We start from the raw sequence: 112,490 nt of genomic DNA on the forward strand, positions 1-112,490 counted from the left end.
CTGCAGTTCGGCCGCATGAAGGACGCGGGCACGGCCAGCGTGGAAGGCACCTCCATCATCAAGCGCAACAGCTGCGGCAAGGCCCTGGACATCGCCCGCCTGGCGCGCGACATGATGGGCGGCAACGGCATCAGCGACGAGTTCGGCGTGGCGCGCCACCTGGTGAACCTGGAAGTGGTGAACACGTATGAAGGCACGCACGATGTGCACGCGCTGATCCTGGGCCGTGCGCAGACGGGGATTGCGGCGTTCTCGAACTGAGACGTGAAACTCCCCTCTGACCTTGTGGGAGAGGGGCTGGGGGAGGGAGCGTAGCGGCGCATGCGTTGTGCTTGATCACCCCCTCTCCCCAGCCCTCTCCCGCGAGGGGAGAGGGAGCGAATCCTGGGGGCCTATGGGGCGCGGTGCTGTGTCGACACTCCCCTCTCCCCTTGCGGGAGAGGGGCCGGGGGAGAGGGGTCTGCGGCGTGCGCCTAGCCCTGTGCCACCCCCTCTCCCCAACCCTCTCCCGCGAGGGGAGAGGGAGCGAATACGGGAGCCTATCGGGCGCGGTGTTGTGTCGACACTCCCCTCTCCCCTTGCGGGAGAGGGGCCGGGGGAGAGGGGTCTGCGGCTGCGCCATGCCTGCGCCGCCCCCTCTCCCCAACCCTTCGTCCACGAGGGAGAGTGAGTCTGCAACGCGCCCCGAGCACGTATCTTGAGGCATAAAAGGCCTCCACCGCTTGCCAGAAAAGCGCCACCAGCTATCAATTTCATAGTAACAACACCATGACCACACCCTCCTCACCCCAAGGCGCCCTGGCCGGCATCAAGGTCCTCGACCTCTCCCGCGTGCTCGCGGGCCCCTGGTGCACGCAGGTGCTGGCCGACCTGGGGGCGGACGTGGTGAAGGTGGAGCGCCCCGGCGTGGGCGACGACACGCGCCAGTGGGGCCCGCCCTTCTTGAAGGACGCCGAGGGCAACGACACGAACCAGGCGAGCTACTACACCGCCTGCAACCGCAACAAGCGCTCGGTCACCATCGACATGGCCTCTCCCGACGGGCAGGCGCTGATCCGGCAGATGGCGCAAGAGGCCGACATCGTGGTCGAGAACTTCAAGGTCGGCGGCCTGAAGCAATACGGCCTGGACCACGAGAGCCTGCGCGCGCTGAACCCGCGGCTCATCTACTGCTCGGTCACCGGCTTCGGGCAGGACGGCCCGTACGCCGAGCGCGCGGGCTACGACCTGATGGTGCAGGCGATGACGGGCCTGATGAGCGTCACCGGCCAGGCCGACAGCCAACCCGGCGGCGGCCCCATGCGCGTGGGCGTGGCCGTGATCGACCTGTTCACCGGCCTGTACGCCAGCAACGCCATCCTGGCCGCGCTGCATGTGCGCGACAACGCCGTGAGCGGAACGGGCCAGGGCCAGCACATCGACATGGCGCTGCTGGACGTGGGCATGGCCGTGCTGGCCAACCAGGCTTCGGGCTTCCTTGCCACCGGCAAGGCCCCCGAGCGCATGGGCAACAGCCACCCGAGCCTCGCGCCCTACCAGGACTTTGCGACCGCCGACGGCAACATGCTGCTGGCCATCGGCAACGACGGGCAGTTCCAGCGCTTTTGCGCCGCGGCCGGCCAGCCCCAGTGGGGCACCGACCCGCGCTTTGCCACCAACACGCTGCGCGTGAAGCACCGCACCGACCTGATCCCCGCCATGGAGGCCGTGACGCGCACGCGCACCACCGCCGACTGGATCGCGCTGCTGGAAGACAAGGCCGTGCCCTGCGGCCCCATCAACACCATTGCGCAGGCGTTCGACGATGCGCAGGTCAAAGCGCGCGGCCTGGCGGTGACGCTGCCGCGCTGGAAGGACGGCGAGGCCGCCACCGACGGCGTGCAGCAGATCACCGGCGTGGCCAGCCCGCTGCGCCTGTCGGCCACGCCGCCGGTGCTGCGCAATGCGCCGCCGGCGCTGGGGCAGCACACGGACGAGGTGCTTGCCGAGATGGGGATCAGTGCCGAGCGTGTTGCAGCACTGCGGGCGACGGGCGTGGTGTAGCCACTCGCTGACCGACGTGATCCGTGATCCGTGATCCGTGATCCGTGATCCGTGATCAATCATCCGCGACGCCCCGCCTCACTCGATGCGGGGCGTTGCTTTTTCTGCTGCTACTTTCCCGTCGTAACGGATGATCGGCTGGTCGTAGTCCTTGATCGGCTCGAACCTCCCTCAACCGTTCGGGCTGAGCCCTTCGACGGGCTCAGGACAGGCCCGTCGAAACCTCACGCGGCGCTTCGAGGGGCTCAGCGTGAACGGTGGGATGTGGTCGGATAGAGGTGAACGCGTTTCGCCTCACACCAGCGGTGCAGCAGCCTCCAGCAAGCACTCCGTCACCTCGTCCGAGAACCGCATCAGCCGCCCATCCAGCAGCACCGCCTCGGACCCCTTCGGATCAAGCGCTGCCGGCGGCAGGCCATGGTCCAGCAACGCCTGCGCACAGCCCACCCAGTCGCCACCGGGCTCGGGCGTGTTGATGGAACCCCACGACAACGCGCCGCAAGCGTTGTCCTCAAAGCCATGCGTGGCCTGCCAGCGCGCGCCGTGCTCCAGCAGGAAACGGGTCAGCGCCGCGTCGCCCCGAAAGATGGCCAGGTGCAGCGCGGTGCCGTCCCAGTCGCCACCCTTCGCGTCGATGGGCCAGCCCAGGCGCACCATCAGCCGCACGGCAGCGCCGCAGTCCGCCTGGGCAGCCAGCTCGGGCAGCAGGCGCTGCTGGGGCGGCGACAGCGCATGCACCAGCCCAGGCTGAGCGGCCAGCAGCGTGCGCGCCCGTGCCTCGTCGGCCTCGGCGCAGGCGGCGATGAACTGCTCGTCGGCAGGCACCTCGCCCCCGCCCGCCGCGGTGCGCAGAAACGCCGCCACGGCCGGCAGCCCATACCGCAGGGCCTGGATGTGCGCCGCCGTGCCGTCGGCGGTGCGCATGGCGGGGTCGGCACCTGCGGCCACCAACGCCTGCACGTGTGCGAGCGATCGCCGCCGCCGCAGGGCCCACAGCAGGGGCGCGTTGTGGGGGGCGGGCCCGCCGTCCTGGCCCAAGGGCTCGTTTGCATCCGCCCCGTGCGCCAGGAGCAGTTGCAGCGCAAGCAGGTCGTCCATGTCGAGCACTCTGTACACCGCGTTCGTGCCCTGCACCCGCGCGCCCGCCTCCAGCAGCATGCGCGTGCAGTCCAGGCTGCCCAGCGCGTGGTACAGCGACTCGCCATCGTTGGGGTCGGCGCCCGCGTCCAGAAGCAGACGCGCCATGCCGGCATGCTGGTTCTGCCCCGCTGCGCCATACAGCGCCGACAGCGGGTGCGTTGCATCGGGCGCTGCCAGCGACGCGGGGGGCCAGCGGCTGCCCACCCGCTGGTTGGCATCGGCACCTGCTTGCAGCAGCAGGGCCACGCAGGCCTGCAGGCGGTCCGCAAACGCCGGCAGCCGCGCCAAGCTGGAATGCGCCACGGCCAGCAGCGGCGGCAGCTGCAAGGGCCCGCCAGCGCGGTGCACCCAGCCCGGGTCTTGCGCAATGGCCTGGCGCATGCGCGCCTCATCGCCCACGGCACAGGCCAGCCACGGGCCTTCGTCCTGCGGGATGGCGCCATCGGCCCACAGCCGTTCGGCCAGCCGGGGCCGGGCGCTGTGGTTGCCGCCTGCAATGTCGCCGGCGTAGACCAGCCGCAGCCATTGCAGGGTGGCGCGCTCCGGGTCATCCACCAGCGCACGCCGTGCCAGCACAAAGCCCTGAAAGTCGACCCACGACGCAAAGCCATGCTCGCGCGCCAGGCACGACTGCGCGTCGTGCAGCCTGAGGCCCAGGGCTGCGATGGCGGCATCGCCCAGGCCTGCGGCGGAAGGCAGCGCGTTGCGAAAGCGCGCCAGCGCCTCGGGTTCGCCGCTGCGGTAGCCAGCCAGCAGGTCCTTGGCTTGTTTCTTGAGATGGCCCAGGTCAGGCCGAGGGGGAATGCGTTTCACGAGAACCTCCGTGCATGGATCGCCGACGGCCCGCAACTCCGGCAGCACAAAGGATGAAAAGAAAGGTCAGCTCGGCACGGAACACGCAGAGTGCTCCAGGAGTGGCAAGTGGGTTCAACCCTTCCCGCGGGCCCGGGCGCGGCTTGCACCGCGGGCGGCATCTTACTGCGGTGCAGCGTTTCCTCGCCGGCCACGGCGCCAAATCCGCACACAAAAACTTACACACGCCCATAATGTCTGCAGAAGTCTCACTCGCTGTGCGTTAGCTCTGGCGGGCTTGCAGAGACTTTGCAGCTTGCATCTCCGCGCCCGATGCGTTGTGCGATGGCGCCGTTGTAGTGGAACCTCAGGAGTCCGCCATGAAGCTCAGTCTCAAGCTCCCCCTCGCTTTTACCGCAGCATTGCTGCTGCTGTTCGCGGCGGCGCTGTTCGGCATCAGCCGCCTGAACCAGGCGCTGCACACCTACCAGACCACGGTGGCGCAGAGCTTCGAGCATGAGCGGCTGGCCTCCGCCATGCTCAGCGACTTCAAGGTGCAGGTGCAGGAGTGGAAGAACGTGCTGCTGCGCGGCAAGGACCCAGCGCAACTCAACCGCTACTGGGCCGCGTTTGAAAAACAGGAGAAGGCCATCAAGGACGGTGCACAGAAGCTGGTGGCCAGCCTGCCCGCAGGCGCGGGGCGCGACCGGGTGGCGCAGTTCGCCCAGGCGCATGAGCGCATGGGGGTGGCCTATCGCAAGGGTTTCGAGGCGTTCAAGGCTGCCGGCCACGATGCCGAGACCGGCGACAAGGCCGTGCAGGGCATGGACCGCGAGCCATCGCAGCTGCTGGACCAGGCCGGTGACCTGATCGCCAAGGCCAGCAGCGAGGTGGCGGCAGGTGCAGCCGGCGCGGCCCGGCAGGCCACCACCATCAGCCTGGTGGTGATGCTGGTAGTGTGTGCGCTGGGCATGGCCGGCGCGGTGGCGTTCAGCCGCACAGTGGTGAACCCGCTGGACAACGCCGTGCGGGTGTCGCAGGCCGTGGCCAGCGGCGACCTGACCGTGGCCCAGCCCGTGCGCGGCAAGGACGAGATCGCGCTGCTGCAGAACGCGCTGCACGCCATGCAGCTGAGCCTGTCCGGCGTGGTGAGCCATGTGCGCCACAACGCCGACAACGTGGCCGCCGCCAGCACCGAGATCGCGCAGGGCAACAACGACCTGTCGGCCCGCACCGAGCAGCAGGCCAGCGCGCTGGAGGAAACCTCGGCATCGATGGAGGAGCTCAGCTCTACCGTGCAGGCCAACGCCGACAACGCCCGCCAGGCCAACCAGCTGGCCGTGAGTGCATCCACCGTGGCCGTGCAGGGCGGCGACGTGGTGGCCGAGGTGGTGAGCACCATGAAGGGCATCAACGACAGCAGCAAGAAGATCGCCGACATCATCAGCGTGATCGACGGCATTGCCTTTCAGACCAACATCCTGGCTTTGAATGCCGCGGTGGAGGCCGCCCGCGCAGGCGACCAGGGCCGCGGCTTTGCCGTGGTGGCCAGCGAGGTGCGCAGCCTGGCCGGGCGCAGTGCCGCCGCGGCCAAGGAGATCAAGAGCCTGATCCACACCAGCGTGCAGCGGGTAGAGCAAGGCACCGCGTTGGTCGACAAGGCCGGCGCCACGATGACCGAGGTGGTGGCGTCGATCCGCCGGGTGACCGACATCGTGGGCGAGATCAGCGCCGCCAGCAGCGAGCAGAGCGCGGGCGTGGCCCAGGTGGGCGAGGCGGTGATGCAGATGGACCAGGCCACGCAGCAAAACGCGGCGCTGGTGGAGCAAAGCGCCGCAGCGGCCGACAGCCTCAAGGTGCAGGCGCAGCAACTGGTGGACGCGGTGGGGGTGTTTCGCCTGTCGCCGGGCGAGCAGCACGTAGGCGCCGGAGTACGGGTAGGGGGCGTGCCACGGCTGGCTGCAGCCTGAGAGCCCTGGCGTGCAGTCGACATTCAAACCAATCGACTGCGACCGCTCGCGCATCAAGCGCTGATAGCTATATTTTTTATAGCAACCGATGCTCGCGTGCCAGCACGCCCGGGCGCCACAGAGGGTTGGGGTTTTTCAGTCCCCGTGCGCAGGCTCCAGCGCCTTGTACTGCGCCATGGTGCGCAGGCAAGCGTCGGCCACTTCGGTGCCCTTTTTCACGAAGTGTTCGCGGAAGAACTTGAGGTGGTCTTCGTGCTCGTGGAAGTCGCGCGGCGTGAGCACGGCGGACATCACGGGTACCTCGGTGTCGAGCTGCACGCGCATCAGGCCGTCGATGACGGCGGTGGTCACGAATTCGTGGCGGTAAATGCCGCCGTTGACCACCAGCGCACAGGCCACAATGGCGTCGTAGCGGCCGCTTTGCGCCAGGCGCTTGGCCAGGAGCGGGATCTCGAAGGCGCCGGGCACTTCGAACTGCTCGATCTGCCCGGCGGGCAGCCCGTTGCGGCCGAACTCGGCGATCGCGGCATCGCGCGACTGGTGGACGATGTCCCGGTGCCAGCCGGCGCAGATGATCGCGACGCGTTCGCTGCGGCGCGCCGTGGCGGCGGAGATGGCTGTCTGGGAAGGAATGGACTGATTCATGGACTTATCTCAAAAGCGAGGAAAGGATTGCCAGAATCAGGGCGCGCGAACAGGACTGCCGTGCTTGGATGGCGCCGCGCGCACCGGTGCCGCAGTGTCAGCCGGACCCCAGGGCCGTGACGCATCACCACCCCGCGGACACAAAAAACAGACACGCTGCACCCAGCACGCATACGGCGCCACCCCTGCGGGCGGCCCCTGGTTTCGCGATCTCTTTCATCCGGACTGTGACCGTCGGCTCTGGCATCTCACCAGATCTGCTGACCCCGGGCCGCCGCCACTGCTGGCACGGCCCGGGCGCTCGCGGGCTGCTGCAGTGCAGATGCAAAGACATCTGCCTGCAGATACCGCCGGTGGGGAATTTCGCCCCGCCCTGAGAACGCTGCCGGGCAGAAGACATCCCGCCCGGCGCACGGATTCTAGGGGAAACCCTGGTGCCCTGCAGTCGCCTGCGCGATGGCCCTGCCGCCACCGTTGAGGCACATCAACCCGTCAGCGCGGCTTCTCGAAACCGCCCTCCACCCAGGCCGTGGCGCTGGCGGGGGTGAGCTTGAAGGTGGGCGGCGCCGGCACCCGCGCCAGTTCTTCACCCAGATCGTCCTGGGCACTCAGCGTGGCCGTGGCGCCTTCTTCGTCGGGCACGATGGCCAGGGCCACCTTCAGCCGCTGGCCGTTGACGGTGACCGACACGTTCTTGTTGAGCTGCGCATGCAACTGCTGCTCATGGCGGCGCAGCACCTCGCTGGCGGTCTTGACCAGGGTGTGGAAGGCCGAGACGTCGAGCGGCTTGGGGTTCTTCTTGTCGCGCCCCATGGTCCAGGGGCCGACCAGCGCGGGCTCGGTCTCGCCCTTGAGCGTCATGGACACCGCCCAGCCGTCGTCATCCTCGTTCTTGATGACCTGCGCGGTCCATTGGCCGTCGGACCAACGGCGCGGTTCCTGGATGGTGTCGGGCGTGTCAGGGGTGTCTTGCATGGAGAGAAGGCTTGCAGAAGATTCGGGGAAAGGGCGCAGAGCATAACGGCCCGGGCGGGCGGGCGCGGCTGCAAGGCATTTTCGATAACCTTTGGTTATCGATAGCCGAGTGCCCACGGCGCCCACAGCCAGGCCGGTCAGGGCCCATCGGCGGCAGGGCTTGCCACCTCGCGCAGCACGTCGGTGAAGGCCTGCATCGCAGGCGTGGGCGACTCTCCCAGCCGGGTGATGAGGCCGTAGTCGGGCATGCGGTCGGGCAGGTCCACGGGGATGCGGGCCAGCAGGCCCTTGGCGATGTACCGCTCCACCAGCGCCTGGGGCTGCAGCGACAGCATGTCGGTGGTCTGCATCATCTGGAGCGCAAACAGGAACGACGGGGTCTCCACCACGCCCGAGCTGAGCGCCAGGCCGCTCTGCCCGAAGATATCGTCCGACACCCTGCGCACCGCGGTGGACGCGGGGTACAGGATCCACGGCCAGTGCGACAGCTCCGCCATGTCCAGGTCGCGCGCGCCGCGCAGGGGGTGGTGCAGGCCGCCCACCACCAGCAACGGCTCGTTGGACAGGCGTTCGTAGTGGAATTGCGCGCGCTGCGCCTCGTCGGTGAAGCGGCCGATCATCAGGTCGATCTTGCGCTCGGCCAGCCACACGATCAACTGGTCGCTGCTTTGCTCCAGCACCTTGAGCACCAGCAGCGGGCGCAGGCGCTGGATCTCGGCCACCGACGCCGTCAGCACATGCGCGGCCGATCCTGTGATGGCGCCGATCGTCAGGTGGCCGTGGCCGCCCTCCTTGAGAGCGTTGAATTCATCGACGAACTTGCGGTGGCCGGCGAGCGCGCTGGCCGCGTAGCGCAGTGTGAACAGCCCCAGCTCGTTGGGCCGCATGCCGCGCGACAGGCGATCGAAGAGCCGCGATTCCAGGATCTCCTCGATGTCCATCAGGATCTTGGTGGCCGCCGGCTGCGTGATGTGCATCTGCTCGGCCGTCAGGCGCAGGTTGCGCGTCTGGCCCAGAATGTCCAGGAACTGCAGGTGCCGAAAGCGCAGCCGCGCGCAGGCCTGCGCCATCGACAGGGGTTTACCCGAAACAGGGGTGGAGGCCACGGCAAGTCATCAGCATTTGGAATGGATGCTAGCAAAAAAGTGAGTGGACCCGGCGCCCAGCCAAACCTAATCTCTCGCCTGCGTCGGGAGGGTCCTGTAGAGACCCGATGGCGCCGGTGGACCGTCTTTGGGCCGTGCCCCACCGTGCCCCAGCCATTCCATATTCGGAGACAAACACCATGCAATTCAAATCACTCGCCCTGGCCGCTGCATTGCTGGCCGCCATGGCTGCACCTGTGTCGGCGCAGATCAAGGACCATGTGTTCAAGGTCGGCATCGGCCTGAACGACGACCACCCCCAGGCGCAGGCCGTCAAGCACTTTGCCGAGCAGCTCTCGGCCAAAAGCGGCGGCAAGCTGGTGGCCAAGTTGTACGCCAGCGGCTCGCTGGGCAACGACGTGAGCATGACCTCGGCACTGCGCGGCGGCACGCTGGAGATGACGGTGCCCGACAGCTCCACGCTGATGGCGCTGATCAAGCCGTTTGGCGTGCTGAACCTGCCGCTCACCTTCAACAACGAGCAAGAAGCCGACGCGGTGCTCGACGGCCCGTTCGGCCAGAAGCTGCTGGCCAAGCTGCCCGAAAAGGGCCTGGTGGGCCTGGGCTTCTGGGAGAACGGATTCAGGCACGTGACGAACTCGCGCCGCCCCATCACCAAGGCGGAAGACCTGGCAGGCCTGAAGCTGCGCGTGATCCAGAGCCCGCTGTTCCTCGACACCTTCAACGCCCTGGGCGCCAACGCCACGCCCATGCCCTTCACCGAGCTGTACTCGGCCATGGAGCAGGCCGCCGTGGACGGCCAGGAGAACCCGCCCGCCACCATCTTGTCGAGCAAGTTCTATGAGGTGCAAAAGCACCTGGTGCTGTCGCGCCACATGTACAGCGCCTGGGTGCTGCTGATGTCCAAGAAGACCTGGGACGGCCTGTCGGCGCAGGAGCAAAAGATCGTGCAAGACGCCGCGCGCGAAGCCACCCTGTTCGAGCGCAAGACCATCCGCGCGTTCAGCGAGACGGCACTGGGCGAGTTGAAGAAGGCAGGCATGCAGGTGACCGAACTCGCACCCGCCGAGCAGGCCAAGATGCGCGCCAAGCTGCAGCCGGTGCTGGCCAAGTACGCCAAGGAATTCGGTGAGGAGACCACTGGCGAGATGAACGCGGAACTCGCCAAGGTGCGGGGCGGGAAGTAATTTTCTGCTCCGCCCCACCGTTCTCTGAGGGCTGTCGAAGCGCTGCGCAAGGCTTCGACGGGCTCAGCCCGAACGGGCTGGGTCTGATCGACGCGCCGCGCAAGGCTTCTACGGGCTCAGCCCGAACGGTTTGGTGGTTCGACCTCACACATGCCCCCCTGGCGCAGCGCCCGTCCCTCCTGCTGACACACCGCGATCCATGACCAAAACACCCCGCCGCCCCTTCCGCTCCCGAGAATGGTTTGCCGACCCCGCACGCTCGGACATGACCGCGCTCTACCTCGAACGCTTCATGAACTACGGGCTCACGCCCGAAGAACTGCGCTCGGGCCGCCCCATCATCGGCATCGCGCAGACCGGCAGCGACCTGTCGCCCTGCAACCGCATCCATGTGGACCTGGCGCGGCGCGTGCGCGAGGGCATCCGCGACGCCGGGGGCATCCCGATGGAGTTTCCGGTGCACCCCATCTTCGAGAACTGCCGACGCCCCACGGCTGCGCTCGACCGCAACCTGGCCTACCTGGGGCTGGTGGAGATCCTGTACGGCTACCCCATCGACGCAGTGGTGCTGACCACCGGCTGCGACAAGACGACGCCGGCCGGCATCATGGCGGCGTCCACCGTGGACATCCCGGCCATCGTGCTCTCGGGCGGCCCCATGCTCGATGGCTGGCACGACGGCGAACTGGTGGGCTCGGGCACCGTGATCTGGCGCAGCCGCCGCCAGCTGGCCGCGGGCGACATCGACGAAGAAGAATTTTTGCAGCGCGCCTGCAGCAGCGCGCCGTCGGCCGGCCACTGCAACACCATGGGCACCGCATCGACCATGAATGCGGTGGCCGAGGCGCTGGGCCTGTCGCTGCCGGGCTGCGCCGCCATTCCGGCCCCCTACCGCGAACGCGGGCAGATGGCGTACGAGACCGGGCGGCGCATCGTGGACATGGCCTTCGAGGACCTGCGCCCTTCACGCATCCTCACCCGCGAGAGTTTTCTCAACGCGCTGGCCGTGGTCAGCGTGGCCGGGGGTAGCAGCAACGCGCAAGTGCACATCATGGCCATGGCCCGCCACGCGGGCGTGGACCTGCGCCCCGAGGACTGGACGCAGCATGCCTACGACCTGCCCCTGCTGCTGAACATGCAGCCCGCCGGCAAATACCTGGGCGAGCGCTTCTTCCGCGCAGGCGGTGTGCCGGCGCTGATGTGGGAGCTGCAGCAGGCCGGCCGCCTGCATGCAGATGCCTTGAGCGTGACCGGCAAGCCCCTGGCCCACAACCTGCAGGGCCGCGAGACGCGCGACCGCGAGGTGATCTTCCCCTTCAACGCACCGTTGATGGAAAAAGCCGGCTTTTTGGTGCTGCACGGCAACCTCTTCGACTTCGGCATCCTGAAGACCTCGGTGATCTCCGAAGCCTTCCGCCAGCGCTACCTGAACACGCCAGGCTCAGAGGGCATCTTCGAAGCGCGCGCCGTGGTGTTCGAAGGGGCCGATGACTACCACGCGCGCATCAACGACCCGTCGCTCGGCATCGACGAAGGCTGCATCCTGGTGATGCGCGGCGCGGGTCCCATCGGCTGGCCGGGCTCGGCCGAGGTGGTCAACATGCAGCCGCCCGACGCACTGATCCGCCGCGGCATCAACACCCTGCCCACGCTGGGCGATGGACGCCAGTCGGGCACGGCCGACAGCCCGTCGATCCTGAATGTCTCACCCGAAAGCGCGGTGGGCGGCGGCCTCTCATGGCTGCTCAGCGGCGACACGATTCGCATCGACCTGAACACGGGCCGCTGCGACGCGCTGGTGGCGCCCGAAGAGGTCGAGCGCCGCCGCCGCGAGCTGCCCACGCCGCCCATCCCCAGGAGCCAGTCGCCGTGGGAGGCACTTTACCGCGAGAAGACCGGGCAGCTGGTGGATGGGGCGACGCTCGACTTTGCGCTGGACTACCGGCGGATTTCGGAACACACGCCGCGGCACAACCATTGATGGGGTGGGCGATGCGTGGCCCGTGCCCTCCCTTCGGGCTGAGCTTGTCGAAGCCTTGCGCAGCGTTTCGACAAGCTCAACGTGAACGGATGGGGTGATGCAGGGATGGCATGTCGGAGGGCTGACAGCACCCACCACCGAGCCGCCGCAACGAACACCCCGAGCCCAGAACCCGAACTCTCCTCCAAGGAATTTCCATGAGCGACACCTCTGCATCCCCCCTCCCACAAAGGGGAGCGCAAGCTGCGGCCCTGCCCCGCGACATCCTCCCCGAAGACGGCCTGGCTGGCACCCTGGTCGGCCGTGCCTGGGTGCCTGGCGCTGTGCCCGGCCCGGCGGTGGTGGCGCTGCGCACTGATGGCGTGTTCGACCTGAGCCGCCACTACCCCACCATGAGCACGCTGCTCGACACCCCCTCACCCGCAGAGGCAGCGCGAGCAGCCCCCGGCCAGTACCTGTGCAGCGTGGATGACCTGCTGGCCAACAGCCACACCGGCCAAGCCGGCCAGCATGGCGTGCGCGACGCAGCCCTGCCCTGGCTGCTCGCCCCCTGCGACCTGCAGGTGGTCAAGGCCGCCGGCGTGACCTTTGCGGCCAGCCTGATCGAGCGCGTCATTGAAGAGCAGGCCCGCGGCGACGCGGCCCGTGCCCAGGGCCTGCGCAGCCAGGTGGTGGGGCTCATCGGCGAGAGCCTGGCAGACATCCGCCCCGGCTCCGAGCAGGCGATGGCCCTGAAGGCACTGCTGCAGGACAAAGGCCTGTGGTCGCAGTACCTCGAAGTCGGCATCGGCCCCGACGCCGAGGTCTTCACCAAGGCGCCGGTGCTCGCAGCGGTGGGCACGGGCGAGGAGATCGGCATCCGCGCCGATTCGGCCTGGAACAACCCCGAGCCCGAGGTGGTGCTGGCCGTCAACAGCCGTGGCGCCATCGTGGGCGCCACGCTGGGCAACGACGTGAACCTGCGCGACATCGAGGGCCGCAGCGCGCTGCTGCTGGGCAAGGCCAAGGACAACAACGCCTCGTGCGCCATCGGCCCCTTCATCCGGCTGTTCGACGCAGGCTTCGGGCTGGACCAGGTGCGCACCGAGACCGTGCACCTGCGCGTGGCGGGCACCGACGGCTTCACTTTGCGGGGCATCAACACCATGGCCAGCATCAGCCGCGACCCGGCCGACCTGGTGGCCCAGACGCTGGCCGCGCACCAGTACCCGGACGGCTTCATGCTTTTTTTGGGCACGCTGTTCGCGCCCATCGAAGACCGCGACCAGCCCGGCGGCGGCTTCACCCACAAGCTGGGCGACGTGGTCACGATCCAGAGCGCCTGGCTGGGCGCGCTGCACAACACCGTGACGCACAGCGAGACGGCGCCGCCCTGGCGCTTTGGCCTGCGCGCCTTCATCGCCAACCTGGCCGCGCGCGGGCTGCTGCAGGGCGCGGCGCTCTGAGCCTTTGAAACAACGCGAGACCGGCCGACCCCGCCATCCACGGAGACAACCTCATGCTCAACACTGTCATCGACCGCTACGTCCGGGCCATCAACCTTCTCATCGCGCTGGCGCTGGCCGCCATGGTGGTGCTGGTGTTCGGCAACGTGGTGCTGCGCTACGTCTTCAACTCCGGCATCGCCGTCAGCGAGGAGCTGTCGCGCTGGCTCTTCGTGTGGATCACCTTCCTGGGGGCGGTGGCGGCCATCAAGGAGAACGCGCACCTGGGCACCGACATGCTGGTGTCGCGCCTGTCGGTGCGCGGCAAGAAAGCCTGCATGGCGCTGGGCCACGTGCTGATGCTCTACATCACCTGGCTGTTCTTCGACGGCAGCTGGCAGCAGATGAAGATCAACTGGGATGTGGAGGCCCCGGTCACCGGCGCATCGATGGCCATCTTCTATGCCTCGGGCGTGGTGTTCTCGGTGTGCGCCGGCTTTCTGCTGACGCTGCAACTGCTGCGCGTGCTGACCGGCAAGGCGAGCGAGGACGAACTGGTGATGGTCAAGGAGTCCGAAGAGCAGGCCGAGCTCGAAGCCCTGCAGGCCGAGCTGGCGCGCGAAGACGCGGCCGCGCGGGCGCTGGGCCAGACGCCGAAGCAACGCGGCCAATAGGCAAGCACGCACGCATGAATGCATGCATGCATGCATTCACAGATGGCACATCAAAAATAACGGAGACAACACATGACCGTGCTGATTTTTCTGGGGGCCCTCATCGGGACCATGGCCCTGGGCATCCCCATCGCCTATGCGCTGCTGGCCGCCGGCGTCGCGCTGATGTGGCAGCTCGATCTGTTCGACGCGCAGATCCTGGCGCAGAACTTCATCAATGGCGCCGACAGCTTTCCGCTGCTGGCCGTGCCCTTCTTCATGCTGGCCGGCGAGATCATGAACGTGGGCGGGCTGTCGCAACGCATCGTCAACTTCGCGCTGGCGCTGGTGGGGCATGTGAAGGGCGGCCTGGGCTATGTGGTGATCCTGGCCGCCTGCCTGCTGTCGTCGCTGTCGGGCTCGGCCGTGGCCGATGCGGCGGCACTCACGGCGCTGCTGCTGCCGATGATGGTCAAGGCCGGGCACAAGAAGGAGGTTTCGGGCGGGCTGATCGCGGCGTCGGGCGTCATCGGGCCCATCATTCCGCCGAGCATCGGTTTCGTGATCTTCGGCGTGGCGGCCAACGTGTCGATCAGCAAGCTGTTCATCGCGGGCATCGTGCCCGGCATAATGATCGGCGTAGGCCTGGCGGTGACCTGGTGGTGGGTGGGCCGCAAAGAAGTGCTGGCCATGCCGGAGAAGAAGACTGCAGCCGAAGTCTGGCGCACCGCGCGGGAGTCGGTGTGGGCGCTGACCTTGCCGGTGTTCATCCTCGTGGGCCTGCGCATGGGCGTGTTCACGCCGACCGAGGCCGCGGTGGTCGCGGCGGTGTATTCGCTGTTCGTGGCCAGCGTGATCTACCGCGAGCTGCCGCTGCGCGCGCTGCTGCCCATCTTCACCACCGCGGCCAAGACCACGGCGGTGGTGATGTTCCTCGTGGCGGCGGCCATGGTGTCGTCGTGGCTCATCACCGTGGCCAACCTGCCTGCGCAGATGGTGGAGCTGCTCAAACCCTTCATGGGCAACCAGACCTTGCTGCTGATCGCGATCATGGTGCTGGTGATGCTGGTGGGCACGGCCATGGACATGACGCCCACCATCCTCATCCTGACCCCCGTGCTGATGCCTGTGATCAAGGCTGCGGGCATCGACCCGGTGTACTTCGGCGTGCTGTTCATCATCAACAACTCCATCGGCCTGGTCACGCCGCCGGTGGGCACCATCCTGAACGTGGTGGCCGGCGTGGGGCGCATGAAGATGGACGAGGTGACGCGCGGCGTGCTGCCCTTCATGGCGACCGAGTTCGCGGTGATGTTCATCATGGTGATCTTTCCGCAGACGGTGCTGGCGCCGCTGCGCTGGTTCACGGGCTAGTGCTTGGCAATGCCTTTTCCGCCCTCTCTGTCACCCACCGCCGCCACACCATGACACTCCGACTTGCAGGCAAGACCGCCTTTCTCACCGCCGCCGGCCAGGGCATCGGCCGCGCCACGGCAGTCGCCTTTGCGGCCCAGGGCGCGCGGGTGATCGCCACCGACATCAACGCTGCCGCTCTGGCCGCCCTGCAGCGCGACACAGGCTGCGAGACCCGCGTTCTGGACGTGACCCAGGCCCAGGCCGTGCGCGATGCCGCAGCGGCCGTGGGGCCGGTGGACGTGCTGTTCAACGGCGCGGGCTTTGTGCACGCGGGCACTGTGCTCGACTGCACGGACGACGAGTGGGACTTCGCTTTCGATCTGAACGTGCGCGCGCAATTTCGCACCATCCGGGCTTTCCTGCCCGGCATGCTGGCGCGCGGCGCCGGGTCCATCATCAACGTCGCGTCGGTGGCGGGCAGCATCAAGGGGGCGCCGCGGCGGTTCGTCTACGGCACCACCAAGGCGGCGGTCGTGGGCCTGACCAAGTCGGTGGCCGCCGACTTCGTGGCCCAGGGCATCCGCTGCAATGCCATCTGCCCCGGCACGGTGATGTCGCCGTCGCTGCAGGACCGCATCACCGCGCAGGCCGCGGCCACGGGCCAGAGCCTGACCGCCGTCGAAGCGGGTTTCGTCGAGCGCCAGCCCATGGGCCGCCTGGGCCGGGCCGAGGAGATCGCCGCGCTGGCGGTGTACCTGGCGAGCGACGAGTCATCGTTCACCACGGGCACCGCCCAGGTCATCGACGGCGGCTGGTCCAACTGATTTCATCTACGCTCTGCGTTTCGCGCCACCCCTCCATCCAACCCCTCACCACTACCAACCATGAAGCTGCTTCGCCACGGCCCCAAGGGCCAGGAAAAACCCGCCCTGCTGCACACCGACGGGACGGTGCGCGACCTGAGCGGCGTGCTGCCCGAGATCAGCCCCGCCACCCTGTCACCCTCTGGCCTGGCCGCGCTGGCCGCCATCGATGCCGCCACGTTGCCCGTCGTGCCCCAGGGCCGCCTGGGCGTGCCGTGGACGGGCATGCGCAAGTTCATCGCCATCGGCCTGAACTACGCCGACCACGCGGCCGAAGCCGGCATGGCCATCCCGAAGGAGCCCATCATCTTCACCAAGACGGTGGACTGCGCCGTGGGCTGCAATCACCCGGTGGTGCTGCCGCAGGGCTCGGTCAAATCCGACTGGGAGGTGGAGCTGGGCGTGGTGATCGGCACCCGCGCGCGCTACGTGAGCGAGGCGGATGCGCTGCAGCACGTGGCCGGCTACTGCACCATCAACGACATCTCCGAGCGCGAATACCAGCTCGAGCGCGGCGGCACCTGGGACAAGGGCAAGGGCTGCGACACCTTCGGCCCCATCGGGCCCTGGCTGGTGAGCGCCGACGAAGTGGGCGACCCGCAGAATCTGTCGATGTGGCTGGACGTGAACGGCGAACGCCAGCAGACCGGCAGCACCCGCACGATGATCTTCACGGTGGCGCAGTTGGTGAGCTACCTCAGCCGCTTCATGACGCTGGAGCCCGGCGACCTCATCACCACCGGCACCCCGCCGGGCGTGGGCATGGGCAAGAAGCCGCAGGCGCAGTTCCTCCAGCCCGGCGACGTGATGCGCCTGGGCATCGAGAAGCTGGGCGAGCAGGAGCAGAACGTGTTCGCGTGGGACCCGCAGCTGATCGACGGGTGACGGGTGACGGGTGACGGGTGATGGGCGCCCTGTGCGTCCCGGGCACCTCGCGCGCGGTGGGGGCAATACGGCGTTTACTGACTAAAAGTTGCCTCTTCCGCGCACTGGACAAGCGCCCGCAGCTATCAAATCAGTAGCACTCAACGCATTCATGCGCCCCGGCTTCGTTCAAAAGGCGAAGCCGTAGCGCAACTGCACGAAATCCTCGCCCGGGTTGGGCTTGCGGATGCCACCGTTGGAGACATGGCGCACGATCAGCATCAGCTCGTGCTGCCTCTGCGCACCGAAGTTGAAACCAATGCCCTGGTGGTCGGTGAAGTTGAAACGCGTGCTGAAGGTCTTGTGCCGTGTGGCGTAGTGCCCGTCGAGCACCGACAGGCCGATGCCCCCTTCCATGAACCACGCCGACCGCCCGCCGTCAAACCGCAACCGCAGCGTGGGCACCAGCGCCAGCTGGGTCCAATGCCGCCGCTCCGACGCCGCCGTACCAGCGGGCGCGCGCCAATGGGCCACGTGGGCATCCCAGTGGCCCGAGAGTTCGCCCCCCAGGAAGGAGCGGCGCCATTCCCAAGGCAATTGCACCCCCACCGATGCAAGCCCCACATCCCCGGCGGCGCGGGCGCCGTCGATGAAGATGCGGCGCTGCTCCGGCGGAGCATCCTGGGCGCTGGCGGTGGCCGATAGCACGCCGAGTGCCGAGCCCAGGACGCACAAGAGGCTCAAGCGGCGCCAAGCGCGCAAGGCTGCAGGCAAGCGGTTGTATATGGGGGATTGCTGAGTGTTCAGCGAAGAGAAAGTAGGCACAGAAACAAACTCCGGAAGCGCTGGGTTGCCGGCGGCCTGCGCAAGCCAAACCGCTCGGCACCGACCGCGAGCGGACGCAGCAACGTCCAGTCACGCGGGCGGGCAGCTTCCCGAGTTTTCTTGCAATTTTTTACCGCCTTCAACATATCGTGCCGCTACCGTGAGCACGCTCCCTGTAGGACAAGGCGCTTTTTCCGCCCGACGGGGGGCCGGGACTGAACGGCTGCGCCCCATGAGGCGCGCCACGTGATGTCAATTCGCCTCGATGCGTATCAATGCGCTACCGTGAACCGCTGCTGCACGTGCCGCGGCGTTTCCAGCTCGTCGGCAATCGCGACGGCCAGGTCGGTCACGCTGATGCCGCCGGGCGCCTCGCCATTCATCAGGGGCGCCTCGGTGCCCAGGCGGTACTTGCCGGTGCGCTCGCCCGGGGCCAGCAGGATGGGGGGCGACAGGAAGGTCCAGTCGAGCGTGTTCTCGGTGCGGATCCAGTTCAGGGCCTCGCGGGCAGCCAGGGCGCCCTGCTTCCATTCGGCAGGGAACTCCGGCGTGTCCACCAGTTGCACGCCGGGCGCCACGAACAGGCTGCCGGCGCCGCCCACCACGAGCAGGCGCCGCACGCCCGCCTGCTTGGTGCCGTCGATGATGGCGCGGGTGCCCTTGAGGAACTGGTCGTGGATGTCAGGCACCGTCCAGCCGGGGTTGTAGGCACTGACCACGGCGTCGTGGCCGGCGGCGGCCTTGGCGATCTGCGCGGCATCCTGGGCGTCGGCGGCGACCACTGTCAGCCGTTCGCGGGCGGTGAGCTTGCCGGGGTTGCGGGCGAGCACGGTCACGCGGTGGCCGCGCTGCAGCAGTTCGTCGAGCACGGCCGAGCCGACAAAGCCGGTGGCACCAATCAGGGCGATGTTCATGGAGGGTTCCTCAGGTCAGAGAGTTGGGATGCAGTGAGAATAGGGGCTTGTCAAAGCGTGCGGTAGAGGGCTTCAAATGCCTTGTGCTTGAAGCTGTACTTCACAATCAACCGCTTTTTCACCCCTACGCCTTCTTTCCATGGACGACCTCAAACGCATGGCCGTGTTCGCCGCGGTGGTGCAGCACGGCTCGATGAGCGGTGCCGCGCGCGCGCTGGGCATGAGCACTTCTGCCGTGAGCCAGCAGGTGCGCAAGCTGGAGAGCGACGGCGGCGTGACGCTGCTGCACCGCTCCACGCGCAAGCTGGCGCTCACCGAGGCGGGCCAGCGCTACCACTCCCGCTGCGCCGCCATGTGGGCGGCCGCCGAGCAGGCGCGGGCGGAGCTGGCGGCCTCACGTGATGCCCCCAGCGGCGAACTGCGCCTGTCGGCCACGGTGGGGTTTGCGCGGCACATCGCCCCGGCGCTCGGTGACCTGCTGGCCGCCCACCCGGCCCTGCGCCTGCGGCTGCTGGTGGACGACGCCACCATCGACCTCATCAATGCCCGCATCGACCTGGCGGTGCGCTACGGGCGCCTGGCCGACTCCACCTGGGCGGCGCGACGCCTGGGCAGCATGCAATGGCGGCTGTGCGCATCGCCCGCCTGGGTGGCCGCACACGGCCGGCCCGAGCACCCCGACGCGCTGCTGTCGCACAGCTGGCTGGGCTTTGCACGCGAGAACGGCGGGCTGGTCATCGACCTGCGCAGCCCTGCGGGCGAGCCCCGTGCACTGCGGGTGGAGCCGCGCATAGCCAGCAACAACCAGTTGTCGATCCAGCAGATGTGCGAGGCGGGGCTCGGCCTGGCGCTGGTGGGCAGCATGGATTCGCACGAGGCGCTGCAGGCCGGGCGGCTGGTGCAACTGCTGCCCGACTGGTCGTTCGGCACCATGGATATCTGGGCGGTGACGCCCCAGCGCGATGCACAGCCCGCCAAGGTGCGCCAGGCCATCGCGGCGCTGCAGGCCTACCTGCGGCAGGTGCCGGGGGTGGCGGACTGAAGGGGCTTCGGATGCCGCCAGGCCGCCTACCGCAGGGCAGCGACGGGGCCGCGTGGTCGAAAACCACTGGCGCCCGGACGGGGCGGTGCGGTACAAAGACAGAGGCCGCATTGACCCGCACGGCGGCTGCGCGACGTCGTTCAAGAAGGACGACCGGCGCAGGGTGCCAGCGCCCTTGCATTGGGTAGGGAAATGGGGCCCGGTCTGTATCGGCGCCGCGACGGCGGCATGCTGCAGCGCACTATTCGGGTATTGCCTGAAGATTTAGCGCACTGCGCATGCCGTTCTGCTCCTAGAATTTGTAAAAGCGCGTATCTTTTTTCTGCGCGAAGGATCCATCATGAAAGCAGTGCAGCAGGACATCGACGAGCGGACCAACCTCACCAGCACCAACAAGTTCGAGCTGCTGCTGTTTCGCCTGGGGGTGGACGCCGCCCTGGGCAAATCCGAACTCTTCGGCATCAACGTCTTCAAGATCCGCGAGATCGTGGCCATGCCCAGCATCACCCCGATCGCGGGCACCACGCCCCATTCGCTGGGTGTGGTCAACCTGCGCGGCCAGGTGATCCCGGTGCTGGACATGCCCTCCATCGTGGGTTGCAAGCCCCAGACGGGCCTGAACATCATGCTGGTGACCGAGTACGCCCGCACCACCCAGGCGTTTGCGGTCGAATCCGTGGAAGACATCGTGCGCCTGGACTGGAAGCAGGTGCTGTCGGCCGAAACCAGCGGCGCCAAGGGCAAGCTGGTGACCAGCATCGCCCGCCTGGACGGCAACACCGACGAATCGCGCTTGGCCCAGGTGCTGGACGTCGAAGCCATCCTGCAGATGGTGTCGCCATCCGACGGCCATGAGGTGACCGAGGAGAAGGTGGGCGCCAAGCTCAAGCTCAAGCCCGGCACGATGATCCTTGCGGCCGATGATTCCTTCGTGGCCCGCTCGCTCATCGAGCAGGAACTCAAGGCGCTCAAGGCGCCGTACGAGATGGTCAAGTCCGGCAAGGAAGCCTGGGACCGGCTCAACGCCATCGCCAAGAGCGCCGAGGCCGAGGGCAAGACCGTGCTCGACCGCGTCGCCATGGTGCTGACCGACCTGGAAATGCCGGAGATGGACGGTTTCACGCTCACCCGCAACATCAAGCAGGACGCGCGTTTCCATGGTCTGCCGGTGGTGATCCACTCGTCCCTGTCGGGCTCTGCCAACGAAGACCACGTGCGCAGCGTTGGCGCCGATGGCTACGTCGCCAAGTTCGTGGCCGAAGACCTGGCCGAAACCATCCGGCGCGTGTTGCCCAAGTAAAGATCGGCGTGTGCCGTCCGGCGCACTTTTGCGGCCGGCCGGACTCTCATTTAAGGCATTTTTAGCAGCCAGCGCTGGCCCAGCAAGCGCTGGCTGCTATGCATTTTGACGATCGCGTCGTCGATACTGTCAACCTGTGGCGAGCGGCAGGGGAAACTGTCCTACCTGCAGGATCGCCGTCCGGTCAACCAAACCCCGCCTCCGAACGCTAAAGTTACAACGCGTAAACACGCAGTCCGCGAATTTGTAACACCCCGCCGGGGTGCTTTTCGGGGGCTTTACGAGCAGGTCGGAACGCCCACGCCCTGCCGGGGGTCTGAACAGTATGAAAAACACATTCGCCCGCATCATTTCCATCGCGGTCCTGGGCGCCGCAGCGACCGGGTGCGCCACTGTCCCGGGCGACCCGTACTACGAGCCCGCCTACCAGCAGCAACCGGGCTACATCTACAACTCGCAGCCCGTCTATTCGAGCCCGCCGCCGGTCTACCCTGCGTACCCCGCGTACTCCGCACCACCCGCGGCCATCTACTACGGCGGGCGCGACCGCGACGACCGCTGGGAGCGTGACCGCAACCGCAACGACTGGCGTGACCGCGAACGCGACCGTGAGCGCATGGAACGTGAACGCGAACGGGACCGTGCCGAGCGTGAACGCGCAGCCCGCGACCGCCGCGACCAGCAGGCCCGCGATGCCGACCGCCGCCAGCGCGACCGTGACCAGGCGATCCGCGAGCAGGCCGAGCGTGACCGCCGCGCCGCCGAAGATCGCCGCAACCGCGAGTCCCGCCCCGGCCGCATGGCACCCGACAGCTACACGCCAGCCCCTGGTGACTGGCGTGCACGCCAGGGCATCAACAACCCTGACAAGCCTTGATGCTGGGCTCTTGGAGTAAGGATTATGAGTCGGCGTACCACTTTGACTCAATACTTGATCACCTGCGCTATTTTTTTGAGTTTTAGCGTAGGTGCTCAGGTGATGCGTTGCACCGACGCTCGCAGCGGTAAGGTTACTTACACTGACGGTGCTTGTTCAAGCGGAACGGACGCTTACGAGGTTGAATCTCGAAAAACGCCTGAGGAACTAAGACTTGAGCGAGAGCAAGCTGCAGTTGCAATTGAGCGCAAACGCGCAGCATTGCGCGCAGAGCTGGATGCCGCCAAGCAGGAAAACCAAAATACCACTTCTGGGCACAATCTGCCAAACATTAAGCCCAATTATGCTCACTCTAGAGAATGCGCGCGTTCAAGGCGAAATCTAGACATTATTGCAAGTGAGGCAAGTAATGGATCCTACGAGCAGAATGTGCGACTCGATACAGCGCAGCGACAAGTTAATTTTGACTGTCTCGGGCCAGCAGATTTTGCAGAAATAGAGAAGGCCCGTGCCGCGAACTCTACCCAAGCTACACCGCCGTTAGTGATTCACAACCGACGCCCAACGCCAGTGCCACCTGTAGTCCGCACTGGCAAAATTGTAAACTGCAATGTTTTTCGCTGCTACGACAATCAAGGAAATGTGATTCCAAGATAGATTTTGGTTATTTCAAACCTTTCTCGACCGTTGGATAGCGCAACACCAGCCCCAGCTCCTGGCGCATGCGCCGGTTGTAAAGCCGGCGCGATTCGCTCATGAAGCTCAGCAGCATCACCGACAGTTGTTCCTGCGCGGCGCTGCGCGCCACGCGCGCCGGGCGCGGCAGGCCGTACAGGTCGGCCGCCAGGTCGAAGTAGTCGCCCATCTTGAGCTCCGTCTGGTCGCTCACGTTGTAGATGCGCTGTGGCCGGCCGCGCCACAGAGCGGCCAGGCAGGCGCGCGCCAGGTCGTCGGCATGGATGTGGTTGGTGAACACGTCGTCCTCGGGCACCAGCACCGGGGTGCCGCGGCGCAGGCGGGCTTCGGGCGTGCCACCTTCCCGGTCGGGGGCGTAGATGCCCGGAATGCGCAGCACGCTGGCCCGCACGCCCGCACGGCCCAGGTGGCGCACTGCCCGCTCGGCATTCACGCGCCGCTGCGCGCGTGGCGTGCCGGGGGCCACGGCCCGGGTCTCCGGCACCAGGGCACCGCCGCAGTCGCCGTACACCCCGGTGGTGGATGCATACACCAGCGATGTAGGCAGGCTGCGCAGGCGCAATGCGCGGGCCAGGGCCACCGTGCGCGGATCACGCCACCAACCCTGGCCGCCGGCACCTTCACCGGGTGGCGGCGCCAGGTGCAACACCCGCGTGGCAATGCCCGACAGTCGCCGGAGCGTGGCCGGGTCGTCCAGGTTGCCGCGCAGCGGGCGAATGCCCTGGGCGCGCAAGGCCGCGGTGCGCTCGGGGCTCGACGTGAGCGCCAGCACATGCATGCGCCCCGCGCCGGGGCCGGTGTGCAGTTGGCGCGCCACGCGTTGACCCACGTCACCGCAGCCCACGATCAGCAGGCGCTCGCGGCGAAAACGCGCCGGCAGGGCGCCAAGGGGGTTTTGGTTTGAAGGCAAAATCGGTCCGTTTACTCAGCCGGGTGAATGCGAAGAACACCGGTTTGTGAAGAAGTACGTTCCCAAGGATACCCACAAGATGACCAGCGCCGAGACCGCGAGCCCCAGAGCCTTCCAGATCACCGTCCAGCCCAGCGGCCGCGCTTTCACCGCCAACGCCGGCGAAGCCATCCTGGCCGGCGCCATCCGCAGCGGCGTGGGCCTGCCCTATGGCTGCAAGGACGGCGCCTGCGGCTCGTGCAAGTGCAAGAAGATCAGCGGTGCCGTGCACCATGGCGAACACCAGTCCAAGGCGCTCACGGCCGACGAAGAGGCCGCCGGCCTGGTGCTGACCTGCTGCGCCGAGCCGCTGACCGACGTGGTGCTGGAGTCGCGCCAGGTCACCGACGAGAGCGCCTACCCCATCAAGAAGATGCCGGTGCGCGTGTCCACCCTCACCAAGGCATCTCACGACGTGATGCAGGTGCGCCTGCAGCTGCCTGCGGCCGACACCTTCCGCTACCACGCGGGGCAGTACATCGAATTCATCCTGCGCGACGGCGCGCGCCGTGCGTACTCGATGGCCAACGCGCCGCACACGCAGGCCGAGGCGCCCGGCGTGGAGCTGCACATCCGCCACATGGCGGGCGGCAAGTTCACTGACCACGTGTTCGGCGCGATGAAGGAAAAGGAAATCCTGCGGGTCGAAGGCCCGTTCGGCAGCTTCTTCCTGCGCGAGGACTCCGACCGCCCCATCGTGCTGCTGGCATCGGGCACGGGCTTTGCGCCCATCAAGGCGCTCATCGAGCACATGCAGTTCAAGGCCATCACCCGCCCCACGGTCCTCTACTGGGGCGGGCGCCGTCCGGGCGATTTGTACATGCACGACTGGGTGTTGGCCCGCGCGGCCGAGATGCCGCACCTGACCTATGTGCCCGTGGTGTCGGACGCAGAGCCCGACGACGGCTGGACGGGCCGCACGGGCTTTGTGCACCAGGCCGTGCTCGATGATTTTGCCGACCTCTCGGGCCACCAGGTGTATGCCTGCGGCGCGCCCATCGTGGTCGAGTCTGCGCGCGACAGCTACAGCGCGCACCGCGGCCTGCCGCCCGAAGAGTTCTATGCGGACTCTTTTACGTCCGAAGCCGACAAGCATGGGACGCCCCCCTGAGGCGCTGCACGCCTTCCCTCCCGAGGGAGGACGCACCCGGTGGACTGGCGCAGCCAGACCCACGGGTCCACTGGCCCGGGCCGTGACCGCTTCTCGGGCCGGGGATGCTGTCGAGCAACACCGTGGACCATTGAAATGACCAGGCTGCGCCGTGCGCTGCAGGGCGCGGGCTCCACGGTCACGGTTCTGTGCATGGCCGTGCTGATGGTGCTGGGGGCCGGGGAATGGGCCACGCGCAATGAGCTCGATAGCCAATGGGACAACCTGCGCCGCTCGGCCGAAGTGCAGGCGCTGGCGCTGCGGGGCGTGGCCACGCGGTACAGCTACCTGCCCTTCACCGCCGCGCAGCAGCCGCTGGTGGCGCAGTTGCTGCGCAACCCCAGTTCGCCGCAGGTGCGCGAGGCTGCCAACGCCTATCTGCAGACCGTCAACACCCGCGCGGGCTCCGACACGCTGTACGTGATGGATGCCCAGGGCATGACCCTGGCGTCGAGCAACTGGGACACCCCGAGCAGTTTCGTCGACCAGAACTACGGCAACCGCCCGTATTTTCGCGACGCGCTGCACGGGCTGACAGGCCGCTTCTACGGCGTGGGCAAGACCACGGGCGAGCCCGGCCTCTTTGCGTCCGCACCTGTGCAGCAGGCCGACGGCAAGGTAATCGGCGTGGTGGCCGTGAAGGTGCGCATGCAGCCCATCGTGGACACCTGGTCGCAGCTGCGGGACCCGGTGTTCGTGGCCGACGAGCGCGGCATCGTGTTCCTCGGCTCGGTGGCGCCCTGGCTCTACAAGACCACCCGGCCACTGCCGCCCGACGCAGTGCAGCAGGTGCAGCACGACGAGCAGTACGGCGCGCAATGGTCGCCAGAGCCGGTGCCCTGGAAGCTGGAGCTGCCTGCCGACCAGCCCGGCGGGCAGCTGCGCGTGCCGGACACCGGCAAGGAATACCTGGCCTACGAGGAGCCCCTGCCCGACCTGGGCTGGTCGCTGACCATCACGGCCGACAGCAAGGTGGTGGCTGCGGCCCGCCAGCAGGCCTGGGCGCTGGCCAGCCTGGCGTCGGGCCTGCTGGTGCTGGGCGCGCTCTACTGGCAACTGCGCGAGCGGCGTTTGGCCGAGAATCGCCAGGCGCGCATCGAGCTGGAGCAGCGGGTGCACGAACGCACCCACGCGCTGCAGCAAGCCCAGGCGTTCCGCCAGTCGATGGAAGACTCGCTGCTGGTGGGCATGCGGGCACGCGACCTGGAAGGCCGCATCGTCTATGTGAACGCCGCCATGTGCGACATGGTGGGCTACACGGCCGCCGAGCTCATCGGCCAACGGCCGCCCTACCCCTACTGGCACCCCGACGACCTGGACCGCCACTGGAACGACGTGGACACGGTGCAGGCCGGCAAGGCATCGCCCCAGGGCCGCGAGAACCGGCTGCGGCACCGCAACGGCTCGGACGTGCACACCATGTTCTACACCACGCGGCTCATCGACGGCAGCGGCCACCACATCGGCTGGATGAGCTCGGTGGTGGACATCACCGCGCAAAAGCGGGCCGAAGAACAGCAGCAGCAGCGCGAAGCCCAGCTGCAGCGCGTGCAGCGCGTGATCACCGTGGGCGAGATGGCCTCCACCCTGGCGCACGAGCTCAACCAGCCGCTGGCGGCCCTGGTCAACTACGCGGCCGCCGCCAAGTCGCTCGCAGCACAGGGCAAGGCCGAGCTGCTGAACGACACCCTGGCCGCCCTCTCGGCCCAGGCACTGCGCGCGGCCGACATCGTGGGCCGCATCCGCCGCTGGGTGCGGCAGCACCCCGAGGCGCGCGAGCCCTGCGACTTGAACGCCGCGGTGGACCAATCCCTGGCCCTGCTGCTGCGCGCCGAGGCCCGCCGGCACGGCGTGGCCGTGCGGCTGGACCTGGCCCACGGGCCGGTGCAGGTGAGCGCCGACCGCGTGCTGCTGGAACAGGTGGTGCTGAACCTGGGCCTGAACGCACTGCAGGCCATGCAGTCGCATGCCGCGCCGCGTGCGGGGCACGAGTTGCTGCTGCGCACCACCACCGAAGCGGGCCGCGCGTCCCTGCAGGTGCTGGACCGCGGGCCGGGCCTGGCGCCTGAAATCGCCGACCGCCTGTTCGAACCCTTCTTCACCACCCGCTCCGACGGCCTGGGGCTGGGCCTGAACATCTGCCGCTCCATCGTCGAGAGCATGGGGGGCGAGCTGCTGGCCCGCAACCGCGAGGGCGGCGGCGCAGTCTTCGAGATCCGGCTTCCCCTGCACACCGCGCTCCTGCCCAACGAATCGCCATGATCGACCACCACGTCACCACCACGACCACCACGGCAACCCCCGACGCACCGGTATTCCATGTCTACATCGTGGACGACGACGAAGGCGTGCGCCATTCGCTCGCCGCACTGCTGCTGGCCGGGGGCCATGTGGCCGAGCCTTTCGAGAGCGGGGCCGACTTTCTGGCCCGCGCCGACATGTCGCGCCCGGGCTGCGTGCTGCTGGACCTGCGCATGGACGGCATGAGCGGGCTGCAGGTCTTCGACGCCATGCGCCAGCGGGGCACCGTGCTCAAGACGGTGTTCCTGTCCGCGCACGGCGAACTGGCCTCGGCCGTGGCCGCCGTCAAGCAAGGTGCCGTGGACTGGCTGGAAAAGCCCTGCGACGAAGCCACCCTGCTGGCGGCGGTGCACCGCGCCGCGACCATGTCAGAGGAAGTGGCTGCCCACACGCAGCGGCACGCCTTGCTGCTGGAGCGGTGGAACGCCCTGAGCCCCCGCCAGCAGGAGGTGGCGCGCCTGCTGGCCACCGGCATCAGCAGCAAGGAGGCCGCCCGCGCCATGGCCCAGCGCGACCCGGAGCGCCCCATCGACCCACGCACCGTGGACACGCACCGCTCGGCCATTTTTCTCAAGCTGGACATCCGCTCGTCGCACGAACTGGGCATGCTGGTCGAGGACCTGGGGCTCTCCAGGACCCCGTCCTGACCCCAAAAAACGCCCCACCCGAAGGTTTTCGTAAGCCTTCTTACGATTTTTTTGCACAATGGCATCCATGAACCGCAGAAACATCCTCATCGCCAGCGCCGCCCTCACCGCGGCTTTCTCCTCCCACATCGCGCTCGCGCAGGACTCGGGCCAGCCCATCCGGCTGATCGTGCCCTACGCAGCGGGCGGCCCCATCGACGTGACGGCCCGTGCGCTGGCCGAGCGCGTGCGCGACTCGCTGGGAACCGTGATCATCGACAACAAGGGCGGCGCGGGCGGCAACATCGGTGCCGACGCCATCGCCAAGGCCGCGCCGGACGGCCTGACCATCGGCATCTCCGCCACCGCCACGCACGCCGTCAACCCCTGGCTGTACACCAAGATGCCGTACGACGCCGCCAAGGACTTTGCGGGCATCACGCAGATGGTGCGCGTGCCCAACGTGCTGGTCATCAACGCCGCCAAGGCAGAGCAGCTCAAGATCCACACCGTGGCCGACCTGATCGCCTACGCCAAGGCCAACCCGGCCAAGCTCAACTACGGCAGCGGCGGCAACGGCAGCGCGGGCCACCTGGCGGGCGAGATGTTCAAGCAGCGCGCCGGCATCTTCGCGCTGCACATCCCCTACCGCGGTGCCAACCCCGCACAGCTGGCCCTGCTGGGCGGCGAGGTGGACTTCAACATCGACAACCTGGCCGCCGCCGCGCCCAACATCCGCGCGGGCAAACTCAAGGCCCTGGCCGTGACCTCGCTGGACGCCTCGCCCTCGCTGCCTGGTGTGCCGCCGCTGTCTGCCACCTTCAAGGGCTTCTCCATCGACACCTGGTGGGGCCTGGTGGCGCCTGCAGCCACGCCCAAGCCCATCATCGACAAGCTGAACAAGGCTTTCGTGGCGGCCCTGAACACGCCCGAAACCAAGACCCGCTTCGCCGCACTGCTGGCCGAGCCGGTGAGCACCACGCCAGCGCAGTTCGACAGCTTCATGGCCGCGGAGCGCGCCAAGTACCAGCAGGTCGTGAAGGCGTCGGGCGCCAAGGTGGATTGACCGCGCCGGGCGCGTGGCGCCCTGGCTGTCTCAGGAAATGAAACGGCCGTCTCGGGTGAGCATCGAAATGTCGGTAAACGATGTCCCGAGGCGCTTGCCGCCCCGGTAGTCCAGCTTGTAGTCGCCATAGGCCAGCGGGGCCTCCTGCAAGGCATCGGCCACCGCGGCCGCGGTGGCCGCCCCTTTGGTTCTACCCAGGGCGTCGGCAAAGGCGCGGCCCAGCAAAAAGCCCTGGTAGGTCATGTAATTCTTGGGCACCGCCGACGCAGCGATGGCGGTGTCGTAGTCGCGCGCCAGCGGGCTGAGGGTGGAAAACGGGTTCGGCACCACCTGCGACACGATCAACCCCGACGCACTGCTGCGCACCGAATCCACGAGCCCGGGCGTCGCGCCCTGCGACAACAGGTAGATCGAACCGGGAAACACATGGGCCTGGTGCAATCGTTCGAGCAGGACTTTCACGCCCGCGCCCGCATACACCATCACCAGAAAACTCGCCCGAGAATCCAGGAAGGCTTTGAGCACCGCGTCGGCATTGGAGCCATCGGGCGCCGCAGCGATCGAGCCTTTGAATTCGAGCTTGTTGTCCTGCGCTGACAGGCGCGCACTGTCGACCCACGAAGCGCCTGCGGGCACGTCGGTGTGCACCACGAACACGCTCTTGTGCGAGATGGTGGCGCCATGCCGCACCATGTTCCTGACCTCGTCGCCGTAGCTGGCGCACGAGAAGAATGTGAACTCCTGCTTGATTTTGCGCACGCTGTCGTCGCCGGTCAGTGCAAAGAGCGGCACCCGCTTTTCCTCGCAGTACGGCATCACGGCCTTGGCGACGCCCGTGCCGGCCACGCCGATGATCGCGGCCACTTTTTCCTGCTCCACCAACCGCTTGGCATTGGTCAGGGCGGCCGGGCCGTCGAGCTTGTCGTCGAGCGTGATCAGCTCGATCTGCCGCGCCGGACGGCCTCGGTTGGCATGATCGAACGCGGCCTTGATGCCCTGGGTGTACATGCCACCCATCTCGCCGAAATTGCCCGACAGTGCAACCGTCTGGCCGATGCGTACGACCTCTGCAGCTCTCACGTTCCGGCCGATCACGGACAGCGGAGCCAGTAATGTGGATTGAACCAATGCGCGGCGACCGAGTGACATGGTGCGGTGACCTCCTGTGCTGATGGGAAACTGCCAGGCAATGACAGAAAATCAGTATGCAGCACTCGGAATAATCAGAAAAATGATTCGCCAGCCCAGAGGCCATACGATTTTCCGCACAGAACCAGCGGGTCCATTCACTCTATGCAACGCATGCTTCTGGGCGTTTCGCCCCATTAATTCCGACCCCGACGGAGTGCAATATTCCGAACAAAAATAACGTCGAAAAATTAATAACAACAGAAAATCACTGGCGCTTATTGAAATGCGGCATTTAATGCACCACCGAAAGCAATCCCGCAGTGCCCCGGCGCTGACATTCGAATATGCGTGCAGTGCGGGGGAGTGCGGAGCAGTGATCAGGCGACAGGCTGGACGGGCCCTTCGTGCACCGCATCCATGGGATGAAAAACGCCTCTGCCGCTTTTCCATCGGGCGCAAGCAGCTATTAAATCAATAGCAAATCATTCCATCACGAATGCACTACGCCGTGCGGCGAAACTGCCGCCGGTAGGCCGAGGGCGCTATGCCCACGCCCGCCGAGAAGTGCTGCCGCAGCGAGACGGCCGAGCCGAAGCCGGCCTCGGCGGCCACGGCCTCGATGGACTGGTCGCTGCCCTCTAGCAGGCGCTGCGCGAGGGCGATGCGCTGGTTCTGCAGCCACTGGCCCACGGTGGTGCCGGTGGACTGCCGAAAACGCCGGGTGAAGGTGCGCGGGCTCATCACCGCGCGCTCGGCGAGGGATTCGAGCGTGTGGGTGTGGTGCAGGTGCTCGCCCAGCCACTGCAGCAGCGGCGCCAGCCGGTCGCCACGCACCGACGGCGCCACCGGCTGCTGGATGTACTGCGCCTGCCCGCCCTGGCGGTGCGGGGCGACCACCATGCGGCGCGCGGCGCGGTTGGCCACCTCGGCGCCGTGCTGCTGGCGCAGCAGGTGCAGGCAGCAGTCGATGCCCGCAGCCGTGCCGGCCGAGGTGAGCACCAGGCCATCCTCCACGTACAGCACCTCCGGGCGCGGCAGCACGCGGGGGTAGCGCCGCGCAAACTCCTGCGCCAGCGCCCAGTGCGTGGTGGCGGCACGGCCGTCGAGCAGTCCCGCCTCGGCCAGCACAAAGGCGCCCAGGCACAGCCCCACGATGCGCGCGCCGCGGCGGTGTGCCGCCTGCAGCGCCGCCAGCAAAGCAGGTGGCGCCGGCGCCAGGTCATCGCGCCAGGACGGCACCACGATGATCTGCGCGCGCCGCAGTGCCACCAGGCCATGGTCCACGTGGATACCAAAACCCGCCGAGGTGCGCAGCGGCCCGCGCTCCACGCCACACACCACCAGCCGGTAGCGGTGCGCGCCCTCGGCCGTGCGGTCCTCCCCAAACACCAGGCAGGGCACCGACAGGTGAAACGGGCTGATGCCGTCGAAGGCCACGACGGCCACGGTGTCCGGGGCGGGCGACGAAGCGGGCAGCGGGGAAGACGCAGCAGAGGCAGGCATGATGGCCCGATTCTATCGATGCATGTCAATCCAGCCACTTTTGGTGGACAGCCCAAGCGCGAACAATCACCTCGTTCCCGAACGGCAATCCCAAACTATTCTTCATCCACCCAGGACCGTGACCATGACCTCTGCCAACACCGCCCCCCGCCGCGCCTTGATCGTCATCGACGTGCAAAACGAGTATTTCGCGGGCGGCAACCTGCCCATCGAATACCCGCCCGTTGCCGACACCCTGCCCAACATCGCCCGCGCCATGGACGCCGCCCACGCCGCCGGCGTGCCGGTGGTGGTGGTGCAGCACACGGCGCCGACCGGTGCGCCCGTGTTCGACAAGGCCACCGACCGTTGGCAACTGCACCCCGAAGTGGCCCGCCGCCACGCCGACCACCGCATCGAAAAGAGCATGGCCAGCGCCTTCACGAACACCGGCCTGGCCGAGTGGCTGGCCGAGCGCGACATCGACACCCTCACGGTGGCGGGCTACATGACGCACAACTGCGACGCCAGCACGATCTACGAAGCCTCGCACCGCGGGCTGTCGGTGGAGTTCCTGGCCGATGCGACGGGCGCCCTGCCCTACGCCAATGCCGCGGGCCGCGCGAGCGCTGAAGAGATCCACCGGGTGTTCAGCGTGGTGTTCCACAGCAACTTTGCCGCAGCCGTGTCCACGGCCGACTGGATGGCCGCGGTGCAGGCGGGCACGGCGCTGGCCAAGGACAACGTGTTTGCGTCCAACCAACGCGCGCGGCAGGGTTGAACCCCTGAGTCGCCGGCGGCGCCCGCCCCCAGGGCGACACCACCTGCGGCTTGCCGGCTGCTCTCGGCAGAGCCGATCAGCGCGACCAGTGGGCGGCTACAGCCCTTCGCACCACGCGGCCGACAGCCGCTCGATGCGCTGATCCTGCACCGCCGCCAGCCACTCAGGGTGGACTTGGCGGGGCGCGATCTCGGCCAGGGGCAGAAGCACGAACGCGCGTTCCTGCAGGCGCGGGTGCGGCACGGTCAGCGTGGGCGTGTCGATCGCCTGTTCGCCAAAAAACAGGATGTCCAGGTCCAGCGTGCGGGGTGCGTTGCGGTAGGGGCGCTCGCGGCCGGCGGCCGCCTCGATGGCCTGCAGCGCGCTCAGCAAGGCGTGGGGGGCCAGGGCAGTGCGCACGGCGACCACCGCGTTGTGATAGTCCGGGCCCGTGGCGTCCACCGGCGCGCTGCGGTACAGCGACGATGCGCGCAGCACCTGCGTGCCTGGCAAGGCATGGATGGCACGGGCGGCTGCGCCCAGGGCGGCGGCGGCATCGCCCAGGTTGGCACCCAGGCCGATATAGGCCGTGGAAGCGGATTGGTCGTCAGGCCGCAGCGCAGGCGCTGCGCCGCTCTGCGGTGCCGGGGTCATCGGGGTCTGCGCCGTGGGTTGTCTTGTGGCTGCCGCACCCACCGCATCGCGGCGGCAGGGCGCGGGGGCCATGCCGATCAGGCGTCCTGCTCGGGGCCGGGGACGGAGCTGCTGGCACTGCCGTCGCCCACGGGCTTGCGGCGACGGCGGCGGCGCTTCTTGGGGGCGGCTGCTCCGTCGGCCGTGAACTCGCCGGCGCCGTCACCGGCATCGGCTGCGTCGGCATCGCCGCCCTCGCGGGGGGCCGCGGCGGGTGCAGGGGCGGGTGCAGGTGCCGGGCGCGGCACGCGTTTGACCACCGCCTGCTGGGCTTTCTGGCGGGTCTTTTGCTCTTCTTTGGCCTGGTCCATCAGGTCTTCGCGGCGCTCGTCGTCGGCGCCCTGGAAGTCCTGCCACCACTCCGCCAGGGCCTCCTCCACCTCGCCCACATCGGCGCGCAGGCGCAAGAAGTCGAAGCCCGCGCGAAAGCGCGGCTGGATCACCATGCCGAACGGCGTGCTGCCCACGCGCTTTTCAAAGCGGGGCTGCATGACCCAGATCTCGCGCATGTCTGCGGCCAGCTTGCCGCGGCCCGACACATCGCCGATGCGCTTGTCGAACACATCGTCGATGGCGTCCTGCAGCGCAGGCAGCGGGTGCTGGCGCTGGGCCAGGCGCTCCGTCCAGCTCTTGCGCACGTCTTCCCACAGCACGCAGGCCAGCAAGAAGCTCGGGGCCACGGGCTTGCCTTCGTTCACACGGCGGTCGGTGTCCAGCAGCGCGGCCTTCACGAACGGGGTGTCGGCGCGCTCCACCGCCACATCCAGCAACGGGTAGATGCCCTTGGCCATGCCCAGCTTGCGCAGTTGCTCCACGCTCGCGATCGAGTGGCCCGTCTGCAGCAGCTTGAGCATCTCGTCGAACATGCGGCTTTGCGGCACGTCGGCCAGCAGGGTCTGCGACTCCACCAGGGGGGCGGCGGTCTTGGCCTCGATGGTGAAACCCAGGCCGCTGAGCTTGGCCGCAAAGCGCACCGCGCGGATGATGCGCACCGGGTCTTCGCGGTAGCGCGTGGCCGGGTCGCCAATCATGCGCAGCGTCTTCTTCTTCGCGTCCTGGATGCCCTTGTGGTAGTCCACCACGATCTGGCTGACCGGGTCGTAGTACATGGCGTTCACCGTGAAGTCGCGGCGCGTGGCGTCTTCGTCCTGCGGGCCCCAGACGTTGTCGCGCAGCACGCGGCCCGATGCGTCCACGGCATGCTGCATGCCCGCCAGGGCCGCCCTGGAGGTCTTCTCGTTGCCGCTGACCTGCTGCCCTGCGGCGCTGTTGTCCAGGTAGGCGCGGAAGGTGGAGACTTCGATCACCTCATGCTCACGGCCCCGGCCGTGCACCACGTGCACGATGCGAAAACGCTTGCCGATGATGAACGCGCGCCGGAAGAGACCCTTGACCTGCTCGGGCGTGGCGTTGGTGGCCACGTCGAAGTCCTTGGGGCGCAGGCCCAGCAGCAGGTCGCGCACGGCGCCGCCCACGATATACGCCTCGTAGCCGGCCTGCTTGAGCGTGGCCACGACCTCGGCAGCCCGGCGGTCCACCAGCTCGGGGTTGATGCCGTGCACCGTGGCGGGCACCTCTTCGCGCTTGCCGAAATGGGGCTTGCCGCCCGAGGTGCCGGGGGTCGATTTGCCCAGCAGTTTGTCAATGAACTTCTTGATCATGGGTCAGCGAGTGAAGCAAAAGGTCTGGCGCTGGCGCGCGGGTGTCAGGAAGCAGCGTCCTGGCTGGCTTCAGTCTGGGGGAACAGGTCCAGTATGCGCCAGCCGCGCTCCTGGGCCAGCGCGCGCAGGCGCGGGTCGGGGTTGGTGGCCACGGGGCGGTTCACCTTCTCCAGCAGGGGCACGTCGTTCATGGAGTCGCTGTAGAACGTGCTGTCCACGTCCGCCCAGCCGAGCTGGCGCGCGGCCAGCCACTCTTCCATGCGGCGCACCTTGCCTTCGCGCATGGTGGGCACGCCGTCGATCTCGCCGGTGTACCAGCCACTGAGCGGGTCGCGCGCCAATTGCACGGCCAGCAGCGCATCGTCGGCGACGCCGAGCGCATGGGCGATGGGGCGGGTCACGAACTCGTTGGTGGCGGTGACGATGAGCACGGTGTCGCCCGCAGCCTGGTGCCGGCGGATCAGGTCGCGCGCCTGGGGCTTGATGGCCGGGCCGATCACCTCGCGCATGAACTGCGCATGCGCGGCCGCCGAAGCCTCGGGCCCGCGCAGGCGCACGGCCTCGGTCGCAAAGCGCACGTAGTCGTGCACGTCGAGCGTGCCGGCCTGGTAGTGCGCATAGAACTCGCCGTTGCGCCGCGCGAACTCCACCGGGTCGTTCCAGCCGATGCGGATGGTGAACTCGCCCCACTCGTAGTCGGAGTCGAGCGGGAGCAGCGTGTGGTCGAGGTCGAACAGCGCAAGCCGCAGGGGGCGGGTGTCAGAGGTCATTCAGGTTCACAAAAGGCAAGGAAGGACGCGTCATCATTCCGATTCGAGCATCGTTTTGAGCAGGGGGATGGTGATCGCCCGCTGGGTGCGCAGCGCAAACGCATCGAGCTGGTCGAGCAGCAGCATCAGGCTGCCCAGGTCGCGCGAGAAGCGGTTGAGCATGTAGTCCATCACGTCGTCGCCCAGGAACACGCCGCGGGCGTCGGCCTCCTGGCGCAGCACCGAGCGGCGCTCGGACTCGCCCAGCAGCTGCAGTTGGAACACATGGCCCCAGCCCAGGCGGCTGCGCAGGTCGTCGCGCAGGGGCAGGTCGGCCGGGGGCAGGTTGCCGGCGGCCAGCACCCAGCGCTGGCTGCCGCTGGCCGGGCTGATGGCGTTGACGAACCAGTTGAACGCCGTGGCCTGCTGGGCGGTGTCGTACAGATGCACGTCGTCCATGACGATGGCGGCCCAGTCTTCGTTGAAGTCCGGCGGCTCGGCCACCGACGGGTCGAGCCAGCCGACGCTGGCGCCCTGCTCCCGGAGGGACTGGCGCACCGCCTTGAGCAGGTGGGTCTTGCCGCTGCCGGGCTCGCCCCACAGGTAGGTGGGCACGGGCGACCGGGTGGCCAGGCTGCTGCCGTCCCCGGCGGCCAGGCGCAGGTGCTGCAGCGCGGCCTCGTTGGGGCCGGCGAAGAAACGGGCCAGGGTGGGCCCCGTGGCCAGGCCGATGTCCAGCGCCAGCTGCTTCATCATGCGCGGCACCCCCCCGGCCGGGCCAGGCCAGCGGTGGCGGGTGCAGGAGCGGCGGACAGGTATGGGATCGGCAGCGGCATCACAGGTGAATTGGAAGGTGCCTGACCCTAGAGCAACGGAGCAACTACGGCGGGCACCGCGGACAAGAGGCTGGGGCGCGGGGTCGCCCCGATCCGACATCGCAAGGACGGGGGGCGACAGTGAGCGGGATTTTAGACTGCCGCCAACCGGCTTCGGGCGGCCGCCAGCGTTCCGGGCCCGGACGGCGGCGCCGGAGGGCTTGTGCGTCCTGCCCGGGGCACCCTGTCAATGGTGCCAAACCCCGAGCCGGTGGGCCCGGGCGCCCTCTGGTCGCGGGTTCGCGCCGCCTTCAGGCGAGTGCTTCCCACCGCCCGGTGCGCTCGGACTGCCAGAGCGCGTCGATCACCCGCGCCTGGGCCACCACGTCGTCGATGCCCTGGGCCTGCGGGGCCGCACCGTCCCGCACGCGGCGCGAGAAGGCCTCCACCTGCAGCTGGTACTGGTCGCAGGCTGGCAGGGTTTCGGTGGTGATGCTGCTGCCGTCCAGCAGGCCGCCCTCGTCCAGCGCCAGGCGCATCTCGCCACCGCGCACCGCGTTGAAGGGAATGAAGAGCTCGATGCGGCCGCGCGTGCCCACCACCTGCACCCGCTGGTAGCGCACGCTCTGCGTCGACACGGTGAAGCTGGCCTGCCGGCTCGCGCCAAAGTCCAGCAGCGCGCTGGTCAGGCGGTCGGTGCCCAGCGCCGGGTCGCGGTCCACCAGGGCGACGGCGCGCTGCGGCTCCGCCTCGAACAGGTAGCGCCCGGCCAGCACCGCGTAGCAGCCGATGTCGTACAGCGCCCCGCCGCCGATGCCCGGCTGGTTGCGGATGTTGTGCGGGTCGTCGTTGAAGTACGAGAAGAACACCTGCACCGCCTGCGGCGTGCCGATGCGGCCGGCCCGCACCAGCTCGCGCGCGCGGTGCCACTGCGGGTGGTGGCGCACCATGAAGGCCTCTTCGATGTGCACCTGGCCTGCAGCGGCGCGCAGGGTGCCAGCCTCGGCCGCGCTCAGCGCCACGGGCTTCTCGCACAGCACATGCTTGCCGGCGGCCGCGGCCTGCAGGGTCAGCGGCACATGCAGGTGGTTGGGCAGCGGGTTGTAGATGGCCTCGATGGCCGGGTCGGCCAGCAGCTCTTCATAGCTGCCATACGCCTGGGCGATGCCCAGTTGCTGCGCCGCCTGCCGGGCCGCTGGCAGCGTGCGCGAGGCGATGCCGCGCAACTCCACCAGCGGGCTCGCCAGCAGGGCCGGAATCACGTGCTGCATGCCGATCCTGGCCGTGCTCAGCACGCCCCACACCACAGGTTTCATAAAAAAGCTCTCTGTTCGTTGTTGTCAAAGATAGCTGTTGAGCAGGTTTTCCAACAGCTCCTGCCGGCCCGACACCGGCCGCGTGTCCTGGTTGCGCTCCAGGGCGCGGTCGGCCACCTCGGCCAGTCCCAGTCGGCCGGCCAGCAAATCCTGGCCGAAGGCCGCGTTCCAGCCAGCATAGCGGGCATCGACGTGGCGGGCCAGGCGGCCGTCGGTGACCATCTTCTCGGCGATCAGCAGCGCCCGGGCCGCGACGTCCATGCCGCCGATGTGGCCGTGGAACATGTCCTCGGCATCCAGCGACTGGCGCCGCACCTTGGCGTCGAAGTTGAGGCCCCCGGTGGTGAAGCCGCCGGCCTGCAGGATCAGGTACAGGGCCAGCGCGGTTTCGGGGATGTTGTTGGGGAACTGGTCCGTGTCCCAGCCGCACTGCATGTCGCCGCGGTTCATGTCGATGGAGCCGAAGATGCCCAGGTCGATGGCCGTGGCGATCTCATGCTCGAAGCTGTGCCCCGACAGCGTGGCGTGGTTGGCCTCGATGTTGACCTTGATCTCCTTGTCCAGGCCGTAGCGGGCCAGAAACCCGTAGACCGTGGCGGTGTCGAAGTCGTACTGGTGCTTGGAGGGCTCGCGCGGCTTGGGCTCGATCAGGATGCTGCCGGTGAAGCCGATCTTGTGCTTGTACTCCACCACCATGTTCAAGAAGCGCCCCATCTGGTCCAGCTCGTGGCCCACGCGGGTGTTGAGCAGGGTTTCATACCCCTCGCGGCCGCCCCACAGCACGTAGTTCTCGCCGCCAAGCTTGAGCGTCGCGTCCATCGCCTCCTTCACCTGCAACGCGGCCAGCGCAAAGATGTCGGGGTCCGGGTTGGTCGAGGCGCCCGACATGAAGCGCCGGTGGCTGAACAGGTTGGCCGTGCCCCACAGCAGCTTCACGCCCGTCTGGGCCTGCTTGGCCTGCAGCACGTCCACCATCTCGTGCAGGTACCTCACGCTCTCGCGGGGGGTGCTGCCCTCGGGCGCCACGTCGCGGTCGTGAAAGCAGTAGTACGGCGCGCCCAGCCGGGCGAAGAAGTCGAACGCCGCATCGGCCTTCAGCCGCGCCGCGGCCATGGGGTCGGCCACCTGCTGCCACGGGCGCTCGAAGGTGCCGTCGTAGCCGAAGGGGTCGAAGCCGTTCCAGCAGAAGCTGTGCCAGTAGCACACCGCAAAACGCAGGTGGTCTTGCATGCGCTTGCCCAGCACCAGGCGGTCTTTGTCGTACCACTTGAAGGCCAGCGGGTTGGTGGAATCGGGGCCTTCGTAGGCGATGGGGGAAATGTCGGAGAAGTAGGTGCTCATGGTTTTCTCGGCTAAGGACGGAACATGGCTCGGGACAGGGCTCAGGACGGGGCTCGGGGACATCAGGGCCTGCGGTACAGGCTGCGAAACAGGGCATGGCGCGGCGCCAGCAAAGCGCGCTCGGCAGGGTCCGGCAGGTAGACGGTGTCGATGGGCGGCGGCAGGCACGCCCACTCCATGGGAATGCCGACGCTCAGTGCGCCCAGGCGCGCGGCCCCCAGAGCGCCGCCCACGGCCGATCCGCCGTGGGTCACGATCTCCACGTTCAGCGCGCTGGCCAGCATCTGCGCCCAGAAGGCGCTGCGGGCGCCACCGCCCACCAGCGACAGGCGCGACACCTCGCTGCCCGCGGCGTGCAATGCCGCCAGGCCGTCCCGCAAACCAAAGCTCACGCCCTCCATCACCGCATAGCCCAGGCGTGCGGCGTCGGTGTCCATGTCCAGCCCGTGGAAGCTGCCGCGCACCCGCGCATCGTTGTGGGGCGTGCGCTCGCCGCTGAGGTAGGGCAGAAACACCGGCGCCGCCTCGCGGTCCCGGGTGCTCAGCGCCGCGGCGCGTGCGGCCACCTCGCCCGCGTCGGCAGCGCCCAGCAGGTGGGCCACCCACTGCAGCGCGCTGGCGGCGGCCAGCATCACGCTCATCTGGTGCCAGCGGCCCGGCACTGCGTGGCAGAACGCGTGGGTGGCACTGGCGGCATTGGGCTGGTACTGCGGCGTGACCACAAACAGCACACCGCTGGTGCCCAGCGACAGGAACCCATGCCCGGGCTGCACCGCGCCCATGCCCACGGCGCTGGCGGCGTTGTCGCCCGCGCCACCGGCCACCACGGTGCCGGGCCGCAGACCCAGCGACTGCGCCACATCGGTCCGCAGGCGCCCGCTCGCTGCGCTGCCTTCCACCAGGCGCGGCATGTGCTGGCGCGCCAGGCCGGTCAGCGCCAGCAGTTCATCCGACCAGTCGCGGCGCTGCACATCGAGCCACAGGGTGCCGCTCGCGTCCGACAGATCGCTCACGTGCTCGCCGGTCAGCATCAGGCGCACATGGTCCTTGGGCAGCAGCACCTTGGCGATATGCCGGAACACCGCGGGTTCGTGGCGTGCCACCCAGCGCAGTTTGGGGGCCGTAAAGCCGGGCATGGCCAGGCTGCCGGCCAGACCGCTCAGCGCCGGCAGCTCGCGCATCATCTCTGCGCACTCCTCGGCACTGCGCGTGTCGTTCCAGAGGATGGCGGGGCGCAGCACGCGGTCGTGTGCATCGAGCAGCACCGCGCCATGCATCTGGCCCGACAGGCCGATGGCCTCGGTGGCTGCGTATTCCTCGGGGTGCACGGCCCGCAGGCTGGCCAGGGCGTCCTGCGTGGCCGCCCACCAGTCGGCCGGGTCCTGCTCGCTGTGGCCGGGGTGGGGGCGCGACACCGACAGGGGCGCACCGGCGGCACCCAGCACCTGCTGGTCCGGGCCGAGCAACAAAGCCTTCACTTCCGAGGTGCCGATGTCGATGCCGATGTACATGGTGGATGGCTGCGTTCAGTGAAGAAGGGCGGGCGGTGTGGCGCCTGCCGGTGGTGGGGCCAGGGTCTGCTCATCGGCCCCCGCCGCGGCGACTGCCGGTGCGTGCATGGGCCGCAGCTCGTGGTGCAGCACCAGCGCAGCCGCGCCCACGGCCGAGGCCAGCAGGCCGTAGCGGGCTGCGCGCACGGCGGGCGCCGCCACGCCGGCGCTGGTTGCGTAGGCATCAAGCGTGTCGCGGGCCTGCTGCACGATGCCGGGGTGCCGCTCGCACGAGGGCCCACCCACCACCAGGGCGCCGGGGTTGAAGGTGGTCCAGAGGTTTTGCAGCACCACGCCCAGGAACACGCCGCCGCGCGCGGGGTCGCTCTGGCGCTCCAGCGCCCGGGCCCCGAAGAAGGTCTCGGCACACCCCCTGCGCCCGCAGGAGCACGGCGGCCCGTCGATCTGCAAAATGCTGTGGCCGATTTCGCCGGCCATGCCCTGCAGCCCGGTGAACAGCCGGTCGTTGAGCACGATGCCCGCCCCCACGCCCACGCCGCAGGTCACGAAGATCAGCGAGTCCGTCGCCTCCCCGTCCGCAAACTCGTACTCGCTGAGCGCGGCGGTGTCCGCCTCGTTCTGCACATGCACCGCCACAGGCGGGCTGCCCGCGTCGGCCAGCGCACGTGTGATCAGCGGCAAAAAGGCCACGTCGCGCCAGCCCAGGTTGGGCGCAAAGCGGATGGTGCCGGTGGCCTCGTCGAACGCGCCGGGCACGCCGATGCCCACGCCCGACACGGTGACCGGCCTGGCGGTCAGCTCGGCCTGCGTGCGCACCACCAGCGCCGCCACCTGGCGGCACACGGCGGTGGGGTCGCGGTCAGCCAGGGGCTCTTCGGCCGCGCACAGCACCTCGCCGGTGACCGACACGCCCACCACCCGCAGCGACTCGACGCCGATCTCCACGCCCACCATGGCACGGCGGCTGCCGTCCAGGCGCAGCGGTGTGGACGGGCGGCCCATGCCCTGCGCGGCGGCCAGCCCGGTCTCGGCGAGCCAGCCTTCGTCGATCAGCTCCCGCACCAGCAGGCTCACGGTGGATTTGGTCAGGCCGCTCTCGCCGGCCAATTGGGCGCGCGAGAGGCTGCCGCGCTGGCGCAGCAGTCGCAGCAGCACGCTGCGGTTGATGCGTTTGACAAGTTGCTGGTCGCCGGTGGTCTTCATGCGGGTGTGGGGGTCGGCGCAGGCTCGCCAAGGCGGTGGGTCTGCGCTTTTCCTTCGGGTTGTTTGCCTGCGATGATCATGCCCAGAACTTCGTCCTCGGTGACATCGGCCGTGCGGTAGGCGCCCACCATGCGCCCGTTCTTCATCACCGCCAGGCGGTCGCTGAGCCCGAACACGTCGGGCATGTCGTGGGTGATGAGGAAGATGCCCACGCCTTCGGCCTTGAGCTGGCGCACCAGGCGGCCCACCATGGCGGTCTCCTCGGGGCCCAGCGCGGCGGTGGGCTCGTCCATGATCAGGATGCGGGCGTTGAAGTAGATGGCGCGCGAGATGGCCACCACCTGGCGCTGCCCGCCCGACAGGCGCCGCACCGGCGTGCGCACGTTGCGGAAGTTCTTGTTCAGGCGCTCGAAGACCTTGCGGGCTTCGGCGTCCATGCGGTGGTCGTCCAGCGTGTTCCAGCGGGTGAGCAGCTCGCGGCCCAGAAACAGGTTGGCCACCGCGTCCAGGTTGTCGGCGAGCGCCAGCGTCTGGTAGATGGACTCGATGCCCAGCCGCTGCGCATCGGCCGGCGTGCGGATGTGGGCGCCCTGCCCCTGCACCAGCACCTCGCCGCTGTCGATGGGGTAGGCACCGGCCAGCATCTTCATCAGCGTGGACTTGCCCGCGCCGTTGTGCCCCAGCAGGGCCACCACCTCGCCCGGGTACAGGTTGAGGCTGACGTCGTCCACCGCCCGAACGCCACCGAACGACTTGCGGATGCCGCGCATTTCCACGAGGGGCGCGTTCATGCGGTGTCTCCGGTCAGGCGGCGGTACACCACGTCGAACACCACGGCCGCGATCAGCACCTGCCCGATGATCACGTAGCGCAGGCCGATCGAGATGTCGAGCAGCAAGAGCCCGCTGTCGATGCTCTGCATGATGAGCGCCCCCAGCACCGACCCCAATATGGAGCCGCTGCCGCCCGCCAGCGCCGTGCCGCCGATCACGGCCGCCGCGATCACGAACAGCTCCATGCCCGTGCCCAGCGAATTGGTGCCGGCGTTGAGCCGCGCGATCGAGACCATGGCCGCAATCGTGATGAGCACACCCATCAGCGCAAACAGCATCAGCGTGACGCGCCGCACCGGAATGCCGACCAGGGCCGCGGCCTCCGGGTTGCCGCCGATCGCGAACACGTAGCGCCCAAAGCGCGTGCGCCGCACGATGAACGACAGCACCACCGCCACGCCGCCCCAGATGAGCACGGGGATGGGCACGCCCTGCGGCGCATCCTTGGTGGGGATCTGGTACGCGTTCATGGTGGCGACAAAGCCCACGGCGATCACCGCCGGCACGGCTGCCACCAGCGCATCGAGCCACAGCGCGGGGTTGGGCACGCCGTACGACGCCTTGGCCCGGCGCCGCAGCCAGGTCTTCACGCCCAGCGCCACCACCAGCACCACGGCCAGCACCCAGCTGGCCTGCACGCCGATGGCGCCATCGAAGCCGCCACCCAGGCGCTGAAAGAAACTGTCACTGACCGGCTGGGTCTTGCCGTCGGCCACCATGAAGGCCGCGCCGCGAAACGACATCAGCCCGCCCAGCGTGACCACGAACGACGGCACCCCCAGCATCGCAGTCAGCGCGCCCTGGTAGAGCGACACACCGATCGCCACCGCCAGCCCGGCGAGCGACGCCGCTACCCAGTGCCAGCCGGCGGTGTACATCAGCGTGGCGATCAGCACGCCGACGAAACCCATCACCGAGCCCACCGAAAGATCGATGTGGCGCGCCACGATCACCAGCACCACCACCGTGGCCACGATGCCGACCACCGCCGTCTGCTGCGCGATGTTGTAGAGGTTCTCGGGCGACAGGAACAGGCCGCCCGAGAGGATGTTGAACACGATGGCGGTGACCACCAGGACGGCGCCCATCAGCACCAGCCGCCAGTCGATGGCCAACTGCCCGAGGGCATGGGGAACAGGACTCACAAGCGCACTCCGCCAGAATTGTTCGTGAAGGGACCGGGCGCAGGCCGGCCCGCCGCGCGCGGCAGGGCCGCGCTCCCGGTCCGGGAGCTTCAAAACGTGTTGTTCAGCCACCGGGCGGCATGCAGCGCCGCGCCGGGGTCACGTCACTTGCAGGCGGCGGGCGCCTTGGCCGCATCCACACCCTTGCACAGCGCGTCCTTCTGGATCCAGCCGGCCTTCACCACCAGGTCGAGGTTCTTGGCGGTGATGGGCACGGGTTTCAGGAACTGCGCCTGCAGCGGCACTTTCTTCTCGCCACCGTTCCAGGTCTGGGCGCCGGCCACCTTCTGCCCCTTGGCCAGCGCGACGGCGGCGGCCGCCGCGTCGCGGCCCAGGTCGCGGGCGTCCTTCCAGACCGACACGGTCTGCGAGCCCTGGGCCACGCGGTTGAGCGCCGCATGGTCGCCGTCCTGGCCGGACACCGGAATGCCCTTGATGCCCTTGGCCGTGAGCGCCGCCACCACACCGCCGGCCGTACCGTCGTTGGAGGCCACCACGGCGTCGATCTTGCCGCCGCTCTTGGTGATGATCTGCTCCATGTTCTTTTGCGCGACCTCGGGCTTCCAGCCTTCGGTGTATTCCTCGCCGACGATCTTGATGTCGCCCTTGGTGATGGCCGCCTCGATCACCTCTTGCTGCCCGCCGCGCAGGAAGTTGGCGTTGGGGTCGGTGGGCGAGCCCTTGATCATCACGTAGTTGCCCTTGGGCTTGGCCTCGAACACCGCGCGGGCCTGCATGCGGCCGACCTCGACATTGTCGAAGGTGATGTAGAACACGCCGGGCGCTTCGATCAGGCGGTCGTACGCCACGACCGGGATCTTCTGCTGCGCGGCCTTGTTGACCGCGGGCAGGATCGCGTCCTTGTCCATCGCCAGCACGATCAGCACCTTGGCACCCTTGGCGATCAGCGAGTCGACGTCGGACAGCTGCTTTTCGGGCGAGCCGCCCGCGTCGGCGCTGATGTAGCTGGCCCCGAGCTTGGCCAACTGGTCCTTGATGGCTTTCTCGTCCGTCTTCCAGCGCTCTTCCTGGAAGTTGGACCAGCTCACGCCCACCACCTGGGCAAAGGCGCTGGCGCCGGACAGGCCCAGCACCAGGGCTGCCAGGGCGGTCAAGGTTGTCTTCAATTTCATTCTTGTCTCCATTGATGGCCTCGTGCGGGCCTTGGTTGGTGTGAACGACGATGACTGTCGCGCCGCAACCCCTCTCGCTGAACCCTGCAGGCTGCAGTCCGTGGCGGGCAGCTTCCCTTCCGGGCCACCGCCTTCCGCCGACATAGTGCGGACGACGAACTAATTATGAAAGGGCCGAACCGGCGCACACATCCGGGCAAACCCGACATAGTTTGATGAGTGAACTTATTAGTTGCACAGCCGTGGAACCGAGCTGTGCGGGACGCCGCGCCATCCCCCGCGGGCAGCCGTCGCGGCGTGCGGTGGCCGGCGTGTGCGTGCGATGGCACCGCCCGGGTGCCAGCTTCAAATCCCCCGCCCGGTCAGGGCTGAGAAAGTCCGTCCCGGGTGTGCCGCTTAAAATCCTCGGATTCCAGCCCGCCCGGCGGGTCTACCAGCACCAAAGCCCCTTCCATGAGCTCCTCTGCCTCCTCCACCCCCATCTCGTACAAAGACGCCGGCGTTGACATCGACGCGGGCGACGCGCTCATCGAGCGCATCAAGCCGCTGGCCAAGAAGACCATGCGCGAAGGCGTGCTGGCGGGCATCGGCGGCTTTGGCGCCTTGTTCGAAGTGCCCAAGCGCTACAAGGAGCCCGTGCTGGTGTCCGGCACCGATGGCGTGGGCACCAAACTCAAGCTCGCGTTCGAATGGAACATGCACGACACCGTGGGCATCGACCTGGTGGCCATGAGCGTGAACGACGTGCTGGTGCAGGGCGCCGAGCCCCTGTTCTTCCTGGATTACTTCGCCTGCGGCAAGCTCGATGTGGACACCGCCGCGGCCGTGATCGGCGGCATTGCCAAGGGCTGCGAGCTGTCTGGCTGCGCGCTGATCGGCGGCGAAACCGCTGAAATGCCCGGCATGTACCCCGCAGGTGAATACGACCTGGCCGGCTTTGCCGTCGGTGCGGTCGAAAAGGCCAAGATCCTGACCGGCCAGGACGTGAAGCCCGGCGATGTGGTGCTGGGCCTGGCCAGCCACGGCGTGCATTCCAACGGCTTCAGCCTGGTGCGCAAGTGCATCGAGCGCGCGGGCGCCACAGCCCCGGCCACGCTGGACGGCAAGCCCTTCAAACAGGCCATCATGGAGCCCACCCGCCTGTACGTGAAGAACGTGCTGGCCGCGCTGGCTGCCCACCCGCACACGCAGGATGCCGGCGGCATCAAGGCCCTGGCCCACATCACCGGCGGCGGCCTGCTGGAGAACATCCCCCGCGTGCTGCCCGACGGCACCGCCGCCCACCTGACCAAGGGTAGCTGGCCCCAGACCGAGCTGTTCGCCTGGCTGCAGAAGACGGCCGGTATCGACGACATCGAAATGAACCGCACCTTCAACAACGGCATCGGCATGGTGGTGGTGGTGGATGCTGCCGCCGCAGAAGCCACGGCCGCCACGCTGCGCGCCGCGGGCGAGCAGGTGTACGCCATCGGCACCATCGCCGCACGCGGCGATGGTGCGGCCGTGGTCGTGGCCTGAAGTGATGCAATGCCCCGCCGAGCCGCTTCGCGGCTTCTCCCCACTCTCGCAGGATAGAACCCTGCGGGCGGGGGGACGGCAGCAGCACGGCGGGGTGGTCCGGACGAGGCGTCCGCTGGCCGGGGCCGCGCCAGTTGCAGACCATGCGGTCGATACCGAGCACCGTGGCTAGCCAACATCCCACCACCCTGCCCCCGCTCGCCGCGACGCAAGGCATCGTGATCGCCAGCTATGTGCTCATGGCGGCCACGCTGCTGCTGGTGATGTGGCGGGGGCTGCTGCCGGGCCTGTTGTGCGTGTGCCTGGGTTTTCTGCTGACGCGGGCACTCACCCGCTGGTTCGCGCAGGGTCTGAGCCGGGTGCGGCGCCAGGCCCATCCTTCGGTCTCGGCGTTGCGCGTCGCGCAGATTGCGGCCGCCGCACTGGTGATGCTGCTGCCACTGGCGCTGCTGGCGGCGGGGCTCACGCATTCGCGCGGCTATCTGGTCACCGCACCGCAGCAGTACCAGGAGCTGCTCAACTACATGGCGCGCACGGTGCTGGAGCTGCGGCTCAAGCTGCCGGAGGACATGGCCGCGCACCTGCCCGAAGGCGTGGCCGACATCCAGCGCATCATCGCCAGCTACCTGGGCGCCAAGGCAGGCGCACTGGCCATGGCCGGCCGTGCCTGGCTGGCCGGCGTGCTGTTTGCGTATGTGGGCCTGCTGATCGGCGCCCTGGCCGCAGTGCGCCCCGCAGTGCTGGCGCGCGGCCCCCTGGCCCAGCAACTGCGGCTGCGCATCACGCTGTTCGGCGAGGCGTTCCGTCAGATCGTCGCCGCGCAGTTCTGGATCGCGGCGTTCAACACCCTGCTGACGGGCCTGTTCCTGTTGTTCGTGCTGCCGGTCTGGGGCCTGGAGCTGCCCTACACGCCGGTGTTGATCACCTTCACCTTCATCGCGGGGCTGGTGCCTATCGTGGGCAACCTGGTGTGCAACGTGGTGATCACCATCGTGGGCCTGTCGGTGTCGCCCCTGGCGGCCGCGGCCTGCCTGGGCTTTCTCATCCTGATCCACAAGGCCGAATACGTGATCAACGCCAAGGTGGTGGGCCGCCGCACCCAGATGGGCGTGTGGGAGCTGCTGTCGGTGATGTTCGTCGCCGAGGCGGTCTTCGGCCCCGCGGGGCTGGTGGCGGCACCACTGTTCTATGCGTACCTGAAAAAGGAACTGGTGGCGGCGCGGCTGGTGTAGCCGGCCTGCGCACCACGGCCGGCCCTCTGCCTGGATGGATCGAACGGGCTGACCTGCGTTGCGCCCGACACCGCGCAGGACACCCGCGCCAGACGCTACCAAAAGCATAGCTTCCAGCGCTTTTCTATCAAGCGCCAGCCGCTGTTTTTGATCAGGCTTTCCTGCGATCGAACTGTTTGGCCACAAAAGCCCAGATGAGCGCGGACGCATCGGGCCCGGCCGGGTCGCTGTAGGGTTGGTCGGCCGCGCCGCCGCTCCATGCGTGCGCCAGGCCCACTACCTCGCGCAGTGCCACCACGGTGCGGCCGCGGGCCTTGAACTCCGTCACCTGCGTGGCGTGGCGTTGCCCGCGCTGCAGGATGCGCACCGCCCCGGCGCGGGCACCCAGCTTGTCGGCCCACAGCGCCGCCGTGGCGGTGGCATTGCGCACCGACACCACGCTGTCGGCGTTGCCGTGCAGTACCAGCAGGGGGGGCAGCGCGGCGGCGGCCCCCGGCGCGCCTGCGGCCACTGCGGCGGCGGCCGTGGCCGTGGCACCGCGGGGCTGCGCAGGCAGATCGGCCGCAGCCCCCAGCACGGGCTCGGGCAACTGCGCCTCGCGCCGTCCGCCCATCGCGGCCATGGCGGTGGCAGCGGACTCTGCCGTGCCCGGGGCCACCCCCGAGTGCATGGCTACGGCGCAGAACCGGTGGGGGTAGGTGGCCGCCATGAGCACCGCCATGCTGGCCCCCGCCGACAAGCCCGCCACCCCCACGCGCGACAGGTCCACCGGCTGGCGGCGGGCCACCTTGTCGACGGCAGCCAGCAGCGTGGCCGCTTCGGCCTCGGCCTTGCCGCTGCGGCGTTCGAACCAGTTCCAGCAGCCGTGTGCGTTGGCCACGCGCTCCTGTTCGGGGTACAGCACCAGGAAGCGCTCGCGCGCGGCCAGCCGGTTCATGCGCGACGACACGGCCAGATCGCGCCCCGTCTGGCCGCAGCCGTGCAGCATCACCAGGAGCGGAAAGGTCTCGCCAGGCCGTGCTACCAACCCCGGCGGCACGAACAGGTGGTAGCGCCGCGCCCCGGCCGGCCCCGGGGCCACGCCAGCCAGCCACTCGCCCCGCACCGCCGCCACCCGCGGCTTGCGCACGCGGCTGGCACTGCGTGGGGCCGCAGGCGCCCGCGCGGGGGCCAAAGCCCCTGCCCGCAAGGGCGACACCGCCTTCAGCGATTTGGTCTTCTTGGGCGTGGCCGCGGGCCGCGTGGCGCGCACCAGGGCCTTGAGGTTGCGCTGGTACGCCCGCGTCAGCGCCGACAGGGAGAACATGCGTGAACGTCGGGCCATGGGTGTGGATGAAGCGGTAGAGGCAGTGGCAGTGGCAGAGGCGGTGTCGGGGAGGCCTCGGTGACGAGGGCGCTGGAGAAAAGCGTGATCGACAGCTAAGGGAAAACCCTAGCCACCTTAACAGCATCTCGGGCCCTGCGCGCATCTACTATCAATTTGATAGCTTCTAGCGTAATCCAGGCAAGCTTTAGAGGCCATTTTTTGCCATATTCCAAGCCCTTCAACTGCGCTGTGGACGGTGGCGCGCGCCGGGTCCGCCCATCGGGCCTGCCGGATGTCTCAATTTGATCGAAACCTGTCCCGCAGGGTTCGGACGTGCTCCTGCAGGCCAGGCACCATAGGCGCCATGCCTTGAACCATGGCATCCGCCCCGTCTCACTGCGATGTCCCATAGTGATGGCACCGTGATGACGCTGGACGGATGCCCGATGGATCACCCAAAAACCCACACACCAGGACCCACCATCATGCGCGCCACCGTCTGTGAACTCCCCCACCTCCCCGCGCTGCTCGACCGCGCCTGGGCGGCGCTGTGCGCGCACACCCGCGCCGAGCGGTCGACGCTGGTGCTGCTGCCCGAGTTTGCGTTCGTCGAGCCCGTGTGGGAGACCCTGCCCCCGGACCCCGCCCGCTGGGATGCCGCCGTGGCGCTGAGCGATGCCTGGCAGGCGCGCCTGCACGAGCTGGGCGCCGACTGGGTGGTGGGCGCACGCCCGGTCACGGTGGGCGGGCGGCGCCTCAACGAAGGCTTTGCCTGGTCGCGCCTGGGCGGCTACACGCCGCTGCGGCGCAAGTTCCACCTGCCTGACGAGCCCGGCGGCTGGGAGGCGCACTGGTTCGAGCGCGGCGATGCGGCCTTTCCCCGCTTCGACGCCGGGGCGCTCGCGTTCGGGCTCAACATCTGCTCCGAACTCTGGGCCCTGGACACCTACGGCGACTATGCCGCGCTGGGCGGCGTGCAGGCCATCCTGTCGCCGCGCGCGACGGCTGCCGCCACCACCGCCAAGTGGCAGGCCGTGGGCACCGTGGCCGCCGCACGCACCGGGGCGTACAGCCTGTCGTCCAACCGCGTGGACACCGCCGCCGGCACCTACGGCGGCGCGGGCTGGGTCATCTGCCCCGACGGCGCGCTGCTGGCGCGCACCTCGCCCGCACAGCCGTTTTGCACGGTGGACCTGGACCTGCAGGCCCCGGCCGCCGCGCAGGCGACCTACCCGCGCTACGTCTTTTCTTCGACTTCACCACGGCCATGACCTCAATCACTGCAGCTCCACACCCCCTGAACATCGCCATCCTCGTCTTCGACGAGGTGGAAGCGCTGGACCTGGGTGGCCCCTACGAAGTGTTCACCACCGCCACCCGCATGCAGCAGCGCCTGCAGCCCGGCGCACCCGCGCCGTTTGCCGTGCAGTGCGTGGCCCGCAGCCTGGCGCCCGTGCAGGCGCGTGCCGGCCTGCGCGTGCTGCCGGACGCCGACTTCACCACCGCCACGGCGCCCGACGTGCTCATCGTGCCCGGCGGCGTGGTGGATGCCGCCGCAGCCTGCGCCCAGACCCGTGCCTGGGTCGCCCAGGCGGCGCGCGGCGCGCAGATCACGGCGTCGGTGTGCACCGGCGCGTTCATCCTGGCGGCAGCCGGCGTGGTCACCGACGGGCCTGTGACCACGCACTGGGAAGACATTGCCGACCTGCGCGCGCAGTTTCCGGCGCTCGACGTGCGAGAGAATGTGCGCTGGGTGGACCGGGGCGCCCTGGTCACGTCGGCCGGCATCAGCGCGGGCATCGACATGAGCCTGCATCTGGTGACGCGCCTGGTGAGCGAGGCGCTGTCAAAGCGCACTGCCCGCCAATTGGACACGCCATGGAACCCGCAGCCCTGACCCCACCCACCCCCATCCACGTCTACTTCGCCCTGCTGCCCGGCAGCCTGGTGCTGGACTGGGCGGGCCCGGCCGAGGCACTGCGCATCGCCAACCAGACCTTGCGCGCGCGCGGCTTGCCCGAGCGATTCGTGCAGCACTTCGTGAGCCCCACGCCCGAGTCACTCTCGTCGGTGGGGGTCGCGATCAGCGGGCTGGCACCGCTGCCCGACACGCTGCCCAGCCCGGCGTGGGTGGTGCTGGTCGGCCTGGTCGGCCAGCGCATCGACGTGAGCGGCCACGAGGCCCAGGCGCTGTTGCACTGGCTGCGCGGCCTGCGCCTGGCGGCCGGGCAGCTGGAACTGGTGACCGTGTGCGCGGGTGCCGTGCTGGCGGCGCACGCGGGGCTGCTGACCGGGCGGCACGCCACCACGCACCACCTGCACCTGGACGAGCTGGCCGAGGTGGACCCGCGCTGCGACGTGGCCGCCAACCGCGTGTTCGTGACCGACGGGCCGGTGTACACCAGCGCGGGCGTCACCACCGGCATCGACCTGCTGCTGCACCGCATCTCGGACCTGTGCGGCCCCACGGTGGCGGTGCAGGTGGCGCAGGCCATGGTGATCGTGCTGCGCCGCGGGCCGGATGACCCGCAGTTCTCGCCGTTTCTGCACCACCGCAACCACCTGCACGCCGCCCTGCACCGCGTGCAGGACGCCGTGGGCCAGCAGCCCCAGGCCCAGTGGAGCGTGCCCGCCATGGCCGAGGTGGCGCATACCTCGCCGCGGCACCTCACGCGGCTGTTTCTGGAGCATGCGGGCATTGCCCCGCTGGCCTACCTGCGCCGCATCCGCCTGGCCACGGCCGAGGCGGCGCTGCAGTCCGGGCGCAACGTGACGCAGGCGGCGCAGATGGCGGGCTTCAGCTCCGACACGCAGTTGCGCCGCGCCTGGCACCAGTTCGGCCGGGGCGGCACGCCCTCCCAGGGCGCGGGGCGGGGTCAACCCCACTGACCCACCAGGTGCCCGCGCAGTGGCCACAGCCACGGCCATAATCGACGCCATCGCGACTGCTACCCCCACACCGCCATGAAAGAGCCCCCTCGCCCCGCCAACGAGGATGACCGCCTGCAGGCCCTGCGCCAGCTGCTGATCCTGGACACCCCGCCCGAAGAGCGCTTCGACCGGCTCACCGCCTTCGCTGCCGACGAGTTCGACATGCCCATCGTGCTGCTGTCGCTCATCGACGAAGACCGGCAGTGGTTCAAGGCCCGCGTCGGGCTGGACGTGTGCGAGACCGGGCGCGGCATCTCGTTTTGCGGCCACGCCATCCTGCAGGACGAGACCATGGTGGTGCCCGATGTGACGCTGGACGACCGCTTTGCCGACAACCCCATGGTCACCGGCGACCCCCACATCCAGTTCTACGCCGGTGCGCCGCTCAAGATGCCGGGCGGGCAGAACATCGGCACGCTGTGCCTGATCGACCGCACACCGCGCCAACTCGACGAGGTCGACCTGGCCATCCTCGGGTCACTGCGCGACCTGGCGGTGGAAGAACTGGTGCGCCGCGCCCGCGAGGAGGTGGCCCCATGAGCCCCACCTCGCAGCAAGACATCCTGCTGGTCGAGCCCAGCTCGCTGACGGGCAGCATCATCGTGGCCACCGCGCGCCAACTGAACCTGCCGCCGGTGCGCCAGGTCAACAGCGTGCGCAACGCGCAGCAGCAGTTGACGAACAAAGACTTCTCGGGCGTCATCGTGTCGCTGGATGAGGTGGCCGAAGCGGTGGCCTTGCTGGAGCGGGTGCGCAGCGCCCAGTTCGCGGTGGACGCCCAGGTGCCCGTGGCCGTCACCACGGACCAGGTCGACGCCTCCACCGCCGTGCAGATGAAGGCCCTGCAGGTGCGGCGCGTGCTGCTCAAGCCCTTCAAGGTGCGGGATGTGATCTCGACGATCCAGATGCTCAAAGGCACGGCGTAGCGCGCCCTGGATTTTGATTTTTTGATGCCCTATCGCTTGATATGCAAGCGGTAGCAGCTATAAAAATAGTAGCACCACAGTTGGTTTGCTGAACCAGCAACCGAGCGCCCTGCGGGCCTGCCAAACTGCCAAGCGGCGAGCCGGCGAGCCGGCCAACTTGCCGAGCAATCCGACAGGCCCGCAGCCGATCCGGCTATCGCCCCATGCAGAGGGCACTCAAGCAGGCGGGCGCCTGGAGCCGCTCACCGCCCAGGCTGCCTGAGCCAGGCGGCTCAGTACACCTCGGGCACGTACATCGACGCAGGCACGGGCTGGCGCAGGTACTCGGGGTTGCGCACGCGCTCGGGCAGCACCACGGTGGGGTGCGGCACCTCTTCATACGGCATCTGCGACAGCAGGTGCGCTATGCAGTTCAGCCGCGCCTTTTTCTTGTCGACGGCCTGCACCACCCACCAGGGGGCTTCGGGGATGTGGGTGCGCTCGAGCATGGTTTCCTTGGCCTTGGTGTAGGCCTCCCAGCGCACGCGGCTCTCCAGGTCCATGGGGCTGAGCTTCCACTGCTTGAGCGGGTCGTGGATGCGGCCCAGAAAGCGCAGGTGCTGCTCTTCGTCGGTGATGGAGAACCAGTACTTGATGAGGCGGATGCCCGAGCGCACGAGCATCTTCTCGAACTCGGGCACGGTGCGGAAGAACTCTTCGTACTCGTCGTCCGAGCAAAAGCCCATCACGCGCTCCACGCCGGCGCGGTTGTACCAGCTGCGGTCGAACAGCACCATTTCGCCCGCGGCGGGCAGGTGCGCCACATAGCGCTGGAAGTACCACTGCGTGCGCTCACGGTCGTTCGGTGCGGGCAGTGCCGCCACGCGGGCCACGCGGGGGTTCAGGCGCTGGGTGATGCGCTTGATCACGCCGCCCTTGCCCGCGGCGTCGCGCCCCTCGAACAGGATCACCACCTTCTCGCGGCTGTGCTGCACCCAGTCCTGCAGCTTGACCAGTTCGCCCTGCAGGCGAAACAGTTCCTTGAAATATTGCTGGCGTGCGAGCTTGTCGGCGGCCGTGGGCGCGCCGATGTCGTCCACCTCGCGGTCTTCGATCTCCAGCTCCAGTTCTTCGTCGTAGCTGTCGATCAGGTCATTGGCGATGCGCTGCATCAGTTCCTGGGTGTCGAGGGCGTTGTTGTAGAGCATGGGCGTCAGGGTCTTCACACAAAGAGCGCCATGGTGCTCCCGGCGAGTGACGTTGCCGTGACAGCGGCATGACAGCACCATGATCTGTCACCGCAGCGTCACAACGGCGCTCCATCATGCACGTCCGTGCCCACGCCTGCAACCCCCGCTCCCCCCAGCCCGCCTGTTCCGGGCGCCCTCCACGCCAGCCTCAACTATGGTGGCGATGCCGCAGGGCTCATCTGCGGCTATCTGCTGGGCGACGACGCCCTGCCGCGGGAGGTGGACTCGGTGCAGGCCGCCCAGTGGCTGGCATTGCAGGCGCATGGCATCACCGACGCAGCCCAGGGCGAGTTCCTGTGGCTGCATTTCAACCTGAGCCAGGCCCAGGCCGTGCGCTGGATGGAGCGGCATGCCCACTTGCCCGAAGCGTTCTTCGACGCGCTCAAGGACCGATCGGTCTCTACCCGCATCGAGCGCGACGACGACACGCTGATCGCCGTGCTCAACGACGCGCATTTCGACTTCGCGTTCGAGCCGTCGGACATCGCCACGCTGTGGACCAGCGTGGCGCCGCACCTGATGGTGACGGGGCGCACGCGCCCCCTGCGGTCGGTGGATGCCTTGCGCACGGCGGTGCGCAGCGGGCAGGCGCCGCGCTCCAGCGTGGGGCTGCTGGCCGAGCTGATGCGCACGCAGGCGTCGGGCCTGGTGAACATCGTGCGTGGCGTGACGCAGCGCATCGACGATGTGGAAGACGCGCTGCTGGCAGGCCGCCTGGACCACAAGCGCGCCCGCCTGGGCGTGCTGCGGCGGCTGCTGGTACGCCTGCAGCGGCTGCTGGCGCCGGAGCCTGCGGCGCTCTTTCGGCTGCTGCAGCACCCGCCCGCCTGGATGGGGGCGGACGACGCGCAGGAGCTGCGCGACTCGACCGAAGAGTTCTCGGTGGTACTGCGCGACATGCAGGGCCTGCAGGAGCGCATCAAGCTGCTGCAGGAAGAGATCGCCGCGAGCGTACAGGAGGCCAACAGCCGCAGCCTGTTCGTGCTGACGGTGGTCACGGTGCTGGCCCTGCCCATCAACATCCTGGCGGGCCTGTTCGGCATGAACGTGGGCGGCGTGCCGCTGGCGGACGAGCCGCACGGCTTCTGGATCATCGTGGCCGTGGTGGTGGCCTTCACGGCCGTGGCAGGCTGGCTGGCGCTGCGGGATGCGCGCGACCGGTGAGCGAAGGGTCAGCGGCCGTTGAGCTGCTGCATCAGCGCAGCGCAGCGCAGCGGGGCGATTGCGCGGGGCCGGTGGCCGAGCATGTCTACAATCGCGCCCCTTGCCCGCCTCCGATTCGCCCTCCCAAGCCCTGCCCTGCCTGCCATGAACATCGTCGTCAACGAAGAACTCAAAGCCTATATCGAACCCCTGACCCCTGACGAGCACGAGGCGCTGGAGCGCAGCATCCTGGCCGAAGGCTGCCGCGATGCGCTGGTGCTGTGGGGCGATGTGCTGGTGGACGGCCACAACCGCTATGGCATCTGCCAAAAGCACGGCCTGCCCTTCCAGACGGTGCAGAACCCGCGCTTTCAGTCGATGGAAGACGTGCACCTGTGGATGATCGACCAGCACCTGGGGCGCCGCAGCGTGTCCGACTTCCAGCGCGGTGTGCTGGCCCTGCGCAAGCGCGAGATCATCGCGGACCGCAAGGCCCGCGCCACCACGGCGGCCGAACCCGCTGAGTCGGCCGCCACGGCCATGGCCGATGTGCCCGCAGCCGCCCCCGAAGCAATGGCCGCACTGCCCGCGCCCGACCCGTTGAGCAGCCGCGAGGCGATCGCCAAGGCCGCCCGCCTGAGCAGCAGCCAGGTGGTGATGATCGAGAAAATCCAGAAGCAGGCCGCGCCCGAGCTGGTGGCCGCGGTGAAGTCCGGCACCATCTCCATCAACGCCGCCGCTGCCGTGGCCACGCTGCCTGCCGAGGAGCAGGTGGCCGCCGTCGCAGCGGGCAAGGACGAGCTCAAGCAGGCCGCCAAGCGCGTGCGTGAACTCAACAAGCGCAAGCCCAAGGAAGACGCCCCGTCGCCAGAGGCCGAAGGCGCTGACGCCGACACTGGCGCAGGTGCAGGCTCAGGTGCTGATGAACTGCAGGCGCTGCGCCACCGCGTGGCAGAACTCACGGCCGAGAACACCGAGCTGCGCCGGCAGCTGTTGCAACTGCAGGCGACCCTGCCAGCGGACGGCGCGCCGTTCTAGGCACGGGGTTTCGTTCCGCGCTGACCCCAGGCTGCCCGGCGCGCAGGCGGCAGGTCTGCCTGCCTGCGCTGCTGCAGGTCAGCCCGCGCTGCGCAAGGCGCTCAGGCGGTCGGAGATCAGGTCGATGTCGAGGCCGTCCTCGACATGGTCAAGATAGGTTTCCAGGTCCACCACGGCCTCCGCAGTGTTTCCGCGTTCGGCATGCGCCAGGCCCCGGTCGCGCCACTCGCCCCAGGCTTGCGGCTGCAGCACGATGAGGCGGTCCAGCACGCAGATCAGCCGCTGCCAGTCCTGCTGGGTGCGGTGCACTTCCTTAAGGTTGCGAAGCATGCGCGCAATGATGTCGCGTGGCGTGGCGGCCTGCAGGTACAGGCCCAGGGGCACGTCGTAGTCGTCCACCAGGCCGCTCTGGCGCTTGTAGGGCTCCAGCCGCTCGGACAGCTCCTCGCGGCTGAGCGACTGGCCCGAGATCGGGTCGAGCACCACCTGCCCCTTGGGCAGCAGCACCTTGACCATGAAGTGCCCCGGGAAGGCGATGCCGCGCGCGTGCAGGCCCAGGCCCTGCGCCAGTTCCATCCACAGGATGGCCAGCGAGATCGGAATGCCCCGGCGGGTGCGCAGCACGGCGTTGAGGTAGCTGTTCTCGGGGTCGTAGTAGTTGTTGATGTTGCCGGCGAAGCCCAGGTCGGCAAAGAAGAACTGGTTGAGCGTGCGCAGGCGCTGCAGCGCGGGCGCATCGACCGGCAGGCGGCGCTTGATGCGCGCGAGCAGCTGGTCCATGTCGCCCAGCAGCAGCTGCACGTCCATTTCGGGGTACTCGTCCTGGGCGAGGCTGGCGGCGGCTTCCAGCAGCGGAAAGTGGTCGTCGCTCTGCACCAGCGATGCAAAGTACTCGAGCGAGGTGGGCACGGAAAGACTCAGGGGCATGGCGTTGTTGTAAGTGCACCCTGCCCTGGCGTCAAGCTGCACAAACCCAGGTTTTGCCAGGCTGTTACCAGCATCACCGGCATCAGCGCCGCAGCAACTGGCGCAGCTTAAGCCCCGCCGCCCACAGCGCGCCGAAATACAGCGCGGCAGCGGCCGCCATGAGCGCCGCCAGCAGCCCTATGCGCCGCAGGGTCTGCCCCTTCATGTCCACCCAGTCGAAATGCTGCGAGCCCCAGAGCAGCAGCACGGCCAGCAAGGCGCTGGCGGCAATCACCTGCAAGGCGAACATGCCCCAGCCCGGCAGCGGCTGGTAGCTGCCGCGCCGCAGCAGGCCGATCAGCAGCCACAGCGCGTTGACCAGGGCCCCGAGACCAATCGACAAGGCCAGGCCCGCGTGGGCGATGAAAGGCACCAGCGCGATGTTGAGCAACTGCGTGATGACCAGCACGGCAATGGCGATCTTCACGGGCGTGCGCACGTCCTGGCTGGCGTAGTAGCCGGGCGCCAGCACCTTGATGGCCACGATGCCGATCAGCCCGGCGCCGTAGCCCGACAGCGCGAGCGCAATCTGCCCCACATCGTCGTCGGTGAGCTTGCCGTAGTGGAACAGCGTGGCCACCAGCGGTGTGGAAAAGGTCAGCAGCGCCACCGCGCAGGGCACGGCCAGCAGCACCACGATGCGCAGGCCCCAGTCGAGCATGGCCGAGTACTTCTCGGCATCGCCCGCCGCCTTGGCCGCCGTGAGCTGTGGGGTGAGCACCACGCCCAGCGCCACGCCCAGCAGCGCGGTGGGGAATTCCATCAACCGGTCCGCATAGAACAGCCAGGTCACACTGCCCGGCGCCAGGTACGAGGCGATCTGCGTGTTGATCATGAGCGAGATCTGCGCCACGCCCACGCCCAGCACCGCCGGCCCCATGAGCGTGAGCACGCGGCGCACGCTGGGGTCGGCCCAGGCGGCACGCACGGTGCCCCAGGTGACGCCGATGCGCGGCATGAGACCCAGGCGCACCAGGGCCGGTATCTGCACGGCCAGCTGCAGCACGCCCCCCAGCATCACACCGCCGGCCATGGCGTAGATGGGCTCGATGCCGCGGGCCTCCAGCTGCGGCGCACCCAGCCAGGCCGCGGCGATCATGCACACGTTGAGCAGCACGGGCGATGCGGCGGGCACGGCGAAGTGCTTCCAGGTGTTGAGGATGCCCGCCGACAGCGCGACCATGGACATGAAGCCGATGTACGGGAACATGAAGCGCGTCATCAGCACCGCTGCGTCGTAGGCCTCGGCGTTCTGGCGCAGGCCGCTGGCCAGCGCCCATACCAGCAGCGGCGCGCCGACCACGCCCAGGATGCATACCAGCAGCAACACCCAGGCCAGGGCGGTGGCCACCGCGGAGATGAGCTTGTGCGTGGCTTCCTCGCCCTGCTGCGTCTTGGCGGTGCCCAGCACCGGCACGAAGGCTTGGCTGAACGCCCCTTCGGCAAACAGCCGCCGGAACAGGTTGGGGATGCGGAAGGCGACCTGGAAGGCGTCGGTCAGCGCGTTGGCCCCGAACATCGAGGCCATGAGCAGCTGGCTCATGAGTCCCGTCACACGGGAGGCCAGGGTCAGCAGGGAAACGGTGGAGGCGGCTTTGAGCAATGACACCGCTGGAGTGTATTCCCCCTGTGCCGCTGCGCGGCTTCTCCCCAGGCGGGGACGCATCGGGTGGCAGGGCGAAGCCCACGCACTGGGTGCGCAGGCGATGGCGCTGCGCCGGCTTTTGAGTGTGGTGGCAGCTGAAACCCGGTCTGGGCTATAATCGCGGGCTTTGCTGGCATCATCCTCAGACTCAAGGAACTAAATCATGGCATCCGCTAAACCCAAGAAGAAGAACCCGCGCCTGGCGTCGGGCCGCAAGCGCGTCCGTCAGGACACCAAGCTGAACGCAGCCAACACCTCGCTGCGCTCCAAGTACCGTACCGCTGTCAAGAACGTCGAAAAGGCTGTTCTGGCTGGCGACAAGACCAAGGCGACCGAACTGTTCGCCAAGATGCAAGCCGTGGTCGACTCCGTGGCCGACAAGGGCATTTTCCACAAGAACAAGGCTGCTCGCGACAAGAGCCGTCTGTCTGCCAAGGTGAAGACCCTGGCTCTGGCAGCCGCTTAAAACTCATTTTCCGCCTGATTCACTTCAGGCAAACAGCCCGAACGGCATGTGCCGTTCGCCGTTTGTAACGGGTGCGCTGCCAGCAAACGAACAAAACCGCCTTCGGGCGGTTTTTTCGTTTCCGAACGCTTTGCGCCGGTTTGGCGCTCCGTATCCAAAGCCGTCGCCCCAGAATGCACGCCATCCGGCTTTACGGCAAATTATGGATTGATCATAATTATTGGAATTTCATAAAAATCCATAAACCATGACGTTCCGCCGCACCGACCTTGCCGAGCAGATGGCCACGCAGTTGCTCAGGCCCTCGTTCCTGGACATGTCCCTGCGCTCCGGGCTGTTCCTGTCGGGCCAGCGCCGGGTGGGCAAGACCACGTTCCTCGCAACCGACCTCATCCCTGCGCTCGAGGCGCTGGGCGCCATCGTGGTCTATGTGGATTTGTGGAGCCAGCCCCAGGCCAACCCGGCGGACCTGGTGCACGAGGCCATCCGCAAGACGCTCAAGGACCTGCAGACGCCCGGCTCGGGCATCTTGAAGCGCCTCAAGGACGTGGCCAGCGTGGAGGCCGGGGCGGCGGGGTTCAAGTTCGGCTTCAAGCTGGCCGACGTGGGCAAGGACGACGGCACCACCCTGGCCCACGCCTTCGAGGCACTGATCGACCAGGCCAGAACGGACGTGGTGCTCATCATCGACGAGGTGCAGCACGCACTGGGCAGCGCCGACGGCGACCACCTGCTGCACGCGCTCAAGGCCGCGCGCGACGCCATCAACACCCGCCCCGACACTCCTGGCTACTTCTTGTTCATCGGCACCGGCTCACACCGCGCGCGGGTGCAGGAGCTCACGCTCAAGGGCAACCAGGCCTTCAACGGCGCGGTGACCAACGAGTTTCCGGTGCTGGGGCGGGACTTCATCGACTACGTGCTGGAGCAGGTCCGCCCGCAGTTGGGCGCCATGCTGCCTTCGGCCGACGTCACAGAATCTGCCTTTCGCAGCATGGGCAGCCGGCCGGAGGAACTGATGAAGGCGCTGAACGTGCTGCGCAGCCTGCCCGCCGATGCCCTGCCGGACGAGCACCTGCCCACCATTGCGCAGTCGCTGGGCGCCGCGGCGGCCGATGTGGAACTGCAGAAGGTGGAGGCCATGGGCCCGCTGGCCGAGGCGGTGTTCTCGCGCATCTGCAGCATCGGCGGCGACGTGAAGGGCGTCTTTACCGGCGAGGCGCTCAAGACCTACGCCGCGCAGATCGGCCGCGAGGTCACGGCCCAGGAGGTGCAGGGCATCATCGGCATGATGACCTCGGCCAACCTGCTCATGCGTGTGAAGCACGGGCACTACGGCGTGACCGACCCGTTCGTGGAAAAGGCCTGGATGAACCGGCTGCAGGCGGACCAGTTGCTGCGCGCGGGGCTTGCGGGCAGCAACGTCCAGCGCTAAACAACCCGGGCGCTGCGCCTTCAGCCCTTGGGCGGCGGGTCGGGCAGCAGGCAGGCCTCGGCCACCTGCAGGTTGTTGTCGCGTGCGAAGTTGATGACGAAATCCCACGCCATGGGCTCGTGCCCTTGCAGGTCGCGGTGCACCACCACGCACTTGACGCCATTGAGCGTCGTCGGAATGCACCACGGCGAGTAGCTCAGATGGCTGCCAGGCCGCGCCCCGCCCGGGCGGAAGCTGCTCATCACCCCGGCCAGCCGCTCGGCCCAGTCACTGGGGCGAAAGGTCTTCCCGTCGTGGGTGATGCCCTGGATGAAGACTTCTTTGGAGGAGGGGGAAACCATCGGGGGATTGGAGTGGTAGTAAGGGCGCCCCAAGGCAGGATCACTGCATGCTGCACCGCAACGCGACATTCTAACTCTTATATAAGAGCTACCCCTCTAATCCACGGCCGGCATCGGGAATCAGGCCCGGATTGCTGCCAACACACGGCATTGCAGTAATGCGCAATCGTCAACAGCCGTTCACCGTGCTCCCCCTAGAATCGTGCTTCGCTTTCTCGGGCTTTGATCCCAACAGGGCAGCCCATTCACCGCACCGTCAGGAGATTTCTGCATGACCGCTACCACCCCGGCAGCTTCGCCCCACGTGATGAACACCTATGGCCGCGTACCCATCGCGCTGGCCCGCGGTCAGGGCAGCCGAGTCTGGGACGTCAACGGCAAGGAATACCTGGACGGCCTGGGCGGCATCGCCGTGAACACGCTGGGCCACAACCATGCCAAGCTCGTGCCCGCGCTGCAGGACCAGCTCACCAAGCTGATCCACACCTCCAACTACTACCACGTGCCGCTGCAAGAGCAGCTCGCCGCCAAACTGGTGGAGCTGTCGGGCATGCAGAACGTGTTCTTCTGCAACTCGGGCCTCGAAGCCAACGAGGCGGCCCTCAAGATCGCCCGCAAGTTCGGCGTGGACAAGGGCATCGCCAAGCCCGAGATCGTGGTGTACGAGAAGGCGTTCCATGGCCGCTCCATCGCCACCATGTCGGCCACCGGCAACCCCAAGATCCACAACGGCTTCGGCCCGCTGGTTGAAGGCTTCATCCGCGTGCCGCTCAACGACATCGAGGCCATCAAGAAGGCCACCGAAGGCAACCCCAACGTGGTGGCCGTGTTCTTCGAGACCATCCAGGGCGAAGGCGGCATCAACGGGATGCGCATCGAATACCTGCAGCAGCTGCGCAAGCTGTGCGACGAGCGCGGCTGGCTCATGATGATCGACGAAGTGCAGTGCGGCATGGGCCGCACCGGCAAGTGGTTCGCCCACCAATGGGCGGGCATCGTGCCCGACGTGATGCCCCTGGCCAAGGGCCTGGGCTCGGGCGTGCCGATCGGCGCGGTGGTGGCCGGCCCCAAGGCCGCCAACGTGCTGCAGCCCGGCAACCACGGCACCACCTTCGGCGGCAACCCGCTGGCCATGCGCGCCGGGGTCGAGACCATCCGCATCATGGAAGAAGATGGCCTGCTGGCCAACGCGGCCAAGGTGGGCGACCACCTGCGCGCGGCGCTGCAGCGCGAGCTGGGCAGCCTGCCGGGCGTCAAGGATATCCGCGGCCAGGGCCTGATGCTGGGCATCGAGCTTGCCAAGCCCTGCGGCGCCCTGATCGCCCGCGCGGCCGAGGCTGGCCTGCTGCTGTCCGTCACCGCCGACACCGTGATCCGCCTGGTGCCGCCGCTGATCCTCACCACTGCCGAGGCCGACGAGATCGTCGCCAAGCTGACCCCGCTGGTCAAAGCCATCCTGGCTGAATGAAGAGCAAGCACGCCATGACGCTGAAACATTACCTGCAGTTCAACGACCTCACCGCCGACGAATACGCGTACCTCTTCGAGCGCGCCGCGCTCATCAAGAAGAAGTTCAAGGCCTACGACAAGCACCACCCCCTGGTGGACCGCACGCTGGCCATGATCTTCGAGAAAGCCAGCACGCGCACCCGCGTGAGCTTCGAAGCCGGCATGTACCAGCTGGGCGGCTCCGTGGTGCACCTGACCACGGGCGACAGCCAGCTGGGCCGCGCCGAGCCCATCGAAGACAGCGCCAAGGTCATCAGCCGCATGGTCGATCTGGTGATGATCCGCACGTACGAACAAGCCAAGATCGAAAGCTTCGCCGCCAACTCGCGCGTGCCCGTCATCAACGGCCTGACCAACGAATACCACCCCTGCCAGATCCTGGCGGACATCTTCACGTACATCGAGCACCGCGGCGCCATCAAGGGCAAGACCGTGGCGTGGGTGGGCGACGGCAACAACATGGCCAACACCTGGCTGCAGGCGGCATCGCTGCTGGGCTTCAAGGTGCATGTGAGCACGCCGCGCGGCTACGAAGTGGACGAGAAACTGGCCGCTGGCGCCCGCGGGATCAGCGCTGGCAGCTATCAATTCTTTAGCAACCCGCTCGAAGCCTGCCAGGGCGCGGACCTGGTCACCACCGACGTGTGGACCAGCATGGGCTACGAGTCCGAGAACGAAGAGCGCAGATTAGCCTTTGCCGACTGGTGCGTGGACACCGAGATGATGGCCGCCGCCAAGCCGGATGCCCTCTTCATGCACTGCCTGCCCGCCCACCGCGGCGAAGAGGTCGAAGCCGATGTGATCGACGGGCCGCAGTCGGTGGTCTGGGACGAGGCAGAAAACAGGATGCACGTGCAGAAGGCACTCATGGAGTACCTTTTGCTCGGCCGGATTGCATGACATGCAATCCGGTGGCGCGCCAGCGCCAGCAGCCTGTTTCGGCGCAGGCTCATGTCCGCACAGCGGACATGAAGCGGCCGCAGGCCGCGCGCCGAAGCCACAGCAGGATGCACGTGCAAAAGGCACTCATGGAGTACCTTCTGCTCGGCCGCGTGGCCTGATCCACCGCTCCACCATGCCCTGGCGCCGCCAGCCCGTCCACAGCGCCGAACTGCAGGCGCACTGGAACACGCTGGGCCAGGCGCTGGGCCGCGACACCCCCGCCTGGCGCGCCGAGGGCCGCCGCCTCATCCTGAGCTGGGCCCACTGGCCCCGCGCGTACCACGACACCACGCACCTGTGGGCCTGCCTGCGGCACCTGCAGGCCGTGCAGGACCCGCAGCCCGGTGTCCTGCAAGACCCCCATGCCGTAGCCCTGGCGCTGTGGTACCACGACGCGGTCTACTGGCCGTGGAGCCGCCACAACGAGCAGCGCAGCGCTGACTGGGCCGTGCGCTTCCTGCGCAGCCAGGGACTGCCCGACACCATGGTTCTCAGCGTGCACCAGCACATCCTCGACACCCGCCACAACCCGGGCACCCTGGCCGGTGATGCGCAATGGGTTGTCGATATCGACCTGTCCATCCTCGGCCAGAGCGAGGCGGTCTACCGCCAGTTCGAGCGCAACGTGCGGCGTGAATACTTCTTTGTCCGCTGGCCGCGTTACGTGGCGGGCCGCAGCGCGGTGCTGCAGGGGTTTGTGGAGCGGCCGCGGATATATGGCTCGGAGTGGTTCCACGAGCGTTATGAGGCACAGGCGCGCGCAAACCTCCAGAACGCTTTGCAAGCCCTTTCCTCAGGCCGCTTGTACGGATGAGCGGGTAACAGGGCCACCCCGCGCAGGGCTCAGTCCAACCGCAGGCTCATCAGCGCAGCGTCGAAGTACGCCCCGTCAAGACACACGGCCTCCGGCTCCACACCGTATGTCGAGAAACCCAGCGACCGGTACAGCTGGGCCGCCGCATCGTTGGGCAAATACATCATGAGATTGATCCGCCGCGCACCTTGAGCGCGTGCGTGCTCAATGGCCCGCACAACCAGCCTGCGCGCAAAACCTCGGCGTCTGAACCGTGGGGAAACAAAAGTGCCCCACAACAATACTTTGTGGCGAGACGATGCGAATTTGCTCTGCCATGCCACGGCTGCCGTCCCCGCCAACACACCATCGCAAAAGACTCCGAATACGGCATTCGGCGCCGGATACGCCAGTTGCTCCCTGAAGCCGTCCAGAGAGCGGCTCAGTTCTTCCTCCAACGTGAGACCCATGGGTATCGGGTTGTCCGCTGTCAGTTCGCGGCGCAGCGAGGAAAACACCTCCGCATTGGCGGCAGACAGGTGCCGCAGTTCGATCAAAGCGTTGGGAGCATCCATGATTTCCAGGCGATGGGTAGACAGGTGGGATTGAACCGCTCAGCGCAGCCAGGGGCAAGACAAGGCGGCAGCCACCGTCAGAACTGCGTGCCCACCGTCAGGTACACACGCGGTGTCAGCCGCATGCTGCTGGTGCTCAGTAGCGGCACCGGGCCCGATGCATCTACACGGTCGCGGCGAAAGCGTGCGTCCCCCACGTTGTAGATACCGAGCCGCCAGTAACCCAGGCCCCGCACCAACTGCCCCACGTACACATCCAGCATCGCATGGGCACGGCTGCGCCCCGTCAACACCGGGTCGACATTCTGGTCTGCAGGCCCGGTCATCGACAGTGTGGCCCCGCCGTACCAACCGCCGCCGCGCGGCATAGGGCGGGCTGCAGTCAACGTGACGATGTAGCGGGCTTGCCCGGGAATGCGCTGGCCCTCGTTGCGCCCACTGGTCATGCGCGACTGCAGCAGGCTGGCGTTGGCAGACAGCGTCCAGTCGCTGGCCAGCCCCAGCCAACCCAGGCCGGTGCGGGCGTCCGCCTCCAGGCCCCAGACTATGGCGTCGCCCACGTTGCTGCGCTGCTCGACCCAGCGCGCGCCCTGTAGCTGGAGCGGGGGCGCGAGCGCATCGCTCACCCTGCGCACGAAAACGTTCAAGCCCATGTGGCCCGCCGCCAGCCGGCGCTCAAAGCCTGTGTCCAGCGTCCACGTCACTTCAGGGCGCAGGTTCGGGTTGCCCATGGTGTCGGGGTTGCTCAGGCTGTTGCTGCCCTGGCTGGGAATGGTCCGGTCCACCAGGTCCCACACGCGCGGCAGTTGCGTTACGCGGGCCAGGTTGAAGCGCCATTGCAGGTCGTCGGACAGCGGTGTGCGCGTGTGCAGCGAGGGCTGCAAAATGTTCCATTGCCTCTGGCCCGCCACCAGCGAGCTGCCACCATGGAGCGTGACCTGCTCGCCCCGCAACCCGAGGGTGAGCGTGGTGTTGGCGGGCAGCTCCCATTCGTTTTGCCCCCACAGTACGGCGCGGCGGATTCCAGACTCCAACGCAGTGTTCGACGGCAACTCGCCACTCGCTGTCGTGCGGACGTGCAACTGACGGTCTTCCAACTGCGCACCAACGCTCCAGAGCAAAGCGCTGGTGGTGCCGGTGAGCTTGGTACTCAGGCTCACCAGGTCCTCCCGCCGGTCATCCAGAAAGCTGTAGCTGTCGGTCACTGCAGCGGCCCCCGCCATTCCCGCAGCGCGGACCAGCGTTCCATCGCGGTCCACGGTGTCACTTGCCCGGCTTGTGGCGAGTGTGGTTTCGAGCTTGCTGGCGGCAAAGCGGTGCGTCCAGTCGGCCGCGGCCTGCAGGTAGCGGCGCTCGTAACGGTGCGCTTCCTGTGAACTCAGCGCATAGGCTCCATCACCGCTACCCACGCTGACAGACTCGCCGGCAAACTCGCCCCGGCTGAGCGTTGCGCGCAGCGTGAGCTGATCTACCGCCGACAGCCGACCGCTGACGCGCGGGACCAACGCATAGTCGGTGCGCCGATAGCGAGCGCTGGTGTCCGACTGGGCGACTTCCACACCCGCACGCTGCGTGCTGCGGTGGGTGTCCGAGCCCAGCAGCAGCCCTGTGGCCGACGCGGCCACGAAGTACGACCACGGCGGGCTGGGCGCTGCATCACTCTCATCGCCAGCCCGTGTCGGCGTGGCGCCGATAGGACCCGTGCGCGAGAAGAAGGCCTGGCCCGCATCGCGCCCCCACACATGGTTGTCCGTCAGGCGCAGCACTGTCTCGCGCTTGACCGTGGCCTGGCGCAGCACGATGTTGATGGTGCCGCCCGTGGCCCCTGAGAACTCCGCCGTCGGCGCGCGCACCACCTCGATGCGCTCGATCAGCTCTGGCGGCAGTTGGTCGATGGGCAACTGCGATCGCTTGCTGCCTACGCGCTGTCCATCCACCAGCAGCTGGGTCGCGCCACGGTCCATGCCGCGCATGCGAATCTCCACACTGCCGTCCCCTGACGGCGTCACCTGCACGCCGGGCAACTGACGCAGCACATCGGCCACCGAGAAAGCGCCCATCTGCTCGATGTCGTTGCGGTCCACCACCACCAGCGAGCCCGCAGCAAAGAAGCGCTGCTCAAGCGAGCGGCGCGCCGTCACCGTCACGCCCTCCAGTTGCGGGGGTGCACCCGCACCCTCGGCCTGACCCTGGGCCCACGCAGCGTGGCCCGCCAGACAAGTCATCCACATCGCGGCATGGCGCTTGATTTTTCTCATACCTACCCTCCTCCGGTCATTGTCCAGCGCGTGTCTTAAGCGCAGCCAAAGACGGCGCGCCAACATGCTGTTGCCCCGTCCAACCGTGGTGCAAACCGCCACAATCCCCCCATGCACATCCTGCTCATCGAAGACGACCTGGACCTGGGCCGGGCCCTGCAGTCGGCGCTGAAGGTCGAGGGACTGACCAGCGAGTGGCTGCGCCGCGCGGTGGACGCGCCCGCCACAGTGGATGCCACCACCGTGGACTGCGTGCTGCTGGACCTGACGCTGCCCGACGGCAGCGGGTTCGACCTGCTGGCACGCTGGCGGGCGCAGGGGGAGCAGGTGCCCGTCATCGTGATCACCGCGCGCTCGGCGGTGGAGGACCGGCTGGCGGGGCTGGACGGCGGCGCGGACGACTTTGTGATCAAGCCCTTTGCCACGGCCGAGCTGATGTCGCGCATCCGCGCGGTGCTGCGCCGCAGCGCGCGGCAGGCCAGCGAGCGCTGGGTGCTGGGCGAGCTGGTGATCGAGCCCCGGCGCCACCAGGTGCGGCGTGGCAGCGAGGCGCTGGACTTGTCGCCGCGCGAGTTTCAGCTGCTGCTGGAGCTGGCACGCGAGCCTGGCGCCGTGGTGCCCAAGGGCGTGATCGCGCAGCGGCTGGACCCGCTGGGCGAGCCAGTGGACTTTGGCGCCATCGAAGTGCATGTGTCCAACCTGCGCCGCAAGATCGGGCCGGAGCTGATCCGCACGGTGCGTGGCGTGGGCTACCTGCTTCAAGCATGAGCGCACGCACGACATTGCGCGCCAGATGGCAGCGGCTGGCCGAGCCCACCCTGGTGCGCCGCAGCGTGGTATCGGTGCTGCTGGCGTTTGTGCTGGTCTGGGGGGTGTTGCTGTGCTACATCTTCATGACCTACAAACACACCATCACCAACGACCCGGGCCTGCAAAAGTACGGAGACGCCCTGCTGGTGTCTCTGCAGGGCGTGACCGACCCCGCACACGCTGCAGCGGCCATCGACTCCACCGAAACGTGGACCTACATACGACGCCGCCAGATTGGCATTTTTCCTGGCAAGACACTGCACACACTCAGTGATGCAGACGGCAATCCGGTGTTTGCCTCGCATGAGTTGAAGACCCTGAATCTACCCCCCAGGCACCCGGATGCGGTGGGCGTGATTACCGAAGCCATCGCAGAAGGCACCGTGTACCGCATCTACACAGGCCACAACGCCCGGTGGGCCTTGCAGGTGTTCGAGCCCAAGCGCACGGATGCAGCCTTTCTGGCTTACAACGGCCGCTTCATCCTGCCCTATCTGCTGCTGGCCATGCCCTTCGTGCTGGTGCCCGTGTGGCTATCGGTGCGCAACGGCCTCAAGCCGCTGCAGCAGTTGGCCAGCCGCATTGCCCGGCGCAACAACGACGACCTGCAGCCCGTGGGCTTCGACGCACAGCACCGCGAGCTCAAACCGCTGGAGCAGTCCCTGGACACCCTGCTGGCCCGCATGCGCCAGAAAGTCGAACGCGAGCGCGCCTTCGTGCAGGACGCCGCCCACGAGATCCGCACGCCGCTGGCCGTCATCACCGCCCAAGCCCATGTCATGGCACGTTCGCAAAGCGAAGCCGAACGCACACAGGCGCAGGCGCACCTGGAGCAGGCCATCGCCCGCACCTCGCACCTGGCCCAGCAACTGCTGGACCTGGCCGCGCTCGATGAAGCGCAGCGCCCTGCTCCGCGCGACCTGGACGTGGCGCAGTGGCTGCGCGCCGCGCTGGCGCAGGCCGCGCCGCGGGCCATGGCCCGGCAGATCGAACTATCGCTGGACGCGCCCGACAGCCTGACTGCGCGGCTGGACCTGCCCGCGCTGGAATCGGTGGTGCACAACCTGCTGGACAACGCGGTGCGCTACTCGCTCGCAGGCGGCACGGTGGCTGTCGGCCTGCGGGTGGACGACGGTGGCACAACGCTGCAATTGGCGGTGCAGGACGACGGGCCGGGCATTCCAACCGCTGAGCAGGGCAAGGTGTTCGAACGCTTCTACCGCGGCCCGGGCCATGCGGCCGGCAGCGGTAGCCACAACGATGGGGACCATGCCACCAACGGCTCCGGCCTGGGCCTGGCCATCGTGCGCCAGGCAGCGCTGCGCATGGGCGGGCAAGTGCGGCTGGGCCAGGGGCTGGGTGGGCGGGGCGTGGGATTCTTCGTGGAGATACCGCTGGCGGCGCGCCGGGGCTGATGCGGCGCTGACCCGAGCGGGCCATGGCCGTCATGACAACCGCTGGACATCGGCCTGATGAGCTTCAGCCTCAGCGAACTCGCGGCCTGATGAACTGCAGCCTCAGCGACCTCACCATCCGTTCGGGCTGAGCCTGTCGAAGCCAGGGCATGCCCCCAGCGTGCAAGGCTTCGACGGGCTCAGCCCGAACGGATTGGGGGTATGTGACGCATGTGGCCATCCAAGCCATCCAAGCCATCCAAGCCTATTAGATGCTCCAGCGCCCTCTACCGCTTGATGGACAAGCGCAAGCAGCTACAAATAATATAGCAACCCATATCAATGCCGCGAGCGCGGCATGGCCACTGTTTTCTCGGCAGCCTCGCCCGGCGACGATGCTGCAGGACCGCAGCCACCGCCACCGCTACTGCAGCTGCTGCACCCCCCACCGCCGTCCCCGCTGCCGCAGCCCGGTGCCTGCACCAACGCCGGGTGCACCCTTCCCAGGCGTTGCCGCCAACCCTGCGGCATGTAGCGCCACGCCACGTAGAGCATGGCAACGGCCACGATCACGCCGACGATGATGTCCTGGGCCATGGTTGTCTACCCTCCACCCATCGCCAGTGCGATGCGGTACGTCACGAAGCTGGCCAGATAGGCCAGCGCAAACAGGTACGCCGTCATGATCAACGGGTACCGCCAGCTGTTGGTCTCGCGCTTGACGGTGGCGATGGTCGACAGGCACTGCGGCGCGAAGATGAACCACACCAGCAGCGACAGCGCCGTGGCCAGTGACCATTGGGCGGCGATCAGCGGGCCCAGCTGCGCGGCAGTCTCCTCGCCCGTGGCAGACAGCGCGTATACGGTGCCCAAGGCCCCCACGGCCACCTCGCGCGCGGCCATGCCGGGCACCAGGGCGATGGAGATCTGCCAGTTGAAGCCGATGGGCGCGAACACCACCGCCAGCAGGCTGCCGACCTTGCCCGCCAGGCTGTATTCGATGGCGGGCCCGGTGGCGCCCACCGGTGGCGCCGGGAACGACGACAAGAACCACAGCAGCACGGTGAGCGCCAGGATGATGCCGCCCACGCGGCGCAGGAAGATCTTGGCGCGCTCCCACAGGCCGATGGCCAGGCTGCGCACGCTGGGCCAGCGGTAGGTGGGCAGCTCCATCAGCAGCGGCGCGGCACCGGTGTTGGTGCGCGCCAGCCGGGCCACGGCGGCCACCGCCATGGCGCTGACGATGCCGCCCACGTACAGCGCGAACAGCACCAGGCCCTGCAGGTTGAACACACCGGCCACCGTGCGCTCCGGGATGAAGGCCGCGATGAGCAGCGCATACACCGGCAAACGTGCCGAGCAGGTCATGAGCGGCGCGATCATGATCGTCACCAGCCGGTCGCGCCAGCTCGGGATGGATCGCGTGGCCATGATGCCCGGGATGGCACATGCAAAGCTCGACAGCAGCGGGATGAACGAGCGGCCCGACAGGCCCACCACGCCCATCACCCGGTCCAGCAAAAACGCCGCGCGCGGCAGGTAGCCCGAGTCTTCCAGCACCAGGATGAAGAAGAACAGGATCAGGATCTGCGGCAGGAACACCACCACCCCGCCCGCGCCGGCGATGATGCCGTCGGTGAGCAGGCTGCGCAGCGTGCCCTCGCCCATGTTCGCGTTGACCCACGCGCCCGCGGCCTCGGTGGCGGCCTTGATCCAGTCCATGGGCGCTGCGGCCCAGCTGAACACCGCCTGGAACATCAGGAACAGCGTGACGGCCAGCAGCACCATGCCCCACACCGGGTGCAGCACCACCGCGTCGATGCGGTCGTCGCGGTGCAGGCTGACCTGCGGCGCGCGCACTGCCAGGTCGATGATGCGGCGCACCTGCTGGTGCAGCTGCATCACCTGCTGCTGCGCGCTGCCTTCGGGCATCGCCAGCGGCACCTGCGCGGCAGCCAGCGCCGCAGGCTGCACCGTGTCCAGCCACTGCACCAGTTCTTGCGCACCGCCGCCCCGCACGCCCACGGTGGCCAGCACCGGCATGCCCAGCTCACGCGCCAGCGCCTCGCGGTCGATCACGATGCCCTGGCGCTCGGCCACGTCGCTCATGTTCAGTACCAGCACCATGGGCAGCCCCAGGGCGCGGGCCTCCAGCACCAGGCGCAGGTTGAGCCGCAGGTGGGTGGCATCGGTCACGCAGACCAGCACCTCGGGCGCGGGCTCGCCTGCCCGCTGCCCGGTGACGATGTCGCGCGTGACGGCTTCGTCCATGCTTTGCGCATGCAGGCTGTAGGCGCCCGGCAAGTCCAGCACGCGCACGCGCCGGCCGCTGGCGGTCTGCAGCGAGCCCTCCTTGCGCTCCACGGTCACGCCCGCATAGTTGGCCACCTTCTGCCGCGCGCCGGTCAGCAGGTTGAAGAGCGCGGTCTTGCCGCAGTTGGGGTTGCCCAGCAGGGCGATGCGCAGCGGGGCAGTTGTCGATGGCGGGGTTGTGCTGGTGGCAGCGGACGTGCTTCGCGCATTCATGGCTGCACCTCGACCTGCACCTGCACCATCGACGCCTCGCTACGGCGCAACGCAAACGTGGCCTGCCCCACCCGCACCGCAATCGGGTCCACCCCGAACCCACCGCGCGCGACCACACGCACCGCCTCGCCGGGGAGAAAGCCGATCTCCATCAGGCGCAGCACGGTGCCTTCTTCCTGCTCGCCGCTGGCGCTATGCAGGCCCGTCACCAGCGCAGGGGTGTGCAGGGGCAGCCGGTCAAGGGCTGTGGATGGCGCGGGGCCAGTGGAGGCATGCTGCGGCACAGCAGAGCTGTCGTGCGGGGTGGTCATCGGAGTCTGCTTTTTAAATGTTATTGATTCTCATTTTACTGACACCGGGTTTGGGGGTTTGGTTCCGTGGGGGAGGGGTGATTGATGCAGCGCAAATGCGCTCCGGTGCTGACACCGCGTGCCAAATCCATACCGGCGCACACCCCACGACCATCGGCAATGGCAATGGCAATGGCAAACTGCAACGGCTATCCGGTCGTCACTTTGGCACGTCGCAGCACGCACGTACGCACGTACGCACGTACGCACGTACGCACGTACGCACGTACGACGAGAGGAATGGATCAAATGACAAGCGTGAGGCATCACAGGCGTGCGAGCACAGAGCGCTTGCGTCGTGGCGGACGTGATGCCGTCCTTTGGCTGGCCTTCAGTGAAGAACCGGCTCTGAGCCCTACACTGCACCGAACACTCTCCGGGAGATGGCCATGTTTCGCTGCAAGTTGAGCAAACCAGTCGCCGCGAAGGCGTTTATCGCCACCATGCTTTTGTCAGCGCTGGCAGGATTGGCGGGCTCTCACATCGCACCGCAGGTTCCGCTGCATACCGTCTTGCTCTACTGCGCGATAGGCGCCGCAACGGTGTTCATTGCCCTGGTGATCACCACCATCGCCGTGCTCACAGTCATGCAATTCATCTTGCGCAAGGGCGGCACCGACACTCAGTGGTTGTGGTTTTCCGCGGACCCACCGGGCTTGGTCGAGTTGCGACAGCGCACCACCCAAGATGCGGCACCCACAGCGCATGAACACTGATCGTCAGGTTCTAGGCACTGTTCAGATGCGCCGGCGACGCAGACTGGGGCGTTGAGCGCTCTGCAAAAAGCCCGCAATCAGCTTTCAGGGCACGCGTCGTAGAAACCCGCTGTCACCTTCGCCCCGCTGCGCGCTTGCAGCTCGGTGTTGAATTGGAGCACCTTCGCGTTGGGCGTTGACCGGCACATCGAAAGGTGGACCTTGTCAGGCCGCAGGCGGACAACCTCATCCACGACAGGCGTGGCCAGAGCCGATGTCACATCCCCCGCTCTGTACTCTGTGGGCAGGATCTGAACATGGACGGTTTCAGTGGTGGTGCTGCAACCGGCAAGCAGCGCAACCGAAAAAAGCAGTGTTCGTAGAAGCATGGCATCCAAAGCGCGCAGCGCGTCTCGTGGTGAGGCGCCAAAGGATAGCCCTCTCGCGGGTCGCCTGTTGCAAGCAGTTGTCACCCAGCAGTCCCCCGGGACCTGGCCCGTCTGAGCAGCAGCATCCGCAGGAACATCAGGGTGGCTTTTCCCATTTCGCAGATCGTTGAAGCCTCAACAAAAAACCGCCGCCGTGTTGGAAATAACCGACACCACGGGTTTTCCGGGACATGCAAACTTTGTCCCATGCCAACCAGCTCCTCTTCCCCCACCGCCCGCAGGCTCTGGGACATTTCGCCGCCCGTGCATGCGGGCAGCCCCGTGTTCCCGGGCGACACGGCGTACAGCCAGCAGTGGTGCGCCACCATCGGGCCCGGCTGCCCGGTCAACGTGAGCGCCATCACGCTGTCGCCCCACGTGGGCGCGCATGCCGATGCGCCGCTGCACTACGACGAGCACGGCGCCAGCATCGGTGATGTGTCGCTCGACGCCTTTCTGGGCCCCTGCCGCGTGATCCACGCGATCGCCCGCGGGCCGCTCATCACCTGGGAGCACATCGCCCACGCGGTGGACGCCACGCTGCCGCAGCGCGTGCTGGTGCGCACCTACCAGCACATGCCCCAGGACCGTTGGGACGGCGCCCTGGCGGCCTATGCCCCCGACACCATCGAGCGCCTGGCGGACCGGGGCGTGCTGCTGGTGGGCATCGACACCGCCAGCATCGACCCGGCCGATAGCAAGACTTTGGACAGCCACCAGGTCATCCGCCGCCGCGGTCTGCGCGTGCTGGAGAACCTGGTGCTCGACGATGTGCCCGAGGGCGACTATGAGCTGATCGCCCTGCCGCTCAAGCTCACCACCGCCGACGCCTCACCCGTGCGCGCCGTGCTGCGTGCGTTGGCCTGATCACTCATTTTTTTAAGCTTTTGGGCCGCTACAGCTTGCTGATAAAGCGCCAGCAGCTATCAAAACAGAAGCAAACAACCACCTATCTGCCATGACCATCACCGCACAAGACTGCCGCGCACTTGACGCGCAAGACCCCATCGCCCCGCTGCGCGAGCACTTCGCGCTGCCCCCGGGCGTGATCTACCTGGACGGCAACTCGCTGGGCGTGGCGCCCAAGGCTGCCGCGGCGCGCGTGGCCGATGTGGTGACGCGCGAGTGGGCCACGGACCTCATCAAATCCTGGAACACCGCGAGCTGGTTCGACCTGCCCCAGCGCCTGGGCAACCAGCTGGCCCCGCTGATCGGCGCCGGCCCGAACGAAGTGGTCTGCACCGACAGCACTTCGATCAACCTCTACAAGGTGCTGAGCGCGGCGCTGAACATCGCCCGCGAGGACAACACCGCGCGCAAGCGCATCGTCAGCGAGCGCAGCAACTTCCCCACCGACCTGTACATCGCCGAAGGCCTGTGCAAGGAGCGCGGGCTGGAGCTGGTGCTGGTGGAGCCCGAAGACATCGCCGCCGCGCTGACCCCTGACGTGACCGTGCTGATGCTCACCCATGTGAACTACCGCACCGGCGCCATGCACGACATGGCCGCCATCACGGCCGCCGCGCATGCCCAGGGCATCCTGTGCGTGTGGGACCTGGCGCACAGCGCGGGCGCGGTGCCTGTCGACCTGAACGGCGCGGGTGCAGATTTTTCCGTCGGCTGTGGCTACAAGTACCTCAACGGCGGCCCCGGCGCGCCGGCCTTTGTGTGGGTACACCCGCGCCACGCCGACCGCTTCTGGCAGCCGCTGTCGGGCTGGTGGGGCCACGCGGCGCCGTTCCAGTTCACCCCTGACTACCAGCCTGCACCCGGCATCACGCGCTACCTGTGCGGCACGCAGCCCATCATCAGCCTGTCGGCCCTGCAGTGCGGGCTGGACGTGTTCACCGCCGCGCAGGCACTGGGCGGCATGGCCGCGCTGCGCACCAAGTCGCTCGCGCTTACCGACCTGTTCATCCGCCTGGTGGAGGAGCGCTGCGCAGGCCACGGCCTGGGCCTGGCCACGCCGCGCGACCACGCACAGCGCGGCTCGCAGGTCTGCCTGACGCGCGACGAAGGCGCGGGCGTCAGCGGCCAGGGCAGCGGCGCCTACGCCATCGTGCAGGCGCTGATCGCCCGCGGCGTGATCGGCGACTTCCGCAAGGGCGATGGTGGCACGGGCCCGCACAAGGACATCCTGCGCTTTGGCTTCACGCCGCTGTACCTGGGGTTTGAAGACGTGTGGAATGCGGTGGAGCACCTGCGCCAGGTGCTGGAGAGTGGCGATTGGCAAAAGCCCGAGTTCAACCAGACGCACGCGGTGACCTGAGGCCTGTCGGCATCCCAAAACACCTCAACCGTTCACACCGGGCTTGTCGATGTGCCGCGCAAGGCTTCGACAGGCTCCGCCCGAACGGCCCGGATTGATCGAGCGCTCCGTTTGACACGGCGCGAACGCAGGAGACCCACCATGTGCCCTTTTTCCCAGACCACCGTCCCCGCCAGCGACGCACCAGCCGCCGCCCTGCCCGAGTCCATCGTGCATGAAGAACGCGCCCAGCTCGACTTCAGCCAGTCGATGAGCTATGGCGACTACCTGCAGCTCGACGCCATCCTCACCGCGCAAAAGCCGCTGTCGCCCGCACACGACGAGATGCTGTTCATCGTGCAGCACCAGACCAGCGAGCTGTGGATGAAGCTCATGCTGCACGAGCTGCGCGCGGCCATTGCGCACATCGCCAACGACGAGCTGCAGATGGCGTTCAAGATGCTGGCGCGCGTCTCCAAGATCATGGAGCAGCTGGTGCACGCCTGGGACGTGCTGGCCACCATGACGCCGCCCGAGTACACCGCCATGCGCCCGTACCTGGGCCAGTCCAGTGGATTCCAGAGTTATCAGTACCGCAGCATCGAGTTCGCCCTGGGCAACAAGAACCGCGCCATGCTCAAGCCGCACGAGCACCGCGCCGACCTGCTGGCCCAGGTGCAGGCCGCGTACGAGGCGCCGTCGCTGTACGACGAAGCCCTGCGCCTGCTGGCGCGCCGCGGCATCCCCGTGCCCGCCAGCCACTTGGAGCGCGACTGGACGCAGCCCTACGCAGAAAGCGACGGCGTGGAGCAGGCCTGGCTGGTGGTGTACCGCAATCCCAAGGAGCACTGGGACCTCTACCAGCTGGGCGAGGAGCTCACCGACCTGGAAGACGCATTCCGCCTGTGGCGCTTTCGGCACGTGACCACAGTGGAGCGCGTGATTGGCTTCAAGCGCGGCACGGGCGGCACCGGCGGCGTGAGCTACCTGCGCAAGATGCTGGACGTGGTGCTGTTCCCGGAGATATGGAAGCTGCGCACGGACCTGTGACGCGGCCCACGCGAACAAGGAGGCTGCTCACTGCACGGTGAACAGGCCTTCCAATCGCCGCTACTGCGCTACTGCTGTCTGCACGGTCAGAGCCCGCACACACTGCGGATGAGAGCGCCGCACGGCACTCTCCAGGTGCTCAGGCTCAGGCAGGGATGACCGCAGGGCGCGGGGCCCGGGACGGCCTCCGCAGCCATTTCACCGCCGCACAGGCGATGAAAGAAAGGCGCAATCAGCGCACGCTGCCTTGCGTGCCGCCCGCCACCATCATGGGGCGGTTGCTGCGGCACCAGATCGGTGCCAGGTGACCGATCTGGATGGTCAGCTCGTTGCCCTTGCCCAGCACGGTGGTCGGGCCGTTGCTGTAGGCGTAGCCGGTTTCAGCCGCCTGCTTGGGCAGGTCCACCGTCCAGCCGCTGCGCAGCAGCACGCCCATGTCCTGGTCGGGGAAGAACTGCATTTCCACCTTCTCGCCGTTGCCGCATGCAAACTGCATGCTGCCACGGTCCGTGGGCTCGGAGAAAGCCTGCAGCGCAGGCGGTTGGCTGGCGCAACCCGTCAGCATGAGAGTCACCAGCGCACCCGAACCCAGCACAACCATCTTCTTCATCGGTCACTCCTGACGTCGCGGTGCACCTTGGCGGCACACCCGACAACAACCATCCAACATCCACACCTTGGGGCCTGCGGACTCGCGGCCCCGGCTATCACCAAGCACAAACCTTGCCACTCCTGCCTGCCGGTATCCCCGTGAGCGGTACCACGCCGGATGGGTCCTCCCGGCCTGCTGGCACGAGACCGAAGCCACCGGATTCCAGATCCTTCGGAGCCCCGCAGAGGCATGTCCACAAGAGTGCCCCAGGGCTTTCGGCCCGTCATTGGGGTGATCCCCACATCGAGAGGCTCCTCTAAAGTCTGCCCCCGGCCTGTGGCGTGCCTGTGACGGCACCAAAAGCCCCCGGGCATGGCTCCATTGAGATCACCAGCCATCTCAATGGCTTTTGAACTGGTGGATTGCATGCAACTGTTGAAAAAGAAAGCAGCCCCGCAGCGGTGCAGGTAGCACCCCATGCAGGGGATCAGGACATACCCTAGGCCGGGGCGGATCGAGCGCTGCCACGGCCACCTGCCACACAGGGCCGCACACCAGCTGCGCACAGCCGGCGACAGCGGGCATGCCGATCAGCAGGTACGCTCGCCGGACCCAGCGGCCCGGCCGTGACTTCCGAGCGCCGCCTCTTTCTGGAGACCACCCCTTGCCTGCGCCCCCATCCCCGTCAGCGTCGCCCCCGCCCCCTGCCTTGCTGCCCGCCCGCGCCGCCTGGGCCATGCTGCTGGCGCTGGTGTCCGGCTTTGCGCTGAGCCAGGCGTTTCGCACCATCACGGCCATCATGGCCACCGGGCTGCGGGCGGAGTTCGGCCTGTCGGCCCAGGCGCTGGGGGTGTTTGCCGGTGCCTTTGCGTTCGCCTTCGGCACCATGCAGCTGTTCATGGGCGTGGGGATCGATCTGTATGGCGTGCGGCGCACGTTGCTGGTGGCGTTTCCGCTGGCCATTGCCGGGTCGCTGCTGTCGGCGCTCGCGCCCGGCTACGGCGTGGTGCTGCTGGGCCAGGTGCTGATCGGCGTGGGCTGCGCGCCGGCCTTACTGGTCTGCACGGTGTTCATTGCGCGCTACTTTGCGGCCAGCCGGTTTGCGATGGTGTCGGGCGTGGCCATGGGCGTGGGCGGGCTCGGGATGCTGTTCACGGGCACGCCGCTGGCGTGGCTGGTGCAGCAGTCGTCCTGGCGCATGGGGTTTGCCGTGCTGGCGGTGTTGGCGGCGCTGGCCTGGCTGCTCATCTTCTGGAAGGTGCACGAGCCTGCAGCGGCCGGCCACGGCACCCAGCCGCGTGAATCGGTAAGTGCCGCCGTGCGCGGTTTCGGCGCGCTGTTCCTGCTGCCGCACACGGCCGGCATCATGCTGCTGGCGCTGATGACGTACGCGTCGTTCCTGACCTTGCGCGGGCTGTGGCTCGGGCCGCTGCTGATCGAGCGGCACGGCTACTCGCTGGTGGCCAGCGGCAACGTGGCCATGCTGTCGTCGCTGGTGTCGCTGTTCACGCCCGCGCTGTTCGGGCGGCTCGACCCGGGGCCGGGGCGGCGGCGGCGCTGGATCACGGGCTTCTCGTTGCTGCTGGCCGCGCTGTTCACCGCCGTGGGCCTGCTGCATGCGCAATGGCTGGACGTGGCGGGCTCCATCGCCGTGGGGCTGCTGTCGGGCTACATGGTGCTGCAGTACGCCGACGTGCGCTCGGCCTACCCCGCGGCCATGACCGGGCGCGCCATGGCGGTCTTCACCATGGCGCTGTTCCTGGGCGTGGCGCTGATGCAGTGGGCCACGGGCCTGGCAGCATCGCTGGCTGCCGCGCGGGGCGCGGACCCGTACGTGGCGGTGATGCTCACCATCGCCGGCATGCTGGCAGCCGGGGTGCTGGCCTTCAGGCTGCTGCCTGCGCCTCGGCACCGCCCTGCGCGCTGACGCCAGCGGCCCGCGGCGGGCACTGGGCGGAGCCTGTGCCCTGCACCCGCCACCACTGCAACACCCCGAACAGCAGCTCGAATGCGGTGAAGCCCAGCACGATGGCATTGGCCCCGTGGGCCACGGCATGGATCTGCCACGCAGAGAACAGCATGCGCGCCAGTCCATCGAGCCGCCCCAGCAGCCGCGACGGCGCTGCGATGCGGGCGATGGACCACACCACCACCACCGACCCGAGCAGGTTGGCCAGCAGCATGTGCGTGGTGTCGAGCGGGTGCAGCGTGCCTGGCAGGGCCAGTGCCTGGGCCAGTGCGGTGAGCTGCGCGTACAGCCACGCAAACGTCCAGGGCAGTGCGAACGGCCAGGTGACGAGCAGGTCGTACCAGCCGCTGGCGCGCACGATGCGCAGGTAGCGCGGTTCGGAAAATGCAGGAATGGTGGCCATGGCAACGCGGTCATCGAAGTGAAGGAAGCGCCGAGCTTCAGGCCTGAAGTACGCTTCAAGGTCAAGCACTCTCTGCAACGCGTGCTGCTCTTTCTTTGTTTCTCTTTCACACGCCTTCATCCCGGCAGCGGGCACTCCCATGAACCTTCTTCAACTGACCGACCTGCAACCTGACGACATCCGCCGCATCTGGGCGCTCGCGGGCGAGCCGCCGGGCCCCGCACTGAACCCCGCTCCGGGCGGCACCGTGGCGTGGTCGTTCGAGGGCAACGGCCTCCGCACGCGCACGACCTTCATCGAGGCGTTCCGGCAGCTGGGCCTGGCGTTTACCGAGCTGCCGAATCTGCTCAAGACCGGCGAGCGGCCCGAGGACCTGGCCGGGTACCTGGACCCGTTCTATGCGCTGTACGTGGTGCGCGAGTCCGACCACCCGCGGCTGTCGGCGTTTGCGGCGGCGTCGCGCCGGCCGGTGATAAACGCGATGTCGGCCCAGGGCCACCCGTGCGAGGTGCTCACCGATGCGTACTACGTGGACACCCGGATCAAGCCGCTGCAGGACGCGCGCGTGTGCCTGTGGGGGCCCAGCACCAACGTGTTCCGCTCGTGGCACGAACTGGCACAGGTGCTGGGGTTCGCGCTGGTGCAGGTGTGCGACCGGCGCTTTCACGAGGTGCTGCCGCAGGTCGAGTTCGTGGAGCCGTCGGCGCTGCCGCAGGCAGTGGACGTGGTGATCACCGACAGCTGGCCGGCCAGTGCCGAAGCCGACGCCACCACGCAAACCGACCTGACGCCGCTGTCCGAGGACCACTTGGCCGCGATGGGCTCCCCCGCCCTGCTGCCCACGCCACCCTTCACCCTGGGCCGCGAGCTGACGGTGGACCCTGCGGCCTACCCCGGCTTTGTGGGCTACGCGCAAAAGGAGCTGCTGCTGCCCGTGCAGATCGCCATCGTGCGCTGGGTGCTGTCAGCGGCCGCCGAAGCCGATGCCAAACGGTTGGCCCACCAGGGCGACGACCATGCTGATCGGTGACCTGGCCACCGCGTCGGGCCTGAGCCGCGAGGCGCTGCGCTTTTACGAGCAGCAGGGCCTGATCCGCGCGCGGCGCCTGGCCAACGGCTACCGCGACTACCCGCCCGAGGCGGTGATGCTGGTCCAGTACGTCCGCACCGCGCAGCAGCTGGGCTTTACCCTGGCGGAGATCGGCGACCGCCTGCCGGCCATCTGGGACGCGCCGGACCCGGGCCCCGCCCTGGCCGAGGTGCTGGCCAGCAAGCTCGGAGAGATCGACGCACGCATCGCCGCACTGCAGAGCCTGCGGCAGACCCTGGCCGAGCGCGTGGCCACCGACTGCCCGCTGCGCGCCGCCGAGCCGCGCTGAAGGCGCACCCAGCCCGCCACACCCGGACCCACACCGCTGATTTCGAATAAAAACAGCCGCTACCGCGCTATGGGAAAGCGCCACCAGCTATCAAATAAATAGCATCACAGAGAACTGGCGATCGACCCGTCGCCCCGGTACAGCCAGGGCACATCGAGCACCCGCTCGCCCAGCAGGCGCAGCGACAGATCGCGCCCCCAGCGCACGGGCCCCGTGGCGTGGAAGATGCGGCCATTGCGGGTGGAGCGCGCCTGCACGCGCGCGTTGCGCTGCCAGCGGTTGAGGGCGTAGCGCGTCAGGCGCAAGGGCACCTCCAGGTCGTGCATGGCCAGGGCGCGCTGCAGCTCCGCGGCGTCTTCGATGGCCATGCCCGCACCCTGGGCCAGGTAGGGGCGCATGGGGTGGGCCGCGTCGCCCAGCAGGCCCACCAGGCCGCGCGCCATCTCGGCCGCGCTGCGCACCGGCGGGCGGTCGCACAGCGGCCACAGGCGCCAGCCGGCGGCCCCTGGCGCGGCCACGCTGCGCACCACGTCCTGCAGCGCGGTGCAGGTGCCCTTCAGGGCGTGCTCCAGGCCCGCGGCGTTGGCGGCGTGGTCCCAGTTCTCCAGGTCGTGCGGCACCGGCCCCTGCACGATGACGACGATGTTCTGCAGCTCGCCCCGGCGCACGGGGTACTGCACCGCGTGCAGGCGCGGGCCCAGCCAGGCGGTGACCTGGGCGGTGCGCAGCGCCTGGGGCAGCGCGTGCTGCGGCACCAGGGCGCGGTAGGCCAGGTGGCCGGTCACGCGCGGCGGCACGGGGCCCAGCAGTTGCGTGCGGGTGCGGCTCCACAGGCCGTCGGCGCCGATGAGCGCATCGCCCTCCACCTCCTTGCCGCGGCTGGTGCGCACGGTGACGGCGGTTCCGTCGTCGGCAAAGCTGTCGATGGCGTGGGCCAGGTGCAGCTGGGTGTCGGTGTATTTTTCGACGGCGGCCAGCAGCAGGCCGTGCAGGTCGGCGCGGTGGATGGTGGCGTAGGCCGCGCCGTAGCGCTGCACCGCCGTCGGGCCCAGCGGCAGCTCGGCCAGGCCGCGGCCGCTGACGGCGCTGCGCACCTGCAGGCGGCTGGGAAAGGCCGCCACGGCCTGCAGCGGTTGCTGCAGCCCCCAGGCCTGCAGGCGGCGCACCACGTTGGGCCCGATCTGCACGCCCGCGCCGACCTCGCTGAACGCGGCCGCACGCTCGTACAGCCGCACCTCCCAGCCCGCGCGCGATGCGGCCAGCGCAGCCGCCAGCCCGCCGATGCCGCCGCCGGCCACCAGGACCTGCTTTTTCATCGCCCCCCCACCGCAGGCTCCAGCGCAGCCCCCGCACGGGACTGCGACCACACGGGACGGAAAGCGCGCATGCAATGTGTCATGCGCCGATTGTGCCGCGCGCCCGGGCGCCGCTTTTTGTCATGGCGCAGGGCTGCCTGCCAAAACCTGCGGGTGAGATGCGGCCCTGCGCGGCCTTACAGCGCAGGCCGCAGCGCCCGCTCCAGCACCTCGGCCGGCATGGGGCGGCCGAACAGAAAGCCCTGGAAGGCCTGGCAGCCGTGGCGCTGCAGAAACTCCAGCTGGCCCGTGGTCTCCACGCCTTCGGCCACCACCGTGAGGTCCATGCTGTGTGCCAGGGCCAGGATGGTGCGCACGATGGCCGCGTCGTTGGGGTCGGTCTGCAGGTCGCGCACAAAGCCCTGGTCGATCTTGATCTGATCGAGCGGCAGGCGCTTGAGGTAGGACAGCGACGAATATCCCGTGCCGAAGTCGTCCAGCGAAAAGCCCACGCCGTAGCGGCGCAGGTACTCCATGCGCGAGATCACATCCTCCACGTCGGTCAGCAGCAGGCTCTCGGTGAGCTCGAGCTTCAGGCGCTCGGGGTTGGCGCCGCTCTTGTGCAGGATGCCCAGCATCTGCTCGACGAAGTCGGGCTGGCGGAACTGCCGCACGCTCACGTTCACCGACAGGAAGAACTGCCGCGTGAGCGAGTGCCGCGACCAGGCCACGAGCTGCGCGCAGGCGGCTTCGAGCACCCACTGCCCGATGGGCAGGATGAGCCCCGTCTGCTCGGCCAGCGGGATGAACTCGGCCGGCGACACGAGCCCGCGGCGCGGGTGCTTCCAGCGCACCAGCGCTTCGGCGCCCATCAGCCGGCCCTTGCCGTCCACCACGGGCTGGTAGTACAGCACCAGCTCGCGCTCCTGCAGGCCGCGGCGCAGGTCGGCCTCCAGCGCGGAGCGGTTGCTCACGGCGGCCTGCATGTCGGGGTCGAAGAAGCGCTGGGTGTTGCGCCCCGCGGCCTTGGCCTGGTACATGGCCAGGTCGGCGTGCTTGAGCAGCTCGTCCACGCTGCCGGTCTGCTGGCCGAACAGCGCGATGCCGATGCTGGGCGTGCTGTGGTGGCTGGTCTCGCCCAGCGCGTAGGGCGTGCCCAGCGTGGCGGCGATGTGGCTGGCCACCAGCGCGGCCTCGGCGCTGGCGTGGGGGCCGTCGGCGCTCAGTCCCTCCAGCAGCACCACGAATTCATCGCCGCCAAAACGCGAGACCGTGTCGGCATCGCGCACGCAGGTGGTCAGGCGCTGGGCCACCTGCAGCAGCAGCTGGTCGCCGGTGTCGTGGCCCAGGGTGTCGTTCAGGTCCTTGAAGTTGTCGAGGTCGATGAACAGCAGCGCGCCCTGCGCACCCGAGCGGCCCACGGCCGCCATGGCGCGTTGCAGGCGGTCCACCAGCATGCGGCGGTTGGGCAGGCCGGTGAGCACGTCGTAGAAGGCCAGGCGCTCGATCTGGCTCGCCACCGCCTTGCGCTCGGTGATGTCGCGGCCCACGCCGCGGTAGCCGCGCAGCGTGCCCTGCGCATCGATCACGGGCACGCCGCTGACCGAGATCCAGTGCATGGTGCCGTCGGGCCGGTGGCGGTGCAGTTCCAGGTCGCGAAACGGCTGGCGCGCCTGCAGCACCGCGCGGTGCGCGGCCCAGTCGGCATCGGTCATGTTGAGCGCACCCAGCTCCCAGCGGGTGTGGCCCAGCACGTCTGCCAGCGGCAGGCCGTTGACGCTCAGGTCGCCCGCCAGCTGCACGAAGCGGCCTTCGGCGTCGTGCTCCCAGTACCAGTCGGAAGACAGGTCGCTGAGCGAGCGAAAGCGCATCTCGCTCTCGCGCAGCTCGTTCTCCACCCGCACGTAGTCGCTCACGTCGGTGAAGGTGCGCACCAGGCTGCCGTCGGGCAAGGTGGTGGTGCGCACCTCCAGCGTGTGGCCTTCGCGCGTGCTGCGCCAGTACAGCTCGGGCGCGGGGGCCACGGCGCCGCGCGCCACGTACTCGTGCCCGCGCCGGTCCACCAGGCTGTAGCCCTCGCCAAAATCGCCGCGCTCGGCCTGCACGCGGGTCAGCTCGGCCATCGTGGGTCGCGCCGCCATCAGGGATTCGGGCAGGTTCAGCAGTTCCAGCACGCGCTGGTTGTAGACGGTGATGCGCCCGTCGGGCCCGGTCTTGAAGATGCCCTGGCTCATGCTGCCCAGCGTGGCCTGCAGGGCCGAGCGCTGCTCCTGCAGCAGCGCGAGCGCGTCCTGCCAGATGCGTGCGTCCACCATGCGCACGGGCTGCTGGCCCTGCACGCTGGCGGTCTTCATGAGCGCGGCCAGCCGGTGCAGCAGCTCGCCCAGGTGGGCCGTGCCGTCGGCATCGCGCAGCACATAATCCCCCAGGCCACAGCGAAAGGCGCGCGCGGCCAGAGCCTCCTGCTGGACGTCGATGCACATCAGCACGGGCCGGCCCGCACACAGTTCGAGCACGTCGGGCAGCTCCTGCACCGAAGGCTTGAGGCACAGCACCACCGCGTCCCACGCCTGCGATGCGAGCGGGGCCATGGCGGCCTCTGGCCCCGGGCTGTTGACCACGCGCCAGTCGGGGTGGTTGACGGCGATGAGCCGCCGCGCGAGCGCCGCGTGCTGCGTGTCGCTGTCCACCCACAGGACGCCCGGCCCGCTCATGCGGCAGGGCCCTTGGGCAAAGAGGCGGCAGCGGGCGCGGGCTGCGGATGCTGTGGCGCTGGCAACGCTGCCTGCGTGCCCGCAGCCGCGCCCAGGTCGTGCTCGCGGGCGAAGACATCCACCGGCACCGGCCGCCCGAACAAATACCCCTGGAACCCCTCGCACCCGTGCAGCCGCAGGAACCCCAGCTGCCCCGTCGTCTCCACCCCCTCGGCCACCACCTCCAGGTCCAGGCTCTTGGCCAGCGCCAGAATCGTCCGCACGATCGCCGCGTCGTTCGGGTCCGACAGCACGTCCCGCACGAAGCTCTGGTCGATCTTCACCTGGTCCAGCGGCAGCCGCTTGAGGTAGGACAGGGATGAATAGCCCGTTCCGAAGTCATCCAGCGCAAAGCCCACGCCTTCGCTCTTGAGCTGCACCATGCGCGCGATCGTGTCTTCGATGTCCCCCAGCAGCAGGCTTTCGGTGAGCTCGAGCTTGAGCCTTCGGGGGTCCGCCCCGTGCTCTCTCAGGGTCTGCAGCACTTCGGCCACGAAGCCGGGCTGGCGGAACTGGCGGGCGCTCACGTTCACCGAGATCGACAGGTGCGCCGTCTCTCGGTGCTGGCCCCAGCGCTGCAGCTGCGCGCAGGCGGTCTGCAGCACGTACTGGCCCAGCGGCAGGATGAGTCCGGTCTGCTCGGCCAGCGGGATGAAGTCGCCCGGGCTGATCATGCCGCGCTGGGGGTGGCGCCAGCGCACCAGCGCTTCGGCCCCCATCAGGGTCGCCTGGTGGTCGACCACGGGCTGGTAGTGCACCAGCAATTCGCCCCGCGCCAGGCCCTGGCGCAGGTCGGCTTCCAGGTTGGAGCGGGCGTTGACCGCCGCCTGCATGTCGGGGTCGAAGAAGCGCTGGGTGTTGCGCCCTGCGGCCTTGGCCTGGTACATGGCCAGGTCGGCGCGCTTCAAGAGTTCGTCCACCGACAGGCGTTCGTCGCCAAAGAGGGTGATGCCGATGCTGGGGGTGCTGTAGTGCTGGGCGCCGTCGAGTTCGAAGGGCTGGTTCAGGTGGGCCAGCAGTTTCTCGGCCACGGTCTCGGCCTGGGTGGCGGCTTCGGCCAGGTCCGGGGCCAGGGCTTCGAGCATGACGACGAATTCGTCGCCGCCAAAGCGGGCCACGGTGTCGGCCTCGCGCACGCTGCCCACCAGGCGGGCGGCCACCTGGGACAAGAGTTGGTCGCCCATGTCGTGGCCCAGGGTGTCGTTGAGGTCCTTGAAGTTGTCGAGGTCGATGAACAAGAGGGCGCCCAGGTTCCTGGTGCGCTGGCAGGCGGCGATGGAGCGCTGCAGGCGGTCCAGCAGCAGGCGGCGGTTGGGCAGGCCGGTGAGCGCGTCGTAGAAGGCCAGGCGCTCGATCTCCTGCTCGGCGCGCTTGCGGTCGGTGATGTCGCGGCACACGCCCAGCACGCCGGTCACGCGGCCGTGCAGGTCGCGGATGGGGGTCTTGATGGTCTCGAACTGGCCCTGGTAGCCGTCCTCGGCAAAGGTGAGCGTCTCTTCGTACACCAGCGGCTGCCAGGCCTGCATGGCGCGCAGGTCGTACTTGCGAAACCGCTCGGCCACCGAGGCCGGCACCAGGTCGAAATCGTTGCGCCCCACCACCTGACTCTCGGGCAGGCCGGCAAACCGCTCGAACACCGGATTGACCGACAGGTACACGCCTTGCGCATCCTTGAGGAACACCATGTCCGGCATGGCGTTGACCACGCGCGCCAGGTGCGCCTTCTGCAGGGCCAGTTCGGTCTCGATGCGCTTGAGCTCGGTCAGGTCGTAGGCGAACACCACCACGGCCGACACACCCTGGTCGGTGACCGCCTCGGGCGCGATGGTGGTGTGGCGGTACTGCGGCCCGTCGGGGGCGTCGACGCGGTTCTCGAACACCGCCGTCTCGCCGGTGAAGGCCTTGTCGAAGTGAGGCTGCATGCGTGCCATCAGCTCGGGGGGCAGCACGTCCTTGAGCAGTTGACCCTGCAACTGGGCAGGCTGCGTGCGCAGCCAGCGCGCCTGCTGCTCGTTCACGTACAGCACGCGCAGGTCCTTGTCCAGGCGCGCCACGCCGCCCGGCACCTGGCGCAGCATGTTGGCCATCAAGGCCTCGTGCGCATGCGCGGCCTCTTCGGCCAGGTGGTGGGCCGTGATGTCGGTCTGCACGCCGTCCCACATCACGCGGCCATCTTCGAGCTGGCGGGGCGATGCGCTCAGGTGCATCCAGCGCAGCTGGCCGTCGGCGCGGCGGATGCGGAACACCACATCGAGCGTGGACATGGTGAGGAAAGACGCACGCTCCATCTGCCGCAGGCGCTGGAGGTCTTCGGGGAGTATCTGGCGGTACACCCGCAGCGGGTCGCGCAGCGCGTCCAGCGCGCTCACGCCGTGCAGGCGTTCCAGCGCCTCGCCCACGTGGGCAAAGTGCGTGCGGCCGTCGAGCTCGCGCACCACCTGGTAGAGCACGCTGTGGGGCAGGTTGCGCCCCAGCAGGGACAGGCGGCCCTCGCTCTCGCGCAGGCGGCGCTCGGCCTCCTGCACGCGGGCGAACGGCCGGCGGATGCCGGCATTGAAGACGGCCTGGTACAGCAGCGCATAGGCCACCACGCGCAGGCCGTGCGCCAGCGGCCCGCCCACGGGCGAGTGGCCGCCCAGCGTGGCCACCGCGACCTCGCCGCACAGGAATGCCAGGGCGGCCCAGGCCAGCACGCGCTCGCGCCGCTGCGCCCCGCGGTAGAACCACAGGGCCGCGACCGCCAGCGCGATGATCAGCACACAGGCCAGGTAGCGGCGCAGGCCGCCCCCCGCAGACGACGCGAACCAGGCGGGCAGCGGCCCCAGCGACGAGACCACCAGCAGCAGCGCCACGGCACCTGCGCCAGCCAGCCACGCCCGGGCCGGGCCCGGAGCAGCCACCTGCAGCCCCATGAGCAGCAAGGTGACGGTTTCGGCCAGCCGCGCCCAGCTGCTCAGCCACAGCGAGATGTCGGAGGTGGCCGAGGGCATGTGCACCGGCGTCGAATGCGCGAGCACCCCGTGCAGGAAGTTGCAGGCCGCCGCCACGCCAAACCCTGCGGCCAGCACGTTGGCGCGGCCCTGCTCGGGCGCGTCCAGCGTGTGCAGCGACACGGTGACCACCAGCAGGCCGAGCAGCACCGCCATCAGCTCCAGGAAGGGCTCGAGCCCATGCTGCGCGCCAGCCCCCTCGCCCAGCACCTGCGCCAGGGGCACGACGGTCACCGCCAGCACGGCCACGACAAGCACCACCGTGGCGGCGGGCGCGTCGGTCATCTGCGGCAGGCGCGTCCTTGAGGGGCGGGTGAGGGGTGGTGGAGCCATGGGAGGGCGAGAGACAGGCGTATTTCTACAGAGTTCTACATCGCGTCACAAGTGTATCCATGAGTAAACCCGCCCGCAGGCCGCCGGGCCGGCTTTACCTGCAGCCCCCTCCCCTCCTCGGCATCCCGGCCCGCCGCCGTGGCCGTGGTGAAGGCTGTTTCGGCGCTGTGCAGGCCGAACCTGAGGCGCTGCGGGCCGCGGGGCCGGATGTAGTGCATGCATGCGGCCCGTGTCTTCACCCGGCCCGGGGACCGGGCCCAGGGCCGTTGTGGCGCCCCGGCAGCGCCGCCCGCTGCCCGCCCGGCCCTCAGCCCTCAGCCCTGCAGCAGTTGGCGGAGCACGAACGGCAGGATGCCGCCCGCCTGGTAGTAGTCCACCTCGATGGGGGTGTCGATGCGCAGCGTGACGGTGACCTCCTGGCGCGAGCCGTCGGCGCGGCGGATCACCAGTTGCGCATCGCTTTGCGGCGTGAGTGCGGGGTCGGGCACTACGTCGATCTCTTCGTTGCCGACCAGGCCCAGCGTCTCCCACGACTCACCCGCCTTGAACTGCAGGGGCAGCACGCCCATGCCCACCAGGTTGGAGCGGTGGATGCGCTCGAAACTGCGCGCCACCACGGCCTTGATGCCCAGCAGCTGCGTGCCCTTGGCCGCCCAGTCGCGGCTCGACCCCGTGCCGTATTCCTCGCCCGCGAAGATCACCGTGGGCGTCTTCTGCGCGATGTACTGCATGGCGGCGTCGAAGATGAACATCTTCTCGCCCTGCAGCGCACCTTCGTTCTGGAACACCGTCACGCCGCCCTCCTCGCGCGAGCCGTCGGCGGTGGGCGGGATCATGAGGTTCTTGATGCGCACGTTGGCGAAGGTGCCGCGCATCATCACGTCGTGGTTGCCGCGGCGTGCGCCGTAGCTGTTGAAGTCGGCCTTTTGCACGCCGTTGAGCTGCAGCCACTGGCCGGCGGGCGACGTGGCCTTGATGGAGCCCGCAGGCGAGATGTGGTCGGTGGTGATGGAGTCGCCGAACAGCGCCATGATGCGCGCGCCGTGGACCGCGGAGGCCGCGGCCTCGCCCTGCTCCAGCGTGAACTGGGCGAAGAACGGCGGCTCTGCGATGTAGGTGCTGGCAGGCCAGGTGTAGGTGTTGCCCGACACGCCCAGAATTTTTTCCCACAGCTTGCCGGGCTCGGTGCTCACCTTGGCGTAGTTCTCGCGGAAGGCCTTGCCGTTCATCGCGAACTTCATCAGCTGGTGGATCTCGTCGCTGGTGGGCCAGATGTCGCCCAGGTACACGTCGCGCCCGCCCTTGCCTTTGCCCACCGGCTCGGTCATCAGGTCCTTGAGCACTGTGCCGGCGATCGCGTAGGCCACCACCAGCGGCGGGCTGGCCAGGAAGTTGGCCTTGAGGTTGGGGTGGATGCGCGCCTCGAAGTTGCGGTTGCCCGACAGCACGGCCGCGCACACCAGGTCGTTGCTGGTGATCACGTCGTTGAGCTCGGCCGTGAGGTCGCCCGCGTTGCCGATGCAGGTGGTGCAGCCATAGCCCGCGAGCGCAAAGCCCAGCTTTTCGAGGTAGGGCAGCAGGCCCGTCTCGGTGAGGTATTCGGTGACGATGCGCGAGCCGGGTGCGAGCGAGGTCTTGATGTGCGGCAAAACCCGGAGCCCCGCCTCCACTGCCTTCTTGGCCAGCAGGCCTGCGGCCAGCAGCACGCTCGGGTTGCTGGTGTTGGTGCAGCTGGTGATGGCGGCAATGAGCACGTCGCCATTGCCGATGCTCACGTCACCGGGCTGGCTGGCCTGCTGCGCCGGCACGTCGGCGCGCGCGGCGGCCAGCGTGGGCTTGTTGTGCTCCATCTCGACCAGGAAGCGCGGCCCGCCCGAGGGCGCGGGCTTTTCGGCGGGCGTGACGGGGTCGGCCGGCGCGTCGGCCGGGCGCACATGGTGGCGGGTGTGCAGCAGCTCGGCCGGGCGATTGAAGCCGTTGCTGGCGATGGGCTGGCTGAACAGGTCGGCGAACTGGCTGGCGACCTTGCCCAGCTCGATGCGGTCCTGCGGGCGCTTGGGGCCGGCCAGGCTGGGGGTGACGTCGCCCAGGTTCAGGCGCACCACTTGCGAGTAGTCGATCTCGCCGGCCAGCGGCACGCCGAACAAGCCCTGCGCGCGGAAGTACGCCTCGAAGGCCTCGATCTCCGCCTTGGTGCGGCCCGTGCCCTGGAAGTAGTCGATGGTCTTCTCGTCGACCGGAAAGAACCCCATGGTGGCGCCGTACTCGGGCGCCATGTTGCCGATGGTGGCGCGGTCCGGCAGCGACAGCGTGCGCGTGCCTTCGCCGAAGAATTCGACGAACTTGCCCACCACCTTGTGCTGGCGCAGGATCTCGGTCACGGTGAGCACCAGGTCGGTGGCGGTCACGCCCTCGCGCAGTTGGCCCGTGAGCTCGAAGCCCACCACATCGGGCGTGAGGAAGTACACCGGCTGGCCCAGCATGGCGGCCTCGGCCTCGATACCGCCCACGCCCCAGCCCACCACGCCGATGCCGTTGATCATGGTGGTGTGGCTGTCGGTACCCACCAGGGTGTCGGGGTAGTAGACGGGGCGCGTGGCGTCCTTGGTCTTGTGCACGCCGCGGGCCAGGTATTCCAGGTTCACCTGGTGCACGATGCCGAAGCCCGGGGGCACCACGCCGAAGGTGCTGAAGGCCTGCATGCCCCACTTCATGAACTCGTAGCGCTCGCGGTTGCGCTGGAATTCGAGCTTCATGTTCAGGTCGAGCGAATTCTTCTTGCCGTAGTAGTCGACCATGATGGAGTGGTCGACCACCAGGTCCACCGGCACCAGCGGCTCGATCTTCTTGGGGTTCTTGCCCAGCCGGCCGGCCACGCTGCGCATGGCGGCCAGGTCGGCCAGCAGCGGCACGCCGGTGAAGTCCTGCAGCACCACGCGCGAGACGACGAAGGGGATCTCGTCCTTGCGCTCGGCGTTGGGCGCCCAGTGCGCCAGCTGCTGCACGTGCTCGGGCGTCACCTTGCGGCCATCGCAATTGCGCAGCACCGATTCGAGCACGATGCGGATGGACACCGGCAGGCGGCTGACCTCGGGGAACTGGCGGGCCAGCGCGGGCAGGGAGTAGAAGTACCCCTCCTTGCCGGACGCTGTCTTGAAGCTCTTGAGCGTGCTGGCAAACGCGTGGCGCGGCGAAGCGCCGGTGGCTGGGCGGGAAGACGGGGTGGCTGGCGGCTTGGGCGATGAGGCCATGGCGAACTCCTGTGTGACGCAACAGGCCTATTCTGTCAGCCTCACGTGACGGCGCAATCGTGGGGGTATGCACAGGTGTCGCACGGCGCTGCGTGCGCCCGGCCCGTGCATGGACCCCGGCCACAGCGCCGCAACTTCAAATAAAAATAGCCGCTACCGCTTGATGGACAAGCGCCAGAAGCTATATATTTAATAGCAATTGGCTATACAGACTTACGCGGCTGCCCAGCCCTGCAGTCGGCGCACGCCGAACCACTGCAGCTCTGCCAGCAGCGCGACGGACACCACATGCACCACCAGGTACGCCTGGCCAAGCAGCGTGGGCGTGAGTGCAGAGCCCAGCAGCAGCGCCAGGCTGGCCAGCGCCCACGCGAAGTTGCCGACGATCAGCACCCACAGCCAGCCCCGGGGCATGGGCTCGGACCGCGCAATCGCCACGGCCAGCGCCGCATAGCCCAGCAGCAGCACGCCGGTGGCCTGCAGCAGCCCCGCGGGCAGGCCCAGCCATTCGGCCAGCGGCGCGGTGAGCAGCAGGTGCAGGGCACCGAGCAGGACACCCGTGGAGGCATCGAACCAGACCACGGCACGCAGGAATCGGGGGGAAGACATCAGACTGAACATGGAAGGCTCCTTGGTGAAGTGAAGTGAAAGCAGCGAAGACAGGCCTGCATCGTTGCCGCCACGGCGCGCCGAGTCGATGACCTGGCAGGTAATGGCCCGTGCGCGCTTTGACCCTAGGATGTGGCCCATGACCTCCTCCGCATCCTCCGCATCCACTCCGTCGCACCGGCCACCGCGCCCCACCCTGCCGCACCGCGCGGCACCGGCCGGGCCCGCGTCGTTCGGCGACCACCTGCGCACCTGGCGCCAGCAGCGGCACCTGAGCCAGCTGGAGCTGGCGGACGAGGCGGACATCTCCACGCGCCATGTGAGCTTCATGGAAACCGGCCGCACCAACCCCAGCCGCGACATGGTGCTGCGCCTGTGCGAACGCCTGGCCGTGCCCCTGCGCGAGCGCAACGCCCTGCTGGTGGCGGCCGGCTATGCGCCGATGTACCGCGAGCGCGCGCTGGACGACCCGGCGCTGGCCGCCGCGCGGCAGGCGGTGGAGCTGGTGCTCAAGGGCCACGAGCCCTGCCCTGCCATCGCGCTGGACCGCTGCTGGAACGTGGTGGCCACCAACCGCGCGGCCCAGGCCCTGCTGGCGGACCACGTCGCGCCCGAGCTGCTCGCACCCCCCGTCAACGTGTTCCGCCTGAGCCTGCACCCCGAGGGTCTGGCGCCGCGCATCGCCAACCTGGCGCAGTGGCGTGCGCACCTGTTCGAGCGGCTGCGCCAGCAGATCCAGGCCACGGCCGACCCGGCGCTGATCGCATTGCAGGCCGAACTGCTGGAATATCCCGAGCCCGCAGGCGCCAAATCCACCGTGCTGCCCGGTGAATTGCTGGGCGTGGTAATGCCGTTCTGCTTTGAAAGCCGCCACGGCATGCTCTCGCTGATCAGCACCACCACGATATTCGGCACCCCGGTGGACGTGACGCTGCAGGAGCTGGCAGTGGAGTCATTCTTTCCAGCCGACGATTTCACGGCACAGGTGCTGCGCGATGTGGCGGCGCAGAACGGCTGAATGGATAAATGGCGACGCGCCCTGCCTGACCGCGTGTGCCAAAGTGCAGCCGGGCGATAAGGGGCTGGCGCGTCAATATCGGTGGATGTACTACGACTTCTCGCCGCCCTCGCGCCGTGGCACGCCATCGCCGCCAACCGCACAAAACACCGATGGCGGCTTCAATGCACGCAGAGAAAACCATCCCTTCGCAGGGGCATGCACCAGTTAGGGGATTAAGCGGGGCATAAAAAAGCCCACCGAAGGGTGGGCTTTTCAAGTATCCGGCAGGTGCCGGACAAGGAATTAAATGGCGAACTTTTCGCGGCTTTCGTTTTGGATCCAACGGGGTGCCTTGCCGCGGCCCGTCCAGGTTTCGCCGGTGGCGGGGTTGCGGTACTTGGGCGCGACCTTGGTGCCAGCGGTGGAGCTGCGGGTGCCCTTGCCTGCCGATTTGCCAGCGGGAAACACGTCCTGCGCGGTCAAACCATATTCAGCCACCAGCGACCGAACCTGCGCCACAGCGCTGGACAATTCGCTGCGTCGCGCTTCGTTGATTTGCTGCTCGAGGGCTTCACGCTGTTTCAACAGGTCTTTGTAGCTGGTGGTCATGATGTCTGGATCTTGGTGTAAGGGTGAATGACAGGCGCGATTATAGGAATATTTTCTGCTGTGTGGTTCACGGCCCTCAAAAATACCTCTGAACAGCCCAAGGATTAAAAGCGCCCCATTTGTAGGAACCGTCCCACTTCCTTCGCTGCAACCCACGCCCTGCGCCTTGCTGCCGGGCAGATTGCGCAAATGGCGGACGGCTTTGAATATCGAGCCGCACCAGCCAACCCGAGCGTCGGCCTGCGCACCACGCTGTTTTTAATGCAGGCCGGATGGCTGCGGATAAATGCCGAATATCCAGCCGACAGGCTCCCGCATCGCCACCGGCACAGGCGTTGCGGCCCTGCATCGCAATGCGCCCCGCAGTTCTCCCCCTGCAGGCGCTCGCCGGTCGAAAACCTCGCAGGCGCAATGCGCAGAGAATCCCCTGTTCCCATCACACGACATTCACCATGGCTCTTTACTGCATCGGCGATATCCAGGGCTGCGACAGCGCGCTGGGGCGCCTGCTCGGCGAGATCGGTTTTTCTCCCAGCCGCGACACCGTCTACCTGCTGGGCGACCTGGTCAACCGCGGGCCCGATTCGGCGGCCGTGCTGCGCCGCTGCATGGCGCACGACGGCGCGCTGCGCAGCCTGCTGGGCAACCACGACCTGCACCTGCTGGCCGCCGCCCACGGGGCCCGCAAGCCGTCGCGCCGCGACACCTTGGCCTGCGTGCTGCAGGCACCCGACCGCGAAGCCCTGCTGCAGTGGGTGCGCAGCCAGCCCCTGGCCCGCACGCACACGCACGGCGGCGAGACGCTGCTGATGGTGCATGCCGGCGTGCTGCCCGCCTGGTCTGCGCAGGACGCACTGGCCCATGCCGACGAGGTGGCGGCCGTGCTGCGCGGGCCCGACCTGCCGGGTTTTCTGCAAGCGATGTACGGCAACACCCCCGACCGCTGGAGCGATGACCTGACCGGTAACGACCGCCTGCGCGCCATCGTGAACGCGCTCACACGGCTGCGCTTTTGCTCGGCAGACGGGGTGATGGACTTCGACAGCACCGAGAGCGCCAGCGACGCGCCGGCAGGCCTGATTCCCTGGTTCGACGTGCCCGGGCGCCGCGCTGCAGGCACGCTCACGGCATTCGGCCACTGGTCCACGCTGGGCTGGCTCAACCGCAGCGACCTGCTCGGCCTGGACACGGGCTGCGTATGGGGCGGTTGCCTGAGTGCGGTGCGCTTTGGCGCCACGCTGGCCGACCGCGAACTGCTGCAGGTGCACTGCGAGCAGGCCCAGGCTCCCGGCGCCTGAACCTCCGGGGCTGCGCTGCGGGAGCACAGGGCCCAACGGCACAAGAGCGCAAAGGAAGGGCACAAGGTGGGGTGCCCAAAAAGCGGCGCTACAAAAAATATAGCTGCCAGCGCTTTTGTATCAAGCGGTGGCAGCTATTTTGTTCAGCAACCCGGTGCATCACCAGGCGCAGCGACTGGGTGATGACTTACTGCGTCGATGTTTGCGGCTGGACGGCCTTGAACAGCGCCGCCACCTTGCGCTTGGGCTTGATGTTGGCCGACACGCTGCTGCGCGGTGCGGACTTGGCGGCTTCCCAGGCGGGGGCGGCATCGGCTGCCGCGTTGGCTTCGTAGGGCTTTTCGAAGAACGGGTCACGCGACGCGACCGCGGGGCGAAAGCCCCGGTGCTGCTCGCGCGGCTCGCGGCCTTCGCGGCCACCGCGGTGGTCGCGCTCGCGTTCGCGTTCGCGGCGCGGGGCGGCCGAGATGGCGTCGCGGCCGTCGCCCGTTTCGCCGGCTTCGCGCCAGGCGCGGCGGCCGTCGTTGATGCGGCCACGGGGCTGGTCTTCGTCGTACTCCACCGCCTCGAGGTCGATCTTCTTCTTGATGAGCTTCTCGATATCGGACACCAGGCGCGTGTCGCTGCCGGACACCAGCGTCACCGCCAGGCCCGAGGCGCCTGCACGGCCGGTGCGGCCGATGCGGTGCACGTAGTCTTCGGCGTTGAACGGCACGTCGAAGTTGAACACCGCCGGCACGTCCTTGATGTCCAGGCCGCGCGCGGCCACGTCGGTACACACCAGCAGGTCGACTTCACCCTTCTTGAAGGCCTCCAGCGCCTTCAGGCGCTCGTCCTGGCTCTTGTCGCCGTGCAGCGCAGCCGTCTTGAGGCCTTCGCGCTCCAGGCTGCGGGCCAGGCGTGCGCAGCCCAGCTTGCTGTTCACGAAGATGAAGGCCTGCTTGATGCCCCGGGTCTTCAAGACCTGGTGGATCGCGCGGCGCTTGTCGTCGTCGTTGGCGCTGTAGAAGCGCTGCTCCACCGTGGACGCCGTCTCGTTGGGGCGGGCCACTTCGATGGTGATGGGGTTTTGCAGGTAGCTGCCCGCCAGGCGCTTTATCTCGGGCGAGAACGTGGCGGAAAACAGCAGCGTGGTGCGCTGTTTGGGCAGGTACGACAGGATGCGCTGCAGGTCGGGCAGAAAGCCGATGTCCAGCATGCGGTCCGCCTCGTCGAGCACCACGTACTCGACCTGGTTGAGCACCGCGTTCTTGGCCTCGATGTGGTCGAGCAGGCGGCCTGGCGTGGCCACCAGCACCTCGACGCCTTTTTTCAGCTCGAGGGTCTGCGGCTTCATGTCCATGCCGCCGAACACCACGGTGCTGCGCAGCTTGGTGTGCTTGGCGTACAGCGCGATCTGCTGGGCCACCTGGTCGGCCAGCTCGCGCGTGGGCAGCAGCACCAGGGCGCGCACGGGGTGGCGTGCAGGCGACGTGGAGCTGTTCTCGTGCTTGAGCAGGCGCTGCAGCAGGGGCAGCGAGAAGGCGGCGGTCTTGCCGGTGCCGGTCTGGGCGGCGCCCATCACGTCCTGCCCCGTGAGCACGACCGGAATGGCCTGCTCCTGGATGGGCGTCATGGATTCGTAGCCCATTTCGGCCACGGCACGCGCCAGCGGCTCGGCCAGCGAAAGATTGGAAAAGGAACTTGTCATTAAGAGCGTGTTGGGTGTCGACGCTGAATATGTCTGAGCAATGTGACACCCCCAGGTTCGGGGCGGGCCGCAAGGCGCAAACCGTAGCGGTGACCATCGCCACCGCAAGGATTGCAACGCCACAGTGGGGGGGCCCAACGGGCCCTGTGCCGTGTGGGCCAAGGCCTGGTGTGGCGTTGCGCTAGAACCTGCTCACGATCTCCCGCGGTCGGGGATCGCGCGAGGTCATGAGCAGGCTCGCAGCCCTCTATTGTCGCACCGGTGGCCCAAAAAGCCATTTTTCAGGCGGGAATGGGTTGCGCCGTGGCCCGGCGCTGCCTCGCCCACACCGTCGATTGCTACTTTTTTGATAGCTACTGGCGCTTTATGGTCAAGCGACAGGGGCACTTTTCATAGACCGTCATTCCAGCACGGCGCGCAGTTGGCGGGTGGTCGCGGCCAGCCGCCGGGCCCCAATCATCGCGAGGTTATTCATCACCGTAAGCGCCGCTTCGGGGTGCTGGCGGGCCCAGGCGTCGAACTGGTCGCGCGACAGGCGCACCAGTTGCGCGGGCCGCCGCTCGGCCCCGGCACTCGCCGTGCGCGCGGCGCCGTTCAGGAAAGCCATGTCGCCGAACGCCATGCCCGGCCCGACAGTGGCGAGTCTGAGGCCCGTCTCGGGCGGCCACTGGGTGGCCAGCGTGATGTGGCCGGACTGCACCACCAGCAGGTCGCGATCATGGTCGCCCGCGTTGAAGACCACGCTGCGGGCGGGCACGGCCACCGGCACCAGCAGGGCCAGCAGGGCGGCGCCGGCCTCGGGGCCCACGCCCTCGCCGATCTCGCCCAGCAGGTCGCGCTCGGGGTGGGCGGGGCGCTGGTCGAGGGGCCGCTGCAGCAGGATGCCGGCCTCGGCCCATTCCAGCGCCCGGTCCAGGTCGGCGAAGCTGCGCACCTGCTCGCCCGCATGCTCGCGCGCCAGCGGGTCGAGCCCCGCCACGGCACCGGCCACGCCCTGCTGCGCCAGGTCGCGCACCAACGCGCGCAGCTGGGCCAGCGCCGTGCTGTCCCACGCAGGCACGCGTGCTGCATCAAGGATCACCCAGCGGTGGCGCGGCTGCAGCAGCATGCGCACCTGCTCGGCCAGGTGGGCGGCCACGCCGAACGACATCACGCCCTGCAGCTCGAACACCGCCACCTGATTCATGCGCGGCACGAGCCAGCTGTCCGATCCCGCGCGCCGCAGCCGACGCGAGCGCAGCTCGCCATCCAGCCGCACATGCCGCAGCACCTTGGCGGCCGAGTCGTGCAGCAGCACGAAGGTGGCCACCACCAGGCCGGCCACCAGCGCACCCACGCCGCCCATCACCGCGAACACCAGCGCCACCAGCCAGCTCTGCGCCCAGGTCACGCGCGAGCGCCGGGCATAGCGCAGCGACCACATCAGCGCAGGCACCTGCAGCAGCCCCGCCAGCACCAAGCCGCCCGCCAGGCCCGCCATGGGCACCCAGTGCAGCCACCAGGCCCCGGTGGCGGCCACGCCCAGCATGATGGCCGCATGCCAGCGCGGCCCGCTCGCCAGCCCCGGTGCGCCGCCCGATCCCCCGGCCTGCGCCAGCAGGATGCGCGAGCGCGATGCGCTGGTGGACGCCGGGATCATCCCCGCCAGGCCGCACAGCGCGCCCAGCAGGCTCTCGCGCCGCAGAGCCTGGTTGGCGTTGCCGCGCAGGCCGTGGTCGAGCTCCAGCTCCTGGTTGAAGACCATGATCTCCAGGCTGTTGACCAGGGCCATGAGCAGCGCCAGCACCACCAGGGCCGAGCCGTGCTGCTGCGCGAGAGCGACCCACGGGATGCCCGTCCAGTCGGGCCACAGCGGCCCGGCAAACGCGCTGGCCTGCACCGCGGGCGCGAACACATCGCCCAGCCCCGCGCCCCACACGCCCGCCAGCGCCACCGCCAGTGCCACCAGCGCCACCGCCGTCAAAAGCCCCGGCGCGCGCGGCCAGCGCCAGCGCAGCGACCAGGCCAGTGCCACCACGGTCAGGGCCGCGAGCGCATGCCAGAGCGTGCGCGCACTCCACAGCGCATCGGCGGCCCCGGCGCCAAAGCCGTTGCGCACCTGGCCCACCACCATCGACAAGCCCACCCCGGCCGCAAAACCATGCGTGACCGAGATCGGCAAAAACCGCGCGACGGATGCCAGCCGCAGCACCCCCAGCAGCCACTGAAAGACAAACGCCAGCGCCACCGTGGCGCCGCTGACCGCCAGCACCTGGCGTGCGCTCAGGCCCAGCTCCGGCGCCGCGCCATGGGCGGTGGCGAGCACCGCCGCAAACAGCAGGGCCACCACCGTGGTGGGCGCATAGACCACGCCAGGGCGCGGCACCACCAGCGTGAGCAGCAGGCCGGGCAATGCCGCCGACCACAGCGCCAGCGCGGCCAGCGAATGGTCCCCCGCCAGCGGGGCGAAGGCCAGCAGCCCCAGGCCGACGGCATGCGGCACGGTGACGGCGGCGGCAGACCACGCCGCCGCCGCGCCCGATGCCTGGGGCGCAGCCGCCTCGGGCTCCAGCGTATTCCAGCCGGTGGGCGATGGGGGCTGAAGCGGCGCAGGCCGTGACTGCTGGGCGGATGGCATGAACGAGGGGCTCGTGCGGGTGCAGGTGCAGGTGCGGGTGCTGGTGCGGGTGCTGCGCTATGACAAGCGATGACGGGCGGGTGGCCTGATGGGTGGCTGGGTGGGTGGAGGGCTGCAGCCGCGGTGCGTCAGCAACGACCGCGGCAGGCCGTCCTTAGAGGCTGCGGGACGTGAAGGTGTCGCACGCCTTCACGCTGCCGTTCTGCAGGCCGTTGTTGAACCAGCGCTGGCGCTGGGCACTGGTGCCGTGGGTGAAGCTCTCGGGCACCACGGCGCCGCCGCTGGCGCGCTGCAGCGCGTCGTCGCCGATCTTGGCGGCAGCGTTCATCGCCTCTTCCACATCGCCCTGCTCCAGGATCTGCCGGGCGTTCTGCGCATGGTGGGCCCACACACCGGCAAAGCAGTCGGCCTGCAGCTCCAGGCGCACCGACAGCTGGTTGTACTCGGCCTTGCTCACGCGGCCGCGCATCTGGTCCACCTTGCCGCTGATGCCCAGCTGGTTCTGCACGTGGTGGCCCACCTCGTGGGCGATCACATAGGCCTGGGCGAAGTCGCCCGGCGCACCCAGCCGGTTCCTCAGGGTTTCATAAAAGCCCAGGTCGATGTAGACCTTCTGGTCGGCCGGGCAGTAGAACGGCCCCATCGCCGCCTGGCCCGTGCCGCAGGCCGTGGGCGTGGCGCCCCGGAACAGCACGAGGCGCGGGTTCTGGTACTGGCCGCCGCCCTGGCGGAACACGGCCTGCCACACGTCTTCGGTGTCGGCCAGCACCGTGGACACGAAGCGCGCCATGGTGTCGTCCGCAGGCGGGCGGTGCGCCGGGCCCTGTGGTTGCTGCTGCACCTGCGCCGGAGAGCCACCGCTCAGCAGCCCCAGGATCGTCAGCGGGTTGATGCCCAGCACCCAGCCGCCCACCAGGGCGATCACGATGGTGCCGATGCCGATGCTGCGCCCGCCAAAGATGGGCGAGCCGCCCCCACCGCCACCGCCCTCGTCCCGGCGGTCTTCCACATTGTCGGATTCGCGATTGCCTTCCCACTTCATGCCAGTCTCCAGCGCCCTCCTCCCTGGAAGGCATGGGCGCCATGTTACGCGCCAACCAGGGCGGCGCCGGGCGGATTACGATGGCCCACCTCGCCATTGACACCCGCCGCGCCGGCGCCACCCCATGCACCACCACGCCTCCCACTACGCGCCGCCCGGCGAACGGGTGATCCTGCTCACCGGGTTCGCCCCCTTCGGCGGCGACGCGCTGAACCCGAGCTGGCTCATCGCCCAGGCGCTCCACGGCCAGCGCATCGGCGGCCACCGGGTGGAGTCGGCCCAGTTGCCCACGGTGTTCGGCCGGTCGCTGCACCACTTGGAAGCGCTGATCGAGGCGCACCAGCCGGCGATGGTCGTGTGCCTGGGCCAGGCCGGCGGGCGCGCCGCGCTCTCCCTGGAGCGCGTGGGCATCAATGTCGACGACGCGCGCATCCCCGACAACGCCGGCGCCCAGCCCGTGGACACGCCGGTCGTGCCGGGCGGGCCGGCCGCGTACTTTTCCAGCCTGCCGGTCAAGGCCATGCTGCGCGCCGTGCAGCGCGCGGGCGTGCCCTGCGAGGTATCGCAGACCGCCGGCACCTTCGTCTGCAACCACGTGCTGTTCGGGCTGCTGCACCGGCTGGCCACGCGCCCGGCGGGCGCCCAGGGCGTGCGCGGGGGCTTCGTGCACGTGCCCTGGCTGCCCGGGCAGGGTGCGCCCCACCTGCCGCTGCGCGACATGGTGCGGGGCCTGCATGCGGCCCTGTGGGCGGCGGTGCTGGCGCGCGAGGACATCGCGCTCGGGGCCGGCGCCACGCACTGAGCATCCACCCTGCCAATGTCCCTGGACCCGGGCTTGCCCGGCTCCCCGGCGCCGCGGCGGCTGTGTACATTTCCACCATGTCTTCTTCGCACCGCCTGGAGCCTTCCCCCACGCTCGACGCCGCAGCCACTGCGGCGCTGCTGCCATGGGCTGCGCTGGCCGACGAGATCGCCGCCGTGCTGCGGGATGTGTCGGTGGTGGTGCCTGCCCGCAGCGTGCTGCCCTTGCCCCTGGGCGGCACCCTGTTCGTCATGCCGGCCACCGACAGCCGGGTTGCCATGACCAAGCTCATCACCCTGACGCCCGCCAACACCGGCACGCCCCGCCCCACCATCCAGGGCGACGTGGTGGTGTTCGACGTGGCCACGGGCGAGCGGCGCCTGGTGCTCGACGGCCCCACCATCACGGCGCGCCGCACGGCTGCGGCGTCGCTGCTGGCCGCGCGACACCTGGCGCAGGAGCCGCAGGGTCCGCTGCTGATCGTGGGCGCCGGCGTGCAGGGCCTGGCGCACCTGGAGGCCTTTGTGCAGGGCCTGGGCGTACAGGATGTGCGCGTGGCCTCGCGCAGCGCCGCCAGTGCCGAAGCCCTGGCCCGGCACGCCCGCGCGCTGGGCGCCAAGGCCCGCGTGGTGACCGATGCCGACGCCGAAGTGCGGCACTGCCCACTGATCGTCACCTGCACCCCCGCGCACCGCGTCGTGCTTTGCACGCCGCCCCTGGCCGATGCCTTCGTGGCGGCCGTGGGCGCCTACACACCCACCATGGCCGAACTCTCCCCCACCCTGTGCCTGCACATCGCGCAGCAGGGCCACATCGTGGTCGACACCCCCGACGCGCGCCACGAGGCCGGCGACCTGCTGCAGGCCGGCCTGGACGTGGGCGCCATGCCCACGCTGCGCGAGGTGCTGCAGGGCCCGCGCATCCAGCGCACCGGGCCGGTGCTCTTCAAGAGCTGCGGCTGGGCGGGGTGGGACCTGGCCGCGGCCCGGCTGGCGGTGCGGGCGCACGGCCGTGCCGGCGCCACAGCCCCGGCCCCCGGCTTGCCGCTCGGGGTCATCCCATGAAAACGCGGCGATTTTCCGACCTCAGCCTGCGCTCGCAGATCGCGCTGGTGTTCGGCACCATCGTCGTCGCCCTGGCAGCCTTGCTGTCGCTGGGGTTTGGCGAGCTGATCAAGGTGCGCAACGAACGCGACGCCAGCGCCGCCTTGCTGATGGTGGCCGAGAACGCGGGCAAGCTGCTGGCCAACGGCCTGCTGGAGCGCAGCCGCGAAGCCGAGGTGCTGGCCGCGGCCGAGGTCGTCTGGGTCAAGGGGCTGGACTCCCCCGAAGCCCACCACATGCTGGCGCGCAGCCAGGCCGCCCAGCCCAACAGCGTGTGGATCGGCGTGGCCGACGCCCAGGGCGTGGTGCGCAACGCCACGGGCGGGCTGCTGCTTCAGCAGAGCGTGCTGGAGCGCCCGTGGTTCCAGGCCGGGCTCGACAAGCTCTACGTGGGCGACGTGCACCCGGCCAAGCTGCTCGAAAAGCTGCTGCCGCCCCAGGCGTCGGGCGACCCGTACCGGTTCGTGGACTTCGCGGCGCCCATCCGCATCGGCCCCACCACCGTGGGCGTGCTGGGCATCCACGGCAGCTGGGAGTGGACCGGCGAGGTCATCGAAAGCCTCACCCCGCCGCCCACGGAGGATTCCGCCCTGGAACTCTTCGTCTTCGACCGTGCAGGGCAGCTCATCTACGCCCCCGATGGCCAGACCCAGGCCCTGCAGGCGGCCGGCCAACAGTTGCCCAAGCCCCCGCCCACGGCCCGGGGAGGGGCGGGTGACGGCACGCAGCCCGCCGTGGTCCGCTGGCTGGACGGGCGCGAGTACCTGACCGCCATCGCCCCGATGAAGCCCCGCAACGCGGCCAGCGACCTGGGCTGGCGCGTCGTGGCCCGCGAGCCGGTCGAGCTGGCCTTTGCCGAGGCGGGCCGTACCGTGCGCCTGGCGCTGGTCATCGGCCTGACTGCCGCCATGGTGGCGTCGGTGCTGGCCTGGCTGGCGGCGCGCCGGCTGAGCGACGACCTCTATGCACTGGCCGATGCCGCCACGGCCGTGGAGGCCGAAACCCCCGGCACGCGCATCCCCCAGACGCGCAGCAGCCGCGAGGTGCGCAAGCTCTCGGGCGCGCTGCGCCGCATGACGCACCACTTGCTGACCGCCCGCGAGGCGATGGAAGAAAAGGTGCGCCTGCGCACCCTGGAGCTCGAAGCCGCCAACCGGGCGCTGGACCTGCAGGCGCGCACCGACGCCCTCACCGGCCTGCTCAACCGCCGCGGCTTCGAGACCCAGATGGCCTTTGCCCTGGCGCTGGCCCGGCGCAGCGGACGCCCGCTGAGCATCATCACCGTGGACGTGGACCACTTCAAGCGCGTGAACGACACCTACGGGCACGAGGCGGGTGACGAGGTGCTGCGCCGGCTGGCGCGCACGCTGGAGGTCCGGCTACGCACATCGGACGTGGTGGCGCGGCTGGGGGGCGAGGAGTTCGTCGCCCTGTTGCCCGACACCGACCTGGCGGGCGCACGCGCCATTGCCGAGGCACTGGTGACCGCCATGGACGAGCAGACCGATCCGGTGGTCGGCCACATCACCGTGAGTGCAGGGGTGGCCACCATGCGCGGCCTCTACGACGAAGGCTCGGACATGCTGCGGCGCAGCGATGCCGCGCTGTACGAGGCCAAGAACCAGGGACGCAACCGAGTGAGCGTGGAAACATGAGTCCTACCCGGTGCGGAGGTAGGTCAACGGCGGCGGGCCTGCGAGGCCCGCACCAGCCCGCATCCAAGCGCGAGCGTGGGCTGCCGGCGGACCCACACAGATCCGCCGTGCAAGACCCTTACACCAGCAGCAAGTGGCCACGCCCCTGTTCGTCCAGCTCGGCCGCCACGCGGCAGCCTTCGGGCGTGGCGGCATCGAAGTACACCTGCAGGCGAGCGGCCAGTGCGCACAGGCTCTCGTCGCGCGAGTCGTAGGCGGCATTCAGGCGGCCTTGGGCATAGGGCCGGTGGCCGAGCATCATGTCGGTGTTCACGCAGTGGCCTGCGGCGGCCATCTTCAGGACGAAGAGGTTGAGAAGATCGCAGGGCCAGTACGTGCCGTGGTGCGGCATGCCGATGAACGCAGCCGCACGGCGGGGGGAGGCAAAGGATTCGTCCGGGGTGAGGGAAAAGTCAGCGCCCCGGTTTTGCGCGGGTGCCGAAGGTGCAGCAAAGGTCAGCATGGGGAACTCCTTTTTGTCTCACCACCAGACCATCTGGAGGCTTGACACCATGCTAAAAACCTTACGTGCGCTTGCACTTCAGCCGATCGACCATGCCCGTGTAGGACACCGGCTGTGCGCGCCGCCCGCCAGCGCCCGGGATCAGGCCTTGGGCAGGGTCACGCCGACCTGGCCCTGGTACTTGCCACCGCGGTCGCGGTAGCTCACCTCGCACACATCGTCCTTGTCGCTCTCGAAGAACAGCACCTGCGCGCAGCCTTCACCGGCGTAGATGCGGGCCGGCAGCGGCGTGGTGTTGGAGAACTCCAGCGTCACGTAGCCTTCCCACTCGGGCTCGAAGGGGGTCACGTTCACGATGATGCCGCAGCGCGCGTAGGTGCTCTTGCCCAGGCAGATGGTCAGCACGTTGCGCGGGATGCGGAAGTACTCCACGGTGCGCGCCAGCGCGAAGCTGTTGGGCGGGATGATGCAGCTGTCGCCGTGAAAGTCGACAAAGCTCTTCTCGTCGAAGTTCTTCGGGTCCACCACGGTGCTGTGGATGTTGGTGAAGACCTTGAATTCGGGCGCGCAGCGGATGTCGTAGCCGTAGCTGCTGGTGCCGTAGCTGATGATCTTGCGGCCTTCGGCCTCGCGCACCTGGCCGGGCTCGAAGGGCTCGATCATCCCGTGCTCGGCAGCCATGCGGCGGATCCATTTGTCGCTCTTGATGCTCATCGGTCAATTCCCTGCGCAGTGGCCCGGGCTGTCGACAAAAACGACGACAAACGGCCGGGCGCTATGAAATATGTAGCTGGTAGCGCTTGATCATCAAGCGCAAGAGGCATATTTTGCTTGAGAAAAGGCCTCCAAGCTGCAACCAGCCCGGAGCAGGAGCGACGAGGGTCAAGGTTGAGCAAATTCCACCGAGGTAATTGTGTCCCTGGACCCATCCTGGTTCAGAAAAAACAGCTTGCCGTCTGCGACCTCTAAGGCACTGCAATGGACGACGGAGAAACGGTAGTAATCGCGGCACAAACGACCGTCTACGAACTTCCAGCTCTTGCCATTGTTGGTGCCGCCTTCCAAGCCTGCGTCCAGTTTGCCACCGGGCTTGAAATGGGCAAAAAACTTCCTGCCCGACTGGCCACCGGTCAACAGGACCTTTGTGACTTGACCCTCTTTGACAAATTGCGACTTCGCTTCGGCCTCTGTCAGGATACGGTCGGGACCGCACGGAAGCCATTGCGGCGCCCCCGGCGCGGCAAGGCAGGGCGCTGCGGTGGGCGCGGCCGCCGCAACGGGTGCCTCAGCCGCGCCTTGCGCCCACGAGGCCACGGGTGCAAGGCAAGCCAGGCCCAGCAGGCGTGCCGCCAGCGCAGACGCCGGCAGGATGTGGAATTTTATGCGGAAGCGGCAGTACATGGTGATCTCCTGATGGGGTAGAAACAGACGGCGTGAGCGAAGAGCCCAAGGCCCAAAGTTGTCACCCAACAATTTGACACACCTTTTCCCCATGCTGCCATCCCCCAAATGTGGGGTGGCAGCATGGGGCCAAGCATGTTCAGGAACTGCGTCGGCGCTATCCGGTCCCTCGTCAGAGTTGGCAGCCGCCCAACTGCCCTTGGCCGATGACGGTCCGCTCCACCAGCCGGTCATCCCCCAGCACGATCAGCGCAAACAACAGCTCATCCAGGTTGCGCGCCTGGGCGGTCTTGCGCTCCAGCAGGGGTGTGGCACGCGGGTTGAGCACCACGAAGTCCGCCTCGCAGCCGGGCTGCAGGTTGCCCACCACGCCCGCCAGGCCCAGCGCCTTGGCCGCGCCCGCCGTGTGCTGCCACCACAGCTGCCGGGGCGACAAACTCAGGCCCTGCTTGCTCTGCCCTTCCCGGCCCACGTAGTACGCCGCCAGCATGGTGTGGAACGGGCTGAAGCTGGTGCCCCCGCCCACGTCGCTGGCCAGGCCGTAGCCAAAGCCCACGCGGTCCGCGCCCGCGTAGTCGAAAAAGCCGCTGCCCAGGAACAGGTTGCTCGTGGGGCTGACGGCCGCCACGGTGCCGGTGTCACGCATCAATGCGCGGTCGTCGTCGTCGAAGTGGATGCAGTGGGCGTACACCGCACGCTCGCGCATCAGGCCGAAGTCGTCGTACACCGCCAGGTAGCTGCGCGACGCCGGGAACAGCTCGCGTGCCCACCGGATCTCGTCCAGGTTCTCGGCCACGTGCGACTGGATCCACACGTCGGGATAGCGCGCGGCCAGCTCGCCCGCGCCGCGCAACTGCTCGGGCGTGCTGGTGGGCGCAAAGCGCGGGGTGATGGCATAGCCCAGGCGGTCCACGCCGTGCCAGCGCTGGATCAAGGCTTCGGTGTCGAGCAGGCTCTGCAGTGTTTCGTCGCGCACGCCGTCGGGCGAATGGCGGTCTTGCAGCACCTTGCCGGTGATCAGGCGCAGTTGGCGGCGCTGCGCCTCGGTGAACAGCGCGTCCACGCTGGCCGGGTGCGAGGTGGCGAATGTCAGCGCCGTGGTCACTCCGTTGCGCAGCAGCTCGTCCACGAAGAAGCCCGCCACCTGGGCGCCGTAGGCCGGGTCGACAAAACGCGACTCGTGCGGAAAGGTGTAGTTCTCCAGCCAGGGCAGCAGGCCGTCCGCGGGCGAGCCGATCACATCGGTCTGCGGGAAATGGATGTGCATGTCCACAAAGCCCGGCGCCAGGATGCGGCCCGGAAGGTGCGTGACGGGATGGTCAGCGTACTGATGGGCCAGCGCCTGCCAGGCACCCGCCGCCACCACGCGCTGGCGGCCCTGGGCATCCGGGCCGACAGCCAGCAGGCCGTCTTCGTCATACAGGGCCGATCCATCATCGGCAAAGCGCAAAAGGGCAGAGCGGTATACATGCATGGGCGCTAGCTTAGCGGCGGCTGTGGTCCGGGACATACGCCGCCTGCAATAAACGCTATGGCCCGAGCGCCGCGGCTGGCGTTGTACCCCGTCAGCGGGTGATGCGGCCCTGCACGCCTTCCACCAGCCAGTTCATCTGCAGGATCTGTGCATCCGTCAGCGCCTGGCCTGCGGGGATCACCTCGTGGCCTTCGTTGTCGCGCACCGGGGCCTTGGCACCCGCGCGGAACGGCTGCAGCTGCCCCGCGCCGACAGCCTTCTGCGCGGCCAGCACCTCCTGCTGCACGGCGGGCGGCACCTTGGGGCCGAAGTCGCCCACGCGGATCAGGCCCTCGCGCACGCCGCCCCAGAGGTTGCCGCTCTTCCAGGTGCCGTTTTGCACCGCGCGCACGCGGTCGGTGTAGTAGCGGCCCCACTGGTGGGTGACGGCGATGATCTGCGCGTCCGGCCCGGCCTTGCGCATGTCGGAGTGGTAGGCCACGGCCATCTTGCCGCGCTCCTGCGCCGCGGCCATCACGGCGGTGGAGCCGGTGTGAAAGGCCATCACGTCCACGTCCTGGTTGAAGAGCACCATGGCCGCATCGCGCTCCTTGGGCGGGTCGAACCACACGTTGATCCACACCACCTTCACGGTGGCCTGGGGGTTGACCGAGCGCATGCCCAGCGTGAACGCGTTGATGCCCTGCAGCACTTCGGGGATGGGAAAGCCCGCCACGTAGCCCGCCACGCCGGTCTTGCTCATGCGGCCCGCCGCAATGCCGGCCAGGTAGCGACCCTCGTAGTATCGCGCGTTGGCCGCGGCCACGTTGGGCGCGGTCTTGTAGCCGGTGATGGACTCGAACTTCACGTTCGGATAGTCCTGCGCCACCTTGAGCGTGGGCTCCATGTAGCCGAAGCTGGGCGTGAAGATGATCTGGTGCCCCGTGGCCGCCAGGTCGCGGATCACGCGCTCCGCGTCGGCCCCCTCGGCCACGTTTTCCACGAAGGTGGTCTGCACCTGCGCGCCCAGCGCCGCCTCGACGGCCTTGCGGCCCTCGTCGTGCTGACGCGTCCAGCCGGCTTCGGTGATGGGGGAGACATAGACGAAGCCCGCCTTGACGGGCTGCGCCGGCGCGGGGGCAGGTGGTTTGGCACCTGCCGGGGTTTGGGAGACAGCGGGAAAGGTGATGAAAACGGCGCCCGCCAGCGCACTCACACAAGCCGCACGCAGTGCGGTGGCGAGGTTTTTGTACATGGTGTTCCTCTACATGGCCCAGGTTGAAAAGCGGAGCCACCGCAGGGCGGCGGTGGTCCACGGAAAAAGTCAGTTAGATCGTCATTCGGTGCTGAGGCTGGAAGCCCGGCAGGGCACAACGTCCGGCGTATCTATCGCTTTCGTCCTGCACTCAGCCCAGGCGCGGCACCCGCAGGCGGGCATGCTCGGGCACGGTACCGCCCAGGCGGAAGGCGCCCACCACTTCGGACAGGCGCGCGGCCTGGTCCTTCAGGCTCTCGGCGGCTGCGGTGGATTCCTCCACCAGCGCGGCATTTTGCTGGGTCATCTGGTCGAGCTGGCTCACCGCCACGTTCACCTGGCCGATGCCCAGGCTCTGCTCCGACGCCGCGGCGCTGATCTCGCCAATGATGTCGGTCACGCGGCGCACGGACGTCACGATCTCGGTCATGGTGGTGCCGGCGTTCTGCACCAGGGCCGAGCCCGACTCGACCTTCTCCACCGACACGCCGATCAGGGCCTTGATCTCCTTGGCGGCTTCCGCGCTGCGCTGGGCCAGGCCCCGCACCTCGGTGGCCACCACGGCAAAACCACGGCCCTGCTCACCCGCGCGGGCCGCCTCCACGGCGGCATTGAGCGCGAGGATGTTGGTCTGGAAGGCGATGCCGTCGATGGTGCCGATGATGTCGGCGATCTTCTTGCTGCTGGCGTTGATCTCGTCCATGGTGCTCACCACCTGCGAGACGACTGCGCCACCGCGCTCGGCCACGGCTGCGGCCGATGCGGCCAGCTGGTTGGCCTGCACGGCCGAATCCGCGCTCTGGCGCACGGTGCTGGTCAGCTCTTCCATGGAGCTGGCGGTTTCCTGCAGGCTGCTGGCGGTCTGCTCGGTGCGGGCACTCAGGTCCTGGTTGCCGATGGCGATCTGCGTGCTGGCGGTGGAGATGCTGTCCACCACGCCGCGCACCTGCTGCAGCGAGCCCTGCAGCGCACTGCGCATCAGGTCCAGCGCGCGCAGCAGGCGGCCGGTTTCGTCGTTGGCGTAGCTGGCCTCGGGCTGGCCGGTCAGGTCCATGTCGGCGATGGCTTCGGCGATGGCCTCGGCATGGCGCAGCGGGCGCGTGATGCTGGTGGCCAGCAGCCAGGCCAGCAAGGCACCCAGCAGCAGCGAGACGCCGGTGCATACCTGCAGCAGCAAGGTGGTCTGGGCACGCAGGGTTTCGCTGCGCTTGCCGGCTTCGTCCAGCTGCGCGCGCTGCGCGTCCACCATCTGCTGCACGCCTGCCAGGTAGCTGCGCGAGGTGGGCTCAAAGCGCTCGTTGAACACCTTGTTGGCGCTCTCGGCGTCGCCCGCTTGCTTGAACTTGCTCACCTCTTCCCGCGCGGCGAGGTAGTCCTTGCGCAGCTGGCCGACCTGGTCGAAGAGCTTCTTTTCTTCGGGCGTGTCCATCTTGGATTCGATGAACTTTTGCAGCTCGTTGGTGTTGCGGATCGACTCGGCCGTGGCCGGCGCGAAGTACGGGATCAGGCTCGCATCGCTGCTCTTGGCGATGGCGGCGGCGCGCTGCACGCCGGAGGTGGTGTGGCGCAACCAGTCGGCACCCGCACGCTCGGTCTTGATGTTGTCGGACACCATGGTGTCGATCTCCTGGCCCAGCTGGCCGAGCTTGACCACCGCCACCACGCTGCTGGCAAAGAACAGGGCCAGGATCAGGCCCAGCACCAAAGTGAGGCGCTTGCCGATGGAAATTTGACTGAGAAACATGGGGGAAAGCTCCGTGGTGGCGCGGGCGCGCGCCTCGCCAGCCCATGGTCCATGGGCTGAGGGTCTGAATCGCGGGAAGTCGAAAGAAAAGGGGGCTGCGGCCGACGGCACACCCCGGATGCGGGCCTCAGCCCGCTCGTACAAAAACTCACAATTCTAGGGTTTACCCGAAAAATTAGCTAGTCCTGCACCAAATGGGGGATCAAACGAAGGCCTGTCGCTCGGTCAGTCCCTGCCACTTCGCGCGCGTTGTACGGCTGCCTGACGAGGTCGCTCCGCTGCAGTGCACGCCCAACTCCCCAGTGCCAGCGGCCACGCCATCCTTCAGCGCAGCCAGGGAGTGGCCCGATCTCAGTAGTCGTGTTCCACGCAGCGCTCGAAGGTCTCCTTGAGCTTGTGTTCCCACACGCGCTTGTCGGCATTGCCTGCAAAGCTGGCTTCGAAGCTGTTGAACGCCAGCTGGTAGGCGTGCTTGGCCGTGAGGTGCGTGGCGGCGAACACCTGGGTGAAGTTGTCGTTGATGTAGCCGCCAAAGTACGCCGGGTCGTCCGAGTTGACGGTGGCCGCCAGCCCTGCGTCGAGCAGCCTGCCCAGGTTGTGGTCCGCCAGGTCGGGGAACACGCGCAGCTTCTGGTTGGACAGCGGGCACACCGTGAGCGCAATGCGCTCCTGCGCCAGGCGCTGCATGAGCGCGGCGTCGTGCACCGCTTGCACCCCATGGTCGATGCGCTCCACCTTGAGCACATCGAGCGCGCTCCAGATGTACGCCGGTGGCCCCTCTTCCCCGGCATGCGCGACCAGGCGCAGGCCCAGTTCGCGGCAGCGTGCAAAGACGCGCGCGAACTTCTCCGGCGGGTGGCCCACTTCGCTCGAATCCAGGCCCACGCCCACGATCTTGTCCAGGAAGGGCTGGGCCTGCTCCAGGGTCTCGAAGGCGGACTCTTCGCTCAGGTGGCGCAAAAAGCACAGGATCAGCGTGGCGCTGATGCCCAGCTCGGTGCGCGTGTCCTGGCAGGCGCGGTGCAGCCCGTTGATCACGGTCTCCATCGCCACGCCGCGGGCCGTGTGGGTCTGCGGGTCGAAGAAGATCTCGGCGTGCAGCACGTTGTCGTGCGCGGCGCGGACCAGGTAGGCGCGCGCCATGTCGTAAAAATCCTGCTCGTGCAGCAGCACGCTGGCACCGGCGTAGTAGATGTCGAGAAAGCTCTGCAGGTCGGTGAAGGCATACGCGCTGCGCAGCGCTTCCACACTGGCGTACGGCAGGGTCAGCCCATTGCGCTGCGCCAGCGCGAAGATGAGCTCGGGCTCGAGCGAGCCTTCGATGTGGATGTGCAGTTCTGCCTTGGGCATGGCGCGCAGCAGCGCAGGCAGGCGCTCGGCGGAGATGGGCGGGACTTTGAACATGGCGGCCTGGCCTCTCATTTTTCTGTGGGGATGGGCCACATCATGCACCGGCATGGCACCAACGAAAAGGGCCGCACAAAGCGGCCCTGGGACATTGTCGCGATCCACCTTGCAGGCACCGCACGGCGCCCGCCAAGGTGTTCACAAAGGCGTCTTACTACTTCTTGTCGCCGCCGGGGATCTTGCCTTCCACGCCCTTGACGTAGAAGTTCACGCCGCCGAGGAATTTGTCGTCAGCCACGGCGTCCTTTTCCAGCACGGCCTTGCCGTCCTGGCCGACGATGGGGCCCTTCCAGATCACGAAGCTGCCGTCGGCCAGGCCCTTCTTCACTTCTTCGACCTTGGCCTTGGTCTCGGCGGGCACGTCTTCAGCGATGGAGACGATGTCGATCGCGCCTTCCTTCACGCCCCACCAGCTCTGGCCGGTGGCCCACTTGCCGTCCAGGGCGTCCTTGGTGGCCTTGATGTAGTACGGGCCCCAGTTGATCACGGCCGATGCCAGGTGGGCCTTGGGGCCGTAGGCGGTCATGTCCGAATCCCAGCCGAAGGCGCGCTTGCCCTTTTCCTGCGCCGTCTTGAGCACTGCGGGCGAGTCGGTGTTCTGGAACAGCACGTCGGCGCCGCCGTTGATCAGCGACGTGGCGGCTTCGGTTTCCTTCGGTGGGCTGAACCATTCGTTCACCCAGACCACCTTGGTCTTGATCTTGGGGTTGACCGACTGCGCACCCAGCGTGAAGCTGTTGATGTTGCGGATCACTTCAGGGATCGGCACCGATCCCACCACGCCCAGCGTGTTGGTCTTGGTCATGGCACCGGCGATCACGCCGGCCATGTAGGCACCTTCGTAGGTGCGGCTGTCGTAGGTGCGCACGTTCTCGGCGGTCTTGTAGCCGGTGGCGTGTTCGAACTTCACGTCCTTGAAGTCCGGGGCGATCTTCTGGATGGACTCCATGTAGCCGAAGGTCGTGCCGAAGATCAGCTTGTTGCCTTGGCCGGCCAGGTCGCGCAGCACGCGCTCGGCGTCGGCGGA

At 68.3% G+C, this 112,490-nt stretch carries 97 protein-coding genes and 1 riboswitch (1 of these 98 running past the window's edge); of the genes, 47 read left to right on the forward strand and 50 right to left on the reverse strand.

Features of this window, described 5'->3' with window-relative positions:
- The coding region (locus ACIGHN_RS05905; RefSeq protein ID WP_396503601.1) for an acyl-CoA dehydrogenase family protein at positions 1-261 on the forward strand (261 nt) is incomplete at its 5' end.
- A gap of 507 nt (positions 262-768) precedes the next feature.
- Positions 769-2,043 carry a CaiB/BaiF CoA transferase family protein gene (locus tag ACIGHN_RS05910; RefSeq protein ID WP_396503602.1) on the forward strand — a complete coding sequence of 425 codons (1,275 nt, stop codon included), beginning with the start codon at positions 769-771 and terminating at the stop codon, positions 2,041-2,043.
- A 294-nt stretch (positions 2,044-2,337) separates the two neighbouring features.
- Here ACIGHN_RS05910 and ACIGHN_RS05915 read toward each other — a convergent pair whose 3' ends face one another.
- Positions 2,338-3,996, reverse strand: coding sequence for a hypothetical protein (locus ACIGHN_RS05915; protein WP_396503603.1), 1,659 nt, complete (start codon positions 3,994-3,996; stop codon positions 2,338-2,340).
- A 359-nt stretch (positions 3,997-4,355) separates the two neighbouring features.
- On the opposite strand from ACIGHN_RS05915, the gene ACIGHN_RS05920 reads away from it, so the two are divergent.
- Positions 4,356-5,945 carry a methyl-accepting chemotaxis protein gene (locus tag ACIGHN_RS05920; RefSeq protein ID WP_396503604.1) on the forward strand — a complete coding sequence of 530 codons (1,590 nt, stop codon included), beginning with the start codon at positions 4,356-4,358 and terminating at the stop codon, positions 5,943-5,945.
- Positions 5,946-6,080: 135 nt separating this feature from the next.
- On the opposite strand, the gene ACIGHN_RS05925 is transcribed toward ACIGHN_RS05920, so the two are convergent.
- The 3 genes from ACIGHN_RS05925 to ACIGHN_RS05935 form a co-directional block, all read right to left on the reverse strand.
- Positions 6,081-6,590 carry a 6,7-dimethyl-8-ribityllumazine synthase gene (locus tag ACIGHN_RS05925; RefSeq protein WP_056165209.1) on the reverse strand — a complete coding sequence of 170 codons (510 nt, stop codon included), beginning with the start codon at positions 6,588-6,590 and terminating at the stop codon, positions 6,081-6,083.
- Positions 6,591-6,794: 204 nt separating this feature from the next.
- Positions 6,795-6,975, reverse strand: a riboswitch (FMN riboswitch).
- Positions 6,976-7,082: 107 nt separating this feature from the next.
- A complete protein-coding gene (locus ACIGHN_RS05930; RefSeq protein ID WP_396503605.1) occupies positions 7,083-7,565 on the reverse strand; it encodes a hypothetical protein in 483 nt (160 codons plus the stop codon).
- Positions 7,566-7,702: 137 nt separating this feature from the next.
- Entirely contained in the window at positions 7,703-8,635 is a 933-nt protein-coding gene (locus tag ACIGHN_RS05935; protein ID WP_396503912.1) for a LysR substrate-binding domain-containing protein, read from the reverse strand.
- Positions 8,636-8,850: 215 nt separating this feature from the next.
- On the opposite strand from ACIGHN_RS05935, the gene ACIGHN_RS05940 reads away from it, so the two are divergent.
- From ACIGHN_RS05940 to ACIGHN_RS05970, 7 genes are all read left to right on the forward strand, one after another.
- Positions 8,851-9,858 (forward strand): TRAP transporter substrate-binding protein, encoded by a 1,008-nt coding sequence (locus ACIGHN_RS05940; RefSeq protein ID WP_396503606.1) that lies wholly within the window; start codon positions 8,851-8,853, stop codon positions 9,856-9,858.
- A 199-nt stretch (positions 9,859-10,057) separates the two neighbouring features.
- Entirely contained in the window at positions 10,058-11,839 is a 1,782-nt protein-coding gene (locus ACIGHN_RS05945) for an IlvD/Edd family dehydratase (RefSeq protein WP_396503607.1), read from the forward strand.
- Between the two features lie 197 nt (positions 11,840-12,036).
- Positions 12,037-13,284, forward strand: coding sequence for a fumarylacetoacetate hydrolase family protein (locus tag ACIGHN_RS05950; RefSeq protein ID WP_396503608.1), 1,248 nt, complete (start codon positions 12,037-12,039; stop codon positions 13,282-13,284).
- 53 nt (positions 13,285-13,337) lie between these two features.
- Positions 13,338-13,937, forward strand: coding sequence for a TRAP transporter small permease (locus ACIGHN_RS05955; protein WP_056412854.1), 600 nt, complete (start codon positions 13,338-13,340; stop codon positions 13,935-13,937).
- 72 nt (positions 13,938-14,009) lie between these two features.
- Entirely contained in the window at positions 14,010-15,290 is a 1,281-nt protein-coding gene (locus tag ACIGHN_RS05960; protein ID WP_396503609.1) for a TRAP transporter large permease subunit, read from the forward strand.
- A 50-nt stretch (positions 15,291-15,340) separates the two neighbouring features.
- Positions 15,341-16,096, forward strand: coding sequence for an SDR family oxidoreductase (locus ACIGHN_RS05965; protein ID WP_396503610.1), 756 nt, complete (start codon positions 15,341-15,343; stop codon positions 16,094-16,096).
- A gap of 60 nt (positions 16,097-16,156) precedes the next feature.
- Positions 16,157-17,020, forward strand: a complete 864-nt coding sequence (locus ACIGHN_RS05970) for a fumarylacetoacetate hydrolase family protein (RefSeq protein WP_396503611.1) — start codon at positions 16,157-16,159, stop codon at positions 17,018-17,020.
- Positions 17,021-17,188: 168 nt separating this feature from the next.
- Here ACIGHN_RS05970 and ACIGHN_RS05975 read toward each other — a convergent pair whose 3' ends face one another.
- Positions 17,189-17,743: an acyloxyacyl hydrolase gene (locus tag ACIGHN_RS05975; RefSeq protein WP_396503612.1), complete on the reverse strand. Its 555-nt coding sequence runs from the start codon at positions 17,741-17,743 to the stop codon at positions 17,189-17,191.
- A 353-nt stretch (positions 17,744-18,096) separates the two neighbouring features.
- Positions 18,097-18,738 (reverse strand): NAD(P)-dependent oxidoreductase, encoded by a 642-nt coding sequence (locus tag ACIGHN_RS05980; protein WP_396503613.1) that lies wholly within the window; start codon positions 18,736-18,738, stop codon positions 18,097-18,099.
- A 139-nt stretch (positions 18,739-18,877) separates the two neighbouring features.
- On the opposite strand from ACIGHN_RS05980, the gene ACIGHN_RS05985 reads away from it, so the two are divergent.
- The 4 genes from ACIGHN_RS05985 to ACIGHN_RS06000 all read left to right on the forward strand — a co-directional run bounded on the left by ACIGHN_RS05985 (position 18,878) and on the right by ACIGHN_RS06000 (position 22,614).
- Positions 18,878-19,780, forward strand: a complete 903-nt coding sequence (locus ACIGHN_RS05985) for a LysR family transcriptional regulator (protein ID WP_396503614.1) — start codon at positions 18,878-18,880, stop codon at positions 19,778-19,780.
- A 340-nt stretch (positions 19,781-20,120) separates the two neighbouring features.
- A complete protein-coding gene (locus tag ACIGHN_RS05990; RefSeq protein ID WP_056165232.1) occupies positions 20,121-21,080 on the forward strand; it encodes a chemotaxis protein in 960 nt (319 codons plus the stop codon).
- Between the two features lie 325 nt (positions 21,081-21,405).
- Positions 21,406-21,957 carry a hypothetical protein gene (locus tag ACIGHN_RS05995; RefSeq protein ID WP_396503615.1) on the forward strand — a complete coding sequence of 184 codons (552 nt, stop codon included), beginning with the start codon at positions 21,406-21,408 and terminating at the stop codon, positions 21,955-21,957.
- Between the two features lie 24 nt (positions 21,958-21,981).
- Complete coding sequence (locus tag ACIGHN_RS06000) at positions 21,982-22,614, forward strand: DUF4124 domain-containing protein (RefSeq protein WP_396503616.1); 633 nt, start codon at positions 21,982-21,984, stop codon at positions 22,612-22,614.
- Positions 22,615-22,621: 7 nt separating this feature from the next.
- Here the strand turns inward: ACIGHN_RS06000 and ACIGHN_RS06005 are convergent, their stop codons facing one another.
- Positions 22,622-23,563 carry an SDR family oxidoreductase gene (locus ACIGHN_RS06005; protein ID WP_396503617.1) on the reverse strand — a complete coding sequence of 314 codons (942 nt, stop codon included), beginning with the start codon at positions 23,561-23,563 and terminating at the stop codon, positions 22,622-22,624.
- 79 nt (positions 23,564-23,642) lie between these two features.
- On the opposite strand from ACIGHN_RS06005, the gene ACIGHN_RS06010 reads away from it, so the two are divergent.
- The 4 genes from ACIGHN_RS06010 to ACIGHN_RS06025 all read left to right on the forward strand — a co-directional run bounded on the left by ACIGHN_RS06010 (position 23,643) and on the right by ACIGHN_RS06025 (position 28,745).
- Positions 23,643-24,713, forward strand: a complete 1,071-nt coding sequence (locus ACIGHN_RS06010; protein WP_056413117.1) for a CDP-6-deoxy-delta-3,4-glucoseen reductase — start codon at positions 23,643-23,645, stop codon at positions 24,711-24,713.
- Positions 24,714-24,848: 135 nt separating this feature from the next.
- Positions 24,849-27,014: a PAS domain S-box protein gene (locus ACIGHN_RS06015; RefSeq protein ID WP_396503618.1), complete on the forward strand. Its 2,166-nt coding sequence runs from the start codon at positions 24,849-24,851 to the stop codon at positions 27,012-27,014.
- Positions 27,011-27,700 carry a response regulator transcription factor gene (locus ACIGHN_RS06020; RefSeq protein ID WP_396503619.1) on the forward strand — a complete coding sequence of 230 codons (690 nt, stop codon included), beginning with the start codon at positions 27,011-27,013 and terminating at the stop codon, positions 27,698-27,700. The genes ACIGHN_RS06015 and ACIGHN_RS06020 overlap by 4 nt, the downstream gene beginning before the upstream one ends.
- A gap of 67 nt (positions 27,701-27,767) precedes the next feature.
- The gene (locus ACIGHN_RS06025) at positions 27,768-28,745 is read left to right on the forward strand and encodes a Bug family tripartite tricarboxylate transporter substrate binding protein (RefSeq protein ID WP_396503620.1); all 978 of its coding nucleotides are present in this window, start codon (positions 27,768-27,770) and stop codon (positions 28,743-28,745) included.
- A 30-nt stretch (positions 28,746-28,775) separates the two neighbouring features.
- Here the strand turns inward: ACIGHN_RS06025 and ACIGHN_RS06030 are convergent, their stop codons facing one another.
- Together ACIGHN_RS06030 and ACIGHN_RS06035 are read right to left on the reverse strand one after the other, a co-directional pair.
- Entirely contained in the window at positions 28,776-29,894 is a 1,119-nt protein-coding gene (locus ACIGHN_RS06030; RefSeq protein ID WP_396503621.1) for an ABC transporter substrate-binding protein, read from the reverse strand.
- Positions 29,895-30,377: 483 nt separating this feature from the next.
- Positions 30,378-31,379: a GlxA family transcriptional regulator gene (locus ACIGHN_RS06035; RefSeq protein WP_396503622.1), complete on the reverse strand. Its 1,002-nt coding sequence runs from the start codon at positions 31,377-31,379 to the stop codon at positions 30,378-30,380.
- A 124-nt stretch (positions 31,380-31,503) separates the two neighbouring features.
- On the opposite strand from ACIGHN_RS06035, the gene ACIGHN_RS06040 reads away from it, so the two are divergent.
- The gene (locus ACIGHN_RS06040) at positions 31,504-32,139 is read left to right on the forward strand and encodes a cysteine hydrolase family protein (protein WP_396503623.1); all 636 of its coding nucleotides are present in this window, start codon (positions 31,504-31,506) and stop codon (positions 32,137-32,139) included.
- A 96-nt stretch (positions 32,140-32,235) separates the two neighbouring features.
- Here ACIGHN_RS06040 and folK read toward each other — a convergent pair whose 3' ends face one another.
- The 11 genes from folK to xylF form a co-directional block, all read right to left on the reverse strand.
- The gene (folK, locus tag ACIGHN_RS06045) at positions 32,236-32,772 is read right to left on the reverse strand and encodes a 2-amino-4-hydroxy-6-hydroxymethyldihydropteridine diphosphokinase (RefSeq protein WP_056412809.1); all 537 of its coding nucleotides are present in this window, start codon (positions 32,770-32,772) and stop codon (positions 32,236-32,238) included.
- A gap of 77 nt (positions 32,773-32,849) precedes the next feature.
- Positions 32,850-34,472, reverse strand: a complete 1,623-nt coding sequence (pcnB, locus tag ACIGHN_RS06050) for a polynucleotide adenylyltransferase PcnB (protein WP_396503624.1) — start codon at positions 34,470-34,472, stop codon at positions 32,850-32,852.
- Positions 34,473-34,516: 44 nt separating this feature from the next.
- Positions 34,517-35,242 carry an HAD family hydrolase gene (locus ACIGHN_RS06055; RefSeq protein WP_396503625.1) on the reverse strand — a complete coding sequence of 242 codons (726 nt, stop codon included), beginning with the start codon at positions 35,240-35,242 and terminating at the stop codon, positions 34,517-34,519.
- A gap of 33 nt (positions 35,243-35,275) precedes the next feature.
- The gene (gene hda / locus ACIGHN_RS06060; protein WP_396503913.1) at positions 35,276-35,974 is read right to left on the reverse strand and encodes a DnaA regulatory inactivator Hda; all 699 of its coding nucleotides are present in this window, start codon (positions 35,972-35,974) and stop codon (positions 35,276-35,278) included.
- 373 nt (positions 35,975-36,347) lie between these two features.
- Positions 36,348-37,352 carry a Gfo/Idh/MocA family protein gene (locus ACIGHN_RS06065; RefSeq protein ID WP_396503626.1) on the reverse strand — a complete coding sequence of 335 codons (1,005 nt, stop codon included), beginning with the start codon at positions 37,350-37,352 and terminating at the stop codon, positions 36,348-36,350.
- A gap of 24 nt (positions 37,353-37,376) precedes the next feature.
- The gene (xylA, locus tag ACIGHN_RS06070) at positions 37,377-38,693 is read right to left on the reverse strand and encodes a xylose isomerase (RefSeq protein ID WP_396503627.1); all 1,317 of its coding nucleotides are present in this window, start codon (positions 38,691-38,693) and stop codon (positions 37,377-37,379) included.
- 62 nt (positions 38,694-38,755) lie between these two features.
- Positions 38,756-40,204 carry a xylulokinase gene (gene xylB, locus ACIGHN_RS06075; protein ID WP_396503628.1) on the reverse strand — a complete coding sequence of 483 codons (1,449 nt, stop codon included), beginning with the start codon at positions 40,202-40,204 and terminating at the stop codon, positions 38,756-38,758.
- Between the two features lie 15 nt (positions 40,205-40,219).
- Positions 40,220-41,407, reverse strand: a complete 1,188-nt coding sequence (locus ACIGHN_RS06080; RefSeq protein WP_396503629.1) for an ROK family protein — start codon at positions 41,405-41,407, stop codon at positions 40,220-40,222.
- Positions 41,404-42,198: an ATP-binding cassette domain-containing protein gene (locus ACIGHN_RS06085; RefSeq protein WP_396503630.1), complete on the reverse strand. Its 795-nt coding sequence runs from the start codon at positions 42,196-42,198 to the stop codon at positions 41,404-41,406. Before ACIGHN_RS06085 ends, ACIGHN_RS06080 begins: the two co-directional genes overlap by 4 nt.
- Positions 42,195-43,328 (reverse strand): sugar ABC transporter permease, encoded by a 1,134-nt coding sequence (locus ACIGHN_RS06090; RefSeq protein ID WP_396503914.1) that lies wholly within the window; start codon positions 43,326-43,328, stop codon positions 42,195-42,197. The genes ACIGHN_RS06085 and ACIGHN_RS06090 overlap by 4 nt, the downstream gene beginning before the upstream one ends.
- A 200-nt stretch (positions 43,329-43,528) precedes the next feature.
- Positions 43,529-44,557 (reverse strand): D-xylose ABC transporter substrate-binding protein, encoded by a 1,029-nt coding sequence (gene xylF / locus ACIGHN_RS06095; protein ID WP_056165270.1) that lies wholly within the window; start codon positions 44,555-44,557, stop codon positions 43,529-43,531.
- A 453-nt stretch (positions 44,558-45,010) separates the two neighbouring features.
- Between xylF and purM the strand changes: the two genes are divergently transcribed.
- Together purM and ACIGHN_RS06105 are read left to right on the forward strand one after the other, a co-directional pair.
- Positions 45,011-46,075 carry a phosphoribosylformylglycinamidine cyclo-ligase gene (gene purM / locus ACIGHN_RS06100; protein WP_396503631.1) on the forward strand — a complete coding sequence of 355 codons (1,065 nt, stop codon included), beginning with the start codon at positions 45,011-45,013 and terminating at the stop codon, positions 46,073-46,075.
- Positions 46,076-46,218: 143 nt separating this feature from the next.
- Positions 46,219-47,307, forward strand: coding sequence for an AI-2E family transporter (locus tag ACIGHN_RS06105; RefSeq protein WP_396503632.1), 1,089 nt, complete (start codon positions 46,219-46,221; stop codon positions 47,305-47,307).
- A 151-nt stretch (positions 47,308-47,458) separates the two neighbouring features.
- Here the strand turns inward: ACIGHN_RS06105 and ACIGHN_RS06110 are convergent, their stop codons facing one another.
- On the reverse strand, positions 47,459-48,631 hold the full coding sequence (locus ACIGHN_RS06110; protein ID WP_056416948.1) for a PHB depolymerase family esterase: 1,173 nt from the start codon (positions 48,629-48,631) through the stop codon (positions 47,459-47,461).
- Positions 48,632-49,098: 467 nt separating this feature from the next.
- On the opposite strand from ACIGHN_RS06110, the gene ACIGHN_RS06115 reads away from it, so the two are divergent.
- The 5 genes from ACIGHN_RS06115 (at position 49,099) to ACIGHN_RS06135 (ending at position 52,470) form a co-directional block, all read left to right on the forward strand.
- On the forward strand, positions 49,099-49,884 hold the full coding sequence (locus ACIGHN_RS06115) for a carbon-nitrogen hydrolase family protein (protein ID WP_396503633.1): 786 nt from the start codon (positions 49,099-49,101) through the stop codon (positions 49,882-49,884).
- Complete coding sequence (locus ACIGHN_RS06120) at positions 49,881-50,510, forward strand: DJ-1/PfpI family protein (protein ID WP_056167932.1); 630 nt, start codon at positions 49,881-49,883, stop codon at positions 50,508-50,510. Before ACIGHN_RS06115 ends, ACIGHN_RS06120 begins: the two co-directional genes overlap by 4 nt.
- A complete protein-coding gene (locus ACIGHN_RS06125) occupies positions 50,492-51,502 on the forward strand; it encodes a GlxA family transcriptional regulator (protein WP_396503634.1) in 1,011 nt (336 codons plus the stop codon). Before ACIGHN_RS06120 ends, ACIGHN_RS06125 begins: the two co-directional genes overlap by 19 nt.
- A 75-nt stretch (positions 51,503-51,577) precedes the next feature.
- Complete coding sequence (locus tag ACIGHN_RS06130; RefSeq protein ID WP_056416940.1) at positions 51,578-52,084, forward strand: GAF domain-containing protein; 507 nt, start codon at positions 51,578-51,580, stop codon at positions 52,082-52,084.
- Complete coding sequence (locus tag ACIGHN_RS06135; RefSeq protein ID WP_396503635.1) at positions 52,081-52,470, forward strand: histidine kinase; 390 nt, start codon at positions 52,081-52,083, stop codon at positions 52,468-52,470. The genes ACIGHN_RS06130 and ACIGHN_RS06135 overlap by 4 nt, the downstream gene beginning before the upstream one ends.
- A gap of 272 nt (positions 52,471-52,742) precedes the next feature.
- Here the strand turns inward: ACIGHN_RS06135 and ppk2 are convergent, their stop codons facing one another.
- A complete protein-coding gene (gene ppk2 / locus ACIGHN_RS06140; RefSeq protein WP_056169174.1) occupies positions 52,743-53,657 on the reverse strand; it encodes a polyphosphate kinase 2 in 915 nt (304 codons plus the stop codon).
- Positions 53,658-53,783: 126 nt separating this feature from the next.
- Here ppk2 and ACIGHN_RS06145 point away from each other — a divergent pair, with 126 nt between their 5' ends.
- The gene (locus tag ACIGHN_RS06145; protein WP_200912425.1) at positions 53,784-54,863 is read left to right on the forward strand and encodes a transporter; all 1,080 of its coding nucleotides are present in this window, start codon (positions 53,784-53,786) and stop codon (positions 54,861-54,863) included.
- Positions 54,864-55,007: 144 nt separating this feature from the next.
- Positions 55,008-55,880 carry a plasmid replication/partition related protein gene (locus ACIGHN_RS06150; protein WP_396503636.1) on the forward strand — a complete coding sequence of 291 codons (873 nt, stop codon included), beginning with the start codon at positions 55,008-55,010 and terminating at the stop codon, positions 55,878-55,880.
- Positions 55,881-55,958: 78 nt separating this feature from the next.
- Here ACIGHN_RS06150 and ACIGHN_RS06155 read toward each other — a convergent pair whose 3' ends face one another.
- Complete coding sequence (locus ACIGHN_RS06155) at positions 55,959-56,807, reverse strand: SirB1 family protein (protein ID WP_396503637.1); 849 nt, start codon at positions 56,805-56,807, stop codon at positions 55,959-55,961.
- 82 nt (positions 56,808-56,889) lie between these two features.
- Positions 56,890-58,455: a murein biosynthesis integral membrane protein MurJ gene (gene murJ / locus ACIGHN_RS06160; RefSeq protein WP_056416930.1), complete on the reverse strand. Its 1,566-nt coding sequence runs from the start codon at positions 58,453-58,455 to the stop codon at positions 56,890-56,892.
- Between the two features lie 199 nt (positions 58,456-58,654).
- Here murJ and rpsT point away from each other — a divergent pair, with 199 nt between their 5' ends.
- Entirely contained in the window at positions 58,655-58,957 is a 303-nt protein-coding gene (gene rpsT, locus ACIGHN_RS06165; protein WP_056167912.1) for a 30S ribosomal protein S20, read from the forward strand.
- 247 nt (positions 58,958-59,204) lie between these two features.
- Entirely contained in the window at positions 59,205-60,392 is a 1,188-nt protein-coding gene (locus ACIGHN_RS06170) for an AAA family ATPase (RefSeq protein ID WP_396503640.1), read from the forward strand.
- Between the two features lie 20 nt (positions 60,393-60,412).
- Here the strand turns inward: ACIGHN_RS06170 and ACIGHN_RS06175 are convergent, their stop codons facing one another.
- On the reverse strand, positions 60,413-60,733 hold the full coding sequence (locus ACIGHN_RS06175) for a DUF3579 domain-containing protein (protein WP_056416924.1): 321 nt from the start codon (positions 60,731-60,733) through the stop codon (positions 60,413-60,415).
- 271 nt (positions 60,734-61,004) lie between these two features.
- On the opposite strand from ACIGHN_RS06175, the gene ACIGHN_RS06180 reads away from it, so the two are divergent.
- The 3 genes from ACIGHN_RS06180 (at position 61,005) to ACIGHN_RS06190 (ending at position 63,998) form a co-directional block, all read left to right on the forward strand.
- Positions 61,005-62,201, forward strand: a complete 1,197-nt coding sequence (locus ACIGHN_RS06180; protein WP_056416922.1) for an aspartate aminotransferase family protein — start codon at positions 61,005-61,007, stop codon at positions 62,199-62,201.
- 14 nt (positions 62,202-62,215) lie between these two features.
- The gene (gene argF, locus ACIGHN_RS06185) at positions 62,216-63,142 is read left to right on the forward strand and encodes an ornithine carbamoyltransferase (RefSeq protein WP_396503641.1); all 927 of its coding nucleotides are present in this window, start codon (positions 62,216-62,218) and stop codon (positions 63,140-63,142) included.
- A gap of 175 nt (positions 63,143-63,317) precedes the next feature.
- Positions 63,318-63,998 (forward strand): hypothetical protein, encoded by a 681-nt coding sequence (locus tag ACIGHN_RS06190; RefSeq protein ID WP_396503642.1) that lies wholly within the window; start codon positions 63,318-63,320, stop codon positions 63,996-63,998.
- Between the two features lie 29 nt (positions 63,999-64,027).
- On the opposite strand, the gene ACIGHN_RS06195 is transcribed toward ACIGHN_RS06190, so the two are convergent.
- Positions 64,028-64,552 (reverse strand): GNAT family N-acetyltransferase, encoded by a 525-nt coding sequence (locus ACIGHN_RS06195; protein ID WP_396503643.1) that lies wholly within the window; start codon positions 64,550-64,552, stop codon positions 64,028-64,030.
- A gap of 77 nt (positions 64,553-64,629) precedes the next feature.
- Positions 64,630-66,810 carry a TonB-dependent receptor plug domain-containing protein gene (locus ACIGHN_RS06200; protein ID WP_396503644.1) on the reverse strand — a complete coding sequence of 727 codons (2,181 nt, stop codon included), beginning with the start codon at positions 66,808-66,810 and terminating at the stop codon, positions 64,630-64,632.
- A 111-nt stretch (positions 66,811-66,921) separates the two neighbouring features.
- Between ACIGHN_RS06200 and ACIGHN_RS06205 the strand changes: the two genes are divergently transcribed.
- Positions 66,922-67,578, forward strand: a complete 657-nt coding sequence (locus ACIGHN_RS06205; RefSeq protein ID WP_056167888.1) for a response regulator transcription factor — start codon at positions 66,922-66,924, stop codon at positions 67,576-67,578.
- Positions 67,575-69,035, forward strand: a complete 1,461-nt coding sequence (locus ACIGHN_RS06210) for a sensor histidine kinase (protein WP_396503645.1) — start codon at positions 67,575-67,577, stop codon at positions 69,033-69,035. Before ACIGHN_RS06205 ends, ACIGHN_RS06210 begins: the two co-directional genes overlap by 4 nt.
- A gap of 318 nt (positions 69,036-69,353) precedes the next feature.
- Here ACIGHN_RS06210 and ACIGHN_RS06215 read toward each other — a convergent pair whose 3' ends face one another.
- Genes ACIGHN_RS06215 through ACIGHN_RS06225 form a run of 3 tightly spaced genes read right to left on the reverse strand, consistent with a single transcriptional unit; the run spans position 69,354 to position 71,851 of the window.
- The gene (locus ACIGHN_RS06215; RefSeq protein ID WP_056416908.1) at positions 69,354-69,611 is read right to left on the reverse strand and encodes a hypothetical protein; all 258 of its coding nucleotides are present in this window, start codon (positions 69,609-69,611) and stop codon (positions 69,354-69,356) included.
- Between the two features lie 6 nt (positions 69,612-69,617).
- Positions 69,618-71,540, reverse strand: coding sequence for a ferrous iron transporter B (locus tag ACIGHN_RS06220; protein ID WP_396503646.1), 1,923 nt, complete (start codon positions 71,538-71,540; stop codon positions 69,618-69,620).
- Complete coding sequence (locus tag ACIGHN_RS06225; protein ID WP_396503647.1) at positions 71,537-71,851, reverse strand: ferrous iron transport protein A; 315 nt, start codon at positions 71,849-71,851, stop codon at positions 71,537-71,539. Before ACIGHN_RS06225 ends, ACIGHN_RS06220 begins: the two co-directional genes overlap by 4 nt.
- Positions 71,852-72,279: 428 nt before the next feature.
- Between ACIGHN_RS06225 and ACIGHN_RS06230 the strand changes: the two genes are divergently transcribed.
- On the forward strand, positions 72,280-72,606 hold the full coding sequence (locus ACIGHN_RS06230; protein ID WP_396503648.1) for a hypothetical protein: 327 nt from the start codon (positions 72,280-72,282) through the stop codon (positions 72,604-72,606).
- Between the two features lie 77 nt (positions 72,607-72,683).
- Here ACIGHN_RS06230 and ACIGHN_RS06235 read toward each other — a convergent pair whose 3' ends face one another.
- A complete protein-coding gene (locus ACIGHN_RS06235; protein WP_396503649.1) occupies positions 72,684-72,983 on the reverse strand; it encodes a hypothetical protein in 300 nt (99 codons plus the stop codon).
- Positions 72,984-73,220: 237 nt separating this feature from the next.
- On the opposite strand from ACIGHN_RS06235, the gene kynB reads away from it, so the two are divergent.
- From kynB to kynA, 3 genes are all read left to right on the forward strand, one after another.
- Entirely contained in the window at positions 73,221-73,880 is a 660-nt protein-coding gene (kynB, locus tag ACIGHN_RS06240) for an arylformamidase (protein ID WP_396503650.1), read from the forward strand.
- Positions 73,881-73,971: 91 nt separating this feature from the next.
- Positions 73,972-75,282 (forward strand): kynureninase, encoded by a 1,311-nt coding sequence (kynU, locus tag ACIGHN_RS06245; RefSeq protein ID WP_396503651.1) that lies wholly within the window; start codon positions 73,972-73,974, stop codon positions 75,280-75,282.
- Between the two features lie 141 nt (positions 75,283-75,423).
- Positions 75,424-76,311, forward strand: coding sequence for a tryptophan 2,3-dioxygenase (gene kynA / locus ACIGHN_RS06250; protein WP_056167867.1), 888 nt, complete (start codon positions 75,424-75,426; stop codon positions 76,309-76,311).
- A gap of 232 nt (positions 76,312-76,543) precedes the next feature.
- Here the strand turns inward: kynA and ACIGHN_RS06255 are convergent, their stop codons facing one another.
- Positions 76,544-76,921 carry an MliC family protein gene (locus ACIGHN_RS06255; protein ID WP_056167864.1) on the reverse strand — a complete coding sequence of 126 codons (378 nt, stop codon included), beginning with the start codon at positions 76,919-76,921 and terminating at the stop codon, positions 76,544-76,546.
- A 646-nt stretch (positions 76,922-77,567) separates the two neighbouring features.
- Between ACIGHN_RS06255 and ACIGHN_RS06260 the strand changes: the two genes are divergently transcribed.
- A complete protein-coding gene (locus ACIGHN_RS06260) occupies positions 77,568-78,830 on the forward strand; it encodes a nitrate/nitrite transporter (RefSeq protein WP_396503652.1) in 1,263 nt (420 codons plus the stop codon).
- Here the strand turns inward: ACIGHN_RS06260 and ACIGHN_RS06265 are convergent.
- Positions 78,790-79,275 (reverse strand): hypothetical protein, encoded by a 486-nt coding sequence (locus ACIGHN_RS06265; protein WP_396503653.1) that lies wholly within the window; start codon positions 79,273-79,275, stop codon positions 78,790-78,792. The two genes, ACIGHN_RS06260 and ACIGHN_RS06265, sit on opposite strands and share 41 nt — an antisense overlap.
- 139 nt (positions 79,276-79,414) lie before the next feature.
- Between ACIGHN_RS06265 and ACIGHN_RS06270 the strand changes: the two genes are divergently transcribed.
- On the forward strand, positions 79,415-80,305 hold the full coding sequence (locus ACIGHN_RS06270) for an ornithine carbamoyltransferase (RefSeq protein ID WP_396503654.1): 891 nt from the start codon (positions 79,415-79,417) through the stop codon (positions 80,303-80,305).
- On the forward strand, positions 80,292-80,654 hold the full coding sequence (locus tag ACIGHN_RS06275; RefSeq protein WP_396503655.1) for a MerR family transcriptional regulator: 363 nt from the start codon (positions 80,292-80,294) through the stop codon (positions 80,652-80,654). The genes ACIGHN_RS06270 and ACIGHN_RS06275 overlap by 14 nt, the downstream gene beginning before the upstream one ends.
- Positions 80,655-80,758: 104 nt before the next feature.
- Here the strand turns inward: ACIGHN_RS06275 and ACIGHN_RS06280 are convergent, their stop codons facing one another.
- From ACIGHN_RS06280 to ACIGHN_RS06300, 5 genes are all read right to left on the reverse strand, one after another.
- Complete coding sequence (locus tag ACIGHN_RS06280; RefSeq protein ID WP_396503656.1) at positions 80,759-81,970, reverse strand: FAD-dependent monooxygenase; 1,212 nt, start codon at positions 81,968-81,970, stop codon at positions 80,759-80,761.
- Positions 81,971-82,146: 176 nt separating this feature from the next.
- Positions 82,147-84,663 carry a putative bifunctional diguanylate cyclase/phosphodiesterase gene (locus ACIGHN_RS06285; protein ID WP_396503657.1) on the reverse strand — a complete coding sequence of 839 codons (2,517 nt, stop codon included), beginning with the start codon at positions 84,661-84,663 and terminating at the stop codon, positions 82,147-82,149.
- Positions 84,660-88,025 (reverse strand): EAL domain-containing protein, encoded by a 3,366-nt coding sequence (locus tag ACIGHN_RS06290; RefSeq protein ID WP_396503658.1) that lies wholly within the window; start codon positions 88,023-88,025, stop codon positions 84,660-84,662. The genes ACIGHN_RS06285 and ACIGHN_RS06290 overlap by 4 nt, the downstream gene beginning before the upstream one ends.
- 314 nt (positions 88,026-88,339) lie before the next feature.
- Entirely contained in the window at positions 88,340-91,276 is a 2,937-nt protein-coding gene (locus tag ACIGHN_RS06295; RefSeq protein ID WP_396503659.1) for an aconitate hydratase, read from the reverse strand.
- Between the two features lie 213 nt (positions 91,277-91,489).
- The gene (locus ACIGHN_RS06300; RefSeq protein ID WP_396503661.1) at positions 91,490-91,897 is read right to left on the reverse strand and encodes a hypothetical protein; all 408 of its coding nucleotides are present in this window, start codon (positions 91,895-91,897) and stop codon (positions 91,490-91,492) included.
- Positions 91,898-92,024: 127 nt separating this feature from the next.
- On the opposite strand from ACIGHN_RS06300, the gene ACIGHN_RS06305 reads away from it, so the two are divergent.
- Positions 92,025-92,903, forward strand: a complete 879-nt coding sequence (locus tag ACIGHN_RS06305; protein WP_396503663.1) for a helix-turn-helix domain-containing protein — start codon at positions 92,025-92,027, stop codon at positions 92,901-92,903.
- 285 nt (positions 92,904-93,188) lie between these two features.
- On the opposite strand, the gene ACIGHN_RS06310 is transcribed toward ACIGHN_RS06305, so the two are convergent.
- A complete protein-coding gene (locus ACIGHN_RS06310; RefSeq protein WP_056416217.1) occupies positions 93,189-93,494 on the reverse strand; it encodes an H-NS histone family protein in 306 nt (101 codons plus the stop codon).
- 452 nt (positions 93,495-93,946) lie between these two features.
- Between ACIGHN_RS06310 and ACIGHN_RS06315 the strand changes: the two genes are divergently transcribed.
- Positions 93,947-94,792 (forward strand): symmetrical bis(5'-nucleosyl)-tetraphosphatase, encoded by an 846-nt coding sequence (locus tag ACIGHN_RS06315; RefSeq protein WP_396503666.1) that lies wholly within the window; start codon positions 93,947-93,949, stop codon positions 94,790-94,792.
- A 187-nt stretch (positions 94,793-94,979) separates the two neighbouring features.
- On the opposite strand, the gene ACIGHN_RS06320 is transcribed toward ACIGHN_RS06315, so the two are convergent.
- The 3 genes from ACIGHN_RS06320 to ACIGHN_RS06330 all read right to left on the reverse strand — a co-directional run bounded on the left by ACIGHN_RS06320 (position 94,980) and on the right by ACIGHN_RS06330 (position 100,141).
- Positions 94,980-96,482, reverse strand: coding sequence for a DEAD/DEAH box helicase (locus tag ACIGHN_RS06320; protein ID WP_396503668.1), 1,503 nt, complete (start codon positions 96,480-96,482; stop codon positions 94,980-94,982).
- Positions 96,483-96,882: 400 nt separating this feature from the next.
- Positions 96,883-99,099, reverse strand: coding sequence for a SulP family inorganic anion transporter (locus ACIGHN_RS06325; protein WP_396503670.1), 2,217 nt, complete (start codon positions 99,097-99,099; stop codon positions 96,883-96,885).
- A gap of 154 nt (positions 99,100-99,253) precedes the next feature.
- On the reverse strand, positions 99,254-100,141 hold the full coding sequence (locus ACIGHN_RS06330) for a neutral zinc metallopeptidase (protein WP_396503672.1): 888 nt from the start codon (positions 100,139-100,141) through the stop codon (positions 99,254-99,256).
- A gap of 124 nt (positions 100,142-100,265) precedes the next feature.
- On the opposite strand from ACIGHN_RS06330, the gene pcp reads away from it, so the two are divergent.
- The 3 genes from pcp (at position 100,266) to ACIGHN_RS06345 (ending at position 103,701) form a co-directional block, all read left to right on the forward strand.
- Positions 100,266-100,943, forward strand: a complete 678-nt coding sequence (pcp, locus tag ACIGHN_RS06335; protein ID WP_396503674.1) for a pyroglutamyl-peptidase I — start codon at positions 100,266-100,268, stop codon at positions 100,941-100,943.
- 77 nt (positions 100,944-101,020) lie between these two features.
- A complete protein-coding gene (locus tag ACIGHN_RS06340) occupies positions 101,021-102,007 on the forward strand; it encodes a delta(1)-pyrroline-2-carboxylate reductase family protein (protein WP_396503676.1) in 987 nt (328 codons plus the stop codon).
- Complete coding sequence (locus ACIGHN_RS06345; RefSeq protein ID WP_056416197.1) at positions 102,004-103,701, forward strand: diguanylate cyclase; 1,698 nt, start codon at positions 102,004-102,006, stop codon at positions 103,699-103,701. Before ACIGHN_RS06340 ends, ACIGHN_RS06345 begins: the two co-directional genes overlap by 4 nt.
- Before the next feature lie 118 nt (positions 103,702-103,819).
- On the opposite strand, the gene ACIGHN_RS06350 is transcribed toward ACIGHN_RS06345, so the two are convergent.
- The 8 genes from ACIGHN_RS06350 to ACIGHN_RS06385 form a co-directional block, all read right to left on the reverse strand.
- The gene (locus ACIGHN_RS06350; protein ID WP_056416194.1) at positions 103,820-104,203 is read right to left on the reverse strand and encodes a hypothetical protein; all 384 of its coding nucleotides are present in this window, start codon (positions 104,201-104,203) and stop codon (positions 103,820-103,822) included.
- Positions 104,204-104,344: 141 nt separating this feature from the next.
- Positions 104,345-104,917: a dCTP deaminase gene (gene dcd / locus ACIGHN_RS06355; RefSeq protein WP_056416191.1), complete on the reverse strand. Its 573-nt coding sequence runs from the start codon at positions 104,915-104,917 to the stop codon at positions 104,345-104,347.
- A gap of 168 nt (positions 104,918-105,085) precedes the next feature.
- Positions 105,086-105,604 (reverse strand): hypothetical protein, encoded by a 519-nt coding sequence (locus ACIGHN_RS06360; RefSeq protein ID WP_396503679.1) that lies wholly within the window; start codon positions 105,602-105,604, stop codon positions 105,086-105,088.
- Between the two features lie 172 nt (positions 105,605-105,776).
- Complete coding sequence (gene guaD, locus ACIGHN_RS06365; protein ID WP_396503681.1) at positions 105,777-107,078, reverse strand: guanine deaminase; 1,302 nt, start codon at positions 107,076-107,078, stop codon at positions 105,777-105,779.
- A gap of 91 nt (positions 107,079-107,169) precedes the next feature.
- Entirely contained in the window at positions 107,170-108,312 is a 1,143-nt protein-coding gene (locus tag ACIGHN_RS06370; RefSeq protein WP_056416187.1) for a BMP family ABC transporter substrate-binding protein, read from the reverse strand.
- A 151-nt stretch (positions 108,313-108,463) separates the two neighbouring features.
- Positions 108,464-110,056, reverse strand: coding sequence for a methyl-accepting chemotaxis protein (locus ACIGHN_RS06375; RefSeq protein WP_056416184.1), 1,593 nt, complete (start codon positions 110,054-110,056; stop codon positions 108,464-108,466).
- A 351-nt stretch (positions 110,057-110,407) separates the two neighbouring features.
- On the reverse strand, positions 110,408-111,460 hold the full coding sequence (locus ACIGHN_RS06380) for an adenosine deaminase (protein WP_396503684.1): 1,053 nt from the start codon (positions 111,458-111,460) through the stop codon (positions 110,408-110,410).
- A gap of 157 nt (positions 111,461-111,617) precedes the next feature.
- Positions 111,618-112,490 carry the 3' portion of a BMP family ABC transporter substrate-binding protein gene (locus ACIGHN_RS06385; RefSeq protein ID WP_056416178.1) on the reverse strand. Its footprint extends 294 nt past the window's final position, so 873 of the gene's 1,167 nt are visible here — the last part of the coding sequence; the start codon falls outside the window, past its right edge; it ends in the stop codon at positions 111,618-111,620.

The organism is Acidovorax sp. NPDC077693, assembly GCF_044542805.1.
Taxonomy (GTDB): Bacteria; Pseudomonadota; Gammaproteobacteria; order Burkholderiales; family Burkholderiaceae_C; genus Acidovorax.

What these genes read in the sequence shown, in the direction of transcription:
- ACIGHN_RS05910 (WP_396503602.1), top strand. Translation starts at nt 769, where the DNA reads ATGACCACACCCTCCTCACCCCAAGGCGCCCTGGCCGGCATCAAGGTC.
- ACIGHN_RS05920 (WP_396503604.1), top strand. Translation starts at nt 4,356, where the DNA reads ATGAAGCTCAGTCTCAAGCTCCCCCTCGCTTTTACCGCAGCATTGCTG.
- ACIGHN_RS05925 (WP_056165209.1), bottom strand. Translation starts at nt 6,590, where the DNA reads ATGAATCAGTCCATTCCTTCCCAGACAGCCATCTCCGCCGCCACGGCG.
- ACIGHN_RS05930 (WP_396503605.1), bottom strand. Translation starts at nt 7,565, where the DNA reads ATGCAAGACACCCCTGACACGCCCGACACCATCCAGGAACCGCGCCGT.
- ACIGHN_RS05935 (WP_396503912.1), bottom strand. Translation starts at nt 8,635, where the DNA reads ATGGCGCAGGCCTGCGCGCGGCTGCGCTTTCGGCACCTGCAGTTCCTG.
- ACIGHN_RS05940 (WP_396503606.1), top strand. Translation starts at nt 8,851, where the DNA reads ATGCAATTCAAATCACTCGCCCTGGCCGCTGCATTGCTGGCCGCCATG.
- ACIGHN_RS05945 (WP_396503607.1), top strand. Translation starts at nt 10,058, where the DNA reads ATGACCAAAACACCCCGCCGCCCCTTCCGCTCCCGAGAATGGTTTGCC.
- ACIGHN_RS05950 (WP_396503608.1), top strand. Translation starts at nt 12,037, where the DNA reads ATGAGCGACACCTCTGCATCCCCCCTCCCACAAAGGGGAGCGCAAGCT.
- ACIGHN_RS05955 (WP_056412854.1), top strand. Translation starts at nt 13,338, where the DNA reads ATGCTCAACACTGTCATCGACCGCTACGTCCGGGCCATCAACCTTCTC.
- ACIGHN_RS05960 (WP_396503609.1), top strand. Translation starts at nt 14,010, where the DNA reads ATGACCGTGCTGATTTTTCTGGGGGCCCTCATCGGGACCATGGCCCTG.
- ACIGHN_RS05965 (WP_396503610.1), top strand. Translation starts at nt 15,341, where the DNA reads ATGACACTCCGACTTGCAGGCAAGACCGCCTTTCTCACCGCCGCCGGC.
- ACIGHN_RS05970 (WP_396503611.1), top strand. Translation starts at nt 16,157, where the DNA reads ATGAAGCTGCTTCGCCACGGCCCCAAGGGCCAGGAAAAACCCGCCCTG.
- ACIGHN_RS05980 (WP_396503613.1), bottom strand. Translation starts at nt 18,738, where the DNA reads ATGAACATCGCCCTGATTGGTGCCACCGGCTTTGTCGGCTCGGCCGTG.
- ACIGHN_RS05985 (WP_396503614.1), top strand. Translation starts at nt 18,878, where the DNA reads ATGGACGACCTCAAACGCATGGCCGTGTTCGCCGCGGTGGTGCAGCAC.
- ACIGHN_RS05990 (WP_056165232.1), top strand. Translation starts at nt 20,121, where the DNA reads ATGAAAGCAGTGCAGCAGGACATCGACGAGCGGACCAACCTCACCAGC.
- ACIGHN_RS05995 (WP_396503615.1), top strand. Translation starts at nt 21,406, where the DNA reads ATGAAAAACACATTCGCCCGCATCATTTCCATCGCGGTCCTGGGCGCC.
- ACIGHN_RS06000 (WP_396503616.1), top strand. Translation starts at nt 21,982, where the DNA reads ATGAGTCGGCGTACCACTTTGACTCAATACTTGATCACCTGCGCTATT.
- ACIGHN_RS06010 (WP_056413117.1), top strand. Translation starts at nt 23,643, where the DNA reads ATGACCAGCGCCGAGACCGCGAGCCCCAGAGCCTTCCAGATCACCGTC.
- ACIGHN_RS06015 (WP_396503618.1), top strand. Translation starts at nt 24,849, where the DNA reads ATGACCAGGCTGCGCCGTGCGCTGCAGGGCGCGGGCTCCACGGTCACG.
- ACIGHN_RS06020 (WP_396503619.1), top strand. Translation starts at nt 27,011, where the DNA reads ATGATCGACCACCACGTCACCACCACGACCACCACGGCAACCCCCGAC.
- ACIGHN_RS06025 (WP_396503620.1), top strand. Translation starts at nt 27,768, where the DNA reads ATGAACCGCAGAAACATCCTCATCGCCAGCGCCGCCCTCACCGCGGCT.
- ACIGHN_RS06030 (WP_396503621.1), bottom strand. Translation starts at nt 29,894, where the DNA reads ATGTCACTCGGTCGCCGCGCATTGGTTCAATCCACATTACTGGCTCCG.
- ACIGHN_RS06035 (WP_396503622.1), bottom strand. Translation starts at nt 31,379, where the DNA reads ATGCCTGCCTCTGCTGCGTCTTCCCCGCTGCCCGCTTCGTCGCCCGCC.
- ACIGHN_RS06040 (WP_396503623.1), top strand. Translation starts at nt 31,504, where the DNA reads ATGACCTCTGCCAACACCGCCCCCCGCCGCGCCTTGATCGTCATCGAC.
- folK (WP_056412809.1), bottom strand. Translation starts at nt 32,772, where the DNA reads ATGACCCCGGCACCGCAGAGCGGCGCAGCGCCTGCGCTGCGGCCTGAC.
- pcnB (WP_396503624.1), bottom strand. Translation starts at nt 34,472, where the DNA reads ATGATCAAGAAGTTCATTGACAAACTGCTGGGCAAATCGACCCCCGGC.
- ACIGHN_RS06055 (WP_396503625.1), bottom strand. Translation starts at nt 35,242, where the DNA reads ATGACCTCTGACACCCGCCCCCTGCGGCTTGCGCTGTTCGACCTCGAC.
- hda (WP_396503913.1), bottom strand. Translation starts at nt 35,974, where the DNA reads ATGAAGCAGCTGGCGCTGGACATCGGCCTGGCCACGGGGCCCACCCTG.
- ACIGHN_RS06065 (WP_396503626.1), bottom strand. Translation starts at nt 37,352, where the DNA reads ATGAAACCTGTGGTGTGGGGCGTGCTGAGCACGGCCAGGATCGGCATG.
- xylA (WP_396503627.1), bottom strand. Translation starts at nt 38,693, where the DNA reads ATGAGCACCTACTTCTCCGACATTTCCCCCATCGCCTACGAAGGCCCC.
- xylB (WP_396503628.1), bottom strand. Translation starts at nt 40,204, where the DNA reads ATGTACATCGGCATCGACATCGGCACCTCGGAAGTGAAGGCTTTGTTG.
- ACIGHN_RS06080 (WP_396503629.1), bottom strand. Translation starts at nt 41,407, where the DNA reads ATGAAGACCACCGGCGACCAGCAACTTGTCAAACGCATCAACCGCAGC.
- ACIGHN_RS06085 (WP_396503630.1), bottom strand. Translation starts at nt 42,198, where the DNA reads ATGAACGCGCCCCTCGTGGAAATGCGCGGCATCCGCAAGTCGTTCGGT.
- ACIGHN_RS06090 (WP_396503914.1), bottom strand. Translation starts at nt 43,328, where the DNA reads ATGGGCGCCGTCCTGGTGGTCACCGCCATCGTGTTCAACATCCTCTCG.
- xylF (WP_056165270.1), bottom strand. Translation starts at nt 44,557, where the DNA reads ATGAAATTGAAGACAACCTTGACCGCCCTGGCAGCCCTGGTGCTGGGC.
- purM (WP_396503631.1), top strand. Translation starts at nt 45,011, where the DNA reads ATGAGCTCCTCTGCCTCCTCCACCCCCATCTCGTACAAAGACGCCGGC.
- ACIGHN_RS06105 (WP_396503632.1), top strand. Translation starts at nt 46,219, where the DNA reads ATGCGGTCGATACCGAGCACCGTGGCTAGCCAACATCCCACCACCCTG.
- ACIGHN_RS06110 (WP_056416948.1), bottom strand. Translation starts at nt 48,631, where the DNA reads ATGGCCCGACGTTCACGCATGTTCTCCCTGTCGGCGCTGACGCGGGCG.
- ACIGHN_RS06115 (WP_396503633.1), top strand. Translation starts at nt 49,099, where the DNA reads ATGCGCGCCACCGTCTGTGAACTCCCCCACCTCCCCGCGCTGCTCGAC.
- ACIGHN_RS06120 (WP_056167932.1), top strand. Translation starts at nt 49,881, where the DNA reads ATGACCTCAATCACTGCAGCTCCACACCCCCTGAACATCGCCATCCTC.
- ACIGHN_RS06125 (WP_396503634.1), top strand. Translation starts at nt 50,492, where the DNA reads ATGGAACCCGCAGCCCTGACCCCACCCACCCCCATCCACGTCTACTTC.
- ACIGHN_RS06130 (WP_056416940.1), top strand. Translation starts at nt 51,578, where the DNA reads ATGAAAGAGCCCCCTCGCCCCGCCAACGAGGATGACCGCCTGCAGGCC.
- ACIGHN_RS06135 (WP_396503635.1), top strand. Translation starts at nt 52,081, where the DNA reads ATGAGCCCCACCTCGCAGCAAGACATCCTGCTGGTCGAGCCCAGCTCG.
- ppk2 (WP_056169174.1), bottom strand. Translation starts at nt 53,657, where the DNA reads ATGCTCTACAACAACGCCCTCGACACCCAGGAACTGATGCAGCGCATC.
- ACIGHN_RS06150 (WP_396503636.1), top strand. Translation starts at nt 55,008, where the DNA reads ATGAACATCGTCGTCAACGAAGAACTCAAAGCCTATATCGAACCCCTG.
- ACIGHN_RS06155 (WP_396503637.1), bottom strand. Translation starts at nt 56,807, where the DNA reads ATGCCCCTGAGTCTTTCCGTGCCCACCTCGCTCGAGTACTTTGCATCG.
- rpsT (WP_056167912.1), top strand. Translation starts at nt 58,655, where the DNA reads ATGGCATCCGCTAAACCCAAGAAGAAGAACCCGCGCCTGGCGTCGGGC.
- ACIGHN_RS06170 (WP_396503640.1), top strand. Translation starts at nt 59,205, where the DNA reads ATGACGTTCCGCCGCACCGACCTTGCCGAGCAGATGGCCACGCAGTTG.
- ACIGHN_RS06175 (WP_056416924.1), bottom strand. Translation starts at nt 60,733, where the DNA reads ATGGTTTCCCCCTCCTCCAAAGAAGTCTTCATCCAGGGCATCACCCAC.
- ACIGHN_RS06180 (WP_056416922.1), top strand. Translation starts at nt 61,005, where the DNA reads ATGACCGCTACCACCCCGGCAGCTTCGCCCCACGTGATGAACACCTAT.
- argF (WP_396503641.1), top strand. Translation starts at nt 62,216, where the DNA reads ATGACGCTGAAACATTACCTGCAGTTCAACGACCTCACCGCCGACGAA.
- ACIGHN_RS06190 (WP_396503642.1), top strand. Translation starts at nt 63,318, where the DNA reads ATGCCCTGGCGCCGCCAGCCCGTCCACAGCGCCGAACTGCAGGCGCAC.
- ACIGHN_RS06195 (WP_396503643.1), bottom strand. Translation starts at nt 64,552, where the DNA reads ATGGATGCTCCCAACGCTTTGATCGAACTGCGGCACCTGTCTGCCGCC.
- ACIGHN_RS06200 (WP_396503644.1), bottom strand. Translation starts at nt 66,810, where the DNA reads ATGAGAAAAATCAAGCGCCATGCCGCGATGTGGATGACTTGTCTGGCG.
- ACIGHN_RS06205 (WP_056167888.1), top strand. Translation starts at nt 66,922, where the DNA reads ATGCACATCCTGCTCATCGAAGACGACCTGGACCTGGGCCGGGCCCTG.
- ACIGHN_RS06210 (WP_396503645.1), top strand. Translation starts at nt 67,575, where the DNA reads ATGAGCGCACGCACGACATTGCGCGCCAGATGGCAGCGGCTGGCCGAG.
- ACIGHN_RS06215 (WP_056416908.1), bottom strand. Translation starts at nt 69,611, where the DNA reads ATGGCCCAGGACATCATCGTCGGCGTGATCGTGGCCGTTGCCATGCTC.
- ACIGHN_RS06220 (WP_396503646.1), bottom strand. Translation starts at nt 71,540, where the DNA reads ATGAATGCGCGAAGCACGTCCGCTGCCACCAGCACAACCCCGCCATCG.
- ACIGHN_RS06225 (WP_396503647.1), bottom strand. Translation starts at nt 71,851, where the DNA reads ATGACCACCCCGCACGACAGCTCTGCTGTGCCGCAGCATGCCTCCACT.
- ACIGHN_RS06230 (WP_396503648.1), top strand. Translation starts at nt 72,280, where the DNA reads ATGTTTCGCTGCAAGTTGAGCAAACCAGTCGCCGCGAAGGCGTTTATC.
- kynB (WP_396503650.1), top strand. Translation starts at nt 73,221, where the DNA reads ATGCCAACCAGCTCCTCTTCCCCCACCGCCCGCAGGCTCTGGGACATT.
- kynU (WP_396503651.1), top strand. Translation starts at nt 73,972, where the DNA reads ATGACCATCACCGCACAAGACTGCCGCGCACTTGACGCGCAAGACCCC.
- kynA (WP_056167867.1), top strand. Translation starts at nt 75,424, where the DNA reads ATGTGCCCTTTTTCCCAGACCACCGTCCCCGCCAGCGACGCACCAGCC.
- ACIGHN_RS06255 (WP_056167864.1), bottom strand. Translation starts at nt 76,921, where the DNA reads ATGAAGAAGATGGTTGTGCTGGGTTCGGGTGCGCTGGTGACTCTCATG.
- ACIGHN_RS06265 (WP_396503653.1), bottom strand. Translation starts at nt 79,275, where the DNA reads ATGGCCACCATTCCTGCATTTTCCGAACCGCGCTACCTGCGCATCGTG.
- ACIGHN_RS06270 (WP_396503654.1), top strand. Translation starts at nt 79,415, where the DNA reads ATGAACCTTCTTCAACTGACCGACCTGCAACCTGACGACATCCGCCGC.
- ACIGHN_RS06275 (WP_396503655.1), top strand. Translation starts at nt 80,292, where the DNA reads ATGCTGATCGGTGACCTGGCCACCGCGTCGGGCCTGAGCCGCGAGGCG.
- ACIGHN_RS06280 (WP_396503656.1), bottom strand. Translation starts at nt 81,970, where the DNA reads ATGAAAAAGCAGGTCCTGGTGGCCGGCGGCGGCATCGGCGGGCTGGCG.
- ACIGHN_RS06285 (WP_396503657.1), bottom strand. Translation starts at nt 84,663, where the DNA reads ATGAGCGGGCCGGGCGTCCTGTGGGTGGACAGCGACACGCAGCACGCG.
- ACIGHN_RS06290 (WP_396503658.1), bottom strand. Translation starts at nt 88,025, where the DNA reads ATGGCTCCACCACCCCTCACCCGCCCCTCAAGGACGCGCCTGCCGCAG.
- ACIGHN_RS06295 (WP_396503659.1), bottom strand. Translation starts at nt 91,276, where the DNA reads ATGGCCTCATCGCCCAAGCCGCCAGCCACCCCGTCTTCCCGCCCAGCC.
- ACIGHN_RS06300 (WP_396503661.1), bottom strand. Translation starts at nt 91,897, where the DNA reads ATGTTCAGTCTGATGTCTTCCCCCCGATTCCTGCGTGCCGTGGTCTGG.
- ACIGHN_RS06305 (WP_396503663.1), top strand. Translation starts at nt 92,025, where the DNA reads ATGACCTCCTCCGCATCCTCCGCATCCACTCCGTCGCACCGGCCACCG.
- ACIGHN_RS06310 (WP_056416217.1), bottom strand. Translation starts at nt 93,494, where the DNA reads ATGACCACCAGCTACAAAGACCTGTTGAAACAGCGTGAAGCCCTCGAG.
- ACIGHN_RS06315 (WP_396503666.1), top strand. Translation starts at nt 93,947, where the DNA reads ATGGCTCTTTACTGCATCGGCGATATCCAGGGCTGCGACAGCGCGCTG.
- ACIGHN_RS06320 (WP_396503668.1), bottom strand. Translation starts at nt 96,482, where the DNA reads ATGACAAGTTCCTTTTCCAATCTTTCGCTGGCCGAGCCGCTGGCGCGT.
- ACIGHN_RS06325 (WP_396503670.1), bottom strand. Translation starts at nt 99,099, where the DNA reads ATGCCATCCGCCCAGCAGTCACGGCCTGCGCCGCTTCAGCCCCCATCG.
- ACIGHN_RS06330 (WP_396503672.1), bottom strand. Translation starts at nt 100,141, where the DNA reads ATGAAGTGGGAAGGCAATCGCGAATCCGACAATGTGGAAGACCGCCGG.
- pcp (WP_396503674.1), top strand. Translation starts at nt 100,266, where the DNA reads ATGCACCACCACGCCTCCCACTACGCGCCGCCCGGCGAACGGGTGATC.
- ACIGHN_RS06340 (WP_396503676.1), top strand. Translation starts at nt 101,021, where the DNA reads ATGTCTTCTTCGCACCGCCTGGAGCCTTCCCCCACGCTCGACGCCGCA.
- ACIGHN_RS06345 (WP_056416197.1), top strand. Translation starts at nt 102,004, where the DNA reads ATGAAAACGCGGCGATTTTCCGACCTCAGCCTGCGCTCGCAGATCGCG.
- ACIGHN_RS06350 (WP_056416194.1), bottom strand. Translation starts at nt 104,203, where the DNA reads ATGCTGACCTTTGCTGCACCTTCGGCACCCGCGCAAAACCGGGGCGCT.
- dcd (WP_056416191.1), bottom strand. Translation starts at nt 104,917, where the DNA reads ATGAGCATCAAGAGCGACAAATGGATCCGCCGCATGGCTGCCGAGCAC.
- ACIGHN_RS06360 (WP_396503679.1), bottom strand. Translation starts at nt 105,604, where the DNA reads ATGTACTGCCGCTTCCGCATAAAATTCCACATCCTGCCGGCGTCTGCG.
- guaD (WP_396503681.1), bottom strand. Translation starts at nt 107,078, where the DNA reads ATGCATGTATACCGCTCTGCCCTTTTGCGCTTTGCCGATGATGGATCG.
- ACIGHN_RS06370 (WP_056416187.1), bottom strand. Translation starts at nt 108,312, where the DNA reads ATGTACAAAAACCTCGCCACCGCACTGCGTGCGGCTTGTGTGAGTGCG.
- ACIGHN_RS06375 (WP_056416184.1), bottom strand. Translation starts at nt 110,056, where the DNA reads ATGTTTCTCAGTCAAATTTCCATCGGCAAGCGCCTCACTTTGGTGCTG.
- ACIGHN_RS06380 (WP_396503684.1), bottom strand. Translation starts at nt 111,460, where the DNA reads ATGTTCAAAGTCCCGCCCATCTCCGCCGAGCGCCTGCCTGCGCTGCTG.